This is a genomic window from Streptomyces sp. NPDC057617 (assembly GCF_042800555.1).
GTDB lineage: Bacteria > Actinomycetota > Actinomycetes > Streptomycetales > Streptomycetaceae > Streptomyces.
In genome coordinates this window covers 376,317-469,875 of record NZ_JBHVGV010000007.1, presented here as the reverse complement: position 1 = coordinate 469,875, position 93,559 = coordinate 376,317, and the positions used below count along the sequence as shown (strand labels likewise).

The 93,559-nt window shown below is 69.5% G+C and carries 55 protein-coding genes and 1 pseudogene (1 of these 56 running past the window's edge); 39 read left to right on the top strand and 17 right to left on the bottom strand.

Going from position 1 to position 93,559, the window contains the following annotated elements; all coding sequences use genetic code 11:
- Nucleotides 1-124: 124 nt before the first annotated feature.
- Together ACFU9P_RS20325 and ACFU9P_RS20320 are read right to left on the bottom strand one after the other, a co-directional pair.
- Nucleotides 125-1,369 carry an extracellular solute-binding protein gene (locus ACFU9P_RS20325; protein ID WP_384082641.1) on the bottom strand — a complete coding sequence of 415 codons (1,245 nt, stop codon included), beginning with the start codon at nt 1,367-1,369 and terminating at the stop codon, nt 125-127.
- Between the two features lie 147 nt (nt 1,370-1,516).
- Nucleotides 1,517-2,566, bottom strand: a complete 1,050-nt coding sequence (locus ACFU9P_RS20320) for a LacI family DNA-binding transcriptional regulator (protein ID WP_384082638.1) — start codon at nt 2,564-2,566, stop codon at nt 1,517-1,519.
- 134 nt (nt 2,567-2,700) lie between these two features.
- Between ACFU9P_RS20320 and ACFU9P_RS20315 the strand changes: the two genes are divergently transcribed.
- From ACFU9P_RS20315 to ACFU9P_RS20265, 11 genes are all read left to right on the top strand, one after another.
- On the top strand, nt 2,701-4,824 hold the full coding sequence (locus ACFU9P_RS20315; RefSeq protein WP_384082635.1) for a glycogen debranching N-terminal domain-containing protein: 2,124 nt from the start codon (nt 2,701-2,703) through the stop codon (nt 4,822-4,824).
- A 219-nt stretch (nt 4,825-5,043) separates the two neighbouring features.
- Nucleotides 5,044-5,448 (top strand): cell division protein SepF, encoded by a 405-nt coding sequence (locus ACFU9P_RS20310; RefSeq protein WP_384082632.1) that lies wholly within the window; start codon nt 5,044-5,046, stop codon nt 5,446-5,448.
- A gap of 164 nt (nt 5,449-5,612) precedes the next feature.
- Entirely contained in the window at nt 5,613-5,963 is a 351-nt protein-coding gene (locus ACFU9P_RS20305) for a nucleotide pyrophosphohydrolase (RefSeq protein WP_384082629.1), read from the top strand.
- 145 nt (nt 5,964-6,108) lie between these two features.
- Nucleotides 6,109-6,585 carry a DUF6099 family protein gene (locus ACFU9P_RS20300; protein ID WP_376382228.1) on the top strand — a complete coding sequence of 159 codons (477 nt, stop codon included), beginning with the start codon at nt 6,109-6,111 and terminating at the stop codon, nt 6,583-6,585.
- A 4-nt stretch (nt 6,586-6,589) separates the two neighbouring features.
- Entirely contained in the window at nt 6,590-7,519 is a 930-nt protein-coding gene (locus ACFU9P_RS20295) for an LLM class F420-dependent oxidoreductase (protein WP_384082626.1), read from the top strand.
- Nucleotides 7,520-7,601: 82 nt separating this feature from the next.
- A complete protein-coding gene (gene mmuM / locus ACFU9P_RS20290) occupies nt 7,602-8,501 on the top strand; it encodes a homocysteine S-methyltransferase (protein WP_384082623.1) in 900 nt (299 codons plus the stop codon).
- Nucleotides 8,502-8,630: 129 nt separating this feature from the next.
- A complete protein-coding gene (locus ACFU9P_RS20285) occupies nt 8,631-10,256 on the top strand; it encodes a 3' terminal RNA ribose 2'-O-methyltransferase Hen1 (protein WP_384082620.1) in 1,626 nt (541 codons plus the stop codon).
- On the top strand, nt 10,253-12,865 hold the full coding sequence (locus ACFU9P_RS20280) for a polynucleotide kinase-phosphatase (protein ID WP_384082617.1): 2,613 nt from the start codon (nt 10,253-10,255) through the stop codon (nt 12,863-12,865). The genes ACFU9P_RS20285 and ACFU9P_RS20280 overlap by 4 nt, the downstream gene beginning before the upstream one ends.
- A gap of 190 nt (nt 12,866-13,055) precedes the next feature.
- Nucleotides 13,056-14,288, top strand: a complete 1,233-nt coding sequence (locus tag ACFU9P_RS20275; protein ID WP_384082614.1) for an arginine deiminase — start codon at nt 13,056-13,058, stop codon at nt 14,286-14,288.
- Nucleotides 14,289-14,464: 176 nt separating this feature from the next.
- On the top strand, nt 14,465-15,493 hold the full coding sequence (gene argF / locus ACFU9P_RS20270; RefSeq protein WP_384082611.1) for an ornithine carbamoyltransferase: 1,029 nt from the start codon (nt 14,465-14,467) through the stop codon (nt 15,491-15,493).
- Nucleotides 15,494-15,651: 158 nt separating this feature from the next.
- Nucleotides 15,652-16,788: a PQQ-dependent sugar dehydrogenase gene (locus ACFU9P_RS20265; RefSeq protein ID WP_384082738.1), complete on the top strand. Its 1,137-nt coding sequence runs from the start codon at nt 15,652-15,654 to the stop codon at nt 16,786-16,788.
- A 194-nt stretch (nt 16,789-16,982) separates the two neighbouring features.
- Here ACFU9P_RS20265 and ACFU9P_RS20260 read toward each other — a convergent pair whose 3' ends face one another.
- Nucleotides 16,983-17,399, bottom strand: coding sequence for an ATP-binding protein (locus ACFU9P_RS20260; RefSeq protein ID WP_376382241.1), 417 nt, complete (start codon nt 17,397-17,399; stop codon nt 16,983-16,985).
- Nucleotides 17,400-17,771: 372 nt separating this feature from the next.
- Between ACFU9P_RS20260 and ACFU9P_RS20255 the strand changes: the two genes are divergently transcribed.
- Both ACFU9P_RS20255 and ACFU9P_RS20250 read left to right on the top strand, forming a co-directional pair.
- On the top strand, nt 17,772-18,656 hold the full coding sequence (locus tag ACFU9P_RS20255; RefSeq protein ID WP_384082607.1) for an enoyl-CoA hydratase family protein: 885 nt from the start codon (nt 17,772-17,774) through the stop codon (nt 18,654-18,656).
- Entirely contained in the window at nt 18,641-21,040 is a 2,400-nt protein-coding gene (locus tag ACFU9P_RS20250; RefSeq protein WP_384082604.1) for a bifunctional salicylyl-CoA 5-hydroxylase/oxidoreductase, read from the top strand. Before ACFU9P_RS20255 ends, ACFU9P_RS20250 begins: the two co-directional genes overlap by 16 nt.
- Nucleotides 21,041-21,122: 82 nt before the next feature.
- On the opposite strand, the gene ACFU9P_RS20245 is transcribed toward ACFU9P_RS20250, so the two are convergent.
- Both ACFU9P_RS20245 and ACFU9P_RS20240 read right to left on the bottom strand, forming a co-directional pair.
- Nucleotides 21,123-21,944, bottom strand: a complete 822-nt coding sequence (locus ACFU9P_RS20245) for a PaaX family transcriptional regulator C-terminal domain-containing protein (protein WP_384082602.1) — start codon at nt 21,942-21,944, stop codon at nt 21,123-21,125.
- A gap of 4 nt (nt 21,945-21,948) precedes the next feature.
- Nucleotides 21,949-23,619, bottom strand: coding sequence for an AMP-binding protein (locus tag ACFU9P_RS20240; protein WP_384082599.1), 1,671 nt, complete (start codon nt 23,617-23,619; stop codon nt 21,949-21,951).
- Nucleotides 23,620-23,736: 117 nt separating this feature from the next.
- On the opposite strand from ACFU9P_RS20240, the gene ACFU9P_RS20235 reads away from it, so the two are divergent.
- The gene (locus ACFU9P_RS20235; RefSeq protein WP_384082596.1) at nt 23,737-25,071 is read left to right on the top strand and encodes an acyl-CoA dehydrogenase family protein; all 1,335 of its coding nucleotides are present in this window, start codon (nt 23,737-23,739) and stop codon (nt 25,069-25,071) included.
- Nucleotides 25,068-25,466 (top strand): RidA family protein, encoded by a 399-nt coding sequence (locus ACFU9P_RS20230; protein ID WP_384082593.1) that lies wholly within the window; start codon nt 25,068-25,070, stop codon nt 25,464-25,466. Before ACFU9P_RS20235 ends, ACFU9P_RS20230 begins: the two co-directional genes overlap by 4 nt.
- A gap of 132 nt (nt 25,467-25,598) precedes the next feature.
- Here the strand turns inward: ACFU9P_RS20230 and ACFU9P_RS20225 are convergent, their stop codons facing one another.
- Entirely contained in the window at nt 25,599-27,251 is a 1,653-nt protein-coding gene (locus ACFU9P_RS20225) for a hypothetical protein (RefSeq protein ID WP_384082590.1), read from the bottom strand.
- Nucleotides 27,252-27,618: 367 nt separating this feature from the next.
- Here ACFU9P_RS20225 and ACFU9P_RS20220 point away from each other — a divergent pair, with 367 nt between their 5' ends.
- The 4 genes from ACFU9P_RS20220 (at nt 27,619) to ACFU9P_RS20205 (ending at nt 46,738) form a co-directional block, all read left to right on the top strand.
- The gene (locus ACFU9P_RS20220) at nt 27,619-28,059 is read left to right on the top strand and encodes a hypothetical protein (protein ID WP_384082587.1); all 441 of its coding nucleotides are present in this window, start codon (nt 27,619-27,621) and stop codon (nt 28,057-28,059) included.
- Between the two features lie 556 nt (nt 28,060-28,615).
- Nucleotides 28,616-29,062, top strand: coding sequence for a hypothetical protein (locus ACFU9P_RS20215; RefSeq protein WP_384082584.1), 447 nt, complete (start codon nt 28,616-28,618; stop codon nt 29,060-29,062).
- A gap of 506 nt (nt 29,063-29,568) precedes the next feature.
- Nucleotides 29,569-46,509, top strand: coding sequence for an amino acid adenylation domain-containing protein (locus ACFU9P_RS20210; protein WP_384082581.1), 16,941 nt, complete (start codon nt 29,569-29,571; stop codon nt 46,507-46,509).
- A gap of 16 nt (nt 46,510-46,525) precedes the next feature.
- Entirely contained in the window at nt 46,526-46,738 is a 213-nt protein-coding gene (locus tag ACFU9P_RS20205) for an MbtH family protein (protein WP_376382263.1), read from the top strand.
- A 105-nt stretch (nt 46,739-46,843) separates the two neighbouring features.
- Here the strand turns inward: ACFU9P_RS20205 and ACFU9P_RS20200 are convergent, their stop codons facing one another.
- Nucleotides 46,844-48,373, bottom strand: a complete 1,530-nt coding sequence (locus tag ACFU9P_RS20200) for a UDP-N-acetylglucosamine 1-carboxyvinyltransferase (RefSeq protein ID WP_217306201.1) — start codon at nt 48,371-48,373, stop codon at nt 46,844-46,846.
- A 265-nt stretch (nt 48,374-48,638) separates the two neighbouring features.
- Nucleotides 48,639-50,246: an alkaline phosphatase D family protein gene (locus ACFU9P_RS20195; protein WP_384082577.1), complete on the bottom strand. Its 1,608-nt coding sequence runs from the start codon at nt 50,244-50,246 to the stop codon at nt 48,639-48,641.
- A 389-nt stretch (nt 50,247-50,635) separates the two neighbouring features.
- Between ACFU9P_RS20195 and ACFU9P_RS20190 the strand changes: the two genes are divergently transcribed.
- The 5 genes from ACFU9P_RS20190 (at nt 50,636) to ACFU9P_RS20170 (ending at nt 60,977) form a co-directional block, all read left to right on the top strand.
- Nucleotides 50,636-53,656 carry a family 78 glycoside hydrolase catalytic domain gene (locus ACFU9P_RS20190; protein ID WP_384082574.1) on the top strand — a complete coding sequence of 1,007 codons (3,021 nt, stop codon included), beginning with the start codon at nt 50,636-50,638 and terminating at the stop codon, nt 53,654-53,656.
- The gene (locus tag ACFU9P_RS20185; RefSeq protein WP_384082571.1) at nt 53,653-54,996 is read left to right on the top strand and encodes an extracellular solute-binding protein; all 1,344 of its coding nucleotides are present in this window, start codon (nt 53,653-53,655) and stop codon (nt 54,994-54,996) included. Before ACFU9P_RS20190 ends, ACFU9P_RS20185 begins: the two co-directional genes overlap by 4 nt.
- Complete coding sequence (locus ACFU9P_RS20180) at nt 54,993-56,042, top strand: carbohydrate ABC transporter permease (protein WP_384082568.1); 1,050 nt, start codon at nt 54,993-54,995, stop codon at nt 56,040-56,042. The genes ACFU9P_RS20185 and ACFU9P_RS20180 overlap by 4 nt, the downstream gene beginning before the upstream one ends.
- Nucleotides 56,039-56,878, top strand: a complete 840-nt coding sequence (locus tag ACFU9P_RS20175; protein WP_384082565.1) for a carbohydrate ABC transporter permease — start codon at nt 56,039-56,041, stop codon at nt 56,876-56,878. The genes ACFU9P_RS20180 and ACFU9P_RS20175 overlap by 4 nt, the downstream gene beginning before the upstream one ends.
- Before the next feature lie 73 nt (nt 56,879-56,951).
- Nucleotides 56,952-60,977 carry a hypothetical protein gene (locus tag ACFU9P_RS20170; protein ID WP_384082562.1) on the top strand — a complete coding sequence of 1,342 codons (4,026 nt, stop codon included), beginning with the start codon at nt 56,952-56,954 and terminating at the stop codon, nt 60,975-60,977.
- Nucleotides 60,978-61,025: 48 nt separating this feature from the next.
- Here ACFU9P_RS20170 and ACFU9P_RS20165 read toward each other — a convergent pair whose 3' ends face one another.
- The 3 genes from ACFU9P_RS20165 to ACFU9P_RS20155 form a co-directional block, all read right to left on the bottom strand.
- Nucleotides 61,026-62,477, bottom strand: coding sequence for an FGGY family carbohydrate kinase (locus tag ACFU9P_RS20165; RefSeq protein ID WP_384082559.1), 1,452 nt, complete (start codon nt 62,475-62,477; stop codon nt 61,026-61,028).
- A gap of 134 nt (nt 62,478-62,611) precedes the next feature.
- Nucleotides 62,612-63,628 (bottom strand): 2-hydroxyacid dehydrogenase, encoded by a 1,017-nt coding sequence (locus ACFU9P_RS20160; protein ID WP_384082556.1) that lies wholly within the window; start codon nt 63,626-63,628, stop codon nt 62,612-62,614.
- Between the two features lie 102 nt (nt 63,629-63,730).
- Nucleotides 63,731-64,519: a DeoR/GlpR family DNA-binding transcription regulator gene (locus ACFU9P_RS20155; protein ID WP_384082553.1), complete on the bottom strand. Its 789-nt coding sequence runs from the start codon at nt 64,517-64,519 to the stop codon at nt 63,731-63,733.
- A 411-nt stretch (nt 64,520-64,930) separates the two neighbouring features.
- Here ACFU9P_RS20155 and ACFU9P_RS20150 point away from each other — a divergent pair, with 411 nt between their 5' ends.
- On the top strand, nt 64,931-66,601 hold the full coding sequence (locus ACFU9P_RS20150; protein ID WP_384082735.1) for an FGGY-family carbohydrate kinase: 1,671 nt from the start codon (nt 64,931-64,933) through the stop codon (nt 66,599-66,601).
- Nucleotides 66,598-67,251: a histidine phosphatase family protein gene (locus ACFU9P_RS20145; RefSeq protein WP_384082550.1), complete on the top strand. Its 654-nt coding sequence runs from the start codon at nt 66,598-66,600 to the stop codon at nt 67,249-67,251. Before ACFU9P_RS20150 ends, ACFU9P_RS20145 begins: the two co-directional genes overlap by 4 nt.
- Nucleotides 67,252-67,302: 51 nt before the next feature.
- On the opposite strand, the gene ACFU9P_RS20140 is transcribed toward ACFU9P_RS20145, so the two are convergent.
- From ACFU9P_RS20140 to ACFU9P_RS20120, 5 genes and pseudogenes are all read right to left on the bottom strand, one after another.
- Nucleotides 67,303-67,899, bottom strand: coding sequence for a TetR/AcrR family transcriptional regulator (locus ACFU9P_RS20140; RefSeq protein ID WP_384082547.1), 597 nt, complete (start codon nt 67,897-67,899; stop codon nt 67,303-67,305).
- 92 nt (nt 67,900-67,991) lie between these two features.
- The gene (locus ACFU9P_RS20135; RefSeq protein ID WP_384082544.1) at nt 67,992-70,187 is read right to left on the bottom strand and encodes a DUF2264 domain-containing protein; all 2,196 of its coding nucleotides are present in this window, start codon (nt 70,185-70,187) and stop codon (nt 67,992-67,994) included.
- Nucleotides 70,184-71,164 (bottom strand): hydroxyacid dehydrogenase, encoded by a 981-nt coding sequence (locus ACFU9P_RS20130; RefSeq protein ID WP_384082732.1) that lies wholly within the window; start codon nt 71,162-71,164, stop codon nt 70,184-70,186. The genes ACFU9P_RS20135 and ACFU9P_RS20130 overlap by 4 nt, the downstream gene beginning before the upstream one ends.
- Before the next feature lie 293 nt (nt 71,165-71,457).
- Complete coding sequence (locus tag ACFU9P_RS20125) at nt 71,458-72,120, bottom strand: superoxide dismutase family protein (protein ID WP_384082541.1); 663 nt, start codon at nt 72,118-72,120, stop codon at nt 71,458-71,460.
- 271 nt (nt 72,121-72,391) lie between these two features.
- Nucleotides 72,392-72,532 (bottom strand): annotated as a pseudogene (locus ACFU9P_RS20120) (branched-chain amino acid aminotransferase); the annotation flags it as partial.
- Nucleotides 72,533-72,778: 246 nt separating this feature from the next.
- Here ACFU9P_RS20120 and acnA point away from each other — a divergent pair.
- From acnA to ACFU9P_RS20105, 3 genes are all read left to right on the top strand, one after another.
- Nucleotides 72,779-75,493, top strand: coding sequence for an aconitate hydratase AcnA (acnA, locus tag ACFU9P_RS20115; protein WP_384082538.1), 2,715 nt, complete (start codon nt 72,779-72,781; stop codon nt 75,491-75,493).
- Between the two features lie 201 nt (nt 75,494-75,694).
- Nucleotides 75,695-75,964, top strand: a complete 270-nt coding sequence (locus tag ACFU9P_RS20110) for a hypothetical protein (protein ID WP_376382292.1) — start codon at nt 75,695-75,697, stop codon at nt 75,962-75,964.
- Nucleotides 75,965-76,033: 69 nt separating this feature from the next.
- Nucleotides 76,034-76,471 (top strand): hypothetical protein, encoded by a 438-nt coding sequence (locus ACFU9P_RS20105; RefSeq protein ID WP_384082535.1) that lies wholly within the window; start codon nt 76,034-76,036, stop codon nt 76,469-76,471.
- A gap of 66 nt (nt 76,472-76,537) precedes the next feature.
- Here the strand turns inward: ACFU9P_RS20105 and ACFU9P_RS20100 are convergent, their stop codons facing one another.
- Nucleotides 76,538-80,380 carry a GH92 family glycosyl hydrolase gene (locus ACFU9P_RS20100; protein ID WP_376382298.1) on the bottom strand — a complete coding sequence of 1,281 codons (3,843 nt, stop codon included), beginning with the start codon at nt 80,378-80,380 and terminating at the stop codon, nt 76,538-76,540.
- Nucleotides 80,381-80,958: 578 nt separating this feature from the next.
- On the opposite strand from ACFU9P_RS20100, the gene ngcE reads away from it, so the two are divergent.
- The 10 genes from ngcE to ACFU9P_RS20050 form a co-directional block, all read left to right on the top strand.
- On the top strand, nt 80,959-82,404 hold the full coding sequence (gene ngcE / locus ACFU9P_RS20095) for an N-acetylglucosamine/diacetylchitobiose ABC transporter substrate-binding protein (RefSeq protein WP_376382300.1): 1,446 nt from the start codon (nt 80,959-80,961) through the stop codon (nt 82,402-82,404).
- A 121-nt stretch (nt 82,405-82,525) separates the two neighbouring features.
- Nucleotides 82,526-83,449, top strand: coding sequence for a carbohydrate ABC transporter permease (locus ACFU9P_RS20090; protein WP_376382302.1), 924 nt, complete (start codon nt 82,526-82,528; stop codon nt 83,447-83,449).
- Nucleotides 83,449-84,384, top strand: a complete 936-nt coding sequence (locus ACFU9P_RS20085; RefSeq protein WP_376382303.1) for a carbohydrate ABC transporter permease — start codon at nt 83,449-83,451, stop codon at nt 84,382-84,384. The genes ACFU9P_RS20090 and ACFU9P_RS20085 overlap by 1 nt, the downstream gene beginning before the upstream one ends.
- A 216-nt stretch (nt 84,385-84,600) precedes the next feature.
- A complete protein-coding gene (locus ACFU9P_RS20080; protein ID WP_376382305.1) occupies nt 84,601-85,800 on the top strand; it encodes an ROK family protein in 1,200 nt (399 codons plus the stop codon).
- A gap of 121 nt (nt 85,801-85,921) precedes the next feature.
- Nucleotides 85,922-87,034: a substrate-binding domain-containing protein gene (locus ACFU9P_RS20075; protein ID WP_376382307.1), complete on the top strand. Its 1,113-nt coding sequence runs from the start codon at nt 85,922-85,924 to the stop codon at nt 87,032-87,034.
- 242 nt (nt 87,035-87,276) lie between these two features.
- Nucleotides 87,277-88,065, top strand: coding sequence for an ATP-binding cassette domain-containing protein (locus ACFU9P_RS20070; protein WP_376382333.1), 789 nt, complete (start codon nt 87,277-87,279; stop codon nt 88,063-88,065).
- On the top strand, nt 88,062-89,381 hold the full coding sequence (locus ACFU9P_RS20065; RefSeq protein ID WP_376382309.1) for a sugar ABC transporter permease: 1,320 nt from the start codon (nt 88,062-88,064) through the stop codon (nt 89,379-89,381). Before ACFU9P_RS20070 ends, ACFU9P_RS20065 begins: the two co-directional genes overlap by 4 nt.
- 287 nt (nt 89,382-89,668) lie before the next feature.
- Nucleotides 89,669-91,573, top strand: a complete 1,905-nt coding sequence (gene dxs, locus ACFU9P_RS20060; protein WP_376382311.1) for a 1-deoxy-D-xylulose-5-phosphate synthase — start codon at nt 89,669-89,671, stop codon at nt 91,571-91,573.
- Between the two features lie 192 nt (nt 91,574-91,765).
- Nucleotides 91,766-93,226: an amino acid permease gene (locus ACFU9P_RS20055; protein WP_376382335.1), complete on the top strand. Its 1,461-nt coding sequence runs from the start codon at nt 91,766-91,768 to the stop codon at nt 93,224-93,226.
- A 32-nt stretch (nt 93,227-93,258) separates the two neighbouring features.
- Nucleotides 93,259-93,559, top strand: the 5' portion of a protein-coding gene (locus ACFU9P_RS20050) for a glycosyltransferase family 39 protein (RefSeq protein WP_384082526.1). It continues 1,286 nt past the right edge of the window; 301 of the gene's 1,587 nt are visible here — the first part of the coding sequence; the start codon lies at nt 93,259-93,261; the stop codon falls past the right edge of the window.

The window sequence follows — 93,559 nt, the reverse complement described above, 5'->3', positions numbered from 1 at the left end:
GGGGGGGGGTCTTTCGCGGGCGTACCGGGTCCGCCGGATGCGCCGTCAGGTGCGCCCGGCCTGCCGGTAGCGCGGGGGGTGCGGCGCGCACGGGGCGCGCGCATCGTGCGGAGGGACATCGGGCTCAGTTGCCCTTCGCGATGGCCTGTTCGCCGTTGCGCTGGAGGTCGGCGAGGATCTTCTTCGGGTCGGCGGTGCGCAGCGACTGGAGGTCGGTGTTGAACTGGCTCAGCACCTTGTCGAAGCCGGCGATCGTCACCGGACCCTGCGCGTACGCGCTGCCGTCCACCCAGGCCTTGGCGGCCGGGAACTGCTGGGCGTACGTGGAGAGCGCGCTGGTCCGCGACGGCATCACACCGAACGCGTTGGCGAACGCGAGCTGCTGGTCCGCGCTGGTGAGGGACTTCACCAGGTCGACGCCGGCCTCGCGGTGCGCGCTGTCGGCGGCGACGCCCCAGCAGTTGCTGAAGGCGAGGGTGCCCTGGCCGGCCGGGCCCGCGGGCAGCGGCGCCACGGCGTACTTGATGTCCGGGTAGTCGAGCTTCATGCCGCCGTCGAGCCAGTTGCCCTCGATGGTCATCGCGGCCTTGCCCTTGCCGAGCGCCTCGCCGCCCCAGCTCGTGTCCACGTTCTTGGCGAACTTCATCGAACCGGACTTGAGCAGGGACTGGACGAAGGAGAGCCCTTCGGCGTTCTCGGGGGAGTCGGCGGTCATGGTCTTCTGGTCGGCGTCGGTCACCCAGCCGCCGGCCTGCTTCATGAAGACACCCAGGCGCTGGTACTCGTCGCTGGTGACCAGTCCGGTGACACCGTCGCGGGTGAGCTTGCCGGCGACGGTCTTCAGGTCGTCCCAGGTCTTCGGGTAGTCCTTCTCCGTCAGGCCGGCCTTCGCCCACAGATCGGTGTTGATGGCGAGACCGAGGGTGGAGGTGTCCTTGGGCAGACAGACCAGCTTGCCGTCGTAGCTGAACGACGAGCGGAGCTGCTGCGAGAAGTCGTCGGCGTCGGATATCTGGTCGCCGTACGGGTAGAGCGAGCCGCCCTTGGCGTAGTTCGCGAACTGGTCCGAGTTGACGTAGAAGACGTCCGGCGGCTTGTGCCCGGCGAAGGCCTGGGCGAGCTGCTGGTTCATGTCCTTGGCGACCTCGACGGTGACCGTGTTGCCGGACTTCTTCGCGTACGCGGCGGCCGCGGCCTTCACCGCCCCGGTCTCGGCGTCCCCCGAGGTGGCGATGAGTACGGTCAGATTCTGCTTGGCGGCCTTGTCCTGGGCCGGCTCCTTGCTGTCGTCGAAATTGGACGAACAGCCGGTGGCGGTCAGCAGCGCCGCGCACGTAGCGAGGGCGGCGACGGCCGTGCGGGTGACCATGAATTCCTCCTGAAAGGGATGAAACGTGCGGCTCAGCGGCCCGGGGAGGGCGAGCTGTCGATCAGTGAGCCGGGGGCCGGGCGGTGTTGCGGTGGTACGGAAGCTCCGGCGGCGGCGAGCGCGGGGGGTGGCGGCGAGGGCGGGTGCTCAGCTGGCTAACGCCGGTGTGCTGTCCCGGATGACGAGCGAGGGTTCGAGCAGGACGCGCTCGGGCGGGGCGTCCGGGTCCGCCATCCGGGCCAGCAGCAGCCGGACGCACTCGCGGCCGACGGCTTCCAGCGGCTGGGCGACGGTGGACAGTCCGGGCGACAGGAGCGCGGCGGTCGGCGAGTCGTCGAAGCCGACCACGGCGACATCCCTGCCGGGTACGGCCTGCCGCTCGCGCAGGGCGCGGTAGCAGCCCAGCGCGAGCGTGTCACTGACGGCGACCACGGCCGTGGCGCCCGCGTCGAGCAGTGGTACGGCGGCGGCCCGCGCCGCCTCGATGTCGTCGATGCTCTGCGCGCGCCGGCCGCGTACCGGAAGACCGTGCCGGCGCATGGCGCGCTGCCAGCCCTCGGCGCGGTCGTCACCGACACCGGAGCCGCGCGGCCAGCCGAGGAACGCGATCTTCCGGTGCCCCAGACCGACAAGATGGTCGACGGCCGCGTCCGTCCCCGAGGCGCCGTCGACATCCGCCCAGTCGCCTATCTGGCGGCTCGACCACATCCGGCCGAAGCCCACGAAGGGCACCCCACGCTTGGCGAGCCAGGCCTGCCGCTGATCGCCGCGGTCGGTGCCGCTGAGCACAAAACCGTCGACGCTGTGCAGATCGATCAGCTCCTCGTACCCCTCAAGGCCCGTGGCGCCGGGCGGCGAGGCGAACAGCAGGACCCGGTAGCCCGCCTCGTCGGCGGTCTGTGAGAGCGCGTGCAGGAACCGGTCCATCACCGGTGCCAGGGTGCCGGCCGGGGTCGGGCGTATGCCGTAGCCGATGAGCTTGCTGGAGCGGGTACGGAGCGTCTGCGCGGCCCGGTGCGGGCGGTAGCCCATCTCGTCGATGGTGCGCCGGACCCGCTCCAGGGTCTCGGGGCGCAGCAGACCAGGCGAATTCAGAGCATTTGACACGGTCTGCGGAGAGACCCCGGCCCGTCGCGCGACCATGGCCAGGGTGACCGGACCGGCCTTGGACGAAGCGGTGTCGGGGGAGCGGGGCATGGGTTCTCCGGAGCCGGTCGTACGGAAGAGGGATCAAGGGCGATTACATTGGAGCGTTCTAATCCCATTGTCAACGCCCTGAAGTCGTCGTTAGGGTTCTTGGAACGCTCCAATGCCTGAGAGGTTCTGCTCTGTTGGATACAACTGTCAAGACCCACGACATAACGAAGTCCGTCGCGGGGGCCGCCCCCTCAATCGAAGGTCTCCAGCCGTTTCTGCACGACGCCTCTGTGACGCTGTACGCGCCGAGCTTCGTGATCTCGCACACGGACGGACAGATCGACGGTGGGGTCGACGGCTTCTTCCACGGCGACAGCAGGGCGCTGGCCCGGCTCACGGTGGCGGTCGACGGCCTCGCCCTCGCACCGGTGCGCGGAGCTTTTGACGGTGCCGACCGGGCCTCCTTCCGTGCCGTGCTGCGCGGGCTCGGTGAGGACACCGCCGACCCTGCCGTCACCCTGCGCAGGATCCGCCGCGTCACCCCCGGGCGGCTGGAGGAGACCCTCGAAGTCACCAACGCGGGGCGGCAGAACGTCCGCTTCCGGCTGGCCGTGACCGCCGCCACCGACCTCGCGGCGATGGAACGCGTCAAAGTCGGTGACACGCTGCCCACGGCCGCCGCCACCGCCTACGGGAGCGGACTCGACTGGTCGCGGGGCGGCTTCGCCGTACGCCTCGCCTCCACGCCGAGGCCCACCGCGCTCGACGCGGCGACCGGACGGCTGGAGTACGAGATCGGCCTCGCGCCCGGCGAGGTGTGGACGGCCGTACTGCGCTGTGACGCGGCTCACGAGGACGGCGACCAGTTCCCGGCGCCCGCCGCGGACACCCTGCCGTGGAGCACCCCGGTGCTGCGCAGCTCCGACCGGCGCTTCGACCACTGGCTCGGCCAGTCCGCCGCCGACCTGGACCGGCTGCGGCTCACCGACCCGGAGGCGCCCGCGGACCAGTTCCTGGCGGCCGGAGCCCCCTGGTTCCTGACGCTCTTCGGCCGCGACTCCCTGTGGGCCGCCAGGATGCTGCTGCCCCTGGGCACCGGCCTCGCCGCCGGTACGCTCCGTACGCTCGCCCGCCGCCAGGGCGCCGCGTCCGATCCGGACACCCTGGAGCAGCCCGGCAAGATCCTGCACGAAGTGCGGCGCGCCGCCCAGGAGTTCCACGAGGGCTTCGGCCTGCCGTCCCTCTACTACGGCACGGTCGACGCCACCCCGCTCTGGATCACCCTGCTGCACGACTCCTGGCGCTGGGGCCTCGCGCCCGAGCAGGTCGAACAGCTCCTGCCGAACGCCGAGTCCGCGCTGGCCTGGATGCGCGACCACGGCGACGCGGACGGCGACGGCTTCCTCAAGTACATCGATCTCTCGGGGCGGGGCCTCGCCAACCAGGGCTGGAAGGACTCCGGCGACGCCATCCGGCACCGCGACGGGCGGCTGGCCACCGCCCCGATCGCGCTGTGCGAGGTCCAGGCGTACGCGTACGAAGCGGCCCGCGGCGGCGCCGCGCTGCTGCGTGCCTTCGGGCGGCCGGGCGCCGACGAGTGGGAGGAGTGGGCCGAGCGGCTGCGTGACCGCTTCCGCAGCCACTTCTGGGTGGAGGACGAGCGGGGACCGTACCCGGCGGTCGCCCTCGACCGGGACAAGAAGCCGGTGGACTCGGTCACTTCGGGGTTCGGGCATCTGCTCGGTACGGGACTGCTCGACCACGAGGAGAGCGCGCTGCTGGCGGCCCGGCTCAGCGCCCCCGACCTGGACTCGGGACACGGGCTGCGCACGCTGAGCAGCGGCTCGGTGGGCTACAACCCGTACGGCTACCACATCGGTTCCATCTGGCCGCACGACACCGCGATCGCCGTGCACGGTCTGGTCAGGGCCGGGTTCCCGGACGAGGCCGGATCGCTCGCGGCGGGTCTGCTGACCGCGTCCGAGAGCTTCGACGCGCGTCTGCCGGAACTCTTCGCGGGCCATGGCGCGGCGACCGACACCTGGCCCTCGCCCTATCCCGCGTCCTGCCGTCCGCAGGCCTGGGCGGCGGCCTCGTCCGTACTGGTGCTGCAGTCGCTGCTCGGGCTCAGCGCCGATGTCCCCGGCGGGTCGCTCACCGTCGCGCCGGGGTTCGCGGAGGCGTACCGGCCGCTGGCGGTGACCGGGTTCGAGGTCGCGGGCGGGCGGCTGGACATCGCCGTCGAGTCCGACGGTACGGCGCGGATCGAGGCGCCGGCCGGGCTGGAGGTGAAGAGGGAGTATCCGGCGGCGCGTTGAGGGTACGGCGCGTTGAGGGTGCCGCGCGTTGACGGGACGGGCCGGGTGGTCCTCGGGGCTCCGGTGGCGGCCGGAGTCCCGCCCGGCGCGTGTCCCGTGTCCGGCCGGCTTCGGCCGGCCGCATTCGGTCACCTGTCCGGCCGTGTCGCTATTGGGCCGAACGAGTGAGGGACGGAAGGATGGCCCCATGCAGACTCAGCGTGCGGGCGGGGTGGTCCGGTGAGCAGGTACGGCAGGTACGGCGAGTTCGACGCCACCGATGAGCAGTGGGAGGGCCTGGCGCAGGTCGTACCGCTGCGCGGGCGCGACGAGTGGCCCTCCAGGGTCGACCACCGGACGGCCCCGCGTACGTACGAAGCCGAGAACCGCCGCTTCATCGTGCTGCGGGTGCAGGTGTTCGGGGACGCGCGGGAGGTCGCGGACCATCTCATCGCGCGGATCCCGGTGCTGCTCGATCTGACGAGCGCGGAGCCCGATGTGGCCAAGCGGATCCTGGACTTCAGCAGCGGTGTGGTCTTCGGGCTCGGCAGCGGGATGCACCGGGTCGACCGGAACGTCTTCCTGCTGGCGCCGATCGGCACGGAGGTCGAGGGGATCGCGGCGGAGGCCATTCCCCGGTCGTAGGCGGCGCCCCGGCCTGCCTTGGGTGTCGCCCCGGCCTGCCTTGGGTGTCGCCCCGGCTTGTCCGGGTGTCACCCCGGCTTGTCTTGGGTGTCGCTCTGGCCCGTCGCCCCGGCCGGCCGCCCTGGCCGCGGGCGGGTTCTGGCGGCGGTGGTAGACCTGGGACCGTGACGGAACACGATGTTGCGGGACTTCAGCGGGCCTTGGCCGCGTTCGCGGCGGCGCGGGACTGGGAGCCGTACCACACCCCCAAGAATCTGGCGGCGGCGCTCAGCGTCGAGGCCTCCGAACTGCTGGAGATCTTCCAGTGGTTGACCCCGGAGCAGTCGGCGCGGGTGATGGAGGACCCCGGGTCGGCGCACCGGGTGGCGGACGAGGTCGCCGATGTGCTCGCGTATCTGCTCCAGTTCTGCGAGGTGCTGGGCATCGACCCGCTCGCGGCGCTCGCGGCGAAGATGGAGCGGAATGAGGTCCGTTATCCGCCCAAGCGGCCCCCTGAGCGGCCCGATCTTCCATGATCGTCACTCTGCGGAGTGATTGAGTTATACACATTGAGCCTGCTGTCCACAGATTTCCGCATTGCTCTGGCCTTTCTGTCGCCAGTCCCTCACTCTGGGTAGTGGAGTGAGAGGGCAGGATTGTCTTATGAACGGGGGCTGTTGGATGGATGCGGAACGGCTCATCGCGGTGAGCCGGCATGCCCTGGCGGGGAGTGCGGAGCCGCTGGACGTCATCACGGAGGCCTGCCAGGCACAGGCCCTGGCTCAGGCGATCGGCGACCGGCTGGCGATCAGCGGACCGCAGGAGCTGAGGGGCGAGGCGCGCGAGCTGGGCGAGGCCGGCGGGCGCGGCTGTGGACTGCCGGATCAGCCGGGGCTCTGCCGCGGCGGGATACGGGCGGGCGGACTCTCCGGGGTGCTGGACACACGGGGAGCGCTGGCCGGACTGGGCGCGCTGCTGGGCGAGGTGGGGATCGCGCTGGTGGCGGTGGCGTGTGCGACGGACGAGGAGGGGCTGTACTGGCAGTGCATCGAGGCGATCGACGCCGCCGACGAGTCGAGCGACCGGGTGGGCGCGCTGCTGCGCAGGCTGAGCGCACGGGAGCGGGAAGGAGGCCGGCGGTTCGAGGGTGCAGGATAGATGCATGGATCTTCGAATCTTCACCGAGCCCCAGCAGGGGGCGAGCTATGAGACGCTGCTGCGCGTGGCCAAGGCCACCGAGGACCTCGGCTTCAACGCCTTCTTCCGGTCCGACCATTATCTGAAGATGGGGTCCGCCGACGGGCTCCCCGGGCCGACGGACGCCTGGATCACCCTGGCCGGGCTGGCCCGGGAGACCAAGCGGATCCGGCTGGGCACGCTGATGACGGCCGGTACGTTCCGGCTGCCGGGCGTGCTCGCCATCCAGGTCGCGCAGGTGGACCAGATGTCCGGCGGCCGGGTCGAACTGGGCCTGGGCGCGGGCTGGTTCGAGGACGAGCACAAGGCGTACGGCATTCCGTTCCCCAAGGAGAAGTTCGCGCGGCTGGAGGAGCAGCTCGCGATCGTGACCGGGCTCTGGGCCACGGAGACCGGCAAGACCTTCAGCTATGACGGCACCTATTACCAGCTCACCGACTCTCCCGCGCTGCCCAAGCCCGCGCAGAGCAAGGTGCCGGTCCTGATCGGCGGCCATGGTGCGACGCGTACGCCGAGGCTGACCGCTCAGTACGCGGACGAGTTCAATATCCCCTTCGCCTCCATCGAGGACACGGAGCGGCAGTTCAGCCGGGTGCGGGCCGCCGCCGAGGCCATCGGCCGCCCGGCCGGTGACCTTGTGTACTCGAACGCGCTGGTGGTGTGTGTCGGCAAGGACGATGCCGAGGTGGCCCGGCGGGCGGCGGCCCTCGGCCGGGAGGTCGAGGAGCTGAAGGCGAACGGGCTGGCGGGCTCGCCCGCCGAGGTGGTCGACAAGATCGGGCGGTACGGCGCGGTCGGCTCGGAGCGGATCTATCTCCAGGTCATGGATCTGGACGACCTCGACCATCTGGAGCTGATCTCCTCACAGGTCCAGTCCCAGCTCGCCGGTTCCTGACCCGCCGGTTCCTGAGCGGCGAAGCCGGCGCACACGGGACCGAGAACAGCCAGGAACCGGAGCCCGAAGCGCTGGAGCAGCCATGAAGCCCGCCCGCACCCTCGCCGCCGCGCTGGCGGAGGAGACCCTCGTCCTGGACGGCGGTCTGTCCAACCAGCTCGCGGACCAGGGCTGTGATCTGTCCGACGACCTCTGGTCCGCGCGGCTCCTGGCCGACGGACCCGAGCAGATCGAGGCCGCCCACGCGGCGTATGTGCGGGCGGGCGCCCGGGTGCTGATCACCTCCAGCTACCAGGCGACCTATGAGGGCTTCGCGCGGCGGGGTGTGCCGCGGCGCGAGGCCGGCGCGCTGCTGGCCAGAAGCGTGGAGCTGGCGCGCCGCGCGGCGGCGGGGGAGCGGGAGGTGTGGGTGGCCGCGTCGGTCGGACCGTACGGGGCGATGCTCGCGGACGGCAGCGAGTACCGCGGGCGGTACGGACTGACGGTGGCGGAGCTGGAGCGTTTCCACCGGCCGAGGATCGAGGCACTCGCGGCGGCCGGTCCGGACGCGCTGGCGCTGGAGACGGTGCCGGACACCGTCGAGGCGGAGGCGCTGCTACGGGCCGCCGACGGCTGCGGGGTGCCGGTCTGGCTCTCGTACTCCATCACGGGCGAGCACACCCGGGCTGGCCAGCCGCTCGCCGAGGCCTTCGCCCTGGCAGCCGGTGCCGGGCAGGTGATCGCGGTGGGCATCAACTGCTGCGAGCCGGCCGATGCCGGCCGCGCGGTCGAGATCGCCGCTTCGGTGACCGGCAAGCCGGTGGTCGTCTACCCCAACAGCGGAGAGGGATGGGACGCGGAGACCAGGAGCTGGCGCGGTGACGCCACCTTCGACCCGGCGCGAGTGCGGTCCTGGCAGAGGGCGGGCGCGCGGCTGGTGGGCGGTTGCTGCCGGGTCGGGCCGGCCGATATCGCCCGGCTGGGCGCGGCGTTGGCGCGGTAAGGGCGAGCGGGGGGAGCGGCGGGGCAGGCGCTTGGGACACGGCCGGAGGGCATGGGCAGAGCGGGTCCGGACGTGTTCGGGATGGAAAACCCCTGGTCGTGGCGGTCCCGGCGGGCAATACTCGTTCGGGTGTTCCTGACGATCAGCACCACCGGCACCCCGGAGCGTCCCGCTACCGACCTCGGATTTCTGCTGCACAAGCATCCCGACCGGGCGCAGACGTTCTCCACCGCGCATGGCACCGCCCATGTCCTCTACCCCGAGGCGTCCGCCGAGCGCTGCACAGCGGCGCTGCTGCTGGAGGTCGATCCCGTGGCGCTGGTACGCCGGGGCCGGGGGAAGGGCCGGGGCGGCGCGCCCGACGCGGCGCTCGCGCAGTATGTCAACGACCGCCCCTACGCGGCCTCTTCACTTCTCGCCGTCGCGCTGAGCACGGTCTTCAAGAGCGCGCTGCGCGGCGTCTGCGCCGCCCTTCCCGAGCGTGCCGCGAACCCGCTGCCGCTGCGGATCGAGATCCCGGCCGTACCCGCGCGCGGCGGCGCCGAGCTGGTGGGCAAGCTCTTCGGACCGCTGGGCTGGACCTCCGTGGAGGCACGGCCGGTGGCGCTGGACGAGCGGTTCCCGCAGTGGGGCGAGTCGCGCTACACGCATCTCGTCCTGGAGGGCGAGCTGCGGCTCGCGGACGCGCTGCGCCAGCTCTATGTTCTGCTGCCGGTCCTCGACGACGCCAAGCACTACTGGGTCGCGCCCGACGAGGTGGACAAGCTGCTGCGCGCGGGCGACGGCTGGCTGGCCGGCCACCCCGAACAGAAGCTGATCACCAGCCGCTATCTGGCCCGCCGCTGGAGTCTGACCCGGCAGGCCATGGAACGTCTTGAGCTGGTACGGCTCGCCGAGGCCGACGACATCGAGGTCGAGGCGCTCGACAACGCGGTGGCGCTCGACGACGCCGCGGAGGAGACGCTTGCGGAGGAGACCGGGGCGACCCCGGCCGACCCCGCACCGTACGGCTCCAACAGCCCGACCGGCCCCGCTGGTTCCGACAAGTCAGACAAGTCCGACAGCTCTGTCAGCTCTGACGACTCTGACTGCTCCGGCAGCGAAAGCGCGGCGAAGGAGCCCTCGCTCGCCGACCAGCGGCGTGACGCGATCCTGGCCGCCCTGCGCGACGCGGGCGCGGGCACGGTGCTCGACCTGGGCTGCGGCGAGGGCCGGCTCGTACGGGCGTTGCTCAAGGACGCGCGCTTCACCCGGATCGTCGGCGTGGACGTATCGGTACGCGCCCTGACCATCGCCTCCCGCCGCCTCGGCCTGGAGCGGATGAGCGAGCGCCAGGCCGCCCGCGTCTCCCTCGTGCAGGGCGCCCTCACCTACACGGACAAGCGGCTCAAGGGATACGACGCGGCCGTGCTGAGCGAGGTCGTCGAGCATGTCGATCCGCCGCGGCTGCCCGCCCTGGAGTACGCGGTGTTCGGCGCGGCCCGCCCCCGTACCGTCCTCGTGACCACGCCGAACGCCGAGTACAACGTGCGCTGGGAGACCCTGCCCGCCGGCCATGTACGCCACAGCGACCACCGCTTCGAGTGGACGCGCGAGGAGTTCCACGGCTGGGCTGGCGCGGTCGCCGAGCGCCATGGCTATGCCGTCGCGTATGTCCCGGTGGGCCCCGACGACCCCGAGGTGGGACCGCCCACCCAGATGGCCGTCTTCAGCCGTCACGAGGACAGCCACCACGAGGAAGGAAAGGCCGCATGAGCGACATAACCGACACTGCCGCGAGCGGCACCACAACCGCCACCACCGCCACCGCGCCGAACTCCCCTGCCGCCGAGCGCCTTCTCCCCGTCCCCGACCTCTCCCTCGTCGTGCTGATCGGTGCCACCGGCTCCGGTAAGTCCACCTTCGCCAGAAGCCACTTCAAGCCCACCCAGATCGTCTCCTCGGACTTCTGCCGCGGCCTGGTCGCCGACGACGAGAACGACCAGAGCGCCAGCGGCGACGCCTTCGACGTCCTGCACTACATCGTGGCCAAGCGGCTCGCGGCCGGCCGGCTCACCGTCGTGGACGCCACCAATGTGCAGCCCGAGAGCCGCAAGCAGCTCGTACGGATCGCGCGCGAGCACGATGTGCTGCCCGTGGCGATCGTCCTCGACCTGCCCGAGGAGGTGTGCGCGGCGCGCAACGCCAACCGCCCCGACCGGGCCGGGATGCCCCGCCATGTCATCAAGCGCCACCGCGCCGAACTCCGCCGCTCGCTGCGCGGCCTCGAACGCGAGGGCTTCCGCAAGGTCCACATCCTGCGCGGCGAGCGCGAAGTGGCCGCCGCCGGGGTCGTCCTCGAACGCCGCTACAACGACCTCGCCCACCTCACCGGCCCCTTCGACATCATCGGCGACATCCACGGCTGCCGCTCCGAGCTGGAGACCCTGCTCGGGAAGCTCGGCTATGAGGGCGGTGCTCACCCCGAGGGGCGTACGGCCGTCTTCGTCGGCGACCTCGTCGACCGCGGCCCCGACAGCCCCGGAGTGCTGCGCCTGGTGATGGACATGGTCGAGTCCGGCAACGCCCTGTGCGTACCGGGCAATCACGAGAACAAGCTCGGCCGCTGGCTCAAGGGCAGAAAGGTCCAGCACACGCATGGACTCGCCGAGACCGTCGAGCAGTTCGAGAAGGAGGACGACGCGTTCCGCGCGCGGGTACGGGAGTTCATCGACGGCCTGGTCAGCCACTACGTCCTGGACGGCGGCAAGCTGGTCGTCTGTCACGCCGGGCTGCCCGAGAAGTACCACGGCCGCACCTCCGGCCGGGTCCGCTCGCACGCCCTGTACGGCGAGACCACGGGCGAGACCGACGAGTTCGGCCTGCCCGTGCGCTACCCGTGGGCCGAGGACTACCGGGGCCGGGCCGCTGTGGTGTACGGCCACACACCCGTACCGAACACCTCCTGGATCAACAACACCATCTGTCTCGACACCGGCGCGGTCTTCGGCGGCCGGATGACCGCGCTGCGCTGGCCCGAGCGCGAACTCGTCGACGTACCCGCCGAGCGGGTCTGGTACGAGCCGACCAGACCGCTGGTCACCGAGGCACCCGGCGGCCGGGAGGGCCGGCCGCTGGACCTGGCCGATGTGCAGGGCAGACGGACCGTGGAGACCCGCCACATGGGGCGGCTCGCGGTACGCGAGGAGAACGCGGCGGCGGCGCTGGAGGTCATGAGCCGCTTTGCGGTCGACCCCCGGCTGCTCGCGTATCTCCCGCCCACCATGGCGCCCACCGCGACCGCGGCCCCGGACGCCGCCGGCGGGCCGTTCCTGGAGCACCCGGCGGAGGCCTTCGCCCAGTACCGCGCCGACGGCGTCGACCGGGTCGTGTGCGAGGAGAAGCACATGGGCTCGCGCGCGGTGGCGCTGGTCTGCCGGGACGAGGCGGTGGCGCGCGAGCGCTTCGGCACGGCCGGAGTGACCGGCGCCCTGCACACCCGTACCGGCAGGCCCTTCTTCGACGACCCGGCCGTCACCGAGCAGATCCTGGAGCGGCTGCGTGCCGCCGTCACGGCCGCCGGGCTGTGGGCGGAACTCGGCACGGACTGGCTGCTGCTGGACGCCGAGCTGATGCCCTGGTCGCTCAAGGCCACCGGGCTGCTGCGCACCCAGTACGCGGCGGTCGGAGCCGCGGCGGGCGCCGCCTTCCCCGCCGTGACCCGGGCCCTGGAGGCCGCGGTGTCCCGGGGCGTGGACGCCGGCGACCTGCTGGCGGCGCAGCGCGGGCGCGCGAGCGACGCGGCCGCGTTCACCGAGGCGTACCGGCGCTACTGCTGGACCACGGACGGTCTGGACGGGGTGCGGCTCGCGCCGTTCCAGATCCTGGCCGTCCAGGGCCGCAGCCTCGCCGGAGTCCCGCACGACCAGCAGCTCGCCTGGCTGGACCTGCTGGTCGAGCACGACCCGACCGGGCTGCTCCAGGTCACCCGGCGGCTGATCGTCGACACGGGTGACGAGGAATCGGTGCGCGGCGGCGTCGACTGGTGGCTGGAGATGACGGAGCGCGGCGGCGAGGGCATGGTGGTCAAGCCGCTCGCGGCGCTGGTACGGGACGCGAAGGGGCGGCTCGTACAGCCGGGCATCAAGGTGCGCGGCCGGGAGTACCTGCGGATCATCTACGGTCCCGAGTACACGCGTCCGGACAATCTCCAGCGCCTGCGCAACCGGTTCCTCGGCCACAAGCGGTCCCTGGCGCTGCGCGAGTACGCGCTGGGGCTCGAGGCCCTGGACCGGCTGGCGGACGGCGAGCCGCTGTGGCGGGTCCACGAGGCGGTGTTCGCGGTCCTGGCCCTGGAGTCGGAACCGGTCGACCCGCGTCTGTGAGCCGGTCGACCTCCGGATCGGGCCGGTCGATCCCCGTCTCTGAGCAGGCCCCCGGGCACGGGGGCCGGGTCGCCCGGCCCGGCCCCCGCGCCGGGACCTCGCCGCCCCGCCGCAGGACCTCACTGAGACCGTGCTCTCATCCGCTCCCGTTCACCGCGTGAATCGTGCGCCGTGCGGTGAGGATGGTGGCATGGGATTCCATGTCGACTCCGAGACCGGCCGGCTGCGCCGCGTCATACTGCACCGGCCGGATCTGGAGCTGAAACGGCTCACACCCGGCAACAAGGACGCGCTGCTCTTCGACGATGTGCTGTGGGTACGGCGCGCCCAGGAGGAGCACGACGCCTTCGCCGCGGTGCTCCGCGACCGGGGCGTGCACGTGCATCTCTTCGGCGAGCTGCTGCGCGAGTCACTGGAGCTTCCGGCGGCGCGACGGCTCGTACTGGACCGGGTCTTCGACGAGAAGGAGTACGGTCCGCTCGCCACCGGCCATCTCCGGGCGGTCTTCGACGCGCTGCCGACGGACGAGCTGGTCGAGGCGCTGGTCGGCGGGATGACCAAGCGCGAGTTCCTGGAGCGGCACGCGGAGCCGACCTCCGTCCGCTTCCATGTGATGGCGCTGGACGACTTCCTGCTCGACCCGCTGCCGAACCATATCTTCACCCGCGACACCTCCGCCTGGATCTACGACGGAGTGAGCATCAACGCCATGCGCTGGCCCGCCCGGCAGCGCGAGACCGTGCACTTCGAGGCGATCTACAAGCACCATCCGCTCTTCACCGGCCCCGACGCCGGTGCCTTCCACCACTGGTCGGAGGGGCAGGACGACTATCCCTCGACGATCGAGGGCGGCGATGTCCTGGTCATCGGCGGCGGAGCCGTACTGATCGGGATGAGCGAGCGCACCACCCCGCAGGCGGTCGAGATGCTGGCCCGGGGGCTCTTCGCGACCGGTTCCGCGACCACCATCGTGGCGCTGGACATGCCCAAGCGGCGGGCGTTCATGCATCTCGACACGGTGATGACGATGGTCGACTCCGACACCTTCACCCAGTACGCGGGGCTCGGCATGCTCCGCTCGTACACCATCGAGCCGGGCGGCGACGGGCATGAGCTGAAGGTCACCGACCATCCGCCGGAGCATATGCACCGCGCCATCGCGGCGGCGCTGGGGCTGGCGGAGATCCGGGTGCTGACCGCCACCCAGGACGTGCACTCGGCGGCGCGGGAGCAGTGGGACGACGGCTGCAATGTGCTGGCCGTCGAGCCCGGGGTGGTCGTGGCGTACGACCGTAACGTCACCACCAACACGCATCTGCGCAGACAGGGCATCGAGGTGATCGAGATCCCCGGCAGCGAACTGGGCCGGGGCCGGGGCGGACCGCGCTGTATGAGCTGCCCGGTGGAACGCGCCGCGGTGTGAGTGCGGTCCCGGAATCAAGCCCGTCCGGCGATTGCGGACAAACCGGCTGCCGGGCGGATCTGGCATCGTATAGCAATACGATCCGTCGTATATAGTTCCATGGTCCCGGTCGGGGCCACCCCCTGCTTCCCCGCCCCCTTTCCCCTTCCCTTTCCGCGCCACCAGGAGCAGCCACCATGGCTATGAACCTCGCAGGCCGCCACTTCCTCAAGGAACTGGACTTCACGGCCGAGGAGTTCCGCGGCCTGATCGACCTCGCCGCCGAGCTGAAGGCCGCGAAGAAGGCGGGCACCGAGATCCAGCGGCTGCGCGGCAAGAACATCGCGCTGATCTTCGAGAAGTCCTCCACCCGCACCCGCTGCGCCTTCGAGGTGGCGGCGGCGGACCAGGGCGCGGCCACCACGTATATCGACCCCTCCGGTTCGCACATCGGGAAGAAGGAGTCGGCGAAGGACACCGCCCGGGTCCTCGGGCGGATGTACGACGGCATCGAATACCGCGGCGACGCCCAGGCGACTGTCGAGGCGCTGGCCGCGCACGCGGGCGTTCCGGTCTTCAACGGCCTTACGGACGCCTGGCACCCGACCCAGATGCTCGCCGATGTGCTGACCATGACCGAGCACAGCGCCAAGCCCCTGACGGAGATCGCCTTCGCCTACCTCGGCGACGCCCGCTTCAACATGGGCAACTCGTACCTGGTCACGGGCGCGCTGCTGGGCATGGACGTACGGATCGTCGCGCCGCGCGCCTACTGGCCGGCCGATACGGTCCTCGCCCTGGCCCGCGAGGCCGCGAAGACCAGCGGCGCGCGGCTGACCCTCACCGAGGAGATCAAGGAGGGTGTCGCGGGCGCGGACTTCGTGGCCACCGATGTGTGGGTGTCGATGGGCGAGTCGAAGGAGGTCTGGGACGAGCGGATCGCCGCGCTCGGCCCGTACTCCGTGACCATGGATGTGCTGCGCGCGACCGGGAACCCCGAGGTGAAGTTCCTGCACTGCCTGCCGGCGTTCCACGACCTGGACACGGCGGTCGGCCGCGAGATCCACGAACGCCACGGTCTGAGCGAGCTGGAAGTCACCGACGAGGTCTTCGAGTCGGCGCATTCGGTCGTCTTCGACGAGGCCGAGAACCGGCTGCACACCATCAAGGCGGTCCTGGTGGCCACGCTCGCCGGGACGGGTCCGACGGCCGCCGGGCTTCGCTGACCGGCATTGGTCTACGCCAAACCGTCCTGTCCCTGTATTCTCATCCGTGCCAGCGGCACACAATCCCCCCACCCAGGTTGCGTGCTGGCGCGGGCGACGATCACACAACTCTGCCCTAAGCAGCCGGGTTCCCCCATTCGCCGCCTCTAGGAGTCATGGTGAAAGTTCGCACCAGAAGCTCGGCGATCATCGGCACCATCTGTCTCATAGCTTCCCTCGCCTTGACCACGGCGTCCGCCGACGAGCGTGCCGCCCCACGTCAGGCGGCGGAGGTCAAGCTCACCCAAGTGGCCACCGCCCAGAATCCCATCGCCGGCGCAGCCGGCCCCGGTGGCACGGTCTGGATAGCCGAACGCGCGGGCACCGTACGGGTCCTGGGCAGGCAGGGGCTCGGCGCGCCGGTCCTCGACATATCCGACGAGACCACCACCGACGGCGAACGCGGCCTGCTGGGCATCGCGTTCGACAAGACGTTCGCGCACTTCTACATCTCGTACACGGACCTCGAAGGCACCAGCACCGTCGACGAGTTCGCCGTACGGTACGGCAAGATCCAGCCGAACACCCGGCGCACCGTCCTCACCCAGACGCAGCCGTACCCCAACCACAACGGCGGCGACATCAAGTTCGGCCCCGACGGCTACCTCTACATTGCGTTCGGCGACGGCGGCTCGGGCGGCGACCCGCACGACAACGGGCAGAACCTCGACACGCTGCTCGGCAAGCTGCTGCGGATCGACCCGAGGGGCGGCAAGCCGTACGCGATCCCGTCGGACAACCCGTTCGTGGGCGTCCCGAACGCGAAGGGCGAGATCTGGGCGTACGGGCTGCGCAACCCGTGGCGGTTCTCCTTCGACGCGGGCACGGGCGACCTGCTGATCGCGGACGTCGGCCAGAGCGAGTGGGAGGAGATCGACTGGGCCCCGGCATCCAGCAAGGGCGGCGAGAACTACGGCTGGTCCGAGATGGAGGGCAACCACCCCTTCCGGGGCGGCACGGAGCCCGCGAACCACGTACCGCCGGTCCACGAGTACGACCGTAGCGGGCTGGGCTGCTCGGTGACCGGCGGATTCGTCTACCGCGGCAAGGCGATCCCGGCTCTCAAGGGGCAGTACGTGTTCAGCGACTACTGCGACGGCACGGTCCGCACTCTGCAGTTGGAGAACGGCAAGGTGACGGGCGAAAGCGACCTCGGCGTCAACGGCGGCGAGGTCATCTCGTTCGTACAGGGCGGCGACGGCGAGCTGTATGTGCTCGGCATCGGCGGCAAGGTCTCCCGCATAGACCCGGCGTAACACGTACCGGCGTAACACATACCCGGCGTAACACGTAGCAACCGGCTTACCCCCGGCCCAGGTCAGGCCCGGTGCTGAGACATCAGCACCGGGCCTGATGTGCTGTGCGGCCTCGTTCCGGGAGCCATTCGCGGCCGGCGCCATGCGCTCCGGGTCGGTCCGAGTCGCTCCGGGGCGGTCCGGGTTAGTCCGGGTCAGTCCGACGGCAGGGTGAACCAGACCGCCTTGCCCTGGTCGGTGGGGCGGTGCCCGCATTCCGCGCTCAGCGTGTGGATCAGCAGCAGGCCGCGGCCGTCCTCCTGCCAGGGGTCGGGCATCGTGCCGAAGCCGGCGCGCGCGAGATCGCCCGGCGGAGCGGGGTCGCGGTCGTGCACCTCGACCTGGCAGCCGGTCGGCAGCAGCTCCACCACCAGCTCGATCGGCTCGTCGCCCGCGGTGTGCTTGATCGCGTTGGCCACCAGCTCTGCGGTGAGCAGCTCCGCGGTGTCGCTGTCCGTCGTGTCCGCGAGATGCGCGATCGCCGTCCGGACCAGGGCCCGTGCGAGCGGTACGGCTTCAGCGCTGTGGGGCAGTGCGACACGCCAGGAGGGGAGGCCTGAGGTTTCCGGCACGGCGGGTGGTCCGATCAAGGGTTGGCGGTTGAACAAGCGTTGGCGGGCCGTCGAAGCCCAGAAGTTTTATCGAATTCAAATTTACGGAGCGTAAGGGCGCGGGCAAGAGTCGGCGGCCTGCCATGGCCGGGACTTCCGTCCCGCCGTCGCCGGGACCTTCGGCACGGTGGCGGGCCGGATACGGACCGGGCGATGCGGGGCCGATGGGGGTGGCAGAGGGGACGGGCGGGGTCTTGCGCGACGCGCTCCGGTCGGCGCGAGCGCGCTATACGCCGGACGGCCGGATCGTATTGCGTACTCGTGACGACAGTCACGGACTGGTGATACGGTCCCGGTGAGGGATCGCGCCCCGTCAAGGGAGGCCGTACGCCCATGAGCCACTCCGCGAGCAGCACGAGCCATTCCACGGACAGCTCCGCCGGCTCGACGAGCCCCTTCACCGGCTCCGCGCCCCGCACCGAGGAGTGGCGCCATCTCCGGCTGACGCGAGACGACGACGGCGTTGCGACCGTCACCCTCGCCCGCCCCGAGAAGCTCAACGCCCTCACCTTCGGCGCCTACGCCGATCTGCGCGATCTCCTCGCCGAGTTGTCCCGGGAGGGTTCCGTACGCGCCTTGGTGCTGGCCGGCGAGGGGCGCGGTTTCTGCTCGGGCGGCGATGTCGACGAGATCATCGGCGCGACCCTCGCCATGGACACCGCCCAGCTCCTCGACTTCAACCGGATGACCGGGCAGGTCGTCAGGGCGATCCGCGAGTGCCCCTTCCCGGTGATCGCCGCCGTGCACGGAGTCGCCGCCGGCGCCGGAGCGGTCCTCGCACTCGCCGCCGACTTCCGGATCGCGGACCCCTCCGCGCGGTTCGCCTTCCTCTTCACCCGGGTCGGCCTCTCCGGCGGCGACATGGGCGCGGCCTATCTGCTGCCCCGGGTCGTCGGACTCGGCCACGCGACCCGGCTGCTGATGCTCGGAGAGCCCGTACGCGCGCCCGAGGCCGAGCGGATCGGCCTGATCAGCGAGCTGACCGCCGAGGGCGCCGCCGGCACACGGGCCGCCGAACTGGCCCGTACCCTCGCACGCGGCCCGGCCCTCGCGTACGCCAGGACCAAGGCCCTGCTCACCGCCGAGCTGGACATGCCGCTGGCCGCCGCCGTCGAACTGGACGCCTCCACGCAGGCGTTGCTGATGTACGGCAAGGACTACGCGGAGTTCCACGCCGCCTTCACGGAGAAGCGGCCCCCGAAGTGGCAGGGACGGTAGCCGTGCGGATCGCGGTGATCGGCGGCGGCCCCGGCGGACTGTACGCGGCGGCCCTGCTCAAACGGCTGGACCCCGCCCTTGAGATCACCGTCTGGGAGCGCGACGCCCCCGGTGACACCTTCGGCTTCGGCGTCGTCCTCTCCGACGAGACGCTCGGCGGGATCGAGCACGCGGACCCTGTCGTCCACCGGGCGCTCCAGGCCGAGTTCGTCCGCTGGGACGCCATCGACATCGTCCACCGCGGCCTTACCCTCACCTCGCGCGGCCATGGCTTCGCGGCCCTCGGCAGGCGCAGGCTGCTGGAGATCCTGCACGAGCGCTGCGCTTCCCTGGGCGTACGGCTCCGCTTCCGCACCGAGGCGCCGCCCGCTGGCGAACTCGCCGCCTCCCACGACCTGGTGATCGCCGCGGACGGGATCCACAGCCTCACCCGCACGGCCCATGCTGCGCACTTCGGGCCCCGGATCAGCACCCACCGCTGCCGCTACATCTGGCTCGCCGCCGACTTCGCCTTCGACGCATTCCGCTTCGAGACCGCCGAGACCGAGCACGGGGTGATGCAGCTCCACGCCTATCCGTACGCCGGCGAACAGAGCGCCGACGGCCCGCGCAGCACCGTCATCGTCGAGATGCGCGAAGAGGTCTGGCGGGCGGCCGGGTTCGAGGGTCTCGACGAGCGACGGTCCACCGAGCGGTCTGCCGACCGGTCCGCCGATTCGTCGACTGAGCGGTCTGCCGAGCGGTCCGCCGAATCGTCCACCCAGCGGTCCGTCGAGCGGTGCGCGGAGATCTTCGCCGGGGCGCTCGGCGGACGGCCCCTTCGCGCGAACGCCTCCTCCTGGAGCGTTTTCCGTACGGTCGTCAACGACCGCTGGAGCCACGGCAATACGGTGCTGATCGGCGACGCCGCCCACACCGCCCACTTCTCCATCGGCTCCGGCACCAAGCTCGCCGTCGAGGACGCCCTCGCGCTCGCCGCCTGTATCGAGGAGAGCCCCGGTCTGCCGGACGCGCTCGCCGCGTACGAGAGCGAGCGCCGCCCGGTCGTCGAGTCCACCCAGCGCGCCGCCGCCGCGAGCCTGCGCTGGTTCGAGGAACTGGCCGCGTATACGGATCAGCCGCCGCGCCAGTTCGCCTTCGGGCTGCTGACCCGCAGCCGCCGGGTCACCCATGCCAATCTGCGGCTGCGTGACCCTGCCTTCACCCGCGCGGTGGAGGACGGTTTCGGCAGCCCACCCGGCACACCCCCGATGTTCACACCCTTCCGGCTGCGCGGGCTGACCCTGCGCAACCGGGTCGTCGTCTCGCCCATGGACATGTACTCCGCGGCGGACGGCGTCCCCGGGGACTTCCATCTCGTCCATCTCGGCGCCCGCGCCCTCGGCGGCGCCGGGCTGGTCATGACCGAGATGGTGTGTGTGAGCCCGGAGGGCCGGATCACCCCCGGCTGCACCGGGCTCTACACCCGTGAGCAGGGCGAGGGCTGGCGCCGTATCACCGATTTCGTCCACACCGCCTCGCCCGGAACCGCCATCGGTGTCCAGCTCGGGCACTCCGGGCGCAAGGGCTCCACCCGGCTGATGTGGGAGGGCATGGACGAGCCGCTGCCCGAGGGCAACTGGCCGCTGAGCGCCGCCTCCCCGCTGCCGTACCGGCCGGGGATCAGCCAGGTACCGCACCAGCTTGACGGCCGTCAGCTGGGCGAGATACGTGAGCAGTTCGCCGCGGCCGCCCGGCGGGCCCGGCGCAGTGGCTTTGATCTGCTCGAACTGCACTGCGCGCATGGCTACTTGCTCTCCGGCTTTCTCTCCCCGCTCACCAACCGGCGCACCGACGCCTACGGCGGCCCGCTGGAGGGTCGGCTGCGCTTCCCCCTCGAAGTCTTCGACGCCGTACGGGCCGAGTGGCCCGACGAGCTGCCCATGACCGTCCGTATCTCCGCCACCGACTGGGCGCCCGGCGGCACCACCATGGACGAGGCCGTCGAGATCGCCCGTGCCTTCACCGCGCACGGCGCCGACGCGATCGATGTGTCGACCGGCCAGGTCGTCGCGGACGAACGGCCCGAGTTCGGCCGCTCGTACCAGACACCGTTCGCCGACCTGATCCGCAACACCCTGTCCGTACCGGTGATCGCGGTCGGGGCCATCTCCTCCTGGGACGACGTCAACTCCCTGCTGCTGGCGGGCCGCGCGGACCTCTGCGCCCTCGCCCGGCCGCACCTCCACGACCCGCAGTGGACGCTGCACGCCGCCGCGGCCCAGGGGTACGAAGGGCCTGCCGCGCCCTGGCCGCTCCCGTACCGCGCGGGCAGCCGCCCGCCGCCGTCCGGCCGTACCGACGCCCCCAGGCCGCGCCTCACGCTGGGCCTCACTCAGCGCTGAGCGCTCCCGCTCCCCGTACGTCCGCTGCGTCCGCCGACCGCGTTGCTTCCGCCGACCGCACCCCCCTGCACTGCCTCCGCGCTCAGCGATTCCCGTGCGTACGTACGAACTCCAGGCCCGGGTCCCGTAGTTGGGCGTGCAGCAGGTTGAAGACCTCCGCCGAACGCTCGCCCGGCCAGGTCTTCGGCAGCAGGTCCGCGGGCAGCCCCGGGTCGGTGTACGGGAGGTGGCGCCAGGAGTCCAGAGCGAGCAGATAGTCGCGGTAGGCGTCCTCCGGCGGTACCTCCCGCCGGTCCGCCCAGGCCCGCAGCACCGGTTCGTGCGCGGCCAGGAACTCCTCGTGGCGCGTGGCGATCGCATCCAGGTCCCACCAGCGGGCCACGGCCTCCGACGTGGCCTCGAAGCCGAGATGGTCCCCGCGGAAGAGATCCACGTACCCGTCGAGGCCGAGCCGGCCCAGGGCGTGGCTCGTCTCCTCGTACAGCCGCCCCGGCGCGATCCACACCCCCGGCGCGGCCGTGCCGAAGCCGAGGCGGCCCAGCCGCGACCGGAGCAGATGGCGCTTGTGACGCTCGGCCTCCGGTACGGAGAAGACCGCCAGCACCCAGCCGTCGGAGAGCCGGGGCGCGGGCCGGTCGTAGATCCTGCGGTCCCCGTCGTCGAGCAGCTCGCGGGCTTCGGCCGACAGCGCGTACCCGGCCGCGCCCTCCGCCGTACGTTCCGGGACCAGCAGACCACGGCGCTTGAGCCGGGATACCGACGAGCGCACCGCGGGCGCGTCGACACCGAGCGCCCCCAGCAGCCGGATCAGCCCGGCCACGGCGAGCGGGGCGCCGTCCGGGGTGCGGCCGTACGCGCCGTACAGGGTGACGATCAGGGAACGAGGGGTGTGCTGCTCGGCCACGCGATCACTGTATGCCCTGGTGGACAGGGCCGGGACCACGGTGGACAGGGCCGGGACCGCGCAACAGGAAGCGCTGGAGCTTGCCCGTGGGGGTACGGGGGAGCGCGTCCAGGAAGACCACCGAGTGCGGGCGCTTGTACGGTACGAGCCGCGCGCCGACGAAATCCCGCAGCACCCGTACGGTCTCCTCGCCCGGCTCCGCGCCCTCCCGCAGGACGACAAACGCGGCGACGGTCTGGCCGCGTACCTCGTCGGGGCGGCCGACCACCGCCGCCTCCAGCACATCGGGATGGGCCAGCAGGGCGTCCTCGACCTCGGGACCCGCGATGTTGTAACCAGCCGAGATGATCATGTCATCGGCACGGGCGACATAGCGGAAGTAGCCATCGGGCTCGCGTATATACGTGTCACCGGTCAGATTCCAGCCGCCCCGTACGTACTCCCGCTGGCGTGGATCCGCCAGATACCGGCACCCGACCGGGCCCCGTACGGCCAGCAGCCCCGGCTCCCCGTCCGGCACCCGCGCGCCCGTACGGTCCACCACACACGCCTGCCAGCCGGGCACCGGCACCCCGGTGGTCCCCGGCCGGACCGCCTCGTCCGCCGCGGAGATGAATATGTGCAGCAGCTCCGTCGCGCCGATGCCGTTGATGAGACGCAGCCCGGTCGTGTCGAACCAGGACTGCCAGGTCGCCGCGGGCAGATTCTCGCCCGCCGAGACACAGCGCCGCAGCGAGGAGATGTCGTACGTGTGCGGCCGCGCCGCCAGCTCGTCGAGCATCACCCGGTACGCGGTCGGCGCGGTGAACAGGACCGACACCCGCTGCTCCGTGACCGCCGTCAACAGGTCCTTGGGGCGGGCCTGTTCCAGCAGGAGCGCGGACGCCCCGGCCCGCATCGGGAAGATCACCAAACCGCCGAGACCGAAGGTGAAGCCGAGCGGCGGGCTGCCCGCGAAGAGATCACCGGGCTCGGGCCGCAGCACATGGCGCGAGAAGGTGTCGGCGACGGCCAGTACGTCACGGTGGAAGTGCATACAGCCCTTGGGACGGCCGGTCGTCCCCGAGGTGAAGGCGATCAGCGCCACATCGTCGGCCGCGGTGTCCACCGCCGGGTAGCGTCCGGGCCGTGCCTCGGCCAGCTGCAGCAGATCGCCGGGTGTGTCCCCGCCGTACGCCGTGATCCGCAGCCCGGGCACGCGCGCCGCGACCAGATCGTCCAACGACCGGCTGTCGCACAGGGCATGGCTCGCCCGGGCGATCTCGCACATGGTGGCCAGCTCCTGTGCCCGGTGCTGGGCCAGTACGGTCACGGCCACCGCGCCCGCCTTGAGCACCGCCAGCCAGCAGGCCGCGAGCCAGGGGGTGGTGGGGCCGCGGAGCAGGACGCGGTTGCCGGGCACCACGCCGAGATCCGAGGTCAGGACATGTGCGATCCGGTCGACGCGCTCGCGCAGCCCGCCGTACGACCAGACCTCGCCGGTGCCGGTACGGAAGACCGGCCGGTCCGCACCGAACAGCTCGGCCGTACGGTCCAGCAGCTCCGCCGCGCAGTTGAGCCGGCCGGCGTGGCGCAGTTCGGACGGGAGGGGGAGCAGGCGCGGCCACTGCTCGGGGGGCGGTAACCGGTCGCGCGTAAAAGTGTCGCGATGCGCCGACGGCGTCAACATTTCCATGGTCCGCCCCCTTGCCACGGTGGGATCATGGGGTCGCTCATCGAGCGTATCGTGAAGGTGACGACAGTCAACAGGCCGCGATAGGCGCACTGGGACGCGCCGGAAGTGGGGGCTCGGATGCCCGTATTCTCGCTCGGCCCGGCACAGACGGAGTGGTGCGCGGAACTGCGCGCGCTGGCGGCGGAGCGGTTGCGGCCGCTGGCGGACAAGGGTGATCCGGGGCGGGTGAACCGGCCGTTGATCGCGGCGCTGGGTGAACTGGGGCTGCTGGGGCGGCTGTTCGGGGATACGGGCGGGGCCGGGGTCGGGGGTGTTCGGGGACGGGCGGCCGGGGCCGGGGCGCTGGAGCTGTGTCTGCTGCGTGAGTCCCTCGCACAGGGGTGCACGGAGGCCGAGACCGCGCTCGCCCTCCAGGGCCTCGGCGCGTACCCGATCGTCCAGGCCGGAAGCGATTCGCAGCGGGCGCGCTGGCTGCCCGAGGTGAGTGCGGGCCGGGCCGTGGCCGCGTTCGCACTGAGCGAGCCGGGGGTGGGTTCGGACGCGGCGGCGCTCGCTCTGCGGGCCGTACCGGACGGGGACGGCTGGCTGCTGACCGGTGAGAAGCGCTGGATCTCCAACGCTCCCGAGGCCGACTTCTACACCGTCTTCGCCCGTACGGACGATGCGAGGCACGGGCGCGAAGGGGCGGGCGGGCGCGAAGGGGCGGGCGGGCGTGCGGGAGCCGGGGTGGTGCGCGCCGGCGCGCGCGGGATCACCGCCTTCCTCGTCCCCGCCGGCCGGCCCGGACTGACCGGCACCCCGATCGAGATGCTCGCGCCGCATGCCATCGGCGCCCTCGACTTCGACTCCGTACCCGTGACCCGCGACGATGCCCTCGGCGAGGTCGGGCACGGCTTCCGGGTCGCCATGAACACCCTGAACCTCTTCCGCCCCAGCGTCGGTGCCTTCGCCGTGGGCATGGCGCAGGCCGCCCTCGATGCGACGCTCGAACACACCGCCAGGCGCAGCGCGTTCGGCGGCCCGCTCAAGGAACTGCAAGCCGTCGCGCACCAGGTCGCGGAGATGGCGACCCGTACGGAGGCGGCGCGACTGCTCGTCTACGCGGCGGCCGAGGCCTATGACTCGGGCGCCCCCGACGTGCCGCGCCGCTCGGCCATGGCGAAACTGTTCGCCACCGAGACCGCGCAGTACGTCGTTGACTCCGCCGTCCAACTGCACGGCGCCCGCGCCCTCCAGCGCGGCCACCCACTGGAGCACCTCTACCGCGAGGTCCGCGCGCCACGCATCTACGAGGGCGCCACCGAGGTCCAACGCACCATCATCGCCAAGGAGTTGTACCGGGAGCGATACGAGCGGGAGCAGCGGTACGGGTACGAACAGCCGCCTGCGGAGCGGGAGACGGCGCCGGTGCCGGCGCCGGTGCCCGTGCCGGACGAGGAGGCGAACGCATGAGCCTGGAGCGTGTCAATCCCGTCCAGCTCTCCCCGGCCACCGGCTTCTCGCACGCTGTTGTCGCCACCGGCGGGCGACTGGTGATGCTCGCCGGACAGACCGCGCTCGACGGCGAGGGAAAGGTCGTGGGGGAGACCCTTCCGGTCCAGTTCGAGACCGCGCTCGGCAATCTGCTGGCCGCGCTCATGGCGGCGGGCGGCGCGCCGGGCGATCTGGCCCGGGTGACCGTCTACACCACCGATGTGGCGGACTACCGCGCGCACGCCGCCGAACTCGGCCTGATCTGGCGCCGGTTGGCGGGCCGTGACTATCCGGCGATGGCCGTGATCGGCGTCGTACGCCTCTGGGACGTACAGGCGCTGGTCGAACTGGACGGCATCGCGGTCCTGCCGTAACCTGCGCGCGTTCGCGTTTGTGTGAAACGGTACGAAACGTATGAAGCGGTACGGGCGGCAGTCCCCGGAATCGGCGTCCAGGGGCTGCCGCCCGTACAGGCGATGTGGTTCGCGACGTCAGATTCCGCGACCTCAGGTGGTGATGGGCTTGGTCTGGGTGCAGTTCTTCCATTCGACCCAGGGGCGGGTGCCGCCGCTCCGTGGGGCGGTGGCGTAGGTGGGGTCGCCGGTGATGGTCTGCTGCTTGTGTTCGTGGGTGATGTCGATGCCGAAGAGTTTGAAACCGAGGGTGACCTGTCCGGCGGAGATGCCGAAGCCGATGCCGAGTGAGGCGTTCCACCAGTCGGTGTTGGCCTTGTAGTCGAGACGGGAGAGCTTGCCCTTGTCGTGCAGGAGCCGCTCGATCGGTCCCGCGTCCGAGCCCGGTGCCTCCGCCGCGTCCGACGGGGTCGGCAGCGCGTCACTGGCCGGGAAGTCACCGCGCCCGCGCAGCCAGTCCTCCACCAGTGTGCTGTCCGCGTCGTTGTCGAGGACCAGTTCCGCCGACTCGGTGTGGATCTGCGACTCGATGCTGCCGCCCCCGCCGCCGACGTCGATGGACACCGGGCCCGCGTTCGCCCCGGCGCCAACCTGGACACCCGGTCCCTCGCCGGCCTCCTGGCTGGTGGTGATGACCATCTTCTGCGGGTGGTGCGGCTGGCCGTTCTTCTCCTCCTCGTCGTACAGCGCCGCGTCGTAGGTCACGGCCACCTGCTGCATCCGACTGCCCCTGACCTGTGCGATTTCACCGGCCTTGCCGCTGACGGAGAACGTGTAGACGAAGGTGACCTTCCCGGCGTCGGGCCCGGTCTTGGTGCGCAGGACCACCACGTCCTCGGTCATCGAGCCGGAGGCGATGTCGCTGGATATGCTGCCGAGGCTCTTGGGCTTGCCGTCCTTGCCGTCCGAGCCGCCGCTGGTGAACGACTTGCCGAAACTCAGCCCGCCCGACGCCTCGGTGGTCGTCTTGGTGATGTCGACGTCCGGCAGTCGCTCGGGATTGGAGTCGTCGATCTGCGAGCGGGCGCTGTTCTGGCACCCCACCACACTGATGGGCGAGACGGGGGAGCCGATCATGGCGTCACAGGTGTCCTTCTGCTTCAGCCCCTCGGCGAAGGCCTTGGCGTCCGCGAGGTTGGCCTCCAGATCGTCCTGGGGGTTGTCGCTCTTGTGGCTGCTGAACACCCACTGCCCGCCCTTGCCGCCGCCCTGCATATAAGTGCCGCTCAGCGAGGCCTTGGCGTCCCAGTCCTTGAGCCCGGGTATGCCGGCGGAGACGCTCGTCGTCACACCGACACTGCTGTCGGTCACGCGCTCCACGGTGACCGTACCGTCGGACCACTGCTGGACCTTGAGCTGTTCCGAGCCGCTGATCTTGATGAACAGGATCTGGATGACCACGGTGTCCTTGGTCTGGTCCTCGGAGAGCAGACACTTCGCGGGCTGGAACGGATCGCCGGGCGGTACGGCGGGATCCTCACCGTCACCCCCGCCGTCCCCGTCATCGCCTCCGCCACCGCCGTTGCCTCCCGAGTTGCATCCCGAGGGGCCATCGGCTGCATGAACGATTCTGCACACCGCGTCCTTCAGCCCCACCGCCTCGTCCTCGGGCACCGTCAGCCCGACGATCGCCGCAACGACCAAGGAGACGACCCCGGCCACGGCGACATACTCGATGCCGCCCTGCCCCCGGTCCCTCCTCCCGGCTATCCAGCCATGCCCATGCCAACCTGGCCAACCAGGCATCCCCGCTCCTTGCCCACTCCATAACCGTTCCCCCGAACGCAGAGCAGCGTAAGAACAAACCCGGACCCAACAGCAGGGCCCCCGGACCCACTCCCGGGCCCAACCCATCCCTATGACCAGGCCCAACGCACAACAGCGACCGCGAGGACACCCGGTGGCTTCATGGCGTTGACAGCGCGCTTGCCGCGCCCACGGTTTCGGGGTGCAGGACGGGTGTCCGTGCGCGGGCCAGCGGGACGGTGAGGACGGGTTCCACGCCGCGTGCAGGTCCCGGAGCAGTTCTTGTACGGTTGCGGCGCTGACGCTGCCGAGGTTGCCGGTCGGCTCGCATCATCACCTTCTTCCCGGTCGGAAAGAGCCACGCGCCGTGATTCATTTCAAATTCTCCCGCCGCCCGAATCAGGGGGACCCCAGCGGCTTCGATTTGGGAGATATCGTCGTCACGGGAGAAGGCGGAATTTCTGCATCTGTCGGGCAATCACCTGATCAGGGGGTGATGATCTATCTCTCCATTGCGCTCCTGCTTGATCAAATTACCACCCTGGTGAGATCGTCCGGCGGATCTTTCGAGTTCGTTGGTGCAGACTCCTCGTTTGTGCTTACCTTCAGAAGGAAGGGGAACATCGTGGAGACTTCCGGCAGAGGTGGGAATATCGGAGTGGCGGACTCATCCGAGTTTTTTGAGGAAGTCCTCAGGGCGGCTGAGGAGTTTGCGTCGAACGAGTTCAGTGGACTGCCCGAGTCCGACGCCGTTCGGGAGGATTTCTCGACGTCGTTGCTGCAATTCAGGGAATGTCTTACGAGGTGAGGCCGGTCGGCTTCCCAACCCCTCTCTGGTCGCCCGGGGCCGGGGAGGGGGTGTCCACAACTCAGGGAGAGGAGCCGTGCGAGTGGCCGCTTTGGGCAGGGGTTTGGCCGATCAATTCATGCGGCGAGTTGTACACAACAGGTACGTGCCATGAGTAAATTTCGCATGTATCTCAGGGTGGTCAGCCATTCTTTGCAGCCGGAGGAAATCTCCAAGAGGCTGGGAGCGGAGCCCGACGACTCGACGTCGATCGGAAGTCGCAGGCACCCGCAGTCGCCTCGGCAGTCACAGTCCTCGGACGACTCGTCCATGCCCCCAAGAAGGCGGTGCTGCCGGCTGACGCAGAGGCGCAATTCTCCAAGAGTTTCCTGGTCGATGGAAGGTGGACCAAGGTCGGCTCAGGTCGGAACGCCGTCTACTACCGTTACTTCGACGATGGCAACGGTAAGTGGCACTGGAGCGGCAGTACAAATGGTGTCACGAAGACGGGCATTCCGGTGCCGATTCCGATGAGCCGCGTTCCCATTCAGATCAAGAGGGGCTAGGTATGAGGTTCTTGACCGACGACGGCCGATTCGGCTTCCTTGTTGCCCCGTTGGCCGGTCGGGGAATGTTCCGGTTTCAACTCGTCATTGACGGTCGGTTGATCGGTGACACCGACCCGTGCATTCTGGGTACGGCCATGGCACGGCTGGGATCCCTTGCACATCTGGATGACGAGAGACTGGATCTCCTTTTCTCAGACATGGATGTCGTGCTGTCTGCATTGCTCACCGAAGAAGAACTCCACGACCGGACGACTCTGTCCATCGCTGAGTCGCTGGACGACTGGCTGATCCACGGCTACGTCTACAAGGGGAACGTCGTGATGGTGGCGCGGGGTGACGAGAACGGTTCGTTGGCGGGCCCGACACTGATCTCCGTCGTGACCTCTAGCGAGTATGAACCGATCATCGAGTCGGCTCGCAATTATTGGTCGACGGCCAGTAATGCTTCCGTGTGAGATTTGTGGGCTTGGCGGAAGCCTTCAGGTCCGAGAACGACGGTCCACGGCAGCCGATGTCCACAGGACGGGAAGGCAAAGAACTCTGTACCGGAAGGCAATGAAGGCGCGCATCCTTCCTCGCGGATGCGGCCCTGCCTCAGAATTGACCGACGGGTCGCGTGTGATCCCGGGGCACCCCATCCGTATCGAAAGGATTCTCCATGGCACGGCGATTAAGGAGACATGCCGATATCTGAGGGGCCGGGCGACGGCGCAGGGAGGTGGCTGGACGCTGGTCCGGATGGGGTGCAAGGAGATCGATGCGCTTCTCGGCGCTGGATTCCGTCTGGTTTATTAATAGGTGGAAAATTCTCACCAGTGCGGAGATTCCAGGTATTTCAGTCTGTGAGCGACGGCGACAAATATGGCAAAACGGTAAACAGCCATCGCAAATAAACATCAAACACCCTCTAAATGCCCACTTCGTCAAGAAAGATTGACAGTGTCCAGTTCGGCTTGAGAGGGTGAAGTGGATCAACATTGCTGTCAAATTGCTTAATTGGTTGCTCCTGGTGTGGAGCGCGAGCGTTGACCGGGGTATGGAGATGTCTGGATCGCATGATGGCCGTCGTGAACTGATGGCCGGACAGCTTGGCGTATGGCATGCGCAGCAACTGAATCCGGATAATCCGATCTATAACATGGGTGAATACATAGAGATTCACGGAAAGGTGAACACAGACCTCTTCGAAGCGGCCACGCGAAGAGTCGTCCAAGAAGTCGACTGTTTTCACCTGCGCTTTGAGGGAACCGCAGGCGAAGTCCCGCAGCAGTATTTTGACCTGCGGAGCGATTGGCTGTTTCACGTGATCGACGTGAGCGGTGAGGAAGATCCCCGTTCCAGCGCGGAGAGTTGGATGCGGGCGGACATGCGGCGTCCAACGGATCTCCAGGGCGGTGAACTTTTCGCCCACGCTGTATTCAAGGTGGACGAAGATCTCTTCTTCTGGTACCAGCGAATTCACCACATCATCGCAGACGGACTCACTGGACCCCTGATAGCCGCCCGAGTGGCTGCAGTTTACGCGGCGCTGTTGGCTGGGGAATCCCTCACGGACGGTACGCTTCCCTCAAGTTCCGTACTGATGGACGCTGATGCCGATTACCGGGTGTCCGCAGAATTCGAACTGGACCGGGAGTACTGGACCGAGCGTCTTTCCGATCGCCCTCAAGCGGTCAGCTTGAGTGGCCGGGAACCTTCCACCACACCTCATGAACTGACACGTCATACGCTCCGCATCCATCCCGACGCCGCCGCGGAACTCAGAAGCTCCGCACGTCGGCTGGGAACGAGCCTCTCGGGTCTGGCCATAGCCGCGAGCGCTGCCTACCTGCATCGCGCAACGGGACAAGAGGACGTCATTCTCGGGGTCCCCGTAATGGGCAGAGCAAGTGCACTGCGGGACGTTCCAGGAATGACGGCGAATATCGTCCCTCTGCGCCTCACAGTGCAGCCGAAGGCCGCAGTGAGGGAACTCGTGAAGCAGGTGTCGCGTGGAGTAAGAGATGCCTTGCGGCATCAGCGATACCGCTACGAGGACATCCTCAGAGACCTGAAGCTCGTAGGGCGCAGCGGACTTTACCCCCTACTGGTCAATATCGTCTCCTTTGACTACGATCTGAGATTTGGTGACGCCCCCAGCAGTGCACACGCGCTCGGTGGCATAAATTTCAATGACCTGTCGATTTCCGTGTACGACAGGTCATCCGACGGAAGCATATCCGTGGTTGTGGAGGCCAACCCGGAGCTTTACACCCGGGGAGCAGTGCATGAGCATGCTGCGAAATTCCTTGACGTGATGAACTGGATGGCGCGTTCCACCGCGGAGGCACGCGTACACCAGATCACGTTGATGAGCCGCTCCGAGCAGCGTCTGGTTCTTGAGGACTGGAACGACACCGCCCGGGAGGTGCCCGCCGGGACGCTGCCGGAGCTGTTCCAGGCCCGGGCTGCCCGCACCCCGGACGCGGTCGCGGTGGTTTTCGAGGGTGTCGAGGTGACCTATGGGGACCTCAACGCGCGGGCCAACCGCCTCGCCCGCCTGCTGATCGGCCGGGGTGTGGGACCCGAGTCGCTGGTCGCGGTGATGATGCATCGCTCCGTCGACCTGGTGGTCGCCCTCCTTGCGGTGGTCAAGGCCGGCGGCGCGTATGTACCCGTTGACCCGGACTACCCCGCCGACCGCATCACGTACGTCCTCACCGATGCCCAGCCCCTCCTGGTGCTCACCAGCATGGACCTGGTCTCCCGCCTGACCGACAGCCACCCGCCGTATGTGGCCGTCGACGACCCCCGGACCGCCATCGCACTTGAGGACCTCCAGGACACCGACCTCACTGACACCGAGCGCCGCGCTACGCTGCTGCCCGCTCATCCCGCCTACGTCATCTACACCTCCGGGTCCACCGGACGGCCGAAGGGTGTATCCGTACCTCATGCGGGTATCGTCAACTGGCTGACCTGGATGCAGGGCGCCTACAACTTGACTGCCTCGGATCGGGTGTTGCAGAAAACCCCCTTCGGTTTCGATGTGTCGGTACGGGAGTTCTTCTGGCCACTGCTCCAGGGTGCGACGATGGTGGTCGCCAAGCCCTCGGGCCACCGCGACCCCGGGTACCTGGCCGAGTTGATCCAACGCGAACGTGTCACGATCGCGCACTTCGTCCCGTCCCTGCTGCAGGTCTTCCTCCGTGAACCGGCCGCCGCCGCCTGTACCGACCTGCGAGCTGTGTTCTGCAGCGGCGAAGCGCTCCCCGGCGATGTCGCCGGGCAGTTCCGGAACGTACTGGACGTTCCGCTTCACAATCTCTACGGTCCCACCGAGGCGTCAGTCGAGGTCACCGCATGGACATGTGACAGCGACACCAGCAGGAGCAGTGTCCCCATCGGACGCCCGGTCTGGAACACCCGGGTCTATGTGCTGGACGCGGCGTTGCGGCCGGTGCCGCCCGGGGTTGCGGGTGAGTTGTATCTGGCCGGCGTGCAGTTGGCCCGTGGCTACCTCGATCGGCCGGGATTGACCGCGCAGCGGTTCGTCGCCAACCCGTTCACCTCGGGCGAGCGGATGTACCGTACCGGCGACCTGGCCCGGTGGAACGCCGACGGTCAGCTGGAGTATCTCGGGCGGACCGATGACCAGGTGAAGGTCCGGGGTTTTCGGATCGAGCCGGGTGAGGTCGAGGCCGTGCTGACTGCGCTTCCGTCCGTGGCCCAGTCGGCGGTGGTGGTGCGTGAGGACCGTCCCGGTGACAAGCGCCTGGTCGGCTACCTTGTCCCGGCGAGCGGTCCGGAGGGTGCGGACATCGCCGCGATGCGTAGGCATCTGCAGGGTGTGTTGCCGGAGTACATGGTGCCGTCTGCGCTGGTGGTGTTGGATGCTTTGCCGTTGACGGTGAACGGCAAGTTGGACCGTAGGGCTTTGCCTGCTCCGGATTTTCAGGTGGCCGGTGGTGGGCGGGGGCCGTCGACGGTGCAGGAGGAGTTCCTGTGCTCGGTGTTCGCCGATGTCCTGGGCTTGCCCACGGTCGGGGTGGAGGACAACTTCTTCGAGCTGGGCGGTCACTCGCTGCTGGCGACTCGGCTGGTGAGCCGTATCCGGTCGGTCTTCGGGGCCGAGGTGCCGATCCGGGCGCTGTTCGAGGCGCCTACGCCGGCTGCCCTGGCGGGCCGGCTGGCCTCCTCCGGTGCGAGGCGGCAGCCCCTGGTGCCGGTGGAGCGGGTGGAGCGGGTGCCGTTGTCGTTCGCGCAGCAGCGGTTGTGGTTCCTGGGCGAGTTGGAAGGCCCGTCGGCCACTTACAACATCCCCCTCGCCCTGCGACTGACCGGGTCGCTGGATGTCCAAGCTCTGAAGGCCGCCCTGCGTGATGTGGTCGGCCGGCACGAGGTCCTGCGCACCGTGTTCCCGACGGTGGACGGGCAGCCCTACCAGCAGATCCTGCCGGCCGAAAACGCCCCGGTCCCACTCGCGGTCGAACGGGTGGCCGACCTTGAGGCCGCGATCACCGAGATCGCAGGTCACCACTTCGATCTTGCCACCGAGATCCCGCTGCGGGCCTGGCTGTTCGAAACCGGTCCTGACGAGCACGTCCTGATGATCATGGTGCACCACATCGCGGGTGACGGGTGGTCCCTGGCCCCGCTGACGCGGGATCTGTCGGCCGCGTATGCGGCCCGATCCACCGGCCAGGCCCTGGAGCGGGCGCCGTTGCCGGTGCAGTATGCCGACTACAGCCAGTGGCAGCGCGAGCTGCTCGGTGACGAGACCGACCCCGACAGCCTCCTGACCGAGCAGTTGGCCTATTGGCGCCAGGCACTGGCCGGCCTGCCGGAGGAGCTGGCGTTGCCGTTCGACCGGTCGCGTCCCCCGGTCGTCTCCCATCGGGGTGGCAGTGTCGAACTGACCATTGACGCGCAGGTGCACCAGGGGTTGGCTGAGCTGGCCCGGGCGCAGGGCGTGACGGTGTTCATGGTGGTGCAGGCGGCGTTGGCCGTCCTGCTGCACCGGCTGGGGGCCGGGGACGACATTCCGGTCGGCACCCCGGTCGCCGGCCGTACCGACGAGGCACTGGACGATCTGGTGGGGTTCTTCGTCAACACCCTCGTCCTGCGCTCAGACCTGTCCGGCGATCCGACCTTCCTGCAACTGCTGGCCAGAACACGGGAAGCGGACCTCGGCGCCTACACGCACCAGGATGTGCCGTTCGAGCGGCTGGTTGAGGACCTGGCCCCGGCCCGGTCGATGGCCCGCCATCCGCTGTTCCAGGTCATGCTCACCCTGCAGAACACCGCCGAAGCGCGTCTCGACCTGCCCGGGCTGAACATCGAGGCACTGCCCGCGGGCGTCCTTCCTGCCAAGTTCGACCTGGACTTCCAGATCGCCGAGCAGATCACCGACGGCGGCACCCCGGCGGGCCTGACCGGACTGATCACCTACGCCACCGACCTGTTCGATCCCGCGAGTGTCGAGGCGATCGCACGGCGCTTCCTCATGGTCCTGAAGGCAGTGACCGCGGATCCGTCGGTGCCGGTCAGCCGCATCGATGTCCTGGACACCGCGGAGCGGGAGCGGATCCTGTCCGGGTGGGACGACACCACCCACGAGGTTCCGCCGGCCACGCTGGCCGAACTGTTCGAAGCCCAGGTCACCCGCACCCCCGACGCGACCGCGGTGGTCTTCGACGGCACCGAGCTGACCTATGCGGAGTTGAACGCGCGGGCCAACCGGCTGGCCCGCGTCCTCGTGGGCAGGGGCGCTCGGCCGGAAGAACGTGTGGCGGTGATGATGGACCGCTCCGCCGACCTCGTCGTCGCACTCCTCGCCGTGGTCAAGACCGGAGCCGCGTACGTTCCGATCGACCCGGCTTACCCCGCCGACCGCATCACCTACACGCTCAACGACGCCCAGGCCACACTGCTGGTTACTCACCAGGCCATGACAGGCGCAGTGGATGACGGTGTGACGCGCGTCGTGACGGATGCCCCGGACACCACGGCGGCCCTGTCCACCATGGCCGGGGAGAACCTCACGGACCACGAGCGAGGAGCGGCACTCCTGCCCGCCCACCCCGCCTACGTGATCTACACCTCCGGCTCCACGGGACGCCCCAAGGGCGTCGTGGTGAGCCACGCGGCAGTCTCCTACTACCTCACCTGGGCAAGCGGCGCGTACCCCGGGTTGAGTGGTCGGACCGTGCTGCACTCGTCGGCAGCGTTCGACCTGACCGTCACACCGTTGTACGGCACGCTGATCTCGGGCGGTGCCCTGCATATCGCGGATATCCGGGATGGGCTTCGCGCTGAACCGGCGCCCACCTTCCTGAAGGTGACGCCGAGCCACCTGGGCCTTCTGTCCGAAGAGCCCGCCGGATCCTTCGCCCGGGGAGACCTCGTCGTCGGCGGCGAAAGCCTTGCAGGCGAGCAGCTCACACGGTGGCGGTCCGCGCACCACGACGTCCTGATCACGAATGAGTACGGTCCGACCGAGGCGGCCGTCGGATGTGTCACCTTCACCGTCCGTCCCGGGGACCCGGATGCGCTGGGTGGCGTCCCCATCGGCCGTTCCGTTCCGAACATGAGAGTCTTCGTGCTGGACGCGGCGTTGCGGCCGGTGCCGGTGGGTGTTGCGGGTGAGTTGTATCTGGCCGGCGTGCAGTTGGCCCGTGGCTATCACGCCCGGCCGGGTCTGACCGCGCAGCGGTTCATCGCGAACCCGTTCATCCCGGGTGAGCGGATGTACCGCACTGGTGACTTGGCCCGGTGGAACGCTGAGGGACAGCTGGAGTATCTGGGCCGTACGGATGATCAGGTGAAGGTCCGGGGTTTTCGGATCGAGCCGGGTGAGGTCGAGGCCGTGCTGACCGCGCTTCCGTCCGTGGCCCAGTCGGCGGTGGTGGTGCGTGAGGACCGTCCCGGCGACAAGCGTCTGGTCGGCTACCTCGTCCCCGCCGGCGGCAACGGCGGCAGTCACGACAGCACCGCGAGTGTGGATCTTGCCGCGCTGCGCGCTCGTCTTGGTGAGGTGTTGCCGGAGTACATGGTGCCGTCTGCGCTGGTGGTGTTGGATGCTTTGCCGTTGACGGTGAACGGCAAGTTGGACCGTAGGGCTTTGCCTGCTCCGGATTTTCAGGTGGCCGGTGGTGGGCGGGGGCCGTTGACGGTGCAGGAGGAGTTCCTGTGCTCGGTGTTCGCCGATGTCCTGGGTCTGTCCACGGTCGGGGTGGAGGACAACTTCTTCGAGCTGGGCGGTCACTCGCTGTTGGCGACCCGGCTGGTGAGCCGTATCCGGTCGGTCTTCGGGGCTGAGGTGCCGATCCGGGCGCTGTTCGAGGCGCCTACGCCGGCTGTCCTGGCGGGCCGGCTGGCCTCCTCCGGTGCGAGGCGGCAACCGCTGGTACGGGTGGAGCGGGTGGAGCGGGTGCCGTTGTCGTTCGCGCAACAGCGGTTGTGGTTCCTGGGCGAGTTGGAAGGCCCGTCGGCGACGTACAACATTCCTGTCGTTCTGCGGCTGACCGGTGACCTGGACGTTGAGGCGTTGCGGATGGCGCTGGGCGATGTGGTTGGCCGGCACGAGGTGTTGCGGACGGTTTTCCCGGCTGATGAGGGCAGGCCGTATCAGCAGGTCCTTCCCTTGCCTTCCTCTTTTGATCTGTCGGTGGTCGAGGTGGAGCAGGGGGGTCTGGCGGAGGCGGTTGCCGGGCTGGCTGGTCATGCGTTCGACCTGAGTGCTGAGCTTCCTTTGCGGGTGTGGCTGCTGCATGCCGGGCCGGGTGAGTGTGTGCTGGTGATGGTGGTGCATCACATTGCGGGTGACGGGTGGTCGATGGGGCCGTTGGCGCGGGATGTGTCGGTCGCGTACACGGCACGGTCCAGGGGTGAGGTACCTGGGTGGGGGCCGTTGGCGGTGCAGTACGCGGACTACACGTTGTGGCAGCGTGAGCTGCTGGGCGGGGAGACCGATCCGGACAGTGTGCTGAATGAGCAGTTGGGTTACTGGCGCGGGGCTTTGGCGGGGGTGCCGGAGGAGTTGGTGCTGCCGTTCGACCGGTCGCGGCCGGTGGTTGCCTCGCATCGTGGCGGCCGGGTGGAGGTCCGGGTGCCGGCTGAGGTGCATGCCCGGGTGGCGGAGCTGGCCCGCGCCGAGGGTGTGACGGTGTTCATGGTGCTCCAGGCGGCTTTGGCGGTGCTGTTGTCGCGGGTGGGTGCGGGCAGTGACATCCCGGTGGGTACCCCGGTCGCTGGGCGTACCGATGAGGCGTTGGATGACCTGGTCGGGTTCTTCGTCAATACCCTGGTGATGCGTACCGACTTGTCCGGTGATCCGTCGTTCGTCGGTCTGCTGGAGCAGGTTCGTGAGAACAGTCTTGCGGCGTTCGCGCATCAGGATGTGCCCTTCGAGCGGCTGGTGGAGGATCTGGCCCCGGCCCGGTCGATGGCCCGCCATCCGCTGTTCCAGGTCATGCTCGCCTTGCAGAACAACGCCCAGGCGGTACTGGACCTGCCCGGTATCGACGCCGCACCGTTGCCCGCCGGCGAGCCGGTGGCCAAGTTCGACCTGTCCTTCACCCTGGCCGAGACCTTCCACACCGACACCGACACCAGCATCGGTAGTCGCCCGGCCGGCCTGCACGGCGGTATCGACTACGCCCTTGACCTGTTCGACCGCGAAACGGTGGAGACACTGGCCGAACGGTTCGTCCGCGTCCTGGACACCGTCACCGCCAACCCCCACCAGCACATCAACGCCATCGAGGTACTGGATCCGGCGGAGCGGGAGCGGATCCTGGTCGAGTGGAACGACACCGCCCGGGAGGTGCCCGCCGGGACGCTGCTGGAGCTGTTCCAGGCCCAGGCCGCCCGCACCCCGGACGCGGTCGCGGTGGTCTTCGAGGGTGTCGAGGTGACCTATGCGGACCTCAACGCGCGGGCCAACCGCCTCGCCCGCCAGCTGATCGGCCGGGGTGTGGGACCCGAGTCGCTGGTCGCGGTCATGATGCACCGCTCCGTCGACCTGGTGGTCGCCCTCCTTGCGGTGGTCAAGGCCGGCGGCGCGTACGTACCCGTTGACCCGGACTACCCCGCCGACCGCATCACGTACGTCCTCACCGATGCCCGGCCCCTCCTGGTGCTCACCAGCACGGACCTGGTCTCCCGCCTGACCGACAGCCACCCGCCGTATGTGGCCGTCGACGACCCCCGGACCATCACCGCACTTGAGGACCTTCAAGCCACCGATCCCACCGACACCGAGCGCCGCACCGCCCTGCTGTCCGCACACCCCGCCTATGTCATCTACACCTCTGGGTCGACCGGACGGCCGAAGGGCGTTTCCGTCACTCACCAGGGGCTGCCGAGCCTGATCGCCGTGCAGGCGGAGGATTTCGCGATTACAGCAGGTAGCCGGGTGTTGCAGTTCGCTTCGGCGAGCTTTGACGCGGCGATCTGGGAGATGGTGATGGCCTTGTGCAACGGGGCGTGCCTTGTCTCGGCTGCGTCGCATGATCTGCTGCCGGGTCAGGCGCTCGTCCGCCTGGTCGCGGAACGGTCGGTCACACACGCACTTCTGCCCCCCGCCGTGCTGGCTCTCTTGGAACCGGACAGTCTGCCGTCGGTCACGACCCTCATCACCGGCGGCGAAGCCCTCAGCCAGGACCTGGTTACCCGTTGGGCTGAGGGCCGTCGTCTCATCAACGCTTACGGACCGACGGAATCCACTGTCTGCGCCACGGTCACCAGCCCTCTGTCCACCAGCGGACACAGCACCCCGCCCATCGGCAAGCCCGTCCCCAACACGCGGGTCTATGTGCTGGACGCGGCGTTGCGGCCGGTGCCGGTGGGTGTTGCGGGTGAGTTGTATATCGCCGGCGCGGGCCTGGCCCGTGGCTACCTCGACCGGCCGGGACTGACCGCGCAGCGGTTCGTCGCCAACCCGTTCGGTGGTCGGGGCGAGCGGATGTACCGTACCGGCGACCTGGCCCGGTGGAACGACGACGGGCACCTCGAATACCTCGGGCGGACCGATGACCAGGTGAAGATCCGGGGTTTTCGGATCGAGCCGGGTGAGGTCGAGGCCGTGCTGACTGCGCTTCCGTCCGTGGCCCAGTCGGCGGTGGTGGTGCGTGAGGACCGTCCCGGTGACAAGCGCCTGGTCGGCTACCTCGTTCCCGCCACAGGTCACACAGGCGGTGTCGATACCGCTGCCCTGCGCGCCCATCTCGGCGCGACGCTGCCGGAATACATGGTGCCGTCCGCGCTGGTGGTCCTGGATGCGCTGCCGTTGACGGTGAACGGCAAGCTGGACCGTAGGGCCCTGCCCGCTCCGGACGTTCAGCCGACCGGTGGTGGGCGGGGGCCGTCGACGGTGCAGGAGGAGATCCTGTGCACCGTGTTCGCCGAGGTCCTGGGCCTGCCCCAGGTCGGTGTGGACGACAACTTCTTCGAACTGGGCGGCCACTCACTGCTCGCGGTGCGGGTGGTGGAGCTGCTGCGCGCCCGGGGGATATCGGTTGATGTGCGGTCGTTGTTCACGGCGCCCACGGCTGCCGGACTGGCCGCGTCGGACGGTCGGGCCGAGGTGGCGGTGCCGGACAACCGGATTCCGGACCACACCCTGACCATTTCTCCCGACATGCTTCCCCTGGTGGATCTGACCCGCGAGGAGATCGACCGGATCGTGGCCCGGGTTCCCGGCGGAGCGGGCAACGTGGCGGACGTGTACCCGCTGGCTCCGCTGCAGGAAGGGATCCTCTTCCACCACCTGATGGGGGACTCCGGTGACGGGACCGATGTGTATGTGCTGCCGGTGCTGTTGGGGTTCGACTCCCGGCAGCGGCTCGACGGGTTTGTGGACGCACTGCAGAAGGTCGTCGACCGGCATGACATTCTGCGGACCGCCGTCCTGTGGGAAGGACTGCGCGAACCGGTCCAGGTGATAGTGCGCCGTGCTGCGATCCCGGTGGAAAGCGTCGACTTGCCCGAGTGGCCCGACGATGACGTGACCGGCCGGATGCTGGCCGCGTGTCCCGGATCGATGGACATCGGCCAGGCGCCGCTGATCCGCGTGTACACGACGGCCGACCCGGTGAACGGTCAGTGGCTCGCGCTCGTTCAGGCCCATCACCTGATCTCGGACCACACCACCCTGGACGTGCTGCTGAAGGAGGTGCGCTCGTTCATCGAGGGCCGCGAGGACACCCTGCCCGCTCCTTTGCCGTTCCGGAACTTCGTTGCCCAGGCCCGCCTGCGGGTGGCTCAGGAGGAACACCAGAGGTACTTCTCCACCCTGCTGGGGGACGTGACCGAGCCGACCGCGCCGTTCGGCCTGCTCGACGTCCGCGGCGACGGCTCCGGCGTGGCGGAGTCCCGTCGTGTGATGGACGCGGAACTCGCGCGGCGACTGCGGGACCAGTCACGCCGGCTGGGCGTGAGCCCGGCCACGGTCCTGCACGTGGTGTGGGCGCGGGTTCTGGCGGCCACCGCAGGGCGGGACGACGTCGTCTTCGGTACCGTCCTGTTCGGCCGCATGGCCGCGGGAAGCGGCGCGGACCGCGTTCTGGGCCTGTTCATCAACTCTCTGCCGGTACGGGTGCGGACTCACGGCGCGCGGGTGATGGACACGGTCCGGTCGGTGCAAAACCAGCTGGCGGATTTGCTCGTCCACGAACACGCCCCTTTGAAACTGGCCCGGCAGGCCAGCGGTATCAAGGCGGACACCCCGCTGTTCACCTCCCTGTTCAATTACCGGCACTCCAGGAACGCTGAGCCAGGGACGGACAGCGGCCTTGACGGCATCGCGTTGTTGTACGCCCAGGAGCGGACGAACTACCCGATCGGGCTGAACGTCGACGACACCGGTGACGGATTCACCCTCACCGTGCAGGTCGCCGAACCCGTCTCGGGTGAATCACTGTGCGCCATGGTCCATACCGCCGCCGAAGGTGTCGTCACCGCCCTGGAAACAGCACCGCACCAGCAGATCAGCACGGTGGACGTCCTCGATCCCGCGGAGCGGGAGCGGGTCCTGGTCGAGTGGAACGACACCGCCCGGGAGGTGCCCGTCGGGACGCTGCCGGAGCTGTTCCAGGCCCAGGCTGCCCGCACCCCGGACGCGGCCGCCGTCGCCTTCGAGGACGTGGAATTGAGTTATGCGGAACTCAACGCCCGCGCCAACCGCCTCGCCCGCCTGCTGATCGACCGGGGTGTGGGACCCGAGTCGCTGGTCGCGGTCATGATGCACCGCTCGGCCGACCTCGTCGTCGCCCTCCTCGCGGTGACCAAGGCCGGCGGCGCCTACCTGCCCATCGACCCGGACTACCCCGCCGAGCGGATCACGTACGTCCTCACCGACGCCCGGCCGCTCCTGGTGCTCACCGGCACGGACCTGGCCTCCCGCCTCACCAGCGAAGAGCTGTCACACCTGGCCGTCGACGACCCCCGGACCACCATCGCACTTGAGGACCTCCAAGACACCGATCCCACTGACACCGAGCGCCGCACCACGCTACTGCCCGCTCACCCCGCCTACGTCATCTACACCTCCGGGTCCACCGGGCAACCCAAGGGTGTGGCCGTCACCCACCAGGGGCTGCCGAGTCTGGCCGCCGTGCAGGCGGAGGATTTCGCGATCACAGCAGGTAGCCGGGTGCTGCAGTTCGCTTCGGCGAGCTTCGACGCGGCGATCTGGGAGACGGTGATGGCCTTGTGCAATGGGGCCTGTCTCGTGTCGGCCGCGTCGCACGATCTGCTGCCGGGCCAGGCGCTCGTCCGCCTGGTCGCGGAGCGGTCGGTCACACACGCCACCCTGCCCCCCGCCGCACTGGCTCTCTTGGAACCGGACAGCCTGCCGTCGGTCACGACCCTCATCACCGCCGGCGAAGCCCTGAACCAGAACCTGGTTACGCAATGGGCCGACGGCCGTCGTCTCATCAACGCTTACGGACCGACGGAATCCACCGTCTGCGCCACCGCCACCAGCCCCCTGTCCGCCAATGAACACAACACCCCGCCCATCGGCACGCCCATCGCCAACACGCGGGTCTATGTGCTGGACGCGGCGTTGCGGCCGGTGCCGGTGGGTGTTGCGGGTGAGCTGTATATCGCCGGCGTGGGCCTGGCCCGCGGTTACTTCGACCGGCCGGGATTGACCGCGCAGCGGTTTGTGGCCAACCCGTTCATCCCGGGTGAGCGGATGTACCGCACCGGTGACCTGGCGAAATGGCGACCGGACGGTGTCCTGGACTTCCTGGGCCGTACAGACGACCAGGTGAAGATCCGCGGGTTCCGTATCGAGCCGGGTGAGGTCGAGGCGGCGCTGCTCGCCCACCCGTCCGTGGCCCAGGCAGCGGTGATGGTGCGTGAGGACCGCTCCGGGGACAGGCGCCTGGTCGGCTACCTCGTCCCCAACGGTGGCAACACTCCGCAGGCGGACAGTGCCGCGCTGCGCGTCCATCTCGGCGCGATGCTGCCGGAGTACATGGTGCCGTCCGCGCTGGTGATCCTGGATGCGCTGCCGTTGACGGTGAACGGCAAGCTAAACCGTAGGGCTCTGCCCGCTCCGGATGTTCAGCCGACCGGTGGTGGGCGGGGGCCGTCGACGGTGCAGGAGGAGATCCTGTGCTCGGTGTTCGCCGAGGTCCTGGGCCTGCCCCAGGTCGGTGTGGACGACAACTTCTTCGAACTGGGCGGCCACTCACTGCTCGCGGTGCAGCTGACCAACAGGATCCGGACGGATCTGGGGGTGGAGGTCGCGATGCGAGCGCTGTTCGAGGCGCCGACCGTGGCCGGACTCGCGCAACGGCTGACGGATTCGGACGCGGCACGTCCCGCGCTGGTGGCGATGACACGGCCCAAGGCGGTGCCGTTGTCGTTCGCGCAGCAGCGGTTGTGGTTCCTGGGCGAGTTGGAAGGCCCGTCGGCCACCTACAACATCCCCCTCGCCCTGCGACTGACCGGGTCGCTGGATGTCCAAGCTCTGAAGGCCGCCCTGCGTGATGTGGTTGGCCGGCACGAGGTCCTGCGGACGGTTTTCCCGGCTGATGAGGGCAGGCCGTATCAGCAGGTCCTTGCCTCACCTTCCTCTTTTGATCTGCCGGTGGTTGAGGTGGAGCAGGGGGGTCTGACGGAGGCGGTTGCCGGGCTGGCTGGTCATGCGTTTGATCTGGCGGCTGAGCTTCCTTTGCGGGTGTGGCTGCTGCATGCCGGGCCGGGTGAGTGTGTGCTGGTGATGGTGGTGCATCACATTGCGGGTGACGGGTGGTCGATGGGGCCGCTGGCGCGGGATGTGTCGGTCGCGTACACGGCACGGTCCAGGGGTGAGGTACCTGGGTGGGGGCCGTTGGCGGTGCAGTACGCGGACTACACGTTGTGGCAGCGTGAGCTGCTGGGCGGGGAGACCGATCCGGACAGTGTGCTGAATGAGCAGTTGGGTTACTGGCGCGGGGCTTTGGCGGGGGTGCCGGAGGAGTTGGTGCTGCCGTTCGACCGGTCGCGGCCGGTGGTTGCCTCGCATCGTGGCGGCCAGGTGGAGGTCCGGGTGCCGGCTGAGGTGCATGCCCGGGTGGTGGAGCTGGCCCGCGCCGAGGGCGTGACGGTGTTCATGGTGCTGCACGCGGCTTTGGCGGTGCTGCTGTCCAGGGTGGGTGCGGGCAGTGACATCCCCGTGGGTACCCCGGTGGCCGGGCGTACCGATGAGGCGTTGGACGATCTGGTCGGGTTCTTCGTCAACACCCTGGTGATGCGCACCGACCTGTCCGGTGACCCATCGTTCGTCGGCCTGTTGGAGCAGGTCCGGGAAAACAGTCTGGCGGCGTTCGTACATCAGGACGTGCCCTTCGAGCGGCTGGTGGAGGATCTGGCCCCGGCCCGGTCGATGGCCCGCCACCCGCTCTTCCAGGTCATGCTCGCCTTGCAGAACAACGCCCAGGCCGTCCTCGACCTGCCCGGCATTCACACCGAACCCTTGCCCACCGGTGAACCGGCAGCCAAATTCGACCTGTTCTTCAGCCTGAGCGAAACCTTCCACACCAACACCAACACTGGGTCCGGTGCCGACACCGGTACGGGCACCGGTAGTCGCCCGGCCGGTCTGTGCGGCGGTATCGACTACGCCCTTGACCTGTTCGACCGCGAGACGGTGGAGACACTGGCCGAACGGTTCGTCCGCGTCCTGGACACCGTCACCAGGGAACCGCACCAGCGGGTCAGCGTTGTGGACGTGCTGTCGGAGGAGGAGCGGCACCGGGTTGTGGCGGGGTGGAACGACACCGTCCAGGAGGTGCCCGGGGCGGCGCTGCCGGAGCTGTTCCAGGCCCGGGTCGCGAAGCATCCTGATGCGGTCGCGATGGTCTTTGGCGGCGCCGAGGTGACTTATGCGGAGCTCGACGAGCGCGCGAACCGGCTTGCCCGGTTGCTGATCCGTCGCGGTATCGGCCCCGAGCGCATCGTCGGGCTGGCCGTTCCTCGCTCGGTGGACCTGATCGTCGGTCTGCTGGCGGTGCTGAAGTCGGGCGCCGGTTACCTGCCGATCGATCCGGAGTACCCGGCCGAGCGGATCGCCTTCATGCTGGCCGATGCCGTCCCCTCGCTGACGCTGACCACCACAGAGGTCGCCGGGCGTATCGCTACCGGGCCCGCGCTGCTGCTGGACGACCCTGCGGTTGTCGCCGAACTCGGCGCACTGCCGGCCGACGTTCCCGGCGATGAGGAGCGGACCGGTCCGCTGCTGCCGCAGCACCCCGCGTACCTGATCTACACCTCCGGCTCGACCGGGCGTCCCAAGGGTGTGGTGATGTCCTGTGGCGCGCTGGTCAACCTGATGTCCTGGCACGCTTCCGCCATCCCCGCCGAGGCCGGTTCGCGGGTCGCTCAGTTCACCGCGATCAGCTTCGACGTCTCGGCCCAGGAGATCCTCTCGGCCCTCTTGGACGGCAAGACCCTTGTGATACCGGACGAAGCGACCCGGCGTAACCCCGAAGAGTTCGTGGCATGGCTGAGGGAGCAGAAGGCCACCGAGCTGTACGCCCCCAACATGATGGTGGACGCGCTTGGTGAGGCTGTGGCGGAGCGGGGCACGGACCTGCCGTGGCTGCGTCATGTTTCCCAGGCCGGCGAGGCCCTTGTGCTCGGTGATCGGGTCCGTGACCTGTGCGGGGCGGTCGGGACGGTGCTGCACAACCACTATGGTCCGTCCGAGACCCATGTGGTCACCGCCCATACCCTGTCGGCGGACCGGGCGGCATGGCCCGGGGGTACCGCGCCGATCGGCCGTCCGGTGTGGAACACCCGGGTCTACGTCCTGGACGCGGCTCTGCGGCCGGTGCCGGTGGGTGTTGCGGGTGAGTTGTACGTCGCCGGCGCCCAACTGGCCCGCGGCTACCACGCCCGGCCGGGGCTGACCGCGCAGCGGTTCGTCGCCAACCCGTTCACCCCGGGTGAGCGGATGTACCGCACCGGCGACCTGGCGTGCTGGAACGCTGAGGGACAACTGGAGTATCTGGGACGTACCGATGACCAGGTGAAGGTCCGCGGGTTCCGTATCGAGCTGGGCGAGGTCGAGGCCGCGCTGAGCGCACATCCGTCCGTGGCCCAGGCAGCGGTGATGGTGCGTGAGGACCGCCCCGGGGACAAGCGCCTGGTCGGCTACCTCGTCCCCAACGGTGGCAGCACCGGCAGTGGCGGCGACACCGCCGGGGTTGACCTGGCCGCCCTGCGCGTCCATCTCGGCGCGAGGCTGCCGGAGCACATGGTGCCGTCCGCGCTGGTGGTCCTGGAGAGTCTGCCGCTGACGGTGAACGGGAAGCTGGACCGACGGGAACTTTCGGCGCCGGAATATACCCCGTCCGCGCCGATCCGGGAACCCTCCTCGATCCAGGAGGAAATCCTGTGCAGGATTTTCGCCGAGGGACTGAATGTGCCTCACATCGGCGTCGAGGACAACTTCTTCGAATTCGGTGGACATTCACTTCTGGCGGTCAAGCTGGTGAGTCGGATTCGTTCGGTCATGGGTGTCGATGTCTCCCTCCAAATGCTGATGGAAGCACCCAGCGTCGCAGGACTTGCACATCGGCTCAGCCTTCCCGCGATGAAGGACTCGCTTCGTACGCTTCTTCCCATCAGGACGCACGGGAGCCGGCCACCCCTCTTCTGTGTCCATCCGCGATCCGGGTTGAGTTGGTGCTTCGCGCCTCTGGCCGGATTCGTACCTGCTGGCATCCCCTTGTACGGCCTGCAGGCGCGGGACGTCGACGGTGCGGGTGAGTTGCCGGGATCCATCCGGGAAATGGCGGAAGAGTACGTCAACGAGTTGCGCACCGTGCAACCGTCCGGTCCGTATCATCTGCTGGGGTGGTCAATGGGAGGCCGTGTAGCCCAGGAGATGGCAGTACAACTGCAGGAAGACGGCCAGCAAGTGGCACTCGTCATCATGGGAGGCTATGCACCCGCCCCGTTCGGCACACTCAACTCGGACGAGACCGACCGGGAATCTGCGGATCTTATCCGTCAAGCGATTCAAGAACGTGATGGCAGCGACCATGACGATCATGCGGATGCATCGGACGTACTCGACGAGGCGCCTTCTCTCCGTGATCTCGCCGGACTTCCGGACTACTTCCGCAGCGAGATTTCAGAAGAAGAGGCTGAAGTAAGGGCGAGAATCATTGCGAATAACACTCGTATCTATGTGAAGCATTATCCTCGCAGGTTTCACGGCGATCTTCTTTTTATTTCGTCGGACGAACTCGACGACGGTTCGGGTCGCGCCATGTGGCAGCCCTATACTTCCGGCCGAATAAGCGAGTCGCGGTTGCCTTGTTCACACGACGAAATGGCCGATCCCCCCATGCTCTCTCTGCTTTGGGATTCAATTGCCGATTGGCTGTCCACCCAACCTGATACTTCTGCCTCTGAGTGACAGATAGGACTGAATGATGACGAATCCTTTTGAGGACCAGGACGCCAACTACCTTGTTCTGAAAAACGAGGAGGGTCAGTTCTCGCTTTGGCCCACATTCGTCGACGTGCCGGACGGGTGGGAGTTGGTCTTCGGAGAGGCAGCGCGTCAGGAATGCGTTGACTTCATCGAGAAGACCTGGACCGACATGCGCCCCAAGAGCTTGACAGACGCCATGGACGCCGGCTGAGCAGGGTCGGGGACTGGCGCGGTGGCTGAAGCGCCGTCAGATGCCGCCGCCCCCTTCCGAACCAGCGTTTCACCTGGTCAGGAAGGGGGCGGCGGCGTATGCCGATCAAATGTCGCGGAAGATCTCGATCTGCGCGCCCACCGAGTTCAGGCGTTCCGCCAGGTCCTCGTAACCGCGGTTGATGACATAGACGTTGCGCAGCACTGATGTCCCCTCCGCCGCCATCATCGCCAGCAGGACGACCACCGCCGGGCGCAGGGCCGGGGGGCACATCATTTCGGCGGCTCGCCAGCGGGTGGGGCCCTCGACCAGGACGCGGTGGGGGTCGAGGAGCTGGAGGCGGCCGCCCAGGCGGTTGAGGTCGGTCAGGTAGATCGCGCGGTTGTCGTAGACCCAGTCGTGGATCAGGGTCTTGCCCTGGGCCACCGCCGCGATCGCCGCGAAGAACGGCACATTGTCGATGTTCAGGCCCGGGAACGGCATCGGGTGGATCTTGTCGATCGGCGCCTCCAGCTTGGAGGGCCGTACGGTCAGGTCCACCAGCCGCGTGCGGCCGTTGTCGGCGGAGTACTCGGTGGACCTGTCGTGGTCGAGGCCCATCTCCTCCAGCACCGCCAGCTCGATCTCCAGGAACTCGATCGGCACCCGGCGGATGGTGAGCTGTGACTCGGTGACCACCGCGGCGGCGATCAGGCTCATCGCCTCGACCGGGTCCTCGGAGGGGGAGTAGTCCACATCGACGTCGATGCTCGGCACGCCGTGCACGGTCAGGGTGGTCGTACCGATGCCCTCGACCCGTACGCCCAGCGCCTCCAGGAAGAAGCAGAGGTCCTGGACCATGTAGTTGGACGAGGCGTTGCGGATGACGGTCGCGCCGTCGTGGCGCGCGGCGGCCAGCAGGGCGTTCTCGGTGACGGTGTCACCGCGCTCGGTCAGTACGATCGGGCGGCCCGGACTGATGGTGCGGTCCACCTGCGCGTGGTACAGGCCCTCGGTCGCGGCGATGTCCAGACCGAACCGGCGCAGCGCGATCATGTGCGGCTCGATGGTGCGCGTACCGAGGTCGCAGCCGCCCGCGTACGGCAGCCGGAAGGTGTCCATCCGGTGCAGCAGCGGGCCGAGGAACATGATGATGGAACGGGTACGGCGGGCCGCCTCCGCGTCGATCGCCTCCATGTCCAGCTCGGCGGGCGGCACGATCTCCAGGTCCACCCCGTCGTTGATCCAGCGGGTCCGTACGCCGATGGAGTTGAGCACCTCCAGCAGCCGGAACACCTCCTCGATGCGTGCCACCCGGCGCAGCACCGTACGCCCCTTGTTCAGCAGCGAGCCGCAGAGCAGGGCCACACACGCGTTCTTGCTCGTCTTGACATCGATGGCGCCGGAGAGCCGGCGCCCGCCGACCACCCGCAGATGCATGGGCCCGGCATAACCGAGCGAAACGATCTCACTGTCGAGCGCCTCACCGATGCGCGCGATCATCTCAAGGCTGATGTTCTGGTTACCGCGCTCAATGCGGTTGACGGCGCTCTGGCTGGTAGCCAGGGCGTCCGCGAGCTGACTCTGTGTCCAGCCCCGATGCTGGCGGGCGTCGCGGATGAGCTTGCCGATGCGTACGAGGTAGTCGTCTGCCATAGGGGCAGGTTATCTCAGATGTGAGATAGGGGTGATGCTGGGGGATGCCATTGGAGTGACGGCCACCCGGGCGGATCCCGGGCGCCCACCCACGTGGAACCCAGGCGGCCCGCGCACAGCACAGACCGGGCCCGGACGCACGGGGCGGCCACCCATGTCCGATCGTGTGCATCGGGGGGCCGCCCCGGCAACCGCTGCGCGGCTGTACGGGTGGATCGGGGGTCGACCAGTGGGCCAGGCCGGGGGCGAGTGGGTTACGCGGGGATCAGACGAGTTGCACTCCCGGCCGGCCCGACTCCGTGACGTACGAGGCGCGGGTCGAGACGGGCGCGCCCGGCGTGGTCACATACGGAAGCACCCGGAAGTCGGCCCGGCAGGTCTGCCGGGTCAGCGAGCAACGGACGTAACCACGCTGGAAGTTGGTGAACTTGATATGCGGATTCGCCGCGATCAGATTCGCCCCCGAGGGGTCGAGGTCCATACCGTCCTTGCCGGTGGCGATCGAGCTGCCGACGAATTCGACACCGATCGTCGGTGAGTCCGGGTCGTCGTAGTCCTGCTTGAGATCGGCCGCGAGATGGCGGTGCATATCGCCGGTCAGCACGACGGGATTGCTCACGTCCTGGTCCGTGAGCTGCTTGAACAGCCGCTGGCGCGAGGCCACGTAACCGTCCCAGAAGTCCATCACGAACGACTGGCCCGCGCCCGGGTCGGTGTCCACCTGCCCGACCGGGATCTGCTGCGGGATGAGGTTCCAGGTGGCGTCGGAGCGCCCCAGGCCGCGGTAGAGCCAGCGTTCCTGCTCCGCGCCGAGGATGCTGCGCTCGGGCAGCAGCCGTTCGGCGCAGCCGCTCCTGGTGCCGTCGCCGCAGGGCTGGTCGTCGCGGAAGAGCCGGGTGTCGAGGATGTGGAAGGTGGCCATCCGCCCGTACCGCAGGCTCCGGTACATCCGGGCGTCGAAGCCCTGCGGCTTGTTCGGCAGGCGCAGCGGGAGGTGTTCGTAGTACGCCTGGAAGCCCGCCGCGGCCCGCTGGCGGAAGACCGCCGGGTCCTGGTCGGGTTCGTTGTCCAGCTTGGAGATGTCGCGCGCCCAGTTGTCCTCGACCTCGTGGTCGTCCCAGACGACGGCCCAGGGGTGGGCCTGGTGGGCGGCGATGAGGTCCTGGTCGAAGCGGTGCAGGGCGTGCCGGTTGCGGTACTGGGTGAGGGTCGTCGGCTCAGGGCGCAGCTCGGCGGCGACCGGGACCTGCCGTACCCCGCCCATCGCGTCGATGGGGTTCTCGTAGATGTAGTCGCCGAGATGGAGGACGAGGTCGACGTCCTCGTCGGCGAGATGCCGGTACGCGGTGTAGAAGCCCTCGAACCACGCCTGGCAGGAGGCGAAGGCGAAGTTGACGGCCTTGGGACGGCTGAACGGTGACGGTGCGGTACGGGTACGGCCCACCGGGCTGACCACTCCGCCGGCCTGGAACCGGTAGTAGTAACGGCGTCCCGGCAGCAGCCCCGTGACCTCGACATGGACCGAATGGGCGAGTTCGGCGACCGCGCGGGCCCGCCCGCTGCGTACGACCTTGCGGAAGCGTTCGTCGGTGGCGACCTCCCAGTGGACGTCGACGGGGGCCGGGTCCATTCCGCCGGCGCCGTCGGGGGCGAGAGGGTGGGGGGCGAGCCGGGTCCACAGGACGACACCGTCCGGCCAGGGGTCGCCGGACGCGACGCCCAGGGTGAAGGGGTCCTCGCCGAACCGCTCCCTGGCCCGGGCGCGACTGGCCGTCAGACCGCCCGCGGCGAGCGCCAGGGCGACGGTCCCGGCACCGAGCACGGCCCGTCTCTCCAGGCCGCCGGTACCGCCGGTCCCACTGTTCTTTCTCATGAAGACTGGTCCGTTCGTCGTGCGTGATCCCGCCGCCCGAGGGGGGATCCACGCGTGATTTAACGTCCGTTCATGTGGTAATCACACGGTGAATATCACACTGGAATCGGGGGCCACAAGGGCACCCGCCGAAGGGGATCCTGGGCGGGTACGGCGCTTGTCGCGCGCCCTGTCCGGGGAGTTCGGTCACGCTATGAGATGGGTGGTTGAGCGCATCGGTAACACTCTTGACACCTCTCGCGGGGGGCTCATAGTCTCCACGCCACAGAATTCACGTTAGATTTCACATTCAAAGATGGTCGTCTTCACGGCAGGCAAGTGACGACGAACGGACGAACGGACGAACAACCAACGGCGATGCGCCACTCGGCGCGAGGAAGGACGCGCTCGTGTCCCTGCGGCCCTATGCCCTGCGGTGCGACCATCGCACCACTCCGCTGGGAATCGACGAGTCCGCTCCCATGCTCTCCTGGCGTCTCGTCTCCGGCCGCCGGGGCGAGGACCCCGCCGCGTACCGGATCCGGGTCGCCGAGCGGCCGGCGGACCTGGACGAGGGCGGCCAACCCCTTTGGGACACGGGCAGGGTGGAGGACCCGGCCGCGATCGGCGCCGTGTACGAGGGGCCGCCGCTCCGGGCCCGTACGCGCTACTACTGGCGGGTCGCCTTATGGGCGGCCGGGCCGCGCGAGCCGTACGGTCCGGCCGGGCCCTCCGGACCGTACGATGCCGCCGACCAGGCCGGACGGGCAGGGGCGTTGGCCGGTTCCGCCGAGGACACCTCCTGGTTCGAGACCGCGATGACAGTCCGGTCGTCCGACAATCCTTCCGGCAGATCTTCCGACAGGCCTTTCGGCAAACCCTCCGCTACGCCGTCCGAGGCACCGTCAACCGCCGGTCCCTGGCAGGCCTCCTGGATCGCCCACGACCCCCGCCCCATCGACGTCATGGACGCCCCGACCGAGGGCGAACGCGCGCTCGACCACCACGGGCTCGCACCCTGTCCCCTTCTCCGCCGCGCCTTCTCCGGCAGCACCGCCACCCGCGCCCGGCTCTATGTGAGCGCACGCGGGCTGTACGAGGTCCGCCTCAACGGCACCCGGGTCGGCGACGCCGAACTCGCGCCCGGCTGGACCGACTACACCCGCCGTATCCAGTACCAGACGTACGACGTGACCGAACTGCTCCGGGACGGCGAGAACGTCCTCGCGGCGACCGTCGCGGACGGCTGGTGGAGCGGATTCGTCGGCTTCGAACCGCGCAGAGCGGGAGCGCACTACGGCTCCCGCCCCCAGTTCCTGGCCGAACTCCACTTCACCGGCACCGACGGCCGTACCACCACCATCGTCACCGACGACATGTGGCGCACCCACACAGGAGCCATCCGGCACGCCGATCTGCTCATGGGCGAATGCCATGACCTCCGATACGCGGCCGACGGCTGGGACCTGCCCGGTTTCGACGACTCCGGCTGGACACCGGCCCTGGCCGTCGACTCCGACCACCGGCTGCTTGTCGCCTCGGTGGACGAGCCCGTACGGGCGACGGCCACCCTGCGCCCGCGCTCCCTGACCCGTATCCGTGACGGTGTTCATGTCGTCGACTTCGGTCAGAACCTCGCCGGACGAGTACGGCTCCGTCTCGGCCGGCTCGCCCCCGGCGCCCGGGTCGTCATACGCCACGGCGAGGCACTGGACGAGACCGGCGGCCTCTATACGGCGAACCTCCGCACCGCCGCCGCCACCGACATCCTGATCGGCGACGGCCGGGCCCCCGTCGTGTTCGAGCCGCGCTTCACCTACCACGGCTTCCGGTACGCGGAGATCAGCGGAGTCCCGGACCTGGACGAGGACTCCGTCGTCGCGGTGGCCCTGCACAGCGACACCCCGTGGACCGGCGCCTTCGACTGCTCCGACCCCGAGGTGCGCAGGCTCCACACCTGTGTGGGCTGGGGACAGCGTTCCAACTTCGTGAGTGTGCCCACCGACTGCCCCCAGCGCGACGAACGGCTCGGCTGGCTCGCCGACGCCCAGGTCTTCCTCCCCACGGCCGCCCTCAACGCCGATGTGGCCGCCTTCTATACGAAGTGGCTGCGGGATGTGGACGACGCACGTACCCCGGACGGCGGCTTCACCAATGTCGCGCCGCGCCTGGTGGGGGTCGCCGACGAAGGAGCCCCCGGCTGGGCCGACGCCGGTGTGATCATCCCCTGGCATCTTTACCGTACGTACGCCGATCCCCGTTTCCTCGCCCGCGCCCTGCCCGGCATGCGTGCCTGGGTCGAGCTGATCCACCGCCACAACCCCGACCTGATCTGGCGCCGGCGCGTGGGACCGCACTTCTCCGACTGGCTCGCCCCCGGCACCCCCACCCCGCGCGAGGTCATCGCCACCGCCTACTTCGCGCACAGCGCCCGGCTCACCGCCAGGGCCGCCGATGTCCTCGGAGAGCGGGACACGGCCCGCGACTTCCACAAGCTGGCCTCCGACATCCGCGAGGTCTTCGTCGAACGGTTCGTGACCACCGCGGACCACGGCACCACCGTGCGCGTCGAGGGCGACACCCAGACCGGCTATCTCATCGCGCTCGCCTTCGGCCTGCTGCCGACCGCGGAGGCCGTCGACGGCGCCGCGCGCCGCCTCGCCGAACTCATCGAGCAGGCGGGCCCCGCACTCCAGACCGGCTTCCTCGGTGTCGCGCTCGCCGCGCCCGTCCTGGACGCGCATGGCCGCGACGATCTCGCCCACGCGCTGCTGCGCCGTACGGACGTACCCTCCTGGCTGTTCCCGCTGCGCCACGGCGCCACCACCATCTGGGAACGCTGGGACGGCTGGACCCCCGGGACGGGCTTCCGCGCCCCCTCGATGAACTCCTTCAACCACTACGCGCTCGGCTCCATCGGCGAATGGCTCTACCGCGGGGTCGCGGGCCTCGACCAGAAGCCGGACTCCACGGGATACCGCGAGCTGAGCATCCGCCCGCGCCCCGGCGAACTCACCCACGCCAGCGCGCGCTACGAATCGGCGCGCGGCACGGTCGCGGTGCGGTGGCGGCGTGAGGGCGGCCGGTTCGACCTCGATGTGCAGGTGCCGCCCGGGGCCACCGCCGAGGTCCGCGTACCCACCGGTGACCCGGACTCCGTACGCGCGGACGACGGGCACGGGCGGTACGAGGGGCACAAGCGGGACGACAGGCACGGGCCGGGCGACGACGGGCACCACGGCCAGGACCACATCGCGCTTCTCTCCACCGGGCCCGACCACGCCCTCTACCGCCTGGCCTCCGGCCGCTACCGCTTCACCGCGGCCCTCGCCGCACCCGGCGCGCCCCGCCCGCCACTCACCCCGAACCCACGCACATCTGCTCCGGCGACCCCTTCGTTCGCCGGCTCCCACGAGGAGGACACACCATGACCACGGGTTCTCGCAGCCGTCCGGGCCCAGGCCCTGCCCCGGGCGCGGGTACGCGTACGGGTACGAGTACGGTCAGCCGCCGGGGGTTCCTCCGTATCGGCGGAGGCGCCGCCGCCCTCGCCGCGCTCCCCCCGGCCCTTGCCGCCTGCTCCGGTTCGGCCGGCGGCTCGGGGCAGGTACGGATCGTGGGCGTCGCCGACCAGCAGAAGCCCGTCGACGAACTCCTCGCCGCGTACCGCACGAGCCACCCCGACGCCCGCTTCAGCACCTCCTTCGCCCCCACCGACCAGGTCCAGACCGTCGTACGCACCCAGCTCGCCGGCGGCAACGCGCCCGATGTCCATGTGCTGTTCCCCGGCAGCGGCAGCGCGATGTCCATGGTCGAGCTGGCCAAGGCAGGGCTTCTGACCGACCTCGGCGACCAGAAGTGGACCGAGGGCATCCCCGAGAACTTCGACGCCGCCTACCGCTACGACGGCAAGACCTATCTCTATTCGGCGGGCAGCAGTGTCATCGGGGCGATATACAACAAGAAGGTCTTCGCCGACGCCGGGGTCCGGCCGCCCACCACCTGGGCCGGGCTCCTCGATGTGTGCGCCAGGCTCAAGGCCAGGGGAGTCGTCCCGATCGCCCTCGGTACCCAGACCGCCTGGGTCACCCAGCTCATCACCTATGCCCTGGTCCCCAACGCCGTCTATGCCAAGAACCCGGAATTCGACCGGGAGATGGCCGCCGGGCGCGCCACCTTCGCGGGCTCCGGCTGGGCGGACGCCATGGGCAAGTACCAGGAACTCCAGCGCCGGGGCTTCTTCAACGACAACCCCAACGGCACCACGTACGAACAGCAGACCGCGCTCGTCGCGGGCGGCAAGGCCGCCATGGCCGTCCAGGTCTCCGCCGTGCTCTCCGCCTTCCGCGCCGCCGCCAGAACCCCTGACGACCTCGGCATGTTCCCGTTCCCCGGCGGTGACGACCCCGCCCAGTTGTGGATTCCCGCGGGCATCGTCGTCGGCCTCGGTGTGGCGGCGCACGCCAAGAACACCGCCAAGGCCAAGGAGTTCATCGCCTTCCTCGGACAGCAGGAGAACATCGACCGCTGGGCCACGGCCGTGTCGGCGATCCCCTTCAAACGCGGCCCCTCCACCGTCATCGACCCCGTACTGAAGGACTTCCTGCCCATCATCGACGCGAACCGGGCCGTCCCCTTCATGGACCAGAGCTGGCCCAACGCCGAGGTGCAGCCCGCCCACTTCGCGGCCGTACAGGAGCTGCTCGCGGGAAAGACGGATGTCAGGGGAGCACTGGGGCAGATGGACAAGGCCTACGGGACGACATCGTGAACTCCCGTCCCGAGGCGCGCACTTTGGGTACCGGCGGCACGGGCGAAGGCAACGGCGTCACCGGCGACGCAGGTGGTGACACAAGTGGCGGCGGCACCCCGGCCGCCGGCCTCACCCGCGCTTCCGAGCCGGTCGTCAAAGAAGCGCTCCCCGCCCGCCGCTTCCGGCTTCGCCGCGATCCCACCGTCCCGCCCTGGCTGTTCGTCGTCCCCGCCCTCGCCGTCTACGCGCTCGTCGTCCTCTACCCGAGCGCCTCCGGCGTCGTCTACGCCTTTACCGACTGGTCGGGCGTCGGCGGCTTCTCCTTCGTCGGCCTGGACAACTTCCGTACTCTCCTCGACGACGACCGCGCCCTGGAATCCGTCAGCAACACCCTCCTGCTCACCCTCGCCGTCGTCATCGTCCAGAACGCCATCGGCCTGCTGCTCGCGCTCGGTGTCAACGCCAACATCCGGTCCCGGTCTCTGCTGCGGGTCATCTTCTTCGCCCCCGCCGTGGTCAGCCCGGTCATGGTCGCCTTCCTCTGGAAGTACGTCTACAACCCCGACAACGGCGCCGGACTCAACGCGATCCTCGGCGCCGTCGGCCTCGGCGGACTGCGGCAGGACTGGCTCGGCAACCCCTCGCTCGCGCTCTGGTCCGTCGCCGCGATGGTCGTCTGGCAGTACGCCGGTTACTCGATGGTCGTCTTCCTCGCCGGCCTCCAGGGCGTACCCCCCGAACTCCACGAGGCCGCCACCATCGACGGCGCGGGAATCTGGCAGCGCTTCCGCTATGTCACCTGGCCGCTGCTGGCCCCCGCGCTGACCATCAACCTCATGCTGTCGACCATCGGCGGCCTCAAACTCTTCGACCAGGTCTACGCCGCCACCAACGGCGGCCCCGGCACCGCGAGCGAGACCCTGTCGACCGTGCTGTACAAACAGGCCTTCGTCTTCGGGAAGTTCGGCTACAGCACCGCCGTCGCCCTCGTGCTCGCGCTCTTCGTCGCCGCCGTCTCCCTGGTCCAGCTCCGCTATCTGCGCGCCCGGGAGGTCACCGCGTGAACACCACCGCACTCCGGCGCCGCGGCTTCGGGCGCGGCGCCCTCGAACTGGTCATGGCCGCCGCGGCCGTCGTCTTCCTCTTCCCCGTGTACGCCCTGGTCACCCTGGCGATGAAGGACCCGCGGCAGATCGCCGAGTCCCCGCTCGCACCGCCCCTGCCGCCCACCTTCGCCAACTTCGGCAACGCCTGGACCTCCGCGTCCCTCGGCCCCGCCCTGCTCAGCAGTACGGTCATCACCGCCGTCAGCCTGCTGCTGCTCATCGCCCTCGGCTCCACCGGCGCCTACTACCTCGCGCGCCGCGCCCGCGGACTCGGCTACGGGCTCTACATCCTCTTCCTGCTGGGCATCGTGCTGCCCTTCCAGCTCGGCATGATCCCGCTGTACAAGCTGGTCGACAGCCTCGGCTGGCTCGGCACGTACCAGGGCATGGTGCTCTTCTACACCGGTATCCAGCTTCCGTTCACCGTCTTCCTCTACACCGGCTTCATCCGCGCCCTGCCCCAGGACTACGCGCAGGCCGCGCTCATCGACGGCTGCGACCACCGGCAGGCCTTCACCCGGATCGTCCTCCCGCTGCTGCGGCCGGTCACCGGCACCGTGATCATCCTGAACGCCGTCTTCATCTGGAACGACTTCTTCACCCCGCTGCTCTATCTGGGCGGTTCGGGCAAGGAGACCGTGCCGGTGGGGGTGTTCTCGTTCGTCGGCCAGTACGTGTCGGACTACGGCCTGGTCTTCGCGGGTCTGGTGCTGGCCGCGCTGCCGGTCCTGGTGGTCTTCCTGCTGCTCCAGCGCTATGTGATCAAGGGTTTCGCGGGCGGGCTCAAAGGCTGAACCGGCCCGGGCCATCGCGGGGTTGCCGCGGGGCCGCGTACTCCCGGGGGGCCGACGAATCGAGGACAGAACCATGACGTACGGACAACTCCCCGCCCGTATCGCGGAGATCCTGGCCGAACCGCCGCGCGCCTGCTCGCCCACCGCCCTCTGGTGGTGGAGCGGCGAGCGGCTCGACCGCGAACGGCTGCGGGACCAGCTCCAACGGTTCGCGGAGGGCGGGGTGTTCCAGCTCGTCCTGCTCAACCTGGCGCCTTCGGGGCCCCTCTTCGGCTCCGACGCCGACGACCCTCCGTTCATGTCCGAGGCATGGTGGACGCTGCTCGAATGCGTCTGCGACGACGCGCGCGATCTCGGTGTGAGCCTCTGGTTCTACGACCAGCTCGGATTCTCCGGCGCCGACCTACAGGCCCGGCTCGTCGACGAACAACCCGCCCATGCCGGCCGCCGGTTGGCCCGGATCCGAACGGTCGTCGACGAGAGCGGCGAACTGCGCTGCCCCGAGCACGCAGAGCCTCTCGCGGGCCGCGCCGAACCACTCGATGCTGACGACCGCCCCACCGGGCCCGCCGTCCCGGTCCCGGTGGACGGTGGGATCGTACGGCCGCCCGGCCCCGGGCGATGGCGACTGACGCTCCATCACCATGCGCCGCTCGGCTTCGACTACCTCGGCAAGGACGCGTGCGCCGCCCTCCTCGACCGGGTGCACGGCGCCTTCGAGCGGCGGCTCGGCGACCGCCTGGGCAGCGTCATCGTGGGCTCGTTCCAGGACGAACTCCCCACCCTGCCCTCCTGGTCGGCCGGATTCGCCGACGCCTTCCTGCGGCTGCGCGGCTACGACCTCACCGCCTGCCTGGACGCGCTGTACGAGGACGACACCCGCCCCGACGCCCACCGGATCCGGTACGACTACCACCTGACCCGCGCCGAACTGGCCGAAGATGCGTTCTTCCGGCCCCTCTCCGCCTGGCACGAGCGCCACGGCCTGCTCGTCGGCTGCGACCAGCAGGACCCCGCCCGCGCCGGACACCCCGTCGGCGGCGTCGAGTTGTACGCCGACTACGCCCGTACCCACCGCTGGTTCTCCGCGCCCGGCTCCGACCACCACGGCGACGCCCGGATCCACTCCTCGCTCGCCCATCTCTACGGCAGGCCGCGCACCTGGATCGAGGCGTTCCACTCCACCGGCTGGGGCGGCACGCCGGAGGAGACCTTCGACTGGCTGCTGCCCTGGCTGCGGGCCGGCGCGACCCTCTACAACCCGCACGCCGTCTACTACACGACCAAGGGCGGCTGGTGGGAGTGGGCGCCGCCCGCCACCGACTGGCGCCAGCCGTACTGGCGCCACCACCGGGTCTTCGCCGACGCCGTCACCCGGCTCTGCGCGATCCTGAGCCTCGGTCACCACCTCTGCGACACCGCGGTCCTGCTGCCCACCACCACGGCGCAGGCGGGCACCGCCCTGGACGGGGTCTCCTGCGCGGCGGAGCGCGCCCAGGCCGTCTACCTCGAACTCGTCGGGGACATGACCTGGTTCCACACGCGGCCGGGGGTGCTCGACCGGCTCGGCCTCGACGCGGATGTGATCGACGACGAGTCCGTGGCGCGCGCCACCGTACGGGAGGGGGAGGGGGACGGTGACGCTGTGCGGCTCTGTGCCGCCGAGGAGCGGTACGCGACGGTCGTGCTGCCCGCGTGCACGGTGCTCGAACAGGACACCGCGCGCAGGCTGATCGAATTCGTCTCGGCCGGCGGCACCCTGATCGCGGTCGGTGCCCTGCCCGAACAGATCGTCGGCCCCGACGGAGCCGCCACCCTGGACAAGATCCGCGACGAGCTGCGCGCCTGCTTCACCGAGGGCCGGGCAGTGCTGGTACCGGAGGCCTCGGACCTGGACGCCGCACTCGCCGCGCATCATCCGGTCGTCCGGGCGTCGGTCCCCGCGCTGGCGCGGTGCGTGGACGGTGTCACGGTGGTGTTCCTGACCGCGGGCTCCCCGCGCGCGACCCGGGCGTCCGTCGCCGCTCCCGACGAGCGGGGCGCGGCGCAGGGCTGGCTCGACGCGCGCTACGACTTCGACCCCGGCCGGTACGCGCGCACGGCACGGGTACGAGTACGGGGTGTCGAGGGCCCGGCCGTTCTGCTGGATCCGTTCGGCGGCCCTCCCCGTACGCTGCCGGTCCGGCCGGCGGAGAACGACGTCCGGGCGGTGGAGGTCGAGGTGCCGTTCGACTCCGGGCCGGCGGCGGTGCTGGTCTTTCCGGGGCCCGGACCTTCGGCGGGCGAGTTCGCGGTCGCCGCGCGGCCGTCCCGTACCGTTGCCGAGATCCCCGCCGACGCCGACTGGCAGATGACACTCGTCCCGACCCTCGACAACACCTGGGGCGATTTCGCACGGCCCGCGACCGGCGGACCCGGCGGTGCGGCCGTCGTCGAGTGCCATACGTTCCGGCAGGGCACCGCCGAGGGTCCGGCCGGGCTCCCGGTCCATGCGACCTTCGGCCCGCGCGCGGTGCTGCTGGACTCCGCCGATGGTGTCGGGTCGACCCTGGAGTGGTCCGACACGCGGGGCATCCACAAGGACCCCATCCACCGCGATGTCCTCGGCCCCAAGGGCCATGTGCCCGAGGAGTTCATCCTCCTCGGCCCGACGGCCGCCGGGACGGTGGCGCGGGTACGGACCGACCTGCTGCTGGACCAGGACTTCGAGGGGTATCTCGCGATCGGGGCCGCGGCGGCGAAGACGGCCCGACTGGGCGGCGTGCCGGTCGAGTTGGAAGACGGTGGCCATCTCGCCCTGGGCCCGGTCAGGCTGTCGGCGGGTCGCCATCTCCTGGAGCTGGAGCTGACGCCTGATCAGGACATCGACCTGCGTGCCCACTTGGCGCTCGTCCGCGACCCGGAGCGCTGCCGGCGCCCCGAATGGATCCTCCCGCCCGGTGGCGGCCCGGCCCTTGTCGGTACGACCCTCACCCTGGCGGCTGTCCCCGCCCGGGCGGTCGTCCAGGTCGCCGCGCGCGGACGGTGCGTTCTGCGCGTCAGCGGCCAAGTCGTCGGCAGGCAGGGCGGATTCGACCCGTACGCCGAGCACGCGGTGCCCCGGGTGCGCCGGCACGAGGTGGCGGCGGCGCTCCGTACCGGCGACAACGAGATCACCGTGGAGACGGCCGACGCCGGTACGGGCAGGGGCGGCACGGGCGGCGGCGATCCGGCCGTACTGGTGGACGCGGTTCTGTACGACGAGCGCGACCGGCTGGTCGCGACCGCCCACAGTGACGCCACTTGGTGGGCCGGGCGCGCGGGGGATCGGAGGCCGGTCGCGGTGCGCCGCCGGCAGATCGGGGATCCGGCCGCCCTGTATCTGCGCCGCAGACCGCATCCCCTGCCCGGTGCCGCCTGGCTGGACCCGGACGCCGACGACGGGACGGTGGTGCCGGTCGGGTTCGCGGTGCCGGGGGCCCCGGCGGAGGCGGAGGAGTGGCTCTGGTACGAACTGCCACCGGGCACGGTCCGGTTGACGGCCCGGACGTACGGCGAGACCTCGGTGTTCGTGGACGGTCAGGAGTGCCTGGTGACCACCGCGCTCGGCCCGGACGGTGTACGTACGGTGACCGCCGACCTGCCGACCGGACTCGGACCTCGTACCGCTGCCCTCCGCGTACGTACCGGCCCCGCCCACCGAGGAGGCGCCGCCCTGGCCGGTCCCGTACGGTGCGAGACCGGCCCGGGGCTGATCAGGACCGGCGACTGGGAGACCCAGGGCCTCGCCGAATACAGCGGCGGGGTGCGCTACACCCGCCGGATGACGGTCCCCGCCGCGATCCAAGGCGCGGGAGAAGAGCGGCTGTTGCTCGACCTCGGGCGGGTGCGCGGCACCGCGGAGGTACGGATCGGGGGCGCCGCGGCCGGGGTACGGGTCTGCTCCCCGTACGTCTTCGATGTGACCGGACTGGTCGCGGCCGGGGAGGAGTGCACCGTTGAGATCACCGTCTTCGGCACGCTCGCACCCCACTTGGACGCGACGAGCCCCACCCACTTCGTCTTCCCCGGCCAGCGGATCTCCGGCCTGATGGGTCCCGTACGCCTGCTCGCCGACTGATCCGGCCGACCCGGCGGGACTCTGCCGGCCCGGCAGGGGCGCGCGCCCTCAGCGTGCCCCCGCCGGCCCCCGCCACCGTGCCCGCGCGCTCTCCACCCGGAACAGATAGGCCGCGTACGCCTCTTCGTAGAACTCCACACCCGCCGGATCCGGGTCCACCACCGCGTCCGGAGCGGTCCAGACGCCGGTGTCCAGGGCGAGTCCGAGGTCCGCGCCCCGGGCCGCGACCGCCGCCAGCACCGCGCCGCGCGCCCCCGGTTCCGGGCCCCGGGCGATCCGCAGCGGGCGGCCCAGCACATCGGCGAAGATCCGCAGCCAGGCGAGGTTGCGCGCGCCGCCGCCGCAGACGGCCAGTTCGCCGGTGAGACCCGCGGCCTCCAGACAGTGCCGGGCCGCGAAGGCGATCGCCTCGCACATGCCCCGTACCAGATCGGCGCGCGACGCCCGCAGATCGAGACCGGTGAACTCGGCGCGCGCGGTGGGATCCACAAAGGGAGCGCGCTCGCCGGACGGCGACAGATAGGGCAGCGCTGCCACCCCGTGGGCACCGCGCGGGGTCTGGTCCAGCAGGCCCGAGACCTGCTCGTGGGAGGTGCCGGTCAGCCCGAGCACCCAGTCGAGCGCGACGGTCCCGGTCATGGCGGGCAGCGCCCGCATATGCCGGTCGGGGCGTGCCGTGGCGAGATGGAACCCGACCGGGTCCTCGTCCAGCGCGACCCGTTCGACCACGACCTGGCAGGCCAGGGTCGTACCGACGGTCAGCAGCCCGTCCCCCGGCTCGGTCACCCCCGCGCCGAGCGCGCAGGCGGGCAGATCGTACGGACCGGAGCTGACCGGGGTCCCCGCCGCCAGCCCCGGCGTACGGCCGGTGGCCTCCCCGTACGGCAGGGTCGCGGCGATCGGGGGCAGCAGATCGGCGCGGTGCGCGAGCCCGAGATCCGCTAGCACGTCGGGGGAGTAGGCGCGGGTGCGGGGGTCGAGGAAGGGCACCGAGGCGTCGGAGAGATCGGTGGAGCGCTCGCCGGTGAGCCGGAGATGGAGGATGTCCTTGCAGCAGGCGGCGATGGTGGCGGCGTCCAGGGACTCCGGTTCGTTGCGGTCGAGCCAGGCCATCAGCGGGCCGGGGGAGCCGGGGAAGAGGACATTGCCGGTGCGCCGGTACAGACGCTCCGCGGTGCCGTCGGCCATCCAGCCCGCGACGAGATCGCCGGCCCGGCCGTCCATCCATGACAGCGCGGGCCGTACGGCGCGGCCCGCCGCGTCGGCCAGCCAGAGGCCGTCGCCCTGACCGGTGAGGGCGACGAGCACGGGCGTACGGTCACCGGTCACCGCGCCCAGGACGCGGGAGGCGGCTCGTACCACCTCTTCGACATCCTGCTCCACGCGGTCGCCGCGCCCGCCCAGGGAGATGGGGGTGGACTCGACGCGCAGGGCGGTGCCGTCCTCGTCGAAGGCCGCCGCTTTGGCGACGGAGGTTCCCATGTCCAGACCGACGAACACTGTGCGGCCCCTTCCCTGGTGGACTTGTGGACTTGTGGGCTTGTGGGCTCCGGCTGGAGGTCCTGATGTTGAGAGGTCCTGATGTTGGGGTGTTCTGGCGTTCAGTGGTCCTGGTGTTTGGAGGGTTCAGGTGTTCAGACGACGCGGTGGGCGAGTGGTTCGCCGCGCAGGAACCTGCCCACCTCGGCGGCGGCGACGCGTGCCGCGTTGTGCGCGACCGACTTGTTCGCGCCCGCGAGATGGGGGGTCATCACCAGCCGGGGCGCGGTACGCAGCCGGGAGCCGGGCGGCGGGGGTTCCACCGCGAACACATCGAGCCCGGCCGCCGCGAGCCGGCCCGACTCCAGCGCGTCGCACAGCGCGTCCTCGTCCAGCAGCGCGCCGCGCGCGCAGTTGACCACGACCGCGCCGTCGGGGAGCAGCGCGAGTTCGCGCGCGCCGAGCAGCCCGCGCGTCTCGGGCGTCAGCCGGGCGTGCAGCGAGACGACGGAGGAGCGGCTCAGCAACTCGTCCAGGCTCGCTACCGGTGTGCCGGCCTCGCGCAGCACGCCGGGGTCGGCGTACGGGTCGTACACCAGGATCTCCGAGCCGAGCGCGGTGAGGGCCCGGGCCACCCGGCTGCCGACGGCGCCGCAGCCGATCAGCCCGACGGTCGCGCCGTCCAGACCGGGGCCGCAGTTGTCGTACGTGTAGAACTCGCCCGCCCAGCGGCCCGCGGCCAGCGCCGCCGACGTCTCCGGGATACGGCGCATCGCGGCCAGGATCAGTCCGACGGTGTACTCGGCGGTCGCGGCGGCGTTGCGGCCCGGGGTGTTGCAGACCTGGACGCCGCGCTCCCTGGCCGCGTCCAGATTCACATTGACGGGGCCGCCGCGGCCGACGACCACCAGCCGCAGGTCAGGTGATCCTTCGAGGATCTTGCCGGTGACCGGGGCCATCTGGGTGACGCACACCTCGGCCCCGGCCAGCGCGGCGAGGAGCGTGTCCTCGTCCCCCGATGCCTCGTCGACCTCGGAGACCGGGCCGAAGGGGGTCAGCGGCCAGGGCAGCCGCAGTTGGCCGATGGTGTGGGCGGTGCCGATCACGGCCGTCAGCTCCCGGGTGAGCAGTTCGGGGGCGACGAAGTGGTCGCCCGCGGCGAGGATTCTCATCGGCCGGATCTCCTTGGCGTGGTACGGCGGGAGCCCTGAGCGGGGCCTGCGGGCCCGGTATGCAGGCCCGGCTCCGGTGGGGTCCCGGGCCCTCAAGCGGGCTCAGGTGGGGGCGAGTTCGTAACGGACACCGCTCTCGTCGAGGGCCTTGACGGCCTCCGGCGGTGTGCGGTCGTCGATCAGTACAAGGTCGAACGCGGTGAGAGGGGCCAGCCGGTGCAGCGCGGTGCGGGTCAGCTTCGAGTGGTCGATCATCAGCACATTGCGGCCGGCGGCCTTGAGCATGGCGCGTTTGACCGCGACTATGCGCTGTTCCTGATGGAAGGCATAGTCGCCGAACACGGACGAGGTGGAGACGAAGCACACATCGACCCGCAGCGCCTCGACGGCCTCCACGCACGGCACCCCGAGGAAGGAGTCGTGCAGCGGGTCGTAGTCGCCGCCCAGCGCCATCAGGTGGATACCGCGCTCCTCGGCCAGCAGGTTCAGCGCTTCGAGGAAGTTGGTGACGACCGTCAGCGGTTCGATACGGGGGAGGAGCCGGGCCAGTTCCAGTGTGGTGGTCGAGTCGTCGATCATCACCGACATGCCGGGCTCGATGAGGGTGACGGCCTTGGCGGCGAGCGCCTCCTTCTCGGCGCGCATCGCGTTCTTCCGGTACGCCACATTGCTCTCGAAGACGCCCGAGGGCTGCGCGGTGACACCGCCGCGGTACTTGCGCAGGACGCCTTCGCGTTCGAGTTCGTCGATGTCCCGGTAGATCGTCATCGGACTCACGCCGAACCGCTCCGCCAGATCCGCCGCCGAGGCCGAACCCTCGGTCAGCACAAGGTCGGAGATCTCCCGGCGCCGCCGTATGGGGCCGCGCTGGCTCTTGTCGTCCTCTGACATTTCCCGGTCCTGTTCCGCGCGCTTGTCGTGTGCGTCTGTCGCGTGCGTATGTCGCGCGTCCGTTGCGTTCGCTGATCCGTTGCCCCGAGACACCTCATCAATAACATGAAGCTCTGAGGATATAACATAGATTACTGATGTAGCGTTTGGCAGTGTTCACCACGGCCGTCGACCGGGTCAACCCGTCCACCGGTGCCACGACCCCGTCCTCACCAGGTGAGACAAGGAATCCCGGCCTCGCAGGCGGTGGTCCGGGCGCGGTGGTGGACGCCGCTGGACATGGTGTGAAAAGCATGGTGAGACCACCGGGGGATCCGGCGGACAACGAGAAGGCCACCAGCGGACAAAGAGAAGACGACGCGACGGGGAAGGCGGGAATCCGTGACGGACACACGCCACAGAGACGTGTGGATGGGGATCGACCTGGGGACCCAGAGCGTGCGCGCCCTGGCCGTCACCGACGACGGACATGTGCTCGGGCGGGGCTCCGCCCCTCTCACCGGTCACCGCGACGGGCACCGTCATGAACAGCTCCCGTCGGATTGGTGGAAAGGCGTCGGCGCGGCGGTCCGCCGGACCCTGCGGACGCTCTCCGCCGCGCGGGTGCGCGGGGTGGCGGTCTGCTCCACCTCGGGCACCGTACTGCTCACCGACTCCCGGGGGACCCCCCTGACGCCGGCGCTGATGTACGACGACGGGCGGGCGGGGGAGGAGGCGCGGGACGCGCAGGAGGCGGGCGAGGAGGTGTGGCGCTCGCTCGGCCACCGTATCCAGCCGACCTGGGCCCTGGCCAAAGTGCTCTGGCTCGTACGGCCGGAGCGGGGCGGTGCGGGCGTTGATCTAGGCGGCCCCGGGGACGGCGGCGCTTCCGGTTCGGGCGCGTCCGGGTTCAAGGGCGCCCGGGTCTGCCACCAGGCGGACTTCATCACCACCCGGCTCGTCGGGCGCCCGGTGGCGACCGACTCCAGCCATGCCCTCAAGACCGGTTACGACCTGCGCAGCCGTACGTGGCCGACGGCCGTCCACGACCGGCTCGGGCTCTCCGGCCTCGACTTTCCGGCCGTGGTGCTCCCCGGGACACCGCTCGGTACGGTGTGCGCGGAGGCGGCGGCCGTCACGGGCCTGGCCGAGGGCACCCCGGTGATCGCGGGCATGACGGACGGGTGCGCGGCCCAACTCGGCTCTGGGGCCTGGGGTGTGGGGCAGTGGAACACGGTCCTCGGCACCACCCTTGTCCTCAAGGGCGTCACCGACACCCCGCTCCACGATCCCGCCGGTGTGCTCTACAACCACCTTTCCCCGGACGGGCACTGGCTGCCGGGCGGTGCCTCCAGCGTCGGCGCGGGCGCCCTCACACAGGCGTTCCCGGGGGCCGATCTGGCCCAGCTCGACCGTCTGGCCGCCGCGTACGAACCGGCCAGCGTCGTCGCGTACCCCCTGGTCTCGCGCGGGGAGCGCTTCCCGTTCCTGGCCGCCGACGCCGAGCCCTTCGTCCTGGGGCGGCCGGCCGACGACGCTGATCACCATGCGGCGCTGCTCCAGGGCGTCGCCCTGGTCGAGCGGCTCTGTCTGGCCTATATCCGGTTCCTGGGCGCCCCGGCCCACTCGCCGATCGCGTTCACCGGCGGCGCCACGAGCAGCCCGTACTGGAACCAGCTCCGCGCGGACATCCTCGGACTGACCGCCACCATCCCCGAACACACGGATTCCGCGCTGGGGATGGCTGTGCTCGCGGCACATGGGGTCCGGACACATGGAGTCGGAACACATGGAGTCCGGACACATGAGGACTGGGCACATGGGGACTGGACACATGGCGTGTCGGAACCTGGTGGGCAGGCGCATGTGGGGCGGCCTCATGTGGGGCACGCACATGGTGCGGAGCCACATGGTGCGTCGGCACATGGCGAGTTGACTCTGCTCTCCACCGTACGGAGCATGGTGCGCGTACGGACGATCCTGGATCCACGGCCCCAGGTCAGCCCACGTTTCGACGAGCCCTTTGTCACCCTGGTGGACGCCCTGGAGCGGCGCGGCTGGCTCCCTTCGGAGACCGCTGCCTACGCACGGGAGCACGGATGACGGCCTCGGCGGAGGGCGCAGGACCGGCCCCGGAGACCCCGGCCCCCACGACCCTCTTTCTCGCCCGGCATGGCGAGACGGTCTGGCACGACGAGAACCGCTATGCCGGGGTCAGCGACATCGCGCTGACCCCGCGCGGTGTCCAGCAGGCCGAAGCGCTCGGGAGCTGGGCGGCGGGCGCCGGACTCGACGCGATCGTGACCTCTCCCCTCACCCGCGCCCGTCGCACCGCCGAACCCGCCGTCCGCGCCACGGGACTGGCTCCCGTCGTCGAACCGGACCTGGCCGAGCTGGACTTCGGCATCGCCGAGGGCCGGACCCTCGCCGAACTCGAAGCCTCCCACCCCCAGGAGGTCGCGGACTTCCGCCGCGACCCGGCCGCCCATCCGCTGCCCGGCGGCGAGGACCCGAAGTCCGCTGCCGACCGTGGCGCCGCAGCCCTGCTCCGGCTGGCGGAGGCCCATCCGGGCGGTCGCGTTCTGGCCGTCGCGCACAACTCCCTGTTCCGGCTGGTGCTGTGCAGGCTGCTCGGTGTCCCGGACAGCGAGTACCGGCGGGTGCTCCCCAAGATGCGCAACTGCGCCGTCACCGAACTGCGCGTGTCGCGTGGGCAGGTGGCGCTCATGTCGTACAACGTGCCGACGGAGTAAGGCGCCAGGGGCGAGGGGCACGGCGGTCCGCGGACCGCGCGCCGTCCGTCGTCAGTGCGCGAGCCGCAGGAACAACAGCGAGGTGTCCAGCGCCGCTTCGAGATGGGCGCTGCTGCCGGTGGACATCAGGATGGTCACGCCGCCCTGGACGGCCGCGAGAATCGCGGCCGCGGTGCGCTCGGCGTCGAGACCTTCGGAGATGTGACCGTGCTGCTGCATCTCCCTGATGCCCACCAGCAGTTGGTACTCCCACCGCTCGATGAGCCGTGCCGTCACAAGCTGCGCGGCGGGGGTGCTGCGGCCCAGTTCGGTGATCAGCACGCCGAGTGGGCAGTTCATGCCCTGCCGCTGGTAGCGGAGGACGACCGCGTCCCGCCATGACTCCCAGGCGCTCCAGGTGGTCAGCTGGCCGAGGTGCGGTTGCTGGTCCTCCAGTACGCGCTCGGCCTCGCGCTCGGCGACGGCGAGCAGCAGCTCCTCCCTGCCGTCGGGGAAGTAGTGGAAGAGCTGGCCCTTGCTGGTCGCGGTCCTGCGGCAGACATCGTCCAGGGTGATCGCCAGGACCCCGCGGTCATGGATCTCGGCCGCGGCGCCGTCGATGATCCGCTGCCGGGTCGCCGTTCCCTTGGCGGTCAGTGCCTTCGGCATGTCGGCCGTCCTTCCGATGCCTTCCGGTGCCTGCCGGTCCCGATGTCTGGACCTGGTATCTGGACCTGCTGGTCCATTTTAGTCCATGTGGTTCAGTCCATGTGGGTGACTGGTTCGATATGGGTGATCTCCAGTGGCGCGAAGCTGACGCGCGTCACGGATCCGTCATCCGCCCAGGTCACCTCGATGGTGTCCGTGTCCGCACCTGTCAGACGCACCCTGCTCACGGCCTCGGACAGCGGGGCCGCGGCCGGCTCCGCGGTGAGGGTGGCGAGGGCGGCGAAGAGCGCGGTCCCCTCGGCCTCGCCGGTCAGCCGGGGCACCCGCGCCCAGCGGGTGAAGGCCGTTCCCTGCGGCGCCCGTTGCTCGTCCAGGTCCACCCAGCCGTACAGGCCGTGGAGAGCGGACCGTACGCCGTCGTCGCCGCCCGGACCTTCGTCCGGACCGGGGCCGGTCGCCCAGCCCGTCTGCCGTACGAGCGTGCCGGGCGGGGCGCCCAGGACGCGGTGCGCGCGCAGTTCGTACCGGCCCCTGACGACCGTCACGCTTTCGACCCGCAGCCCGGGCACGACAAGTGGACCCGACGGGAAGACCGGGAGATGCCAGGAGGCGGCCCAGCCCCAGCCGTCGCCCTGTCCCGCGCCCAGGGGGCGGATACGGCGGCGGACACTGCGAACTCCGGCGATCTCGACGGCGAGATGGTTGTCCGCGAGGTTCTCGACCGAGGTGGGGCCCGTCCGGGTGGAGTAGGCCTGCCGGCCGTAGTACGGGTCGTCCTCCGCGGCCGACTCGCCCTCGTGGGGCCGGACATTGTCACTGCCGTGGTTGTGCAGCCGTACGATCCCGTCCGCCGCCGTCGACTGCACCAGCAGCCCGGGCGCGGGCAGGGCGAGCACCCGGTCGGGGCCCTCACTGGGGGCGGGCTCCTCGGTCGCGGTCCACAGGGGGTGGTCCGGCGGCGCGAGCAGGGCGACGAACGCCTTGGACGCCCAGTAGGGGGAGGCCGGGCCCGAGTAGCGCTGGAGTGTCGCGGCATGGGGGCCGTGCCAGCCCAGGCTCAGCAGACCGTCCGTACCGATGGCGCCGCGGTCGAGGAAGTAGCGGAGCGAGCCGCTCAACAGACGCCGCGAGACGCCGGGAGCGAGCGGAGTGTGTCCGGTGACGGCGCCCAGGGCGACCGCCGCGCCGGCCGCGAAACGGTAGGTGAGCGAGCGGCCGAAGTGGACCGGCGCGCCGTCACCGCCGAACAGCAGCGAGAAGCTCTCCAGATGCTCGCGCAGCCGCGCGCCATGACGGGCGGTCAGCTCGGATGTTGCACCGGGTATGTTTCCCACGGCTCCCGGGCTGCCCAGCTCGCCTGCCGTGCCCGCGAACTCCCGTTCCTTTCCCGCGAGATGGGCGTCAAGGACCGGATAGAGGTGCAGGGCCCAGCCGTTGTAGTGGTCGAAGGCGCGGCCGTCGCCGTCGGCGTACCAGCCCTGTCCGCGGTACCACCCCTCCAGCAGCCCGAGCGCCCGCTCCCGCACGCGGGCCGTCTCCACGTCGCCCCGGCCCACCGACTCCAGGAATCCGGCGACCGAATAGGGGAACAGGTACCAGTTGTTGGGAGCCGGGGTGTGCCGCAGCGCGCCGCGCAGCCACTCCTCGGCGCGGTCCTGGACCGCCGGATCGAGCCGGTCCCAGAGCCAGGCCCTGGTCAGCCGCAGCCCGATGGCGACGGACGCGGACTCGACCATGGGCTGGCCGTGCACATTGTGGCCGAGGACCGGCGGCCACGACTCGGCATCGTCGCGTCCGGGGTTACGGGTCCCCGCCGCGAGCCCGTCCGCGTACCGGTCGAGCCAGCCGTACGGGTCAGCGCCGCCCGCGCCGGCCACCCTGAAGGCGGCAGCCAGGAACGTACGGGCGTACCCCTCCAGTCCGTCCGAGCGCACCCCGGAGACGGAGGGGCGTCCCGGCAGGTCGAGGAGGGCGCGGCCGGGAGAGGCCCACTGCCAGGCGGCGTGCAGCAGACCGTCGGCGACGGCTTCCCAGTGCGCGCGGGTGTAGCCGGTGTATGGGCTGAGTGCACGGTCCTCGTCGGGCAGCGGGACCACATGGTGTCCGGGCACATGGCGCTCAGACCCATGGTGTCCGCCCCCATGGCCTCCGCCTCCATGGTGCGCGCCCATATGGTGCTCGCCCCCATGTCGTGCGGGCACATGGTGGTCGCCCATATGGCCTTCGCGCACATGGTGTCCGGCTATAGGGGCGCCGTCCGGTCCAGGTGCTTCGTACGGTGCGGTCATGCGAGGAACGCCAGCCTTTCGCGTCGTACGGGATGGGCGAAGCCCTCGCCCGCGGCCCAGCGGGCGATCTCACCGACCGCCAGATCGGCCAGCCGCCGCAGCTCATTGCCCTGCGAACCCGCGAGATGCGGGGTGATCAGCGCGTTCTCGCACTCCCACAGCGGATGGTCCGCGGGCAGTTCCTCCGGCTCGGTGACATCGAGGACGGCCCGGATCCGGTCCGCCCTGACCACCTCGGTCAGGGCGTCCTGATCGACGACGGCGCCGCGCGAGGTGTTGATCAGGACGGCGTCCTGCCGCATGGACAGCAGGAGTTCACGGCTGACGAGGCCACGAGTGGCGGGCAGCAGCGGGGTGTGCACGCTCACCGTGTCGCTCGCCGTGAACAGTTCGCCGAGCCCGACCGCCCGGACACCGAGCGCGGCGGCCTCCTCGTCGTCGACGTACGGATCGTGCAGCAGCACCGGCAGATCGTACGGCCGCAGCAGTTCGATGACCCGTCGGCCGATCAGCGACGCGGACAGAATGCCCACGGTACGGCGGTAGTTGCCCACCTCGGGTGCCGTGGGCAGCCACTCCTCGCGACGGCGCGACGCACGGTAGTCGCGGGCGCGTTCCAGGGCCCGTTTGCCGGAGAGCAGGATCATCGCGACGGTGTACTCGGCCACCGGCAGCGCATTGGCGGCGGCGGCCGAGGACACCTCGATCCCGCGTTCCCAGCAGGCCTCGGTGATATGGCCGCGAACCGAACCGGCGGTGTGCACGACCGCGCGCAGCCGGGGCGCCGACTCCAGGACGGCCGCGTCCAGGGGCGGGCAGCCCCAGCCGGTGACAAGGATTTCGGCGTCGGCGAGGGCGGCGCGGGCCCGGTCGGTGGTGAAGTCGTCGAGAACGGGCGGCGGCGTCAGCTCGCACACGGTGCTCAGGGCGCTGAGCGCCTCGGGGCCGAGGACACCGGCGGCGGCGTCCGGAGCCATGGCGAGCACGGCGCGTGGCCTGGGCCTCGCGGGGCGTGCGGGGGTTGCGATGGACGTGGCGGGCGGGACGGGTGCGGCGGTCATCGTTCTCCTGGTACGGGAGCGGGGGCCGGGCGGCGCCCCGGGGCAGGGGGCCTCCCCTGGCGCGCCCCCATCCTCCTCCAGGGTGGGCCAGGCGCGGCCCGGTGTCCCGTACCCCCCCCCGCACACCCCCCGTATCCCCGCACCCCCGCACACCCCCCGTACGTACGGAACGGTCTCCCGTACCGGACGATCCGGCCGCGCCCCCGCGTTCACTCGAAGGGCACAGTGAGGCAGGCGAGCCGCGCGCCCGCCACTCCCGCCTCGCCCGCGGCCGTCGCCGTCCCGTGCTCATGGATGACCACGGACCGCGCCTCGCCCGCCCGGAAACGCCAGGTGTGCCGCGACTCGGACGCGGCCCGGCCCCCGCTGCCGGTGGTGAAGTCCAGCCAGACCTCGTTCTCCCGGTTGGCGTAGGCGGGGTCGGTGGAGGGCTGCTCGGGGTCCTTCACGTTCTGGTAGTGCGGCCCCGCCTCCTCCGGGGTGCGGCCGCACGGTTCGGTGTGTACATGTGCGCCGTACATCCGGTGGGGCAGCAGCCCGCTCACCCAGAGCCGGACGTCGGTCGCCGCGCCGGCGGCCTCCTCGCCGGCACGCCCGCCGGCACGTTCCCCCACCCGCTCGACGACGGCGATGCGCGCGCCCACGGGCACCAGTTTCACGTCGTACGTCAGCGCCTCGGCGAGCCGGCCCGGTGACGGCGGTACGAACACCCCTGCCGCCCTCACCTCCTCGGCCTTCACCCCACGCGAGCCGTCCTGCGCGAACGCGGTGGTGGCCGGCGAGGTGAGCAGTGCCGTGACGGCGAGAGCGGCGGACGCCTTGCGAGGGATCCTCGCGGGCTTCATGAACTTCACGGGCTTCACGGGCTTCACGAGTGGTCTCCTTCGACGACGGGGATGAGGAGTCCAGCGTGGTCGATGGTGGCGGCCCGGCGTATCACCTGGCGAGTCCGCGCCATCCACCGTCCACTGAGGCGAGCGTAACGACGAGCACGCCCCCTGGCAGCTCCGCCCAGTGACCGTACAACTACCCCTGGCAAGCACCGACCGAGCCCCCGCCCGCCGCCCGCCCCGCCCGGAAACCCCGCCCGCCGGGCTCCTCCATGCGACTGAACCGCGCCTGACGCATCGCTGACGCGCGGCTTCACGGCGAGGTGGGCGATTCGGCGCGGTGGGCCCGGTGAAGCAACTCCGGGAAGATCGGCGCGTCGGGCAGAGGCAATGAGCCGATCCGGTGTAGTGCCACGCCCGGCGACCACGAGTTCATGACCGCGGCCCCTGGAAGCTCTGTCCGACGGCTTCACCGCGAAAGGTCACCGGGCCCGCGCATGACCGGGCGGCGGGCATGTACTAGAGTTATCTCGACATCGAGATATCTACCGAAGGCGTACCCGCGGCCGCCAGTCGGTAAGGGTTACCTAACCAAGTCTTACCTTAGCGGATCGGCGAGGGCCGTGGCGGCATCGCGCGGCGGTAGTCGGTTATAGAGGTACGGCGCGGTAGTACGCGCACATTGATGAAGGAGACTGTCGTGTCGGCGAACAGCTTCGACGCCCGCAGCACGCTGCGCGTGGGCGGCGAGTCGTACGAGATCTTCCGGCTGGACAAGGTCGAGGGCTCCGCGCGCCTCCCTTACAGCCTGAAGGTGCTGCTGGAGAACCTGCTCCGTACCGAGGACGGCGCGAACATCACCGCCGCTCACATCCGCGCGCTCGGCGGCTGGGACTCCCAGGCCCAGCCGAGCCAGGAGATCCAGTTCACCCCGGCCCGTGTGATCATGCAGGACTTCACCGGTGTGCCCTGCGTCGTGGACCTCGCCACCATGCGCGAGGCCGTCAAGGAGCTGGGCGGCGACCCGGCGAAGATCAATCCGCTGGCCCCCGCCGAGCTGGTCATCGACCACTCCGTGATCGCCGACAAGTTCGGTACGCCGGAGTCCTTCGCGCAGAACGTGGAGCTGGAGTACGGGCGCAACAAGGAGCGTTACCAGTTCCTGCGCTGGGGCCAGACCGCGTTCGACGAGTTCAAGGTCGTCCCGCCCGGCACCGGCATCGTCCACCAGGTGAATATCGAGCACCTGGCCCGTACGGTCATGGTCCGCGGCGGCCAGGCGTACCCCGACACCCTCGTCGGCACCGACTCGCACACCACCATGGTCAACGGCCTCGGTGTGCTCGGCTGGGGCGTCGGCGGCATCGAGGCCGAGGCCGCGATGCTCGGCCAGCCGGTCTCGATGCTCATCCCGCGCGTCGTCGGCTTCAAGCTGACCGGCGAGCTGCCCGCCGGCACCACCGCCACCGACCTGGTCCTCACGATCACCGAGATGCTGCGCAAGCACGGCGTCGTCGGCAAGTTCGTCGAGTTCTACGGCGAGGGCGTCGCCGCGACCTCGCTCGCGAACCGCGCCACCATCGGCAACATGTCCCCGGAGTTCGGCTCCACCGCCGCGATCTTCCCGATCGACGACGAGACCCTCAAGTACCTGCGGCTGACCGGCCGCAGCGACCAGCAGGTCGCGCTCGTCGAGGCGTACGCCAAGGAGCAGGGCCTCTGGCTCGACCCGGCCGCCGAGCCCGACTTCTCCGAGAAGCTGGAGCTGGACCTCGCCACGGTCGTCCCCTCCATCGCGGGCCCGAAGCGCCCCCAGGACCGTATCGTCCTGGCCGAGGCCAAGCAGAAGTTCCTGGAGGACGTACGGAACTACGTCACCGAGGACGAGGAGGCGGGCAAGGAGTCCTTCCCGGCCTCCGACGCCCCGGCCTACGCCGACGGCGTACCGACGCGGCCGACGCTGGTCACCGCGCCCGACGGCTCGACGTACGAGATCGACCACGGCGCCGTCACCGTCGCCGCGATCACCTCCTGCACCAACACCTCGAACCCGTATGTCATGGTCGCCGCCGCGCTGGTGGCCAAGAAGGCGGTCGAGAAGGGCCTGTCGCGCAAGCCGTGGGTCAAGACCACCCTCGCCCCTGGCTCGAAGGTCGTCACGGACTACTTCGACAAGGCGGGCCTCACCCCGTATCTCGACAAGGTCGGCTTCAACCTGGTCGGTTACGGCTGCACGACCTGCATCGGCAACTCGGGCCCGCTGCCCGAGGAGGTCTCCAGGGCCGTCAACGAGCACGACCTGGCCGTCACTTCGGTGCTCTCCGGCAACCGCAACTTCGAGGGCCGGATCAACCCCGACGTCAAGATGAACTACCTGGCGTCCCCGCCGCTGGTCGTCGCGTACGCCCTCGCCGGCTCGATGAAGGTCGACATCACCAGGGACGCCCTGGGCATCGACCAGGACGGCAAGCCCGTCTACCTCGAAGACATCTGGCCCACCGAGGCCGAGGTCAACGATGTGGTGGCCAACTCCATCGGCGAGGACATGTTCAACAAGTCCTACCAGGACGTCTTCGCGGGCGACGCGCAGTGGCAGGCGCTGCCGATCCCGACCGGCAACACCTTCGAGTGGGACCCGCAGTCGACCTATGTCCGCAAGCCCCCGTACTTCGAGGGCATGACGATGGAGACCACCCCGGTCGAGGACATCACCGGCGCGCGGGTGCTGGCCAAGCTGGGCGACTCGGTCACCACCGACCACATCTCCCCGGCGGGCGCGATCAAGGCCGACACCCCGGCCGGTACGTACCTCACCGAGCACGGCGTCGAGCGGCGCGACTTCAACTCGTACGGCTCGCGCCGCGGCAACCACGAGGTGATGATCCGCGGCACCTTCGCCAACATCCGCCTGCGCAACCAGATCGCACCGGGCACGGAGGGCGGCTTCACCCGCGACTTCACCCGCGAGGGCGCCCCGGTCTCCTTCATCTACGACGCCTCGCAGAACTACCAGGCGGCGGGCGTCCCGCTGGTCGTCCTGGCGGGCAAGGAGTACGGCTCGGGCTCGTCCCGCGACTGGGCGGCGAAGGGCACCGCGCTGCTGGGCGTGAAGGCCGTCATCGCCGAGTCGTACGAGCGCATCCACCGCTCGAACCTGATCGGCATGGGCGTCCTCCCGCTCCAGTACCCGGAGGGCGCGTCGGCCCAGGCGCTGGGCCTGACGGGCGAGGAGACCTTCTCCTTCACGGGCGTGACGGAACTGAACAACGGCACGACGCCCAGCACGGTCAAGGTCACCACGGACACGGGCGTCGAGTTCGACGCGGTGGTCCGCATCGACACCCCCGGTGAGGCGGACTACTACCGCAACGGCGGGATCATGCAGTACGTGCTGCGGAGCCTGATCCGCAAGTAGGCGGCGGTTGCCGTTGCCGTGCTGACGGCGATGAGCCGGGGGCCGTGTTCCGTACGTACGTATGCGTACGGGGCATGGCCCTCGCCGCGTTCGGCGGCTTCGATGGCGCGAACCCGCCTCCGGGGATGTTGCTCTGAGTAATCATGTGCACATACAATGTGGAGCAGTTGCGCACTCAATCAACCCTGAGTGGAGGCAGGCATGGGACGTGCCTGGGAGGCCGATCCGTCGGCGTTATTCGAGCGACGACTGGGAAAGCCGGCCAAGGAACTGGGTCATTCGGACGGCAAGGACGACTGCCCGGACATCTGGCAGCTCGACAACGGCGATATCGCGGTAATCGGCCGCGACCTCACCTCGCATTACGCTCCACACCTGCCGGAGGGCGTCACCCTCGCCGCGGACGAACGACTGGTCGTCATCCCGGGAACCATGCTCAGCGCCGCGAAACCGGACATCGCCGATGCTTGACCTCCACGCCCCGGCCGTCTCTCGGAAGCGTCCACCGCCGGCCGCCAGGCGTTGACGGCCCGTGAGGCGGTGGACATCGCTCTTGCTCTGCGCGATCAGCGGCTGGAGGGCTACTGGCTCCTCACCCTCGGCGACGCCCAGCTCGCCAACAGCCTGCCCACCGAGGCGCTCGCCTCGTATCAGCGGTCCGCCACCCTGCACCGGCGGCTCGGGAACCGGAGCCGGGAGGCCATGGGGTGGAACGGTACGGCACAGGCGTACCGGCAGGTCGACCGGCAGAAGGAAGCCGCGCACTTCCATCGCCGGGCCGCGGCCGTGCATCGTGCCTTCGGTGACACGTGGGACGAGGCGATGGCGCTGGACGGTCTGGCCGAAGCTCTGGTCATCGACGACCCGGAGGCCGCCCGTACGCACTGGGCGGACGCCCTGGGACTGCTGGCAGGTTACGACGACCCCCGCGCCGTCGCGGCCCGCACCCGGATCGAAAGCCGCGCCGCCGCGGGTTGAGCAACAACGGGAAACGGGCCGCCGGATCCTGCCGGCGGCCCGCCTCCGTATCCATGACTCAGGCTGTTACCTGAGCAGTTCCACCTCCGCCAGGGCCGACGGAGTCTCGCTCACCAAGCGGTACTTCTCGTACGTGCCCGGCCTCGCGATCGTGAAGGCCCGGGTCTGTTTGTCCCAGGTGAAGGACTGGGACGACCTGGTGTCGATGGTGCGCCAGGTGGTGCCGTCCGTCGAGCCCTGAAGGGTCCAGGCCGTCGGGGCCTTGGCGGCCGTCGACGAGGTGAGGGTGTACTGGACCGCTCGCGTTCCGGCGGGTGCCGGGAGGTCCGCGGTCTCGACCGCCGCCTCCGTGCGCGAAGAGTTGTCGAACAGCGGGCCCGCGGAGGAAGGCAGCGCATCCGTCCGCGGGGACGGGGTCCTGTCGTCCTCGGTGATCGAGACCGGGGCCGCGTTCTTGCCCGTGCCCCACTTCGACGGCCTCGGGCCCATCGCGAACTCCAGCGTGCCGCCGCGGGCGATCAGATCGTGCGGGAGCGCCGTGGAGTTCCAGGACTTGCCGTTGACCTTGAGGCCCTGGACATAGATGTTCTTGCTGCTGTTCTTCGGCGCCTTGACCACCAGCGTGCGGCCGTTGTCGAGATGGACCGTCGCCTTGGTGAAGAGCGGCGAGCCTATCGCGTACTCCCCGCTGCCCATCACCAGCGGATAGAAGCCCAGCGCCGAGAACAGGTACCAGCCGGACTGCTCGCCGTTGTCCTCGTCGCCGTGGTAGCCCTGCCCTATCTCGCTGCCGACGTACAGGCGGCTCAGGACCTCGCGGACCTTCTCCTGGGTCTTCCAGGGCTGCGAGGCCGCGTCGTACATGTACGTGGCGTGATGGGCGACCTGGTTGGAGTGGCCGTACATGCCCATCCGTACGTCCCGCGCCTCCGTCATCTCGTGGATGACACCGCCGTACGAGCCGACGAACTCCTGGCCGGCCGTCTCGGGCGTCGCGAAGTACGTGTCCAGCTTCTCGGCGAGGCCCGCCCGGCCGCCGTACAGGTTCGCCAGGCCGCGCGAGTCCTGCGGGGCGGTGAAGGCGTAACCCCAGCCGTTCGTCTCGGTGTAGTCGTACCCCCACACCCTCGGGTCGTACTGGTCCGAGGCCACCCGCCAGTCGCCCTTGAGGTCACGGCCCTGGAAGAAGCCGGCCTCGGAGTCGAAGAGGGTGACGTAGTTCTGGGCGCGGTTGCGGAAGTACTCGGACTCCTCCTTGTAGCGCGCCTTCTTGGTCTTCTTGTAGAGCGCCTCGCCCATCTGCGACAGGCCGTAGTCGTTGAGGTAGCCCTCCAGCGACCAGGACAGGCCCTCGTGCGTCTCCGTGGAGGCGTAGCCGAGGAAGGGGGAGGTCTCCATGCCCTTGCGGCCCACGCCCGAACTCGGCGGCACCACCGTGGCGTTCTTCAGCGCCGCTTCGTACGCCGCCTCCGCGTCGAAGTCGACACCCTTGACGTACGCGTCGGCGAAGGCGACATCCGAACTGGTGCCGGTCATCAGGTCCGCGTAGCCGGGGGAGGACCAGCGGGAGATCCAGCCGCCGTCCTTGTACTGCTGGACGAAGCCGTCCACCAGCTCGCCCGCCCGGTCGGGGGTGAGGAAGGAGTACGCCGGCCAGGTCGTCCGGTAGGTGTCCCAGAAGCCGTTGTTGACGTACACCTCGCCGTCGACGATCTTCGCGCCGGTCTGCGTCGGGGTGTCCTGGCCGGTCTTCGGCGAGAAGGGGCTGGCGTACTGCTGCTTCGGACGCGCCTGCGAACCGGTGTTCTCGAAGCCGGAGTTGGGATACAGATACAGCCGGTAGAGGCTGGAGTAGAGCGTGGTGAGCTGGTCGTGGTCCGCGCCCTCCACCTCCACCCGGCCCAGGATGTCGTCCCAGGCGTCCTGCGCCCGGTCCCTGACCCGCTCGAAACGGGTGCCCGCGGGGATCTCGTCGGCGAGGTTCTTCTTCGCCTGGTCCACACTGATCAGTGACGTCGCGATACGCAGATTGACCGTACGGTCATCCCCCGCGTCGAAGCGCAGATACCCGGTGACATCCGAGCCACCGCCACCGGACAGCTTGCCGCTCGCCGTGACGGGCGCGTCGAAGACGCCGTATACGAACAGCCGCGTGGCGCCCGTCGACAGACCGCTCCTGACATCCGAGAAGCCGGTGAAGGAACTGTTCTCCGGGTCGAGGGTCAGCCCGCCCGCGTTGGAGATGTTGTCGAAGATCATGCTCGCGTCGGCGCCCGGATAGGTCACCCGCACCATCGCCGCGTGATCGGTCGGCGTCATCTCCGTTCGGAGGCCGTTCTCGAACGTCACCCCGTAGTAGTGCGGCTTCGCGGTCTCGTTCTCGTGCCGGAACGGCAGCGCCCGCGCCGTACGGGACGCGTTGGGCGTGCCCTCGGCGGCCGACGGCATCAACTGGAAGGTCTGCCGGTCGCCCATCCAGGGGCTGGGCTCATGGCTGGCGCTGAAGGCCTGCACGGTCGGCAGATTGTCGGCGTTGTTGCCGCGGCTGTACTCGTACAGCCAACTGTTCGACCCGGCGTTGGTCACCGGGGTCCAGAAGTTGAAACCGTTGGGCACGGCCGTCGCCGGGAAGGTGTTGCCGCGCGAGAAGGAGCCGCTGGAGTTGGTGCCGCGCGTGGTGGACGCGTAGTCCGACAGATGCGCGAGCCGCTTCTCGGGCGCCTTGGGCGCCAGGGTGATGTCGTCGATCCAGCCCTGGAAGGTGGCGGGGCCCTGCGGCGAGTCGTACGCCACCAGGATCCGGTCGACCGTCTTGCCGGCCGCGACCGAGCCGATCCGCGAGTCGACCTGGTTCCACTGGTTGACGTAGAGCCGCTTGGCGGCGCCCTGGCCCTGCGGGGTCAGCAGACCGCCGTGCGCGTCGACGGCCTTCAGATCACTCAGGTAGGTGCCGTCGGTGAAGGCGAGATCGACGGAGACGTTCGTGGCCGGGTAGTTCAGATCCGTCTCGCCCATGGCGGGATAGATCCGGTACGAGAGCGCGGTGTCGCGCCGCACGGCCGTGTTGACGTCGAAGATCTTGTTGTACGAGTACGCCCGCCCGTCCGGCTGGTGCGTACCGGAATACTTAAGCGCCCGCACTCCCGTGAACCCCGCGGCCGACTTGGCGGTGGGGGAGCCGGAGGGGCCGCGGTCGACCTGCGTGCGCATGTCCTGGGGCGCCGGGGTGCTCGTATCGCCGTTGGAGAACTGGACATCGGCGAGCTGAGTCGCGTCCGTGGCACCGTTGTTGGCCGTGATGTCCAGCCGGTAGTGCTGATATGCGGTGGTATTGGCAAAATCGTACGTCTTGGTCTGGAAGCGCTGGCCGAAGGTCTCGCCCGTGCGGGTGTCGAGGTCCTTCCACTCCTTGCCGTCCGTGGAGCCCTGGAGCCTCCAGTCCTTGGGGTCGCGCTCCGCGTGGTCGTTCGCCGAGGTCAGCGCGTACGTGACGACCTTGACCGGGGCGTCCAGATCGAACTCGACCCACGCGGTCCTGCTGAACGCCAGCCACTTGCTGGCCGACTGGACGTCGACCAGGTTCTCCTTGGTCTCACCGGAGCCGGAGTTCTCGCCGCTCGCGCGCAGCTCCACGACCCTGTCGGTGACATTGCCCGGGATTCCGCTGGTGAAGCCGCCGTCGACACCGGATGCCCGCTTCTCTCCACCGGGCCCCACTTCAACGGTATTGCGCCAGTCCGGCTGTTTTTCGTCCGCCTCGAAGGATGACGTGAATTCCTTTTCCGCGGGCCTGGGTTGCGCGGGCTGTGCCACGGCGGCGGACTGTGCCGTTACGACGAGCAGAGCGGCGGCCGCCACCAGGGCGGCGGTGTGCCATTGTCTGCGCCGGGGTCCGGATCTCTGCTGCATACCGAGCCTTTCCTCCTGCGTACCAAGTCGGACAACGTTGTCAAACGAGAGCGCAGGGTCCAGTAGGGGCCAAGTGCAGGATGGTGTCAAGGGTGTTGCGTGGGTGGAACTTTCGGAATCGGCCATTCCGAAGAGGCCGGAGGTGGTCGAATGAGTACACAACCGGCTCGGATATCCGCGAGGTCTCAACTAGGGAAAGACTGCCGCCCAAACCCGCTTTCGATCTTGCTCAGTTGACGGGAAGTGGACTATACCTGTCGGCGTCCGCCCCTGGTGTTTCCCGCAGTGGCGGACAACACGTAGGAGGACAGGGGGCGTCGGGGAGGGCTCTGTCCACTTCAGGCCGGTCCGTTCCGGCCCGTACTCCCCCGACCGAAGCGAGCGAAGCAGCAGACGCGAGCGACGGCATACGACTCCGACGACATACGACTCAACGGTTCAACGGTTCAACGGCGCGACAACCACAACCCTGCACGACCCAGCTTCAATTGACCGCGGTGGCGGGGCCCTTCTCCTCAGGCGAGAAGCACGGGCGACCGGTACACCGCCTGAGTCCTGGAGAAGGCGAGGACTTGAGCATGGGATCCACCTCCGCTCAGCACAACGGGGGCCTCGGCCGTCGTGATGTGATCAAGCGGTCCGCCGCGATCGGCCTGATCACCGTCCCGACGATGAGCTTCCTGGCGTCCTGCGCGAGCAGCGACAGCGGGAGCGACAACAAGGTCGAGAAGGGCGAGAAGTCCGCGAAGAACCCGCTCGGGGTCAACGCGACCGCGCCGCTCGACTTCGTCCTGTTCGACGGCGGTTTCGGTACGGAGTACGCCACGGACGCCGTCAAGCAGTACGAGAAGGCCTTCCCCGAGGCGAAGGTGAAGTTCACCCCGACTCAGAAGATCCAGTCGCAGCTCCAGCCGCGCTTCAACGGCGGCACCCCGCCGGACCTGATCGACAACTCGGGTGCCGAGCAGATGGACATGGGCGTCCTCGTCGGCAAGAAGCAGCTCGCCGACCTCACCCCGCTGCTGGACGCCCCGTCGTACGACGACCCGGCCAAGAAGGTCCGCGACACGCTGCGCCCCGGTGTCGTCGAGATGGGCCAGTTCGACGGCGACCCGGTCTGGATCATGTACTACGCCTACACGGTGTACGGCGTGTGGTACTCGCAGACCGCGCTCGACAGGCTGGACGCGGAGTACCCCGAGGACTGGGACGCGATGCTGGCCCTCTGCGAGAAGGCCAAGAAGAAGAACATCGCCGGCTGGACGTACGCGGGCAAGTACCCGTACTACATCCCCTTCTCGCTCTACCCGTTCATCGGCAAGATCGGCGGCCGCGAGGTCCTCGACGCGATCGACAACCTGGAGCCGAACGCCTGGAAGAACCCGGCCGTGAAGTCCGCCTTCGAGGCGTACTACGAGCTGTTCAAGAAGGGCTACATCCTCCAGGGCACCCCCGGACTCGACCACATCCAGTCGCAGACCGCGTGGACCGAGGGCAAGGCGCTGTTCATCCCGAACGGCTCCTGGGTGGAGAACGAGGCGGCCAAGACCACGCCGGCGGACTTCCAGATGAAGGTGGCCGCGCCGTCCAGTCTGGACAGCTCCGACAAGCTGCCGTTCGGCACCATCTGGGCCTCCGGCGGTGAGCCCTTCATCGTCCCGTCGAAGGCCAAGAACCCCGACGGCGGCATGGAGCAGCTCCGCATCATGCTGAGCGAGGCCTCGTCGAAGAACTTCACCACCAAGGTCAAGTCGCTCACCTCCTTCAACGGCGGCACCGACGGCCTGACCCTGTCCACCGCGCTCCAGTCCGGTGTCGACGCCCTCGCCAAGGCGGGCGACAACGTACTGAACCCGCGCCTCCAGGACTGGTACGCCGCCCTCCAGAAGGAGAAGATCGGCGTGGGCGTGCTCGGCGAGATGATGGCCGGGCGCATGACCCCGGCCGAGGCCATGAACAAGGCCCAGGAGTACGCCGACGCGGCGGCCAAGGACAGCTCCATCAAGCACTACAAGCACCAGTAGGAGCGGAAGCGGCCGGAGGCCCCGCCGGGGCTTCCGGTTCCGGCCCGTCGGCCCCGTACGGAGTCCGACGGGCTCTCCAGGGCAGCACGGCGGCACCCGCCGGGATTCGGGGTCGGGAGACATGCAACACGGCAAGTACCGGTTCATCGTGGGGTTTCTGATCGCCCCGCTGGCGCTGTACGCGCTTTTCGTCGTATGGCCGTTCATCCAGTCCATCTATTACTCGTTCACGGACTGGACCGGGCTCAGCCCCGACTTCTCGATGGTCGGCTTCGACAACTACACCCGGATGCTGGACGACAGCACCTTCTGGAGTTCCCTCCAGCACAGTCTGCTCTTCGCGCTGCTGCTTCCGGTGGTGGTGCTCGGCCTCGCGCTGTTCTTCGCCTTCATGCTGAATGTCGGCGGGCGCCGGCGGAAGGGAGCCGCGATTTCGGGTGTGCGCGGTTCCGGCTTCTACAAGATCGTGTATTTCTTTCCGCAGGTGCTCTCGATCGCGATTGTCGCGCTGCTCTTCCAGTTCGCGTACAACCCGAACAGCGGCGCCATCAACTCGGCGCTCGACGCGTTCGGCCTGGGCAGTGTGAAGCCGGAGTGGCTGGGCGATCCCAAGCTGGCGCTGTGGTGTGTGATGGCCGTCCTGGTCTGGTCCACCACCGGCTTCTTCGTGGTCCTGTTCTCCGCGGGCATGGCCTCCATCCCCAAGGACTTCTACGAGGCGGCGCTGCTGGACGGCGCGAGCCGCTTCACCACCTTCTTCCGCATCACGCTTCCGCTGCTGTGGGACACGGTGCAGTCGGGGTGGGTCTACATGGGCATCCTCGCCCTGGGCGCGGAGTCCTTCGCGGTCGTCCAGATCATGACCGTGGGGCCGGGCGGGCCCGCCGATTCCACCAACGTACTGACCCTGCTCGTCTACCAGAAGGCGTTCCGTGACGGTCAGGCGGCCTATGCGACCACGATCGGAGTCGCCCTCCTCGTCGTCACGCTGGCCTTCGCCGCCGTCGTGATGCGGCTGGGCCGACGTGAGCGGCTGGAGTTCTGATGAAGACCACTGACACCCCTCCCCCCGCCGGCGCCCAGGAGCCGGCCCCGGCCGCCGCGGCCGAGCCGCTCGCCAAGACGTCGGCCCCGCTGCCCGCGAAGGAGACCAAGGGCGGCGGCGTCCTCAACGTCTTCTCGCACGGTGTGCTCGTCATCTGGGCCCTCCTGGTCGTGATGCCGCTGCTGTGGGCGGTCATGACGTCCTTCAAGGACGACAAGTCCATCTTCACCAAGCCGTGGTCGCTGCCGGACACCCTGCACTTCGAGAACTGGTCGCGCGCCTGGACCCAGGCGCATATGAGCGACTACTTCCTCAACACCGTTCTGGTGGTGGCCGGTTCACTGGTGGGGACCCTGCTGCTCGGCTCGATGGCCGCGTACGTCCTGGCGCGCTTCGAGTTCCCGGGGAACCGCTTCATCTACTACCTGTTCATCGGCGGGATGAGCTTCCCGGTCATCCTGGCCCTGGTCCCGCTGTTCTACGTGATGAACAATCTGGGCCTGCTGGACACCATCCATGGCCTGATCCTGGTCTATATCGCCTACTCGCTGCCGTTCACGGTCTTCTTCCTCACTTCCTTCTTCAGGACGCTGCCCACCTCGGTGGCGGAAGCGGCGATCATCGACGGCGCCTCGCACACCCGGACCTTCTTCCAGGTGATGCTGCCGATGGCCCGGCCGGGTCTGATCAGCGTCGGGATCTTCAACTTCCTGGGCCAGTGGAACCAGTACCTGCTGCCCACGGTGCTGAACACCGACCCGGAGAAGAAGGTCCTCTCGCAGGGCCTGGTGCAGCTCGCGGTCAGCCAGGGATACAAGGGCGACTGGTCGGGTCTGTTCGCCGGACTGGTGATGGCGATGCTGCCGGTGCTCGCCGCGTACATCATCTTCCAGCGCCAGGTAGTGGCCGGTCTCACAGCGGGAGCCCTGAAGTAGCGGAGCCGCCCGAGCGGAACAAATCGTACGAACCGCCCGTCGACACTGGTCGGCGGGCGGTTTGCTGCCTTCCGCATTGCTCAAGGTCTTGACGGGGAGCGGCCCGAAAGGCTGAGCTTAGGGTTCACAAGTTGGAGATACGTCGGGGTCTCATTGGCGCGGCCCCGGCCGGCGGCGGCGGTCGTGCCGCCTGCCAAGGGCAGGAGTGGATGAGTCGTGGAGACTCCAGGGTCGCAGTCGTCTCTGCACCGGGCCAACCTCGAACGGGTCGTACGCGCGGTGCGTATGGCCGGTTCGCTCACCCAGGCGGAGATCGCCCGGAGCACGGGACTGTCGGCGGCCACGGTCTCCAATATCGTCCGCGAGCTGAAGGACGGCGGCACGGTCCAGGTCACGCCCACCTCGGCGGGCGGGCGCCGGGCCCGCAGCGTCTCGCTCAGCGGGGACGCCGGCATCGTCATCGGGGTCGACTTCGGCCACACCCATCTGCGTGTCGCCGTCGGCAATCTCGCCCACCAGGTGCTCGCGGAGGAGTCCGAGCCGCTCGATGTGGACGCCTCCTCCGCCCAGGGATTCGGCCGCGCCGAGCAACTGGTCGAGCGGCTGATCGTGACCACCGGAGTCAGCCGCGCCAAGGTGGTCGGCGTCGGACTCGGTGTGCCGGGACCGATCGACGTCGAGTCCGGAACGCTCGGCTCCACCTCGATACTGCCGGGCTGGAGCGGTATCAACCCCAGCGACGAACTGGCCGCGCGCCTGGGCGTACCGGTGTACGTGGACAACGACGCCAACCTGGGCGCGCTCGGCGAGCTGGTCTGGGGGAGCGGGCGCGGGGTCAGGGACCTGGCGTACATCAAGGTCGCCAGCGGGGTCGGCGCGGGCCTGGTCATAGACGGCCAGATCTACCGCGGACCCGGCGGTACGGCCGGTGAGATCGGCCACATCACCCTGGACGAGTCGGGCCCGGTCTGCCGCTGCGGCAACCGCGGCTGCCTGGAGACCTTCACCGCCGCCCGCTACGTCCTGCCGCTGCTGGAGTCCAGCCACGGCGCCGACCTGACGATGGAGCGCGTGGTGCAGCTCGCCCGCGAGGGCGACCCGGGCTGCCGCCGGGTCGTCGCCGACGTGGGCCGCCACATCGGCAGCGGGGTGGCGAACCTGTGCAATCTCCTGAACCCCAGCCGGGTGGTGCTCGGCGGGGATTTGGCGGAGGCTGGGGAACTGGTGCTGGGACCCATCCGCGAGTCGGTCTCCCGGTACGCGATACCCAGCGCCGCCCGGCAGCTCTCGGTGCTCCCCGGGGCGCTCGGAGGCCGGGCCGAGGTGCTCGGCGCACTCGCCCTCGTACTGAGCGAGATGGGCGATTCGACCCTTTTGGAAAGTGTCATTCCAGCCACCGCGCCTGCCTTCACTTAGATAACGAATGGCACCGTTGTCATCTCGTTAAGGATTTACTCCTTGACGCCGACCCCGGAGCCGAGTTGACTTCCAGCCACCTCGGCCGCAACGACGCGGCCTCGTCAGGGAGGTTTGTGAAGTGAACGCAAAGATGCGTCGTGCTGCCGTGGCCACCGCCACCACCGCGCTGGCTGTCTCCCTCGCCGCCTGTGGCAGCGCGAAGGAGTCCGGCGACAGCGCCGAAGCGTCCAAGTCGGACAACAAGGGCCCGATCACGGTCGGGCTGCTCCTGCCGGAGAACGAGACCGCCCGGTACGAGAAGTTCGACAAGCCGCTGTTCGAGAAGAAGGTCAGCGAACTGACCGACGGCACGGGCAAGGTCGTCTACGCCAACGCCAAGCAGGACGCGACTCTGCAGAGCCAGCAGGTCGACACGATGGTCACCAACAAGGTCGATGTGCTCGTCGTGGACGCCGTCGACTCCAAGGCCATCGCCAGCTCGGTGACGAAGGCCAAGGAGGCCGGCATACCGGTCGTGGCGTACGACCGACTGGCCGAGGGGCCGATCGACGCCTACACCTCCTTCGACAACGAAGAGGTCGGCCGGGTCCAGGGCAAGGCGCTCCTCGAAGCGCTCGGCGACAAGGCCAAGTCCGGCGACATCGTGATGATGAACGGCGCCGTGACCGACCCGAACGCTGCCCTGTTCAAGAAGGGCGCCCACTCCGAGCTCGACGGCAAGGTGAACATCGGCAAGGAGTACGACACCCAGGAGTGGAAGCCGGCGAACGCCAACGCCAACATGGAGGGCGCCATCACCGCCCTCGGCAAGGACAAGATCATCGGCGTCTACTCCGCCAATGACGGCATGGCCGGCGGTATCATCACCGCCCTCAAGGGCGCCGGCGTCACCAAGCTCCCGCCGGTCACCGGCCAGGACGCCGAACTCGCCGGTGTGCAGCGCATCGTCGCGGGCGAGCAGTTCATGAGCGTCTACAAGCCCTACCCCGAAGAGGCCTCCGTGGCCGCTCAGATGGCTGTCGCGCTGGCCAAGGGCGAGAAGCTCGACTCCATCGCCAAGGACAGCGTCGACAGCCCGACCACCAAGGGCGTCCCGTCGGTGCTCGTCCCGGTCGTGTCGCTGACCAAGGACAACATCAACGACACCGTCATCAAGGACGGCATCTACACGGTCGGCGAGATCTGCACCGGTGGCTACAAGGCCGCCTGTGACGCGATCGGTCTGAAGTAGGTCTTCCGGGGACTTCGAGGTCCCTGCCGGGCCCGCCCGGCGACCTGCCCCGGTGAAGCCTGTCCGGCACCCCGCCCACTCAACAGCCCCGCAGCTCGGGCGGGGTGCCGGATGGAACCACCTCGGCCGCCGTGCCGCGCACCGTGCCCCCGCACCGCGTGGCCGGCCCCTTCCGTTCTCTTCTGCTCGACCTCCGCGCCTCCCCCCGGCGCGGCATCCCCGCCGGTCAGGCGGCGAAGGAGATGGTTCACGTGACCGCTACGCCCGTGCTGGCGTTGCGAGGGGTCTCCAAGCGATTCGGTGCCGTCCAGGCGCTCACCGACGTAGAGCTTGAGGTCCACTCCGGTGAGGTGGTCGCCCTGGTCGGCGACAACGGCGCCGGGAAATCCACGCTGGTGAAGACCATCGCCGGCGTGCACCCCATCGATGACGGCGTCATCGAGTGGGAAGGCAGGCCCGTCTCGATCAGCAGGCCGCACGACGCCCAGAACCTGGGCATCGCCACCGTCTACCAGGACCTCGCGCTGTGCGACAACATCGATGTCGTCGGCAATCTCTTCCTCGGCCGTGAACTGCGGAGCTGGGGCGTGCTCAACGAGGTCGAGATGGAGCGCCGCTCGCGCGAGCTGCTCACCACCCTGTCGATCCGTATCCCGAGCGTCCGTATCCCGATCGCCTCGCTCTCCGGCGGCCAGCGCCAGACCGTGGCCATCGCCCGGTCCATGCTCGGCGAGCCCAAGCTCGTCATCCTCGACGAGCCGACCGCGGCCCTCGGTGTCGAGCAGACCGCCCAGGTGCTCGACCTCGTCGAGCGGCTGCGCGAGCGCGGTCTCGCCGTACTGCTCATCAGCCACAACATGGCGGACGTCAAGGCCGTCGCGGACAAGGTGGCCGTGCTCAGGCTCGGCACCAACAACGGCGTCTTCGATGTCGCGTCCACCTCGCAGGAAGAGATCATCGCGGCCATCACCGGAGCCACGGAGAACGCCGTGACCCGCCGCCAGTCGCGCCACGTGGAGGTTCAGAAGTGAGTACGGAGAAGACCTCCCCCTCGGCAGGACCGGCGACCACGTCGCTGGACAAGACCCCCACGCCGGTCGACGCGCCCGCGGCCGCGGACGGCGCGGTCACCGCGGTCGACCCGCGGCTGCTCGTACGGGAGCAGGGGTTCGGTGGCTATCTGACCGAGTTCAAGCGCAAGATACGCGCCGGTGAGCTGGGCTCCATCCCGGTCGTCGTCGGTCTGCTCATCATCTGTGTCGTCTTCCAGAGCCTGAACTCGAACTTCCTGTCCGCGGAGAACCTCAGCAATATCTCCGTGGCCATGGTCGGTACCGGCATGATCGCCACCGGTATCGTCTTCGTCCTGCTGCTCGGTGAGATCGATCTGTCGGTCGGCTCGGTCAGTGGTGTGTCCGGCGCCCTCTTCGCCGTGCTGAGCGTCACCCACGGGGTGAACGACTGGCTGGCTCTGCTGATCGCCATCGCCGGCGGCGCGCTCATCGGCGCGATCCACGGCTTCTTCTTCGCGCGTATCGGCGCACCCGCGTTCGCCGTCACCCTGGCCGGTCTGCTCTTCTGGCTCGGCTTCATGCTCCAGCTCCTGGGCGACTCCGGCACCATCAACCTGCCGGCGGACGGCGTGGTCGCCCAGCTCACCACGCACTACTTCACCGATGTCGCCGCCGCCTACGGGCTCGCCCTCGTCGCGGTCGTGGTGTTCTTCGTGACCTCGTTCCTGGACAACCGCCGCCGCGAGGCGGCCGGTGTGCCGTCCCGGCCGCTGAGCGAGATCGTGCTGCGTACGGCCGTACTCGCCGTCGTGGCCTTCGCCGCGGCGATCATGTTCAACCAGTACAAGGGTCTGCCCCTCGCCCTGGTGATCTTCCTGGCGGTGCTGGTCATCACCGACTTCGTACTGCGCCGCACCACCTACGGCCGCAAGATCTTCGCGCTCGGCGGCAGCGTCGAGGCCTCCCGCCGCGCGGGCATCAATGTCACGCTGATCCGGATCTCGGTCTACTCGATCGCCGGTACGTTCGCGGCCATCGGCGGTCTCTTCATCGCCTCCAAGATCGCCGCGGCCAACCAGGGCGCCGGCACCGGCGACCTGCTGATGAACGCCATCGCGGCGGCCGTCATCGGCGGCACCAGTCTCTTCGGCGGCCGGGGCCGCACCTGGAACGCGCTGCTCGGTGTCATGGTGATCACCTCGATCCAGTACGGCCTCGCCCTCCAGGGCATCGCCACCCCGATCGTCTACATGATCACCGGCGGTGTGCTGCTCGCCACGGTCGTCATCGACTCCGTCACGCGCAAGACGCAGAAGACCGCGGGCCGCGCCTGACCCCCCGACTCGTACGTCTCGTATCTCGTACGGGCCCGTGCCCGGCACCTCTTCCCCCGGTGCCGGGCACAGGTGTGTTCCGGATGACGCCCATATGACCTACATACGTCCGATCGAGTGATGAACAATCCACCGCCCGATGACGACACGCGCGAGCGGAACATTAGACTCGCCGGATCGGCACAGCCCGACCAGCTCAATCGCAAGCTCACACGCAAGGAGGCACAGTGAAGCAGGTGCCGCGCGAAGCGCGCCGGGCAGGGGCGGGGGTGGGTGAATGGGAGTTGATGACTCGCATCAGGGGACCCCGCGATCTGGACCGGCTCGGCCCGGAGCAGCTTGAGCAGTTGGCCGGGGAGATCCGGTCCTTCCTGGTGGACGCGGTCTCCAAGACCGGCGGCCACCTCGGCCCGAACCTCGGTGTCGTCGAGCTGACCATCGCCCTGCACCGTGTCTTCCACTCGCCCAAGGACAAGGTCCTCTTCGACACGGGCCACCAGTCGTACGTCCACAAACTGCTCACCGGCCGTCAGGACTTCTCCCGGCTCAAGAGCAAGGGCGGCCTCTCCGGATACCCGTCCCGCGCCGAGTCCGAGCACGACATCATCGAGAACTCGCACGCCTCCACCGTGCTCGGCTGGGCCGACGGCATCGCCAAGGCCAACCAGGTACTCAAGAAGGACGACCATGTGGTCGCGGTGATCGGTGACGGCGCGCTCACCGGCGGCATGGCCTGGGAGGCGCTGAACAACATCGCCGCCGCCAAGGACCGCCCGCTCGTCATCGTCGTCAACGACAACGAGCGTTCGTACGCGCCGACCATCGGCGGCCTCGCGAACCACCTCGCCACCCTGCGCACCACCGACGGCTACGAACGCTTCCTGGCCCGCGGCAAGGACATCCTGGAGCGCACCCCGGTCGTCGGCAGACCCCTCTACGACACCCTGCACGGCGCCAAGAAGGGCCTCAAGGACTTCATCGCCCCCCAGGGCATGTTCGAGGACCTCGGGCTCAAGTACGTCGGCCCCATCGACGGCCATGACATCGAGGCGCTGGAGTCCGCGCTGCTGCGCGCCAAGCGCTTCGGCGGCCCGGTCATCGTGCACTGCCTCACCGAGAAGGGCCGCGGCTACCAGCCCGCGCTCGCCGACGAGGCGGATCGTTTCCACGCGGTGGGGAAGATCCACCCCGACACCGGCCTCCCCATCGCCTCCTCGGGCGTCGACTGGACCTCCGTGTTCGGCGAGGAGATGGTCAAGCTCGGCAGGGAGCGCGAGGACATCGTCGCCATCACGGCGGCCATGCTCCAGCCCGTCGGCCTCGACCGGTTCGCGAAGCTCTTCCCCGACCGGGTGTACGACGTCGGCATCGCGGAGCAGCACGGCGCGGTCTCCGCGGCGGGTCTGGCCACCGGCGGGGTCCACCCCGTCTTCGCCGTCTACGCGACCTTCCTCAACCGGGCCTTCGACCAGGTCCTGATGGATGTCGCCCTGCACCGCTGCGGAGTGACGTTCGTCCTCGACCGCGCCGGGATCACCGGCACCGACGGCGCCTCGCACAACGGCATGTGGGACATGTCGATCCTCCAGGTCGTGCCCGGCCTGCGGATCGCCGCGCCCCGCGACGCCGACCAGGTGCGCGCCCAGCTCCGCGAAGCGGTGGCGATCGACGACGCCCCGACCGTGGTGCGCTTCTCCAAGGGCGCGGTGGGACCCGCGGTCGCCGCCGTCGGCCGCGTCGGCGGTATGGACGTGCTGCGCAGGCCGGCCGAGGGCCCGGCGGACGTCCTGCTGGTCTCCGTCGGCGCGCTTGCCCCGATGTGCCTGGAGATCGCCGGGCTCCTCGACAAGCAGGGCATCACCACCACCGTCGTCGACCCGCGCTGGGTCAAGCCGGTGGACGAGGCGCTCGCCCCGCTCGCCGAGCAGCACCGTGTCGTCGTCACCGTCGAGGACAACAGCCGCGTCGGAGGCGTCGGTTCCGCGATCGCCCAGAGCCTGCGCGACGCCGGTGTGGACGTACCGCTGCGGGACTTCGGCATCCCGCCGCGCTTCCTCGACCACGCCTCGCGCAAGGAGGTGCTGGCCGAGATCGGGCTGACCGCACCGGACATCGCCCGTCAGGTCACCGGCCTGGTCGCACGGCTGGACGGCCGTCTGGAGGACTCGCCCACCGAGGCCGCCCGGGACTGAGGCGGCGGTCCCCCGAACGACTGATGGGCCGGTCGGTCCGCCCTGTACGGGTGGTCCGACCGGCCCATCCGTGTGAAATTCGACGTTGCGGGTATCCGGCGGTGCGCGGCCTCTCGATCATGGCCGGAACGACGCGCGCACGGAGGTACGCCGGTGAGTACACAGCATGCCCCGGAACCGGTGGGGGAGGGGATGTTCCGCACCAAGGGTGTGGAGCAGTCCATCCGTGACACCGAGGACCCCGAGTTCGCGCTCAGGAAGTCGCTCTCCGCCCTCGATCTCACGGTCTTCGGCGTCGGCGCGATCATCGGTACGGGCATTTTCGTACTGACCGGAGTCGTCGCCCGGCAGAACGCGGGCCCCGCCACCGCCCTCGCGTTCGTCGTCTCGGGCGTCGTCTGCGGTCTGGCCGCCCTCTGCTACGCCGAGTTCGCCTCGACCGTACCGGTCGCCGGTTCCGCGTACACCTTCGCGTACGCCTCGCTCGGCGAGCTGCCGGCCTGGATCATCGGCTGGGACCTGGTCCTCGAACTGGCCCTGGGCTGCGCGGTCGTGGCGGTCGGCTGGTCCGGCTATGTGCGCTTGCTGATGGACAACGCGGGGCTGAGCCTGCCGGAGCCGCTGTCCGGCACCCATGGCGACCGGTTCGGCTTCGATCTGCTCGCCTTCTTCCTCGTACTCGTCCTGACCGCCATCCTCGTCGCCGGAGTGAAGCTCTCCTCGCGGGTCACCGCTGTCATCGTCGCCGTCAAGGTCACCGTCGTCCTGCTCGTGATCGTCGTCGGCGCGTTCTTCATCACCGCGTCGAACTACGAGCCGTTCATCCCGCCCGCCCAGCCCCGGCCCGCCGCGGGCGGCCTGACCGCCCCGCTGATCCAGCTCATCTTCGGCTACACCCCCACCGACTTCGGTGTCATGGGCATCTTCACCGGCGCGGCCATCGTCTTCTTCGCCTACATCGGCTTCGACATCGTCGCCACCGCCGCCGAGGAGACCGTCAGCCCGCAGCGCGACGTCCCGCGCGGCATCCTCGGCTCGCTCTTCATCTGCACCCTGCTCTATGTCGCCGTCTCGCTCGTCGTCACCGGAATGCAGCACTACACACAGCTCTCGGTGGACGCCCCGCTCGCCGACGCCTTCAAGTCCGTCGGCCGTCCCTTCTGGGCCGGGCTCATCAGCTTCGGCGCGGCCGTCGGCCTCACCTCCGTCTGCATGATCCTGCTCCTCGGCCAGACCCGGGTGTTCTTCGCGATGAGCCGCGACGGACTGCTCCCCAGGACCTTCTCCCGTGTCCACCCGCGCTTCGGCACGCCCTACCGCTCGACCGTCCTGCTCGGGCTTGTCGTCGCGGTCGTCGCGGGCCTCACCTCCATCCAGGAACTCGCCGAACTGGTCAACATCGGAACGCTGTTCGCCTTTGTGATGGTCGCCGCGGGCGTCATCGTGCTGCGCCGGCGCCGCCCCGAACTGCCCCGGGCCTTCCGCACCCCGCTGGTGCCGTATCTGCCGGTCGCGTCCGTGCTCGCCTCGCTGTGGCTGATGCTCAATCTGCCCGCCGAGACCTGGCTGCGCTTCGGGATCTGGATGGTTGTGGGACTCGTGCTCTACGCCCTGTACGGACGCGGCCACAGCCGCCTCGGAACCTCCCTCTGACGGCGGCAGCGGCTCGTCCCGGCCCGCCCGCCATGCTCGCCCACCCGCCGCCCTCCGCCCTGCGGTACGGGCCGCCCGCCCGCCGTACCGCACCGGCCGCCACCCGCCGTACCACCGGCTACTGGCGGCGCCTCCTCCCCGTACTCGCCCTGCTCGTCCTGGTCACCCGGATCCCCTCCTTCCGCCACCCCCTGTGGAGCCCCGACGAGGGCTATCTCGCCGTACAGGCGCGCATACTGGCCGACGGGGGAGCACTGTACGAGACCGTCGTCGACCGCAAGCCGCCGCTGCTGCCCTGGCTGTACGGGGCCGCCTTCACGCTCTTCGGCGACG

Coding starts and splice junctions, on each gene's coding strand:
- ACFU9P_RS20070 (WP_376382333.1), top strand. CDS start 87,277: ATGGTTCACGTGACCGCTACGCCCGTGCTGGCGTTGCGAGGGGTCTCC.
- ACFU9P_RS20135 (WP_384082544.1), bottom strand. CDS start 70,187: ATGACCGCACCGTACGAAGCACCTGGACCGGACGGCGCCCCTATAGCC.
- ngcE (WP_376382300.1), top strand. CDS start 80,959: ATGGGATCCACCTCCGCTCAGCACAACGGGGGCCTCGGCCGTCGTGAT.
- ACFU9P_RS20280 (WP_384082617.1), top strand. CDS start 10,253: ATGAGCGACATAACCGACACTGCCGCGAGCGGCACCACAACCGCCACC.
- ACFU9P_RS20090 (WP_376382302.1), top strand. CDS start 82,526: ATGCAACACGGCAAGTACCGGTTCATCGTGGGGTTTCTGATCGCCCCG.
- ACFU9P_RS20140 (WP_384082547.1), bottom strand. CDS start 67,899: ATGCCGAAGGCACTGACCGCCAAGGGAACGGCGACCCGGCAGCGGATC.
- ACFU9P_RS20240 (WP_384082599.1), bottom strand. CDS start 23,619: ATGGAAATGTTGACGCCGTCGGCGCATCGCGACACTTTTACGCGCGAC.
- ACFU9P_RS20150 (WP_384082735.1), top strand. CDS start 64,931: ATGGGGATCGACCTGGGGACCCAGAGCGTGCGCGCCCTGGCCGTCACC.
- ACFU9P_RS20320 (WP_384082638.1), bottom strand. CDS start 2,566: ATGCCCCGCTCCCCCGACACCGCTTCGTCCAAGGCCGGTCCGGTCACC.
- ACFU9P_RS20235 (WP_384082596.1), top strand. CDS start 23,737: ATGCCCGTATTCTCGCTCGGCCCGGCACAGACGGAGTGGTGCGCGGAA.
- ACFU9P_RS20300 (WP_376382228.1), top strand. CDS start 6,109: ATGGATGCGGAACGGCTCATCGCGGTGAGCCGGCATGCCCTGGCGGGG.
- ACFU9P_RS20160 (WP_384082556.1), bottom strand. CDS start 63,628: ATGAGAATCCTCGCCGCGGGCGACCACTTCGTCGCCCCCGAACTGCTC.
- ACFU9P_RS20155 (WP_384082553.1), bottom strand. CDS start 64,519: ATGTCAGAGGACGACAAGAGCCAGCGCGGCCCCATACGGCGGCGCCGG.
- ACFU9P_RS20225 (WP_384082590.1), bottom strand. CDS start 27,251: ATGCCTGGTTGGCCAGGTTGGCATGGGCATGGCTGGATAGCCGGGAGG.
- ACFU9P_RS20325 (WP_384082641.1), bottom strand. CDS start 1,369: ATGGTCACCCGCACGGCCGTCGCCGCCCTCGCTACGTGCGCGGCGCTG.
- ACFU9P_RS20185 (WP_384082571.1), top strand. CDS start 53,653: ATGACCACGGGTTCTCGCAGCCGTCCGGGCCCAGGCCCTGCCCCGGGC.
- ACFU9P_RS20295 (WP_384082626.1), top strand. CDS start 6,590: ATGGATCTTCGAATCTTCACCGAGCCCCAGCAGGGGGCGAGCTATGAG.
- ACFU9P_RS20110 (WP_376382292.1), top strand. CDS start 75,695: ATGGGACGTGCCTGGGAGGCCGATCCGTCGGCGTTATTCGAGCGACGA.
- ACFU9P_RS20255 (WP_384082607.1), top strand. CDS start 17,772: ATGAGCCACTCCGCGAGCAGCACGAGCCATTCCACGGACAGCTCCGCC.
- ACFU9P_RS20230 (WP_384082593.1), top strand. CDS start 25,068: ATGAGCCTGGAGCGTGTCAATCCCGTCCAGCTCTCCCCGGCCACCGGC.
- ACFU9P_RS20275 (WP_384082614.1), top strand. CDS start 13,056: ATGGGATTCCATGTCGACTCCGAGACCGGCCGGCTGCGCCGCGTCATA.
- ACFU9P_RS20130 (WP_384082732.1), bottom strand. CDS start 71,164: ATGGCTCCGGACGCCGCCGCCGGTGTCCTCGGCCCCGAGGCGCTCAGC.
- mmuM (WP_384082623.1), top strand. CDS start 7,602: ATGAAGCCCGCCCGCACCCTCGCCGCCGCGCTGGCGGAGGAGACCCTC.
- ACFU9P_RS20100 (WP_376382298.1), bottom strand. CDS start 80,380: ATGCAGCAGAGATCCGGACCCCGGCGCAGACAATGGCACACCGCCGCC.
- ACFU9P_RS20170 (WP_384082562.1), top strand. CDS start 56,952: ATGACGTACGGACAACTCCCCGCCCGTATCGCGGAGATCCTGGCCGAA.
- ACFU9P_RS20055 (WP_376382335.1), top strand. CDS start 91,766: ATGTTCCGCACCAAGGGTGTGGAGCAGTCCATCCGTGACACCGAGGAC.
- argF (WP_384082611.1), top strand. CDS start 14,465: ATGGCTATGAACCTCGCAGGCCGCCACTTCCTCAAGGAACTGGACTTC.
- ACFU9P_RS20085 (WP_376382303.1), top strand. CDS start 83,449: ATGAAGACCACTGACACCCCTCCCCCCGCCGGCGCCCAGGAGCCGGCC.
- dxs (WP_376382311.1), top strand. CDS start 89,669: ATGACTCGCATCAGGGGACCCCGCGATCTGGACCGGCTCGGCCCGGAG.
- ACFU9P_RS20205 (WP_376382263.1), top strand. CDS start 46,526: ATGACGAATCCTTTTGAGGACCAGGACGCCAACTACCTTGTTCTGAAA.
- ACFU9P_RS20200 (WP_217306201.1), bottom strand. CDS start 48,373: ATGGCAGACGACTACCTCGTACGCATCGGCAAGCTCATCCGCGACGCC.
- ACFU9P_RS20195 (WP_384082577.1), bottom strand. CDS start 50,246: ATGAGAAAGAACAGTGGGACCGGCGGTACCGGCGGCCTGGAGAGACGG.
- ACFU9P_RS20145 (WP_384082550.1), top strand. CDS start 66,598: ATGACGGCCTCGGCGGAGGGCGCAGGACCGGCCCCGGAGACCCCGGCC.